Origin of the sequence: Pseudomonas sp. NPDC089406 (genome assembly GCF_044900265.1) — a bacterium.
GTDB classification, from domain to species: Bacteria; Pseudomonadota; Gammaproteobacteria; order Pseudomonadales; family Pseudomonadaceae; genus Aquipseudomonas; species Aquipseudomonas fakonensis.
Genome location: NZ_JBJDNC010000022.1, coordinates 1 through 113211, shown reverse-complemented (window position 1 = coordinate 113211; position 113211 = coordinate 1). Strand labels below are relative to the sequence as shown.

At 60.2% G+C, this 113211-nt stretch carries 112 protein-coding genes and 8 pseudogenes; 68 read left to right on the top strand and 52 right to left on the bottom strand.

Annotated elements, in window-relative coordinates; genetic code table 11:
* Positions 1-307 precede the first annotated feature (307 nt).
* The 46 genes and pseudogenes from ACI2KK_RS17080 to ACI2KK_RS16855 form a co-directional block, all read right to left on the bottom strand.
* Complete coding sequence (locus ACI2KK_RS17080) at positions 308-742, bottom strand: group II truncated hemoglobin (protein WP_404669771.1); 435 nt, start codon at positions 740-742, stop codon at positions 308-310.
* A gap of 238 nt (positions 743-980) precedes the next feature.
* A complete protein-coding gene (locus tag ACI2KK_RS17075; protein WP_217838822.1) occupies positions 981-1313 on the bottom strand; it encodes a hypothetical protein in 333 nt (110 codons plus the stop codon).
* A 307-nt stretch (positions 1314-1620) separates the two neighbouring features.
* A complete protein-coding gene (locus ACI2KK_RS17070) occupies positions 1621-2244 on the bottom strand; it encodes a glutathione S-transferase family protein (protein WP_404669770.1) in 624 nt (207 codons plus the stop codon).
* A 2-nt stretch (positions 2245-2246) separates the two neighbouring features.
* Positions 2247-3386 (bottom strand): class C beta-lactamase, encoded by a 1140-nt coding sequence (gene ampC / locus ACI2KK_RS17065; RefSeq protein WP_404669769.1) that lies wholly within the window; start codon positions 3384-3386, stop codon positions 2247-2249.
* 60 nt (positions 3387-3446) lie between these two features.
* On the bottom strand, positions 3447-4112 hold the full coding sequence (locus tag ACI2KK_RS17060) for a class I SAM-dependent methyltransferase (protein ID WP_404669768.1): 666 nt from the start codon (positions 4110-4112) through the stop codon (positions 3447-3449).
* A gap of 91 nt (positions 4113-4203) precedes the next feature.
* A complete protein-coding gene (locus ACI2KK_RS17055; RefSeq protein ID WP_404669767.1) occupies positions 4204-4668 on the bottom strand; it encodes an SMI1/KNR4 family protein in 465 nt (154 codons plus the stop codon).
* A gap of 68 nt (positions 4669-4736) precedes the next feature.
* The gene (locus ACI2KK_RS17050) at positions 4737-5060 is read right to left on the bottom strand and encodes a hypothetical protein (protein ID WP_404669766.1); all 324 of its coding nucleotides are present in this window, start codon (positions 5058-5060) and stop codon (positions 4737-4739) included.
* An 81-nt stretch (positions 5061-5141) separates the two neighbouring features.
* Positions 5142-5549, bottom strand: a complete 408-nt coding sequence (locus ACI2KK_RS17045) for a hypothetical protein (RefSeq protein WP_404669765.1) — start codon at positions 5547-5549, stop codon at positions 5142-5144.
* A 50-nt stretch (positions 5550-5599) separates the two neighbouring features.
* Positions 5600-5920, bottom strand: coding sequence for a hypothetical protein (locus ACI2KK_RS17040; protein WP_404669764.1), 321 nt, complete (start codon positions 5918-5920; stop codon positions 5600-5602).
* Positions 5921-5983: 63 nt separating this feature from the next.
* Positions 5984-6430 carry an SMI1/KNR4 family protein gene (locus ACI2KK_RS17035; protein WP_404669763.1) on the bottom strand — a complete coding sequence of 149 codons (447 nt, stop codon included), beginning with the start codon at positions 6428-6430 and terminating at the stop codon, positions 5984-5986.
* A gap of 43 nt (positions 6431-6473) precedes the next feature.
* Entirely contained in the window at positions 6474-6788 is a 315-nt protein-coding gene (locus ACI2KK_RS17030; protein ID WP_404669762.1) for a hypothetical protein, read from the bottom strand.
* 57 nt (positions 6789-6845) lie between these two features.
* Complete coding sequence (locus ACI2KK_RS17025) at positions 6846-7349, bottom strand: SMI1/KNR4 family protein (protein ID WP_404669761.1); 504 nt, start codon at positions 7347-7349, stop codon at positions 6846-6848.
* Between the two features lie 37 nt (positions 7350-7386).
* Positions 7387-8052 carry a hypothetical protein gene (locus ACI2KK_RS17020; protein WP_404669760.1) on the bottom strand — a complete coding sequence of 222 codons (666 nt, stop codon included), beginning with the start codon at positions 8050-8052 and terminating at the stop codon, positions 7387-7389.
* A gap of 153 nt (positions 8053-8205) precedes the next feature.
* Complete coding sequence (locus tag ACI2KK_RS17015; protein WP_404669759.1) at positions 8206-8619, bottom strand: HEAT repeat domain-containing protein; 414 nt, start codon at positions 8617-8619, stop codon at positions 8206-8208.
* The gene (locus ACI2KK_RS17010) at positions 8597-9019 is read right to left on the bottom strand and encodes an Imm50 family immunity protein (protein ID WP_404669758.1); all 423 of its coding nucleotides are present in this window, start codon (positions 9017-9019) and stop codon (positions 8597-8599) included. The genes ACI2KK_RS17015 and ACI2KK_RS17010 overlap by 23 nt, the downstream gene beginning before the upstream one ends.
* Positions 9019-9495: an SMI1/KNR4 family protein gene (locus tag ACI2KK_RS17005; RefSeq protein WP_404669757.1), complete on the bottom strand. Its 477-nt coding sequence runs from the start codon at positions 9493-9495 to the stop codon at positions 9019-9021. Before ACI2KK_RS17005 ends, ACI2KK_RS17010 begins: the two co-directional genes overlap by 1 nt.
* Positions 9496-9549: 54 nt before the next feature.
* A complete protein-coding gene (locus ACI2KK_RS17000) occupies positions 9550-9888 on the bottom strand; it encodes a hypothetical protein (protein ID WP_404669756.1) in 339 nt (112 codons plus the stop codon).
* Positions 9889-9934: 46 nt separating this feature from the next.
* On the bottom strand, positions 9935-10363 hold the full coding sequence (locus tag ACI2KK_RS16995) for an SMI1/KNR4 family protein (protein ID WP_404669755.1): 429 nt from the start codon (positions 10361-10363) through the stop codon (positions 9935-9937).
* 38 nt (positions 10364-10401) lie between these two features.
* A complete protein-coding gene (locus ACI2KK_RS16990; protein ID WP_404669754.1) occupies positions 10402-10719 on the bottom strand; it encodes a hypothetical protein in 318 nt (105 codons plus the stop codon).
* A gap of 135 nt (positions 10720-10854) precedes the next feature.
* Positions 10855-11301: an SMI1/KNR4 family protein gene (locus ACI2KK_RS16985; protein WP_404669753.1), complete on the bottom strand. Its 447-nt coding sequence runs from the start codon at positions 11299-11301 to the stop codon at positions 10855-10857.
* Between the two features lie 66 nt (positions 11302-11367).
* Positions 11368-11796 (bottom strand): SMI1/KNR4 family protein, encoded by a 429-nt coding sequence (locus ACI2KK_RS16980; RefSeq protein WP_404669752.1) that lies wholly within the window; start codon positions 11794-11796, stop codon positions 11368-11370.
* Positions 11797-11895: 99 nt separating this feature from the next.
* Entirely contained in the window at positions 11896-12339 is a 444-nt protein-coding gene (locus ACI2KK_RS16975; protein ID WP_404669751.1) for an SMI1/KNR4 family protein, read from the bottom strand.
* Positions 12340-12354: 15 nt separating this feature from the next.
* Positions 12355-12807 carry a HEAT repeat domain-containing protein gene (locus tag ACI2KK_RS16970; RefSeq protein ID WP_404669750.1) on the bottom strand — a complete coding sequence of 151 codons (453 nt, stop codon included), beginning with the start codon at positions 12805-12807 and terminating at the stop codon, positions 12355-12357.
* Positions 12808-12852: 45 nt separating this feature from the next.
* On the bottom strand, positions 12853-13248 hold the full coding sequence (locus ACI2KK_RS16965; RefSeq protein ID WP_404669749.1) for a hypothetical protein: 396 nt from the start codon (positions 13246-13248) through the stop codon (positions 12853-12855).
* A gap of 217 nt (positions 13249-13465) precedes the next feature.
* On the bottom strand, positions 13466-13798 hold the full coding sequence (locus ACI2KK_RS16960; protein WP_404669748.1) for a hypothetical protein: 333 nt from the start codon (positions 13796-13798) through the stop codon (positions 13466-13468).
* Between the two features lie 193 nt (positions 13799-13991).
* Complete coding sequence (locus ACI2KK_RS16955) at positions 13992-14408, bottom strand: hypothetical protein (RefSeq protein WP_404669747.1); 417 nt, start codon at positions 14406-14408, stop codon at positions 13992-13994.
* A gap of 145 nt (positions 14409-14553) precedes the next feature.
* Entirely contained in the window at positions 14554-14979 is a 426-nt protein-coding gene (locus ACI2KK_RS16950) for an SMI1/KNR4 family protein (protein ID WP_404669746.1), read from the bottom strand.
* 96 nt (positions 14980-15075) lie between these two features.
* A complete protein-coding gene (locus ACI2KK_RS16945) occupies positions 15076-15492 on the bottom strand; it encodes a hypothetical protein (protein ID WP_404669745.1) in 417 nt (138 codons plus the stop codon).
* Between the two features lie 249 nt (positions 15493-15741).
* Positions 15742-16191, bottom strand: coding sequence for a hypothetical protein (locus tag ACI2KK_RS16940; RefSeq protein WP_404669744.1), 450 nt, complete (start codon positions 16189-16191; stop codon positions 15742-15744).
* A 66-nt stretch (positions 16192-16257) separates the two neighbouring features.
* Complete coding sequence (locus ACI2KK_RS16935) at positions 16258-16677, bottom strand: SMI1/KNR4 family protein (protein ID WP_404669743.1); 420 nt, start codon at positions 16675-16677, stop codon at positions 16258-16260.
* Between the two features lie 146 nt (positions 16678-16823).
* On the bottom strand, positions 16824-17243 hold the full coding sequence (locus ACI2KK_RS16930) for a hypothetical protein (protein WP_404669742.1): 420 nt from the start codon (positions 17241-17243) through the stop codon (positions 16824-16826).
* Positions 17244-17397: 154 nt separating this feature from the next.
* Positions 17398-17823: an SMI1/KNR4 family protein gene (locus ACI2KK_RS16925; protein WP_404669741.1), complete on the bottom strand. Its 426-nt coding sequence runs from the start codon at positions 17821-17823 to the stop codon at positions 17398-17400.
* A 271-nt stretch (positions 17824-18094) separates the two neighbouring features.
* On the bottom strand, positions 18095-18493 hold the full coding sequence (locus tag ACI2KK_RS16920; RefSeq protein WP_404669740.1) for a hypothetical protein: 399 nt from the start codon (positions 18491-18493) through the stop codon (positions 18095-18097).
* 56 nt (positions 18494-18549) lie between these two features.
* A pseudogene (locus ACI2KK_RS16915) lies at positions 18550-18723 on the bottom strand (Rhs family protein); the annotation flags it as partial.
* A gap of 175 nt (positions 18724-18898) precedes the next feature.
* On the bottom strand, positions 18899-19273 hold the full coding sequence (locus ACI2KK_RS16910; RefSeq protein WP_404669739.1) for a hypothetical protein: 375 nt from the start codon (positions 19271-19273) through the stop codon (positions 18899-18901).
* A gap of 412 nt (positions 19274-19685) precedes the next feature.
* Positions 19686-20000, bottom strand: a pseudogene (locus tag ACI2KK_RS16905) (RHS repeat-associated core domain-containing protein); the annotation flags it as partial.
* A gap of 75 nt (positions 20001-20075) precedes the next feature.
* The gene (locus tag ACI2KK_RS16900; protein WP_404669738.1) at positions 20076-20801 is read right to left on the bottom strand and encodes a hypothetical protein; all 726 of its coding nucleotides are present in this window, start codon (positions 20799-20801) and stop codon (positions 20076-20078) included.
* Positions 20802-21055: 254 nt separating this feature from the next.
* Positions 21056-22261, bottom strand: a pseudogene (locus tag ACI2KK_RS16895) (RHS repeat domain-containing protein); the annotation flags it as partial.
* A gap of 188 nt (positions 22262-22449) precedes the next feature.
* Positions 22450-22800, bottom strand: a complete 351-nt coding sequence (locus tag ACI2KK_RS16890) for a hypothetical protein (protein WP_404669737.1) — start codon at positions 22798-22800, stop codon at positions 22450-22452.
* A 149-nt stretch (positions 22801-22949) separates the two neighbouring features.
* The gene (locus ACI2KK_RS16885; protein ID WP_404669736.1) at positions 22950-23402 is read right to left on the bottom strand and encodes an SMI1/KNR4 family protein; all 453 of its coding nucleotides are present in this window, start codon (positions 23400-23402) and stop codon (positions 22950-22952) included.
* A gap of 458 nt (positions 23403-23860) precedes the next feature.
* A complete protein-coding gene (locus ACI2KK_RS16880) occupies positions 23861-24256 on the bottom strand; it encodes a hypothetical protein (protein WP_404669735.1) in 396 nt (131 codons plus the stop codon).
* Entirely contained in the window at positions 24253-29094 is a 4842-nt protein-coding gene (locus ACI2KK_RS16875) for an RHS repeat-associated core domain-containing protein (protein ID WP_404669734.1), read from the bottom strand. Before ACI2KK_RS16875 ends, ACI2KK_RS16880 begins: the two co-directional genes overlap by 4 nt.
* A complete protein-coding gene (locus ACI2KK_RS16870; RefSeq protein WP_404669733.1) occupies positions 29091-29834 on the bottom strand; it encodes a DUF4123 domain-containing protein in 744 nt (247 codons plus the stop codon). The genes ACI2KK_RS16875 and ACI2KK_RS16870 overlap by 4 nt, the downstream gene beginning before the upstream one ends.
* Positions 29824-31866, bottom strand: a complete 2043-nt coding sequence (locus tag ACI2KK_RS16865) for a type VI secretion system tip protein VgrG (protein WP_404669732.1) — start codon at positions 31864-31866, stop codon at positions 29824-29826. The genes ACI2KK_RS16870 and ACI2KK_RS16865 overlap by 11 nt, the downstream gene beginning before the upstream one ends.
* A 147-nt stretch (positions 31867-32013) precedes the next feature.
* Complete coding sequence (locus ACI2KK_RS16860) at positions 32014-32532, bottom strand: Hcp family type VI secretion system effector (RefSeq protein ID WP_217838813.1); 519 nt, start codon at positions 32530-32532, stop codon at positions 32014-32016.
* Between the two features lie 139 nt (positions 32533-32671).
* On the bottom strand, positions 32672-33010 hold the full coding sequence (locus ACI2KK_RS16855) for a hypothetical protein (protein WP_404669731.1): 339 nt from the start codon (positions 33008-33010) through the stop codon (positions 32672-32674).
* A 290-nt stretch (positions 33011-33300) separates the two neighbouring features.
* On the opposite strand from ACI2KK_RS16855, the gene tssA reads away from it, so the two are divergent.
* The 62 genes and pseudogenes from tssA to ACI2KK_RS16545 all read left to right on the top strand — a co-directional run bounded on the left by tssA (position 33301) and on the right by ACI2KK_RS16545 (position 99338).
* Entirely contained in the window at positions 33301-34863 is a 1563-nt protein-coding gene (gene tssA / locus ACI2KK_RS16850; RefSeq protein ID WP_404669730.1) for a type VI secretion system protein TssA, read from the top strand.
* 33 nt (positions 34864-34896) lie between these two features.
* Positions 34897-35406: a type VI secretion system contractile sheath small subunit gene (gene tssB / locus ACI2KK_RS16845; RefSeq protein WP_217838811.1), complete on the top strand. Its 510-nt coding sequence runs from the start codon at positions 34897-34899 to the stop codon at positions 35404-35406.
* Positions 35407-35433: 27 nt separating this feature from the next.
* Positions 35434-36906 (top strand): type VI secretion system contractile sheath large subunit, encoded by a 1473-nt coding sequence (gene tssC, locus ACI2KK_RS16840; RefSeq protein ID WP_217838810.1) that lies wholly within the window; start codon positions 35434-35436, stop codon positions 36904-36906.
* 12 nt (positions 36907-36918) lie between these two features.
* Positions 36919-37326, top strand: a complete 408-nt coding sequence (gene tssE / locus ACI2KK_RS16835; protein ID WP_217838809.1) for a type VI secretion system baseplate subunit TssE — start codon at positions 36919-36921, stop codon at positions 37324-37326.
* A gap of 11 nt (positions 37327-37337) precedes the next feature.
* Positions 37338-37454: pseudogene (locus tag ACI2KK_RS16830) on the top strand (PAAR domain-containing protein); the annotation flags it as partial.
* A gap of 77 nt (positions 37455-37531) precedes the next feature.
* A complete protein-coding gene (locus tag ACI2KK_RS16825; protein WP_404669729.1) occupies positions 37532-37930 on the top strand; it encodes a hypothetical protein in 399 nt (132 codons plus the stop codon).
* Positions 37930-38343 carry a hypothetical protein gene (locus ACI2KK_RS16820; protein WP_404669728.1) on the top strand — a complete coding sequence of 138 codons (414 nt, stop codon included), beginning with the start codon at positions 37930-37932 and terminating at the stop codon, positions 38341-38343. Before ACI2KK_RS16825 ends, ACI2KK_RS16820 begins: the two co-directional genes overlap by 1 nt.
* Positions 38344-38375: 32 nt before the next feature.
* Entirely contained in the window at positions 38376-38795 is a 420-nt protein-coding gene (locus ACI2KK_RS16815; RefSeq protein WP_404669727.1) for a hypothetical protein, read from the top strand.
* Positions 38792-39181, top strand: a complete 390-nt coding sequence (locus ACI2KK_RS16810) for a hypothetical protein (RefSeq protein WP_404669726.1) — start codon at positions 38792-38794, stop codon at positions 39179-39181. Before ACI2KK_RS16815 ends, ACI2KK_RS16810 begins: the two co-directional genes overlap by 4 nt.
* Positions 39182-39236: 55 nt before the next feature.
* The gene (locus ACI2KK_RS16805) at positions 39237-39368 is read left to right on the top strand and encodes a hypothetical protein (protein WP_404669725.1); all 132 of its coding nucleotides are present in this window, start codon (positions 39237-39239) and stop codon (positions 39366-39368) included.
* Positions 39369-39758: a hypothetical protein gene (locus tag ACI2KK_RS16800; RefSeq protein WP_404669724.1), complete on the top strand. Its 390-nt coding sequence runs from the start codon at positions 39369-39371 to the stop codon at positions 39756-39758.
* Positions 39759-39875: 117 nt separating this feature from the next.
* Positions 39876-41663: a type VI secretion system baseplate subunit TssF gene (gene tssF, locus ACI2KK_RS16795; protein WP_217885308.1), complete on the top strand. Its 1788-nt coding sequence runs from the start codon at positions 39876-39878 to the stop codon at positions 41661-41663.
* Positions 41627-42634 carry a type VI secretion system baseplate subunit TssG gene (tssG, locus tag ACI2KK_RS16790; protein WP_217885307.1) on the top strand — a complete coding sequence of 336 codons (1008 nt, stop codon included), beginning with the start codon at positions 41627-41629 and terminating at the stop codon, positions 42632-42634. Before tssF ends, tssG begins: the two co-directional genes overlap by 37 nt.
* An 11-nt stretch (positions 42635-42645) precedes the next feature.
* A complete protein-coding gene (gene tssH, locus ACI2KK_RS16785; protein WP_404669723.1) occupies positions 42646-45228 on the top strand; it encodes a type VI secretion system ATPase TssH in 2583 nt (860 codons plus the stop codon).
* A 10-nt stretch (positions 45229-45238) separates the two neighbouring features.
* Complete coding sequence (locus ACI2KK_RS16780) at positions 45239-46753, top strand: sigma-54 interaction domain-containing protein (protein ID WP_404669773.1); 1515 nt, start codon at positions 45239-45241, stop codon at positions 46751-46753.
* A 34-nt stretch (positions 46754-46787) separates the two neighbouring features.
* Positions 46788-46925 (top strand): type VI secretion protein, encoded by a 138-nt coding sequence (locus ACI2KK_RS16775; protein WP_217838799.1) that lies wholly within the window; start codon positions 46788-46790, stop codon positions 46923-46925.
* A gap of 21 nt (positions 46926-46946) precedes the next feature.
* Complete coding sequence (tagH, locus tag ACI2KK_RS16770) at positions 46947-48128, top strand: type VI secretion system-associated FHA domain protein TagH (RefSeq protein WP_404669722.1); 1182 nt, start codon at positions 46947-46949, stop codon at positions 48126-48128.
* Positions 48129-48133: 5 nt separating this feature from the next.
* Positions 48134-48625, top strand: coding sequence for a type VI secretion system lipoprotein TssJ (gene tssJ, locus ACI2KK_RS16765; protein WP_369986688.1), 492 nt, complete (start codon positions 48134-48136; stop codon positions 48623-48625).
* Positions 48622-49956, top strand: a complete 1335-nt coding sequence (gene tssK / locus ACI2KK_RS16760; protein ID WP_404669721.1) for a type VI secretion system baseplate subunit TssK — start codon at positions 48622-48624, stop codon at positions 49954-49956. The genes tssJ and tssK overlap by 4 nt, the downstream gene beginning before the upstream one ends.
* Positions 49957-49958: 2 nt before the next feature.
* Positions 49959-50828 (top strand): type IVB secretion system protein IcmH/DotU, encoded by an 870-nt coding sequence (icmH, locus tag ACI2KK_RS16755; protein ID WP_404669720.1) that lies wholly within the window; start codon positions 49959-49961, stop codon positions 50826-50828.
* A gap of 15 nt (positions 50829-50843) precedes the next feature.
* Positions 50844-54356: a type VI secretion system membrane subunit TssM gene (gene tssM, locus ACI2KK_RS16750; protein WP_404669719.1), complete on the top strand. Its 3513-nt coding sequence runs from the start codon at positions 50844-50846 to the stop codon at positions 54354-54356.
* Entirely contained in the window at positions 54353-55084 is a 732-nt protein-coding gene (locus ACI2KK_RS16745) for a PP2C family protein-serine/threonine phosphatase (protein ID WP_404669718.1), read from the top strand. Before tssM ends, ACI2KK_RS16745 begins: the two co-directional genes overlap by 4 nt.
* Positions 55081-56097, top strand: a complete 1017-nt coding sequence (locus tag ACI2KK_RS16740; protein ID WP_404669717.1) for a serine/threonine-protein kinase — start codon at positions 55081-55083, stop codon at positions 56095-56097. Before ACI2KK_RS16745 ends, ACI2KK_RS16740 begins: the two co-directional genes overlap by 4 nt.
* The gene (tssI, locus tag ACI2KK_RS16735; RefSeq protein ID WP_404669716.1) at positions 56078-58321 is read left to right on the top strand and encodes a type VI secretion system tip protein TssI/VgrG; all 2244 of its coding nucleotides are present in this window, start codon (positions 56078-56080) and stop codon (positions 58319-58321) included. Before ACI2KK_RS16740 ends, tssI (ACI2KK_RS16735) begins: the two co-directional genes overlap by 20 nt.
* A gap of 15 nt (positions 58322-58336) precedes the next feature.
* Positions 58337-59593, top strand: coding sequence for a VRR-NUC domain-containing protein (locus tag ACI2KK_RS16730; protein ID WP_404669715.1), 1257 nt, complete (start codon positions 58337-58339; stop codon positions 59591-59593).
* Positions 59594-59604: 11 nt separating this feature from the next.
* Entirely contained in the window at positions 59605-60720 is a 1116-nt protein-coding gene (locus tag ACI2KK_RS16725) for a type VI immunity family protein (protein ID WP_404669714.1), read from the top strand.
* Positions 60721-60899: 179 nt separating this feature from the next.
* Positions 60900-62015: a type VI immunity family protein gene (locus ACI2KK_RS16720; protein ID WP_404669713.1), complete on the top strand. Its 1116-nt coding sequence runs from the start codon at positions 60900-60902 to the stop codon at positions 62013-62015.
* Positions 62016-62194: 179 nt separating this feature from the next.
* Entirely contained in the window at positions 62195-63310 is a 1116-nt protein-coding gene (locus ACI2KK_RS16715) for a type VI immunity family protein (RefSeq protein ID WP_404669712.1), read from the top strand.
* 85 nt (positions 63311-63395) lie between these two features.
* Positions 63396-63802 (top strand): annotated as a pseudogene (gene tssI, locus ACI2KK_RS16710) (type VI secretion system tip protein TssI/VgrG); the annotation flags it as partial.
* Positions 63803-63948: 146 nt separating this feature from the next.
* Positions 63949-64746: a tetratricopeptide repeat protein gene (locus ACI2KK_RS16705; RefSeq protein ID WP_404669711.1), complete on the top strand. Its 798-nt coding sequence runs from the start codon at positions 63949-63951 to the stop codon at positions 64744-64746.
* Positions 64747-65082: 336 nt separating this feature from the next.
* Positions 65083-65622 (top strand): hypothetical protein, encoded by a 540-nt coding sequence (locus ACI2KK_RS16700; RefSeq protein ID WP_404669710.1) that lies wholly within the window; start codon positions 65083-65085, stop codon positions 65620-65622.
* Between the two features lie 94 nt (positions 65623-65716).
* Positions 65717-66172 (top strand): annotated as a pseudogene (gene tssI / locus ACI2KK_RS16695) (type VI secretion system tip protein TssI/VgrG); the annotation flags it as partial.
* Between the two features lie 533 nt (positions 66173-66705).
* Positions 66706-67550, top strand: a pseudogene (gene tssI, locus ACI2KK_RS16690) (type VI secretion system tip protein TssI/VgrG); the annotation flags it as partial.
* Positions 67551-67593: 43 nt separating this feature from the next.
* Positions 67594-68445, top strand: coding sequence for a type IV pilus biogenesis/stability protein PilW (locus ACI2KK_RS16685; RefSeq protein WP_404669709.1), 852 nt, complete (start codon positions 67594-67596; stop codon positions 68443-68445).
* A 24-nt stretch (positions 68446-68469) separates the two neighbouring features.
* Positions 68470-68604 (top strand): annotated as a pseudogene (locus ACI2KK_RS16680) (hypothetical protein); the annotation flags it as partial.
* 30 nt (positions 68605-68634) lie between these two features.
* Positions 68635-69591: a PoNe immunity protein domain-containing protein gene (locus ACI2KK_RS16675; RefSeq protein WP_404669708.1), complete on the top strand. Its 957-nt coding sequence runs from the start codon at positions 68635-68637 to the stop codon at positions 69589-69591.
* A gap of 217 nt (positions 69592-69808) precedes the next feature.
* Complete coding sequence (locus ACI2KK_RS16670) at positions 69809-70573, top strand: PoNe immunity protein domain-containing protein (protein ID WP_404669707.1); 765 nt, start codon at positions 69809-69811, stop codon at positions 70571-70573.
* A 24-nt stretch (positions 70574-70597) separates the two neighbouring features.
* Positions 70598-71431, top strand: a complete 834-nt coding sequence (locus ACI2KK_RS16665; RefSeq protein ID WP_404669706.1) for a PoNe immunity protein domain-containing protein — start codon at positions 70598-70600, stop codon at positions 71429-71431.
* Positions 71432-71492: 61 nt separating this feature from the next.
* Positions 71493-72284 (top strand): PoNe immunity protein domain-containing protein, encoded by a 792-nt coding sequence (locus ACI2KK_RS16660; protein ID WP_404669705.1) that lies wholly within the window; start codon positions 71493-71495, stop codon positions 72282-72284.
* A 149-nt stretch (positions 72285-72433) separates the two neighbouring features.
* A complete protein-coding gene (locus ACI2KK_RS16655; protein ID WP_404669704.1) occupies positions 72434-72889 on the top strand; it encodes a hypothetical protein in 456 nt (151 codons plus the stop codon).
* A gap of 344 nt (positions 72890-73233) precedes the next feature.
* On the top strand, positions 73234-74103 hold the full coding sequence (locus tag ACI2KK_RS16650) for a hypothetical protein (protein ID WP_404669703.1): 870 nt from the start codon (positions 73234-73236) through the stop codon (positions 74101-74103).
* Between the two features lie 188 nt (positions 74104-74291).
* Entirely contained in the window at positions 74292-75080 is a 789-nt protein-coding gene (locus ACI2KK_RS16645; RefSeq protein WP_404669702.1) for a PoNe immunity protein domain-containing protein, read from the top strand.
* 158 nt (positions 75081-75238) lie between these two features.
* Positions 75239-76042: a PoNe immunity protein domain-containing protein gene (locus tag ACI2KK_RS16640; RefSeq protein WP_404669701.1), complete on the top strand. Its 804-nt coding sequence runs from the start codon at positions 75239-75241 to the stop codon at positions 76040-76042.
* Complete coding sequence (locus tag ACI2KK_RS16635) at positions 76039-76842, top strand: PoNe immunity protein domain-containing protein (protein WP_404669700.1); 804 nt, start codon at positions 76039-76041, stop codon at positions 76840-76842. Before ACI2KK_RS16640 ends, ACI2KK_RS16635 begins: the two co-directional genes overlap by 4 nt.
* A complete protein-coding gene (locus ACI2KK_RS16630; protein ID WP_404669699.1) occupies positions 76839-77642 on the top strand; it encodes a PoNe immunity protein domain-containing protein in 804 nt (267 codons plus the stop codon). The genes ACI2KK_RS16635 and ACI2KK_RS16630 overlap by 4 nt, the downstream gene beginning before the upstream one ends.
* Before the next feature lie 98 nt (positions 77643-77740).
* Positions 77741-78694 (top strand): hypothetical protein, encoded by a 954-nt coding sequence (locus tag ACI2KK_RS16625; protein ID WP_404669698.1) that lies wholly within the window; start codon positions 77741-77743, stop codon positions 78692-78694.
* Positions 78691-79536, top strand: a complete 846-nt coding sequence (locus ACI2KK_RS16620) for a PoNe immunity protein domain-containing protein (RefSeq protein ID WP_404669697.1) — start codon at positions 78691-78693, stop codon at positions 79534-79536. The genes ACI2KK_RS16625 and ACI2KK_RS16620 overlap by 4 nt, the downstream gene beginning before the upstream one ends.
* Positions 79537-79892: 356 nt before the next feature.
* Positions 79893-81935, top strand: a complete 2043-nt coding sequence (gene tssI, locus ACI2KK_RS16615; protein WP_404669696.1) for a type VI secretion system tip protein TssI/VgrG — start codon at positions 79893-79895, stop codon at positions 81933-81935.
* A gap of 53 nt (positions 81936-81988) precedes the next feature.
* Complete coding sequence (locus ACI2KK_RS16610) at positions 81989-83002, top strand: sel1 repeat family protein (protein WP_404669695.1); 1014 nt, start codon at positions 81989-81991, stop codon at positions 83000-83002.
* Positions 83003-83023: 21 nt separating this feature from the next.
* Entirely contained in the window at positions 83024-86104 is a 3081-nt protein-coding gene (locus ACI2KK_RS16605; protein WP_404669694.1) for a hypothetical protein, read from the top strand.
* Positions 86101-86871: a hypothetical protein gene (locus ACI2KK_RS16600; protein WP_404669693.1), complete on the top strand. Its 771-nt coding sequence runs from the start codon at positions 86101-86103 to the stop codon at positions 86869-86871. The genes ACI2KK_RS16605 and ACI2KK_RS16600 overlap by 4 nt, the downstream gene beginning before the upstream one ends.
* A 468-nt stretch (positions 86872-87339) precedes the next feature.
* Positions 87340-88194 (top strand): tetratricopeptide repeat protein, encoded by an 855-nt coding sequence (locus tag ACI2KK_RS16595; protein ID WP_404669692.1) that lies wholly within the window; start codon positions 87340-87342, stop codon positions 88192-88194.
* 75 nt (positions 88195-88269) lie between these two features.
* Positions 88270-88998 (top strand): hypothetical protein, encoded by a 729-nt coding sequence (locus tag ACI2KK_RS16590; protein WP_404669691.1) that lies wholly within the window; start codon positions 88270-88272, stop codon positions 88996-88998.
* Positions 88964-89761, top strand: a complete 798-nt coding sequence (locus ACI2KK_RS16585; RefSeq protein WP_404669690.1) for a hypothetical protein — start codon at positions 88964-88966, stop codon at positions 89759-89761. Before ACI2KK_RS16590 ends, ACI2KK_RS16585 begins: the two co-directional genes overlap by 35 nt.
* A gap of 380 nt (positions 89762-90141) precedes the next feature.
* Positions 90142-91134 carry a sel1 repeat family protein gene (locus ACI2KK_RS16580; RefSeq protein WP_404669689.1) on the top strand — a complete coding sequence of 331 codons (993 nt, stop codon included), beginning with the start codon at positions 90142-90144 and terminating at the stop codon, positions 91132-91134.
* Between the two features lie 79 nt (positions 91135-91213).
* Positions 91214-91738: a hypothetical protein gene (locus ACI2KK_RS16575; RefSeq protein ID WP_404669688.1), complete on the top strand. Its 525-nt coding sequence runs from the start codon at positions 91214-91216 to the stop codon at positions 91736-91738.
* Between the two features lie 98 nt (positions 91739-91836).
* The gene (locus ACI2KK_RS16570; RefSeq protein ID WP_404669687.1) at positions 91837-92865 is read left to right on the top strand and encodes a tetratricopeptide repeat protein; all 1029 of its coding nucleotides are present in this window, start codon (positions 91837-91839) and stop codon (positions 92863-92865) included.
* 315 nt (positions 92866-93180) lie between these two features.
* Positions 93181-93636 (top strand): cell division protein, encoded by a 456-nt coding sequence (locus ACI2KK_RS16565; protein WP_404669772.1) that lies wholly within the window; start codon positions 93181-93183, stop codon positions 93634-93636.
* A 12-nt stretch (positions 93637-93648) separates the two neighbouring features.
* The gene (locus ACI2KK_RS16560) at positions 93649-96090 is read left to right on the top strand and encodes an alpha/beta hydrolase (protein ID WP_404669686.1); all 2442 of its coding nucleotides are present in this window, start codon (positions 93649-93651) and stop codon (positions 96088-96090) included.
* 506 nt (positions 96091-96596) lie between these two features.
* Complete coding sequence (locus ACI2KK_RS16555) at positions 96597-97775, top strand: hypothetical protein (RefSeq protein WP_404669685.1); 1179 nt, start codon at positions 96597-96599, stop codon at positions 97773-97775.
* Between the two features lie 72 nt (positions 97776-97847).
* Complete coding sequence (locus tag ACI2KK_RS16550) at positions 97848-98405, top strand: lysozyme inhibitor LprI family protein (protein ID WP_404669684.1); 558 nt, start codon at positions 97848-97850, stop codon at positions 98403-98405.
* Positions 98406-98585: 180 nt separating this feature from the next.
* Positions 98586-99338: a methyltransferase domain-containing protein gene (locus ACI2KK_RS16545; RefSeq protein ID WP_404669683.1), complete on the top strand. Its 753-nt coding sequence runs from the start codon at positions 98586-98588 to the stop codon at positions 99336-99338.
* Between the two features lie 374 nt (positions 99339-99712).
* On the opposite strand, the gene ACI2KK_RS16540 is transcribed toward ACI2KK_RS16545, so the two are convergent.
* Positions 99713-101311, bottom strand: a complete 1599-nt coding sequence (locus ACI2KK_RS16540; protein WP_404669682.1) for a hypothetical protein — start codon at positions 101309-101311, stop codon at positions 99713-99715.
* A 196-nt stretch (positions 101312-101507) separates the two neighbouring features.
* Between ACI2KK_RS16540 and ACI2KK_RS16535 the strand changes: the two genes are divergently transcribed.
* The gene (locus ACI2KK_RS16535) at positions 101508-102722 is read left to right on the top strand and encodes a YeeE/YedE family protein (protein WP_404669681.1); all 1215 of its coding nucleotides are present in this window, start codon (positions 101508-101510) and stop codon (positions 102720-102722) included.
* A gap of 76 nt (positions 102723-102798) precedes the next feature.
* Here ACI2KK_RS16535 and ACI2KK_RS16530 read toward each other — a convergent pair whose 3' ends face one another.
* A complete protein-coding gene (locus ACI2KK_RS16530) occupies positions 102799-103677 on the bottom strand; it encodes a DMT family transporter (protein WP_404669680.1) in 879 nt (292 codons plus the stop codon).
* A gap of 227 nt (positions 103678-103904) precedes the next feature.
* Here ACI2KK_RS16530 and ACI2KK_RS16525 point away from each other — a divergent pair, with 227 nt between their 5' ends.
* Both ACI2KK_RS16525 and ACI2KK_RS16520 read left to right on the top strand, forming a co-directional pair.
* Complete coding sequence (locus ACI2KK_RS16525) at positions 103905-104879, top strand: quinone oxidoreductase family protein (protein WP_404669679.1); 975 nt, start codon at positions 103905-103907, stop codon at positions 104877-104879.
* A gap of 17 nt (positions 104880-104896) precedes the next feature.
* Positions 104897-105823, top strand: coding sequence for a LysR family transcriptional regulator (locus tag ACI2KK_RS16520; RefSeq protein WP_404669678.1), 927 nt, complete (start codon positions 104897-104899; stop codon positions 105821-105823).
* 419 nt (positions 105824-106242) lie between these two features.
* Here the strand turns inward: ACI2KK_RS16520 and ACI2KK_RS16515 are convergent, their stop codons facing one another.
* The 3 genes from ACI2KK_RS16515 to ACI2KK_RS16505 form a co-directional block, all read right to left on the bottom strand.
* On the bottom strand, positions 106243-106572 hold the full coding sequence (locus ACI2KK_RS16515) for a hypothetical protein (RefSeq protein WP_404669677.1): 330 nt from the start codon (positions 106570-106572) through the stop codon (positions 106243-106245).
* 74 nt (positions 106573-106646) lie between these two features.
* Positions 106647-107297, bottom strand: a complete 651-nt coding sequence (locus tag ACI2KK_RS16510) for a DUF998 domain-containing protein (protein WP_404669676.1) — start codon at positions 107295-107297, stop codon at positions 106647-106649.
* Positions 107298-107418: 121 nt separating this feature from the next.
* Positions 107419-108153: a GntR family transcriptional regulator gene (locus tag ACI2KK_RS16505; protein ID WP_217885284.1), complete on the bottom strand. Its 735-nt coding sequence runs from the start codon at positions 108151-108153 to the stop codon at positions 107419-107421.
* Positions 108154-108270: 117 nt separating this feature from the next.
* Between ACI2KK_RS16505 and ACI2KK_RS16500 the strand changes: the two genes are divergently transcribed.
* Complete coding sequence (locus tag ACI2KK_RS16500; protein ID WP_404669675.1) at positions 108271-109626, top strand: adenylosuccinate lyase family protein; 1356 nt, start codon at positions 108271-108273, stop codon at positions 109624-109626.
* A gap of 68 nt (positions 109627-109694) precedes the next feature.
* Positions 109695-110996, top strand: a complete 1302-nt coding sequence (dctA, locus tag ACI2KK_RS16495; protein WP_404669674.1) for a C4-dicarboxylate transporter DctA — start codon at positions 109695-109697, stop codon at positions 110994-110996.
* A gap of 59 nt (positions 110997-111055) precedes the next feature.
* On the opposite strand, the gene ACI2KK_RS16490 is transcribed toward dctA, so the two are convergent.
* Positions 111056-111943, bottom strand: coding sequence for a bile acid:sodium symporter family protein (locus ACI2KK_RS16490; protein ID WP_404669673.1), 888 nt, complete (start codon positions 111941-111943; stop codon positions 111056-111058).
* Between the two features lie 183 nt (positions 111944-112126).
* Between ACI2KK_RS16490 and ACI2KK_RS16485 the strand changes: the two genes are divergently transcribed.
* A complete protein-coding gene (locus tag ACI2KK_RS16485; RefSeq protein ID WP_404669672.1) occupies positions 112127-113005 on the top strand; it encodes a Dyp-type peroxidase in 879 nt (292 codons plus the stop codon).
* Positions 113006-113211: the final 206 nt, after the last annotated feature.

The following is a 113211-nucleotide window of genomic DNA, read 5'->3' as shown; positions in this document are numbered from 1 at the left end:
ACCGTATAGCCTTCAAACCTGCGCCGTACTTGTAGGAGCCGGCTTGCCGGCGATGAGGCCGGTTAAGACAGCACAAGACAGTTGCTCCCACAGGATTGTGCAAAACCCGGCTCCTGCGCCATACCTGTAGGAGCGGGTTTACCCGCGAATCAGACGACACGGTAGATGGCACCGGCTTTGCCGGTGTTCGCGGCTGAAGCCGCTCCTACAGGGATCGCGTAGCATTCAAGCCTGCGCTGTACCTGTAGGAGCCGGCTTGCCGGCGATGAGGCCGGTACAGCCAGCACAAGACAGATGCTCCCACCCATTACAGGCCAGCACCGCCCTGGCCATGGCGGTTGCCGCTGGCCTGCACAATCCGCTGCGCCGGTACCCGCAACTGGCGCAGCAAGTACTCGGCAAAATCCGCCGGCCACGGCTGCAGGGCGATGGCCCGCGCCATGCAATCCAGCCAGATGGCGCTGTGCGCCTCACCAATCGGCCACTGTGCATGGAACGACGGGATGGCGATCGCGCCATAACGCTCGCTGTACAGGCGCGGCCCGCCCAGCCAGCCACTGAGAAAGCACGCAAGCTTGTCCCGCGAGCCTGCCAGGTCCGCCGGGTGCATCTGCCGCACGCTGGCGGCCTCGGGGCGTTCATCCATCAGGCGGTAGAAGTCGTCGACCAGCCGGCGCAGGCCGTCGATACCGCCAGCGGCCTGGTACGAGGCATCGTCGGTGCCGTAGGTGGGGGCGTTCATTCGAGGCTCCGAGGGTAGGGGGGCACATTCTAGGGTTTGTACGAAAAGTCGCCGAGCGGCGATCAGGCAAGGCGAAAACAGGCGAGGAAGCGGAGTTTACGGGTTGTAAATGAGCATTCCGAGCCTGTTTTCAACGCAGCATGATCGTCGCGCAGGCATTTTTCGTACAAAGCCTAGCAGGCATGAAAAAGCCCGGCCTTTTGGGCCGGGCTCAAGCTGTGGTGGTTGATACGCCGTATCAGTTCAGCGTGTCGATCACCTTGACTGCCTGGCGCTCACGGGCGCCGGGCCATTCTTGTTGCAGGGTCTCGAGCACCTGGCCGACGAAGGTGGTGTCGGCCGCGGCCTTTTTGCCGACGTAGCCCTGGCCACGGCGGTAGACCTTGAAGCGGGCGCGCATGCTCGGCATGTGCGATTCGAATTCATCTTCGACCGTGTTCGGCGGCAGGCGGTCCAGGCGGACTTCGCCAGTTTGGCTGACCCACAGCAGGTGGTCGTCCAGGCTGTCCTTGCGCGCGGCGAACAGCTGGGCCAATTGGTCGATGGTTGGATTGTTGTTCAAGTTCATCATAAAGCCCCCATTACTCTCATTTGTTGGTGAAGTTCGTTGTGAATTTCACATTCGGCACTACTCATGTAGCGCGCTAACCAAGGCTGCTACAGCAGCATCGCAACAGGGGCTTTCTCATGCTGCCTTCTGGGCAGTTTCCCTCTCCACGAACGGCCTGCGTTACCGCGCAGGCCGTCTGGAACACCCTTGCCACCGCTCCCGATCAGGGAGACGGCCTCATCATGCACAAGGGCCGAGAGGGGCGTCAACAGTTTTGTAGTGATTATTTTTAGTCACTACATCTTGTCGGACAATCCTTCAGCAGCTATCAGACCAGGCCGTTATCACCGTGCTCCAGGTAGCCCGGGCGCAGGCGCAGGCGCGCATGGTAGGCCTCCAGTGCCGGCAGCTGCGGGCGCTGTTGCAGGGTGCGCCGCCAGCGGTTCAACGACAGCCCGATGACCACATCGGCCAGGCTGAAATCGCTGCCGGCGACATAAGCGCCGGTGGCTTCCAGGCGCCGCTCCAGCAACTCCATGCGCGTGTTCCAGGTTGAGCAGCCGGCCGCCAGCAGCGCCGGGTCCTGGTGCGCTGGCGACTGGCGCACCAGCGACATGAACGGGTAGCGCCAGGCATCGTTGAGGTCGGTGGCCTGCCAGTCCAGCCACTGGTCTACGGCGGCGCGGGCCCGCGGTGCAGTGGGGTAGAGGTGGGCGCCGCCATGCTGGTTGGCCAGGTAGCGGATGATGGTGTTGGACTCCCACAGCACGAAATCGCCGTCGACGATCACCGGCACCATGGCGTTGGGGTTCAGGGCCAAAAACTCGGCCGCATCGGTGGGCTGGAAACCGCTGCCCCAGTCTTCGCGCTCATAGGCCAGGCCCAGTTCGCTGCAGGCCCACAAAACCTTGCGTACGTTGATCGACGCGGCCTTGCCGAGGATTCTCAACATCTTCATTGCTCCATGCTGGTCAGAATACGGTGTGCGGCGCGCACCCGGGCTTCGTTGGGGTAGTTGCGGTTGGCCAGCAGCACGATGCCCATCTGCTGCGACGGCACGAAGGCAATGTAGGCGCCAAAACCGCTGGTGGCGCCGGTCTTGTTGTACCAGGCGGTCGGGGTGGCCGGCAGCGCCGGGCTAAGGGCGTGGGTGGCCTGGGGCTCACGGATCATTTGCGCGCTGTTGCCGGCCAGCAGGGTGTCGAGGCTGGCCGGCCACGGGTAGCGCTCCCAGCCAAGGCCCTGAAGCATGGCGCCGACCTGGAAGTAGCCGCCCTGGGTAATGCCGATGGCCTGGCGCAGGGGGCGGTCCAGCCCGGCCGGTTGCATCTGCAACTGCACGTAGCGCAGCAGGTCGCTGGCGCTGGTCTTGATGCCGTAGGCCTGGTCGGCGTAGGGGCCGGGGCTGACCCGTACCGGCTTGTTGTCGGCATCATAACCTTGGGCGTACAGCCCGCGTTCGCTGGCCGGAACCTCAAGCCAGGTGTGCTGCAGGCCCAGGCGTGGTAGCAGCACGCTGTTCATCACCTCGGCGAAAGGCCTTTGCTGCGCCCGCGCGGCCAGCTCGCCAAACAGCCCCAGGCTGGGGTTGGAGTAGCAGCGCTGGGTGCCATGTTCGCTGCGCCGTTGCCATTGCTGGAAGAACGCCAGGGTTTGCTCGGGGGTTTGCACCGCGTCGGGAAACTGCAGCGGCAGGCAGTCGCCACTGTAGGCGCCCAGCTCCAGCACCGTGGCGCTGCCGATCGGCGTGCCGGCCAGGGCCGGCTGGTACTGGCTGGCCGGGGCGTTGAGGTCGAGCTTGCCTTCGGCGCTGGCCAGGGCGGCCAGGGTGGCGGTGAAGGTCTTGCTCACCGAGCCGATCTCGAACAGCGTGTCGCGGGTCACCGCCTGCTTGTCGCGCTTGCTGGCCCAGCCATAGCTGAAGTAGTGCGCCTGGCCGTTGGCGTACACCGCCACCGCCATGCCGGCGATGCCGTGTTCGCGCATCAAGGGTTCGATGGTGTGGTCAACGGTGGTTTGCAGGTCGGCGGCCAGCAGCGGCGGGGCGATCAGTGCCAGGGCCGCGGTCAGCAGCATGGCAGTGGGGCGGGGCATGGGGGTGGTCCTTGCAGGCGGCGGTAGTCAGCTGCCGACGATAGCGCCTGCCGGTGGTGGCTAACAAGGCCGCGCCAGCAACAGCAGCGATTGCGGCAGCGGGCTTTGCGGGTGTTGCGGCTCGCGCAGCTCAAGCAGGTTGAAACCTGCCAGGGCCAGCGCGTTCAGCCAACTGCTCAAGGTGCGGTAGTACCAGGGCATCGGTTGCCAGTCGCCGGCAAAGCCTGCAAACGACTCTTCGCGCCAGCCGTCCTGGTAGTCGCCGGCCGCTGCGGCCCAGGGGTGCAAGGTCTGGATCACCAGCGCGCCATCGGGCGCGAGCAACCCATGCATGGCCTGCAGCAGCGGGATGATGTCCTGGTGCAGCAGGGCGAAGTTGGCGCATACCGCGTCAAAGCCATGGCCGATATCCACCAGTCCCTCGGCCAGTTGCTCGTAGCTGGCCTGGTGCACCGCTGGCGAACCTGCGGCCTGCGCCGCCGCTACCAATTGCGCATCGCCGTCCACACCCACCGCCGCAACCCCGCGCTCAGCCAGCGCGCGCAACAGCCAGCCTTCGCCGCAGCCGAGGTCGAGCACGCGCTGCGGTTGCAGGCCGAGCACGGCCAGCAGCATGGCCTGGTCGGTGACCTGGTGGCGCGAGGCGATGGCGCCCGAGCGTACCGCGTCGATCCAGGCCTGGGCGTTCAGGTGCCAGCTGTGCAGCAGGGGGTTGCTAGTGGGCATGGGCAGGCTCCGCTGGGGTGGGTGAGGCAAGGATAGGCCGGGCAGGGTGAGCCGAGAACTCGCACGCACCTTGTACATGGCTCGATACGCCTTATGGTGTTGCGCCGCCCTGCGCTGTCAGTTGTTCTTCGGTGACCAGGTTTTCGATCAGCTCGGTGAACGAGCTACAGATACGGATCAGGCCCTGGTTCGGCTCCTCGTAGTGTTCATGGGAGTACAGGTAGATCGCCCCGTACTCCTGCGGGCTGGTCACGAACCCGTAGTAGTCGCCACCGCCGTCAACGGAGAACGGCACGAAATGCTGCGGCAGCAGGGGGTGGTCGCGAAAGGTCTGCAGCGTGTCTTCAAGGTGGTCGGCGCCGTAGCGGATCGGCAGGAAATGGCCGATCGGGTAGTCATCCTCCGGACGCCTGAAGAAGTTGCTCGGCGAGTAGCCGCCGTTGTGCTTCAGGTAGAACGCGCGGATGGCATCAGGGAAGACGAAGTGGTGGCGGGCTTCGATGGCCAGGAGGTCGGCCAGGGTGATGTTTTTTGCGCAGCGTTCGAGGGGTAGCAAGGGGAGGGCTCCATGGCAGGGTTTTCAGGGGCAGGGGGCAATGGGGGCAGGGCAGTGGCGTCGAAGCATCAAATAAAGGCGTCGTTCTCAAAGTAGAAAATGAAAGCCTCGAAAAGCTGCTCGTATGTCGGCGCGGGGTGGGTTTCCCTGAGATTCTCCGAAATCGATTTCAGGTCATCGCACTGCAATACGTATCTGTAGCCGATGGCTGCCATTTCGCAGGGGTTATCCCAAGCGTCGTAGGCTTCGAATGCGTCCGGGTCCTCGACGATTGCCAGGCAGTCCGCCGTCCACAGTGCGATGTTTTGCGGGAGATGCAGGGAGTGATCCCCATCCAGGGTTTCGACGTTGGTCAGCGCTTCGCGAAGGCTGATGCGTGTGAATTCAGGCAATTGGGTGGCCTCTGTGCAAGTGCTGGCGTGCAACGCCAACATCCAATGTATTGATAGCGTCAAAGGGCGCGAACAGGGTTTTCATGCCTTGTTGTAGGCCTCGAGCATTTTCAGGCTGCCATCCCAGCCAGGTGGCGTTTTCATCGGTTTTTGGGGTTTCTTGCCTAGCAGTACGCCCTTCAATTGGCTGCTCGATGCGAAGACGCAGCCTTCCCATGTTTCACTTTCTACAAAGCGCAATTGAACCACGGCAGAGGGTTGCAGTTGCAGCAGCTGTTCCTCCAGGCTGGCATAGCCGGCTATTGCCTTGCCGCCTTCGCGAGCCGACCGATTTTGTAGCCTGATTTCATGGATCAATCTTTCAGCCGGCTTGAGGGCTATATAGGGGTTGGCGAATGCAAAGCTCTCGTTCGAGGCTATCGGCAGTGATGAGATGGCATTCATGACCTCTTCGGTGACTTCGCAATCCGCTGACAGCAGCTTGATCAAGCTCACGGGCGATGGGCCCCGATGATGTTGGCAGGTAGGCGGCTTGGCAGTCATGGCGCTACCCCTATCAGGTGGCCTATGGCGTCATTCAGTGCTGCCTCCAGGCCCGGCCACGACCTTGTACGCGTGCTGAAGACCGGGCAGTCCCATGCGTGGTCGCGTATCAGGCAAACGGTGAATGAGCCGCTTTCGCAGAATTCTGGGTACCACCCGATATCGATCAGTTGCTTGCCGGGGAAGCTGGCTTGCAGCAAGTCCTCTTTAAGGCCGTCGAGGATATCGATGAACGCTGCGCCAGTGGCCAGGTGAGAGAGGTCATCGAACTCGATCGTTGCCCCGTTTTGTATGAGCTTCTCTATGAGTGTGTTCATTGCTGTTTCTGCATGTTCAAACGGTGCTTGGCGCGCGTGTGCACGAGTACGGGCGGGTCGGCTTCACGTTGCATCGTCCAAGACGAGGTTGTCGATCAGTTCTGTGAAGGTGTCGCAAAGCGCAATCATCTCGCCCTCGGGGTGGAAGTAGCTGTCGCTTGAGAACAGCGAAATCTTGCCATGCTCAGCGGGGGCCGTGCTGAAACCATAAAAGTCACCGCCGCCATCTATCGCGAAGGGGACGAAGAACTTAGGTAGGCCTGGTTCAGCCTGGAAGGTGGCATAGCACGCCTCGATGCACATGTCGGTGTATTTCATGGGCAGAAAAGCGTTGAGCGGGTAGTCATCTTCGGGGGACTTGAACAGGTTGGTCGCGCAATACCCGCCATTGGCCCGCAGATAAAAGGCCCTGAGGTCTTTGGGGAAGGCTACCCCGAGGTGCTTTTCGATGGCATCGATGTCGGCCTCTGTGACGGCGGCTTCGCAGCCTTCCATGTGCATGCGTTTCATATTCTGCGTTTTCCATGCTGCAGTTGACAGTGAGGCAGGTATTTCAGAGGAACGCGTCGTTGTCCAGGTAAAACTCGAAAGCTTCGAACAGCTTCTCGAATGCAGGGGCGGGGTGTTTCTCTTTCAGGTTTTTCGAAATGGAAATCAGATCGCTGCACGACAGCGTATAGGCGTAACCCATGTTGGCCATTGTCACTGGGTTGTCGGTTTCGTCGTACTCATCGAATGCGTCAGCGCTTTCAATGATCACTTCCGTGGTGGCGTTCCAGGCGGACGAGTCTTCCGGCAAGTAAAGTGATTCGTTCCACGGGAGTGATTCGGCATTGACCAGCACATCGTAGAGCATGGCTTTTTTCACGGGTGCGACTCCTTGTCTGCTGCCTGCGGCGCCAGAGATTGTACGCTTTGAGAGCTGTCAAAAATCAATTTCAAATTTAACAATGCTCTTCAGCTTTTTCAGATCCGTATCTGATGGATCTTCGTCAGGCGTTAGTGCAAGTAAAAATTCAGAGAAGCCCCCGCACAGGAATGTCAATGGGTTTGCCCCTGCGTCATGCGCCCAGAAAAACACCCCACCGCTCGATTCGCAGATACAGAAGTGATCGCCTTCGCCGGAGTCACCAAAGGTGTAGTAGCCCTTGGGCAGTCGATCGCGCAAGGCTGCGTTTCGGTCATACAAGTTGTACTTGTCGTCGGCTAACCCGTATAGGGTTTCCAACGCATATTCTTCATTGCCTGCCGAGATATAGTTGGCGCCTTGTTCAAACTCGACTGATGAGTTGAAAAGTCGCAAGATTTCAAGCAGGTCGCTGCATAGCGCAGGTTCTGCCAGCTTTGCTGAGGGCGTGTGCACGCCCGAGTTGAGTGGCCTTGGGGTGGCGCCGAGCTTTGATTTTAGCGTTTCGAAAATTATGTTCACTGTGTATGTTCCATCCCTGTGAACCCGGCGGAGCGCGTCAGTTGCACTGGGTTATGATGTAAGTTGCCCGGTCGGCGAGCTTGTTCGGGTAGGCGAAAAAGTAAACCTCATTCATATTGAAGAAGTAGTAATCATCGCTGCTGCGCTTTTGCGTGCCGCCGAATATGCACATCTCTTGCTGGCGAGGGGCTGCGGCCGTTATCGGGAAGGTCTGGTCCTGGAAAACTTGCAGTGCAAATAGCGGCTCTTCGCGTTCGCATGGGCCCGGCGAGTTATCACCGCTGAGCCACAACGGGGCGTTGCCGATATGGCCGAACGCGCGTTGCTCGCGTGTTTGCGAGGTCGTCAGGTATTGCTTTGCGATCTGCTCGGTGCTGCTGTTCAACAGTACACCGTCGCGGGTCTTGAAAAAGTAGGCCTTGAATGCACGCTGGTAGTTGTGCAGGTAGTCTGCAGGCACCACTGGCCTGGCGTTGTGTGAGGGTAGCATCTCAGGGATCAAGGTGCTTTCGGCAAAAGCTTGAGTTTCACAAAACAAGCTCAGGCTGTTGCCTTCAAGGGCGTGGCCTGGGGGGTAGGTGACGGTAAAGAAGAACGTGAATGGAACGCCGTCGGGGTTCGTTGGGTGAGCCACCCCCTTGGGCAGGAACGGCAGGCCGCCGATCCATGAATCACTCTGGCACTGGCTTGAATTAAGGTACATGCAGCCTCCCTGGCAGCGTACGAAGGTGATATCGCAGCCACTTACGCTCAGCTGTGGGCAGGGCCCAGGCATGCGTGGCAATGCTTCAAGGCGCTGCGTGCGCCAACTGTCGAGGTTTGGAACGGCCGGCGAGTTAACCGCTGTGTTGGCCGCCTAACGCTCTGACTTTTTCAGTAAGCTTTCGATCTCGGGGTAATCGGACCGCTCCGGCTCAGGGATGCTGGCGTATAGTCGCCTGATCACACTGCCAAGTTCATGCTCGATGGGCTCCTCTGCCCAGTCCAGTTCGTAGGCTGCCAGTATTTGCGTGTCACGGTCAGCATGCGCCAAAAGCGTTTTAAGCAGCGGTAGCGCTTTAGCATGCCGGGATTTGCCCAGTGACACAACGCAGCGTTGAAGCCAGAAAGCCGGCTTGTGCGCTATTGCCGCTTCCAGTGAATTCCAGTCACGCTGGGTGAACGTTGGAATGATGCCCAGCCCAACCTGCTCGCGAATGTATTCATTCCAATTGCTGGCTTCGGAGTCCCCAAGCCAACGATCAAACTCACTGTACGGATGGTTCGACACTTTTGAATGGCCCGGTACTGTTGAGGTAGACGGCGGGGCCGTTGAGCATGATGTACTCGGCCTCGAGGTTTATTTCGGCGTCTTCGTTGCTGATGCGTACCTTGTAGTGGTCGTGCTCTTGCGTTATTTGCAGGGTGAAGGGCTTCTGGGAATAGTTGTACTGAACGCTAAGCCGGGTGACCTTCAGCAGTGTCAGCCCTATCTGGCACGTGTTGAATCCTTGGCGTGCCCACTTTTCCGGCGGCAGATCAGGTAACTCAGGAATGTCGAATCTGAGGCTCGCGTCTGACATCAAATGGTCAATGTTGAACGTGTGGAGGAATATGCTCCCTATGGGGACTTGGTAGGAAAATATTTTGCGAAAAAGTACGGAGTTGTCTAGTTGATTCCAGTATTTCATTAGTTTCCTTCAGGTGACGGTGTGGGGCAGGTAGCTGGGATGGAAAGGTACCATTGCAGAAACTCAAAAAAACTCGCCCATCGTGCGGGGACCATTCCGGCAACGAACGCGTCATGGGCGCCGAGGTCGAAGTCGAAAACCTGCCCGCTTATCTTGTCCAGCAGATAGCCACCCTCGCCCTGCAGCGTGGTGAAGCAAACATAGTGCTCGGGTAGCTCCCAGGTGTCGTGGATGAACTCAGTGCCGACCAGAATCTGGTTGCTCGGTTCTGCAATGTCGTACAGTGGTTCGAAGGATACGCGGCTTTCGAAATTGGCTGGCTTGTACGTTTTATATATTTGCCCGAATTCGCTGTCTTCGCAGAGCCCCATGGCATGGAGATGGGCTATCACCAGGTGTTCGTTCTTTCGAGCGATATCACCGGTTTGGGCGTTTATGAGGGTGAGGAGTGATGCTGGGATCATTGTCTGGCGCAAGTTATGAGGTCACTTGAGGGGCGACGGTGCGTCGGGTTGAGCGATGTCAGTGCGTTAGATCAGGTCCAGGAAGTCGTCATGTTCACTGTAGTGCCGAATCGCTGAATGGATTTCTTCGTTGCTGGCGTTGTTCTTCTGGTTGAGAGCAGTCATTACAACATCTTCAAGCAGTTCATCACTGTACCAGAATTCCAGTCCAAGGTTGGTGATGTACTCGGGATAGATTTCGTCGTCGTCTTCCGTGATGGTTGACGGTTCGCCGATAATGCAAATGCTGTCGAGATTCGCCGCGCCAGGCGAGCCTTTGCCATAAATGCTGAAGTCAATATTCTTGTGTTGGCTTTTTAGAATGTTTATCAAGTCATTCAGGCTGAGCGCTTGTTGGTAGTTCATCTTGCAGTCTCCAGGTCGATCCACAGTGCAGGGCCTTCAGTTGTTGTCAAGAAAGGTACCAGGCCAGAAACTCATAAAAGCTCAGCCAGGTAGGAGGGGTGTTGCCGCTCATGAACGCCTCGCGCTCGGCCAAATCGAAGTCCCAGACGCCCCCGGTGTTTCTGTCAAGCAGGTAACAGCCCTCACCCTGCATGGATGTAAACGCAATGAAGTTACCTGGGAGTTCCCAGGTTTCGTAGGCAAACCGGGTACCCTCCAGTACTTCATTGTAGGGCTCGGCTATATCGCCAAGAAACTCGTGCGAGGTGTTGCTCTGAAAGTTCGACGGGTAATAGTGGCGGTAGATGAGCCCGAATTCGCTGTTTTCGTCGATGCCGAGTTCTTTAAGCCCGGTCTTTGCTTGCGCGTCATTCGGGCGGATGGCATGGTTTTTTTCTTGCAGGTCCAAGCGTTCTTTCAGGTTATTCGGGATCATTTCTAGGCTTCCGTGCTTCGCGGGGCGGGTCGCCTGCCTTAAAGCAACTCGTTGTAATAGCCTGAAATGTTCGACAGGTAGGCCATGGGTGAAGAAAACTCGATTGTACAGTTATGGGTTTGCATTTTTATGGTCAGGCGGGGGGCTGAGTTGGCGTATATCTGCGTCTTCCCGTAAAAATTCAGCCCGGATACGACGATGTCAGCTGCATCAACGAAGCCCAAGTCAAAACCGAAGCAATTGTGCTGTTGCTCCCAGCGTTCGGGGTAGGCTCTGTCTACCATGGGTGACTCAAACCTGAACGTAATCAGGTTGCCCACCAGGTGGCAGTACAGCATGTTGATTTCTGCAGGCATTTCATAGTCATTGAAAATAGCGTGCCAGGCGCGTGCGCCTTGGCAACGTTCAATCAGATTTATGGAAACCTTCAGTAGAGTCTATTGCTCGCACTTTGCGCATCGGGTTAAAGAGGGCGGGCCGAGTTAATGTTGTCAGCAATCATCGCTGTGCAGTTTAACGTATTCTTCAAGGAATTCCAGGAATGAAGGGTTTAGAATTCTATCGATTTTCCTGAAGATGAGGCTGTAAGAGACGACTTGGGAGGTTTGGCAGTCAATGGCCCAGCAAATTTCGTTGTCTTCCAGATAGATGACTGCAAGCGTTGGCGGCAGATCGAACTCTTCTCGGCAATAGGTTGTCGCGTAAAGCAGTGTCCCACCAACCTTCAGGCTGGCGTCGTCATCACAAATTCCGCAAATTTCAGAGTGCTCCGCACCACCGCCGCCGCAGAGGAGAAGGAATGCTATGAAGTCCGTGGGGAAATTTAAACCCAATGTTTCTTGCAGGCGATTTATTTCTGTGGCAGAGGCTGCGCCAAGCCAGTAGGTGCCCTCGCAGTCAGCTTTCAACCTCTCAATCAAGTTCTCAATCTGGTTCATTTGCCATTACCTTGCCTGAGTCGCTCTGCATGAGCGTTTACCAAGTGCGCTTTATGAGACATAGCGCTAGCGCCACAGCTTCACAAAGTCTTCAAAGTTATCAGCTACAAAAAAGCGTTCTTTGCTTTGCGGTTTGAATAGCTCAACCGTGGGTGGGGTAAAGTTATAGTCAAGGCACATTAGTTGGTCTCCTGCGTCGCGAGCGAAAGGCAGGAACCTGTCAGGCAGCCCCAAGCTGGGGTAAGGGTCCATGTACCAGCATACCGTGTATGGCTGGTTCTTCTGCGAAAACTCAAAAAATTCGCTTATGCATGTAGACTCATCTGCGTAGGAGAAGGTCGAAATTTCCGGCGAGGCTTCGTCAGAGTACTTGATAAGGTCCAGGTAGGTTTCGGGTAGGGTTAAATCTAGCTGCGTCTCAATGGCGCTAATGAGTTCTTGCGTAATGATGGGGTTTTTCTGTATGCCGTAAATACCCCAGTCGATACCTTCCATGATGTACTGTTCCCAAGTTATTTCGTTCAGATACTGGATTATTTGATCGACGCTACTATCAAGTTCGGCTCAATTTTTGGTTGTCCTGGCATGGGCCGATCATGATGCCCTACGGGCTGGAGATATGTACCATTCAGTGAATTCAAAGAAGCCATTCCATTGGTGGGGTATCTCGCCCTTCAAGAACATTTCTCGCTCTGCCAAATCAAAGTCCCAGATTCTTCCACTGATCTTGTCCATGATGTATCCACCTTCCCCCTCAAGAGAGGTGAAGCAGACCAGGTTTTCAGGCAAATTCCACTGCCTGTGAATGAAGTTCGTTGAGCGCAGCACTGCTTCACACGGGCCTGAGAGGTCGACTATTGTCACGTTCGAGACTGTGCTGAAAATTTCAGCCAGTACATAGGGGATAAGCACTTTCGCGAATTCGCTGTCTGTAGAAATGCCGAGATTGTTCAGGGCAATCAGAGCAAGCGCTTCATCTTCGCGAAAGAAGATGTCCTCGTGCGCTTCGAGTTGTTTCCTTAGCCGTTCGGGTATCATTTTTCTCCTCCTTAGCTAGCGTTGAGTTGGATTGGATTTTTTGAGTAAATTTATTATTTCTGGGTATAGGTGGTGGTCTTCGTTTGGTAGGCGAAAAAGTATGTTTTCGATGGTGGAGGAGTATTCTTCTTCTATCGGTGCTTCAGACCAGTCCAGTTCGCTGGCGGCCATTATTTGAGTATCAAAATTACTGGATGAAAGTAGTGCTTTCAGTATCGGTATCCCTTCGGGAGCCCTCGAGTCTCCTAGTGCGGCTACGCAGCGTTGGGCCCAGTAATCTGGTTGGGTTTTTATATACTGTTCCAGCCATTCCCATTCGGCGCTTGAGAATTTTGGAAGAATGCCTTTGGCAACCTGCTCCGAGTAGTATTCATTCCATCCAGAGCATTCGGTATCGCCAATCCAGCGAAGAAATTCTTTGATGATTTTTTCGTCCATTAAGCCTTGCCCCCATTGGTCTGCTTTCATTGGCTTGCCGCCAGACGGAAAAGAGTCACGCTCGCCCAGATGTACTTATTGACCCTGCTCTAGAGATTCCAGCCATGTTTCGAAAAAAGCTTTCTGTTGTTCGAAGCTTTGGGCGATATTGCTATCGTCGTAGTCAAAAATATTGACGATGTCTTTGATTAGTGCGTATTCCCCTAAGGTTAACTCGTAGGCAAGCATTCCTGATGACATTTGCATGCTCATTCTGGAAAAGTACACGTTTAGTTTTGAACCCTTACATAAAAATTTTATATGTGGGTTCTGTTCTCTTAGTGATGCCAAGCAGTGAATAAGGCTTCTGCCTTCGGCTATGGAAATCTTTTCATCGACTTCGAGGACCATTTTGGGCGGGTCCAGTTCGTATTTTAGAGTGACGTTTTTTCTGTTCTCATTTATTTCGATTGCTATGGACTCTTTTTTCATTTGTCATCCCTGTTTACGTGGTGTCCAATTTCTGGTGTCTAATTATCTAGAACCAGCCGCTGCTTCCTGTTGGTTTGAAGCCTTCTTCGAAAATTGTATCAGGATGACGGTCATCCCCGCGATAGTGATATTTGGGATCTTTTTTTCGCCTGCAGCAGGTAGACGGTTCTCATTTTCAGGTATCGGGTCCGCCGTCAGGTACCGCCCGGTGCTGCTTTCAAGGCACCCTGAGATCATTGATGCAGACTGATTTTGACTTGTTATCAAAATCAATCGTGATCACAAGATCACTTTTGCCCGCCTCGATTGTCCATAGAGGTACTTCGATAAGGCACCCAGCTCCGCCCTCAAGGTCGTAGCACTCGGCGTAATCGAAAAAATTATCCGGAGGAGGGGTGAACGTGCCCCCGTACTCGAGCATTACGCGTTTAAGATCTGCGGTTACAGTTCGTCCTTGCCAGTTTTTCTGAGCAATGGTTGAAAAATCCCAGGTGGATAGGGCGGCTATAAGATCTCGTATTTCGTCTATTATTTTATTTGGAATCGTCATTCTTTTCTATTTCCCTATGTCTTTCGGAGAGCTTTATAGGCTATTCCCCTTTTATTTCTATAGTCACAGCGCCTCTAAAGCCACTCGCCAAAAGGACACGCATTTCCGATACGTCGCACTCGGAAATAGCGAAGGCTCGCAGCAGCAGTAACGGATTGCGCCTACACTGCTCGTCTATTTGAAAAGTAATCTTTTACCAACGATCAGAGTCTTCTCGGCTTGCCAGTTCCAACTCTGAGCTCCACTTTTCAGTTGCGATCTTGAAAAGCTGTCCGAAGAGGGTTCTTGCATCTCCGAATTCATCCTCTGTATACGCGAGTGATGCATACTCATCGGGGTCGTATTTGATGTATTGATGAAAGTTGTGGTCTGGGTCATTCAGCGCGTTTTTCAACTCACTCCATAACAGAAATTTCTTTTTGTAGTCGTTGGTTCTGCTCATTCGGTCAATGCAGTACTTCTCAAGCACAAACATTCTGTCGTTCATGTTATGCATGTCGTATTTTTCAAGTTCGACTCCGAGCGTGTGCTCTCTGTCGTATATGTCTAATCCTCCTAGATAGTAGCTAAGTTGAGGGGTGTATAGTTTGCCTGTGCGATAATCGATCATGTTGTTGCACTGTTCTCGGGAAGGCGGTGAATGGTTTCCTGTTCAAGCCATCCTCCAGCGTGGTCCGGCACATCGTCAGCTAACTCCCGGTGCTGGAATTGTTTGAAGTTGACGATCAGCTACTTGCGTTCGTGAGTTTGCGCGTTCATGAGAGATACCACTCAAGGAACTCATAAAAACCATTCCAATGAGCGGGTATTTCACCTTTTAAGAAGTTTTCTCGCTCGGACAGATCGAAGTCCCAGATCTTTCCGCTGGATTTTTCCATTATGTAGCCACCTTCACCTTCTAGAGACGTGAAGCAAATATAGTTATAGGGCAGCTTCCATGTCCTGTGAATAAATTCTGTCGCCCACAGCACACTCTCGGATGGTTCTGATATTTCAGATAGGGTCTCGTCTGATACATTGCTGATCACATCAGCGATAATATACGATAGTAGGATCTGACCAAACTCTGTCTCTGGTGATACATCTAGATTTTCTAGTGCTTTGCTGGCTAGATCTTTGTCCTTCCGCAGATGAATGTTTTCATGGTGTTCAAGGGTTTTTTTCAAGTTGTTTGGGATCATTGTCAATCTCTTTGGCCCGGTCGCATAAACTTCACTCCTGATGCTGGATGTTTCAATGATTTGGTTCTATAGAGGCCGCGCCGAGTGGAAAAAATATTACCATTGGCTTGGGTCTTCTTGGCTTGCTCGTTCCAAGTCGGAGCTCCATTTCTCAGTGGCTATCTTGAATAGTTGTTCAAAAATAACTCTTGCGTCGCCGAATTCATCTTCCGTGTAAGCGAGTGCTGCGAATTCGTCGGGATTGTATTCGATGTATTGATGAAAGTTGTGGCTTGGCTCGCTGAGTGCATTATTAAGCTCTTGCCAGAGTAGGAATTTTTCCTTGTAGTCACTGGTTTCGCTAATTCGGCCGATGCAGTATTTTTCAAGAACATGCATCCGGTCATCGAAATTTCGTATGTCGAATTTATCAAGCTCGACCCCTAGAGTGTGCTCCCTGTCGTAAATGTCTAGCCCCCCTAGATAGTAGCTCAGTCTTGGCGTGAATTCTTTGCCCGTGGTGTTATCAATCATTCTATTTCTCCGTTGCTGATAAGGCGGTGAATGACTTTCCAGTTTTTGTCTAATTTTATCTCGACGTGATCCATAGGTTGGCGTCGGGCAGGCGGCCTGTCGGGGGCCACGGCTAGCGGGTGAGGGCGCCAGTTTCGTCCTGGCGGGTGATCTGCCGGCCGAGAGTCCCTCAACGTGTGCTCTTAGCATATCTGTAGAGCGCGACCGTCGCGGTTGTACAAGCCTATTGCCGCAAGCAATACTATTTGCTTAATCAGGGTTGACGCTTTTAGATCGGTTTCGGATCGAGTCAATCCAGCTTTTATAGAAATTCAATTGCTGCTCGTAACTGTCGGCGATGTCCGCGTCGTCATAGTCGAAAATATCGACTTTGTCTTTATTTAGGGCTGGGTATCCTAGTGTCATCTCATAAGCGATCATGCCAGACATCTGCGCGCTCATTCTTGAAGGGAATACATTTATTTTGGCCCCCTTGCATAGAAATTTCACATCGGGGTGTTCTTTTCTCAGTTTAATGAAGCAGTCGAATATGTTGTCGCCCAGCACTGCTTTTTCTTGGTTTCTAATGGTGGTTGTGATTTTTGGTGGTGACATTTTCAAGCGTAGGCTTATATCGATGCGTTCTCCGTCTATTAAAACCTTTATGGTTACAGGCTTCATTTCAAGTCTCTGTTTGGGTTGGGTGTTGTTTTGAGCCATGCTCCGCGGTCTGGGCGAGCAGCACCGCAATCGGATGGTTGAACCGGCTATGTTTTTGCTGTGTACTCACCCTAGATACCATGTTAGGAAGTCAAAAAAGCCGGGCCACTCGGTCTTGATGTTACCGTTGAGAAATTGCGCCCTCTCGCCTAGATCAAAGTCGAGTACTTTACCAGTGCTTTTATCGTAAAGGTAGCAACCCTCACCCTGACAGGTTGTCAGGCAGATGTATTTTTCTGGAAGCTCCCAGACTTCATGAATGAAATCAGTACCAGTGGAGATTTCATCGTTGTCGATGTCGCAGAGCATTTCGTAGGAAGATTTGCTTCGAAAAACAGTGATTTGATAGGTTAAAAAGAATCTTGATAACTCGCAGTCTGGGTCGATACCTAAACTCTCCAGAACTGCTGCGGCCGCGGCACGATCAGTTCTGAAAATGTCGCCTGGCTGCGACTCTATGAGGTTAGCTAATTTTTCAGGGATCATTGCCAATCTTCTTAGCGCTGCTTTTAGGTGCGGAGGGGTTGCTTATCCTAACAGACTTTCTGAGTGTTTGAGGTTTCCTTAAGTGGGTGCTGCTTGCGTTTCCTTGCCCATTGGTGCGAGCAATGTTGGTTATGGCATGCCTCATGCTATGCAGTTTTTGTATGGGTTCGTCCAATGTGAATTTCTCCGTCAGATTTGATACAGAGAATCCATGACAGATCTACAGGTAAAAGATAAGTGTGCTGGGGTATTTCGGAAAGTATTCGTATCGCAAGTTCAAGGTAACGCTGCTCAATTTCATATGATTCTTCGATCAAGGAGTCTCCGATTATGAGTACTTTGCTTTGGTTTGTTTTTAAATAGGGTAGAAGTGCTTCGCCGTTAATCGTTTCTAGGGTGAGGCTTTGATGCCAGTCTAAAGTCGACCAGTCAACAAATGAGCCTTTGAATTTAAATTTCTCGTTGATATGGTGTTCATACTGTGCTGCTTTGTTGCGGCTCAAGGTTTGATGAGGGATTGATTTGCTGGAGAATTCTTCCGCTAGCAAGGTGTCGAAATAGCTCATGTTCTGCACGTCTCCTTGCGGTCGCTATTGAGGGCCCGTTTTCGTCTAAGCTGTAATTTTTAGCAAGCCACTCAACGGGGTCGACCCGTTTGAGAATAGAGGCAAGACCTTCGCCGATTGTACACTGCCGGGCAGGCGGCTTGTCGAAGAGTCCTTACGAGAGGTACCACTCCAGGAATTCAAAAAAACCATTCCATCGGGGTTTGATTTCTCCGGCCATGAACGCTGCGTGTTGGCCAAGGTCGAAATCCCAGATCATGCCGTTCTCGGTGTTCAGGAGAAATCCACCTTCGCTCTGTAGGGAGCTGAAGCACACATAAATGCCGGGGAGTTCCCACATTTCATGAATGAATTCGGTGCCTTCTAGTATTTCGTTTGTGGGTTCTGCAATGTCACATAGAGTGTCTGCGCACGCTTTGCTGTCGAGGCTGCCGGGCATGTATTGCCTGTAAAAAATTGCAAACTCGCTTTCTGTGTCAATTCCAACTATTTTCAATTGCTCTATTGCGAGTTCTTCGTTGGTTCTTTTCTTTACCCTTGGTTGCAGATCTATTAGATTTTGCAGTGTGTTTGGGATCACCTTTATACCTCGGCTTCCTTGTCTTTCCAATAGTGAGAGACTTTATGTTGAGTCCAGGCGGTCGTTGAAGTCGTACCTATAGGCCAGTGGCCGTCGTCGACGCAGATCATGCGGTCGATGCTATAGCTCAGGTCGCTGCTGTTAGGCGAGTCTGACTGATTTTCACAGGCAGTGCCATTCAGGTTACTGCAAGTGTTGTATGCGCATTTTTAAAGAGGTTGGACTTGCTAGTTGTCAAGTCTATGGTGCGCTCGACAGTTTTCTCAATGTTTTATACAGGTGCGACTTTGTGTTCGTTGTCCATCAATGTTTTTTGCTCCTTGAAATGCTTAACCTCATGGGGTTCTCCATCAACAAGACGCTCAATGAATGCTCTGTCATTCGCCCATTCTTGGATTAGAAACTCACCAGACTCATTTAGGTGCCAAATACGCGATGGGGAAGCATCAGTTAGTTTAAAGAGTTCAAGTGGGTATGCTTTAGGGTACTCGTCATAAACTTCCTGGCAAACGTATAGCCATGTTCTGCCTTCTCGCAGGGTTGTTCCGTAGATTGTATATAATCTGCCTACGGTAAGGTCAACTTCCCCTGTGAGTTTTTTTATGTGTTTTTGCGCATTTTCGTAGGCAGGAGTGCCTGAGAGTGCTTCGATGTTGTTGAAAATGCACACGGCTCTCATTTCTTTGGGTCTCCAAGTGGTAGTTTGGGATCATTACCCCGTGGGAACTGCGCGGTCTGGGCGAGCATGTTGCCGGCGGGGTCGTGCTGGAAGCTCTCGCCGATATCGCCACGCACCGCCCCCAAACGGTCGAGCGGGTCGTAGCGGTACTCGCGCAGGCCCTTGCGGCTGTCGTCGATGCTGGCCAGGTTGCCGTTGGCGTCGTACCCGTAACCACGGGTCAGCAGCCACTTCTTGCCCTAGCACTGGGTAACTATGCTTTGGCGAGCACTCGTCGCCAATCGTTACCCCTGGATAGTACGGCTACTTCGCTAGCTATGTTTTCTCGAAGCGCCGTCCGAACGTGCTATATCACCGATTTCGAATTTCAGATCTGCACTTCGAAGTCAGTGATGCTTAGTCAAAGTCTACTTGAAGGCGATCGGCGTATACGATTATGAACTTGTCGTTTAGTTCGGGGTGGTCGTAGTGAATGTCTTCATCGTCAAGAATTGTTATTGATCTGAGGGAGTTTGAGTCCAGGTGTCCTGCTATTTCAACGCTGAATCCGTTGTTTGTATTTTTCATATAGGGTTGCCTTTCAGGGGCCTCTACTGCCTTGTAATCGTCCTCGAAATACATTGTAAGTTCAACGAGGTGTTCTTCTCCTTCGTTTATGGCGTTGGGGCAGTGACCGATGAAGCATCTGATGGGGAAGCCTCCAATTTCAAGGGTGGCTTCGTTTTCATCATCGGGATTAAGTTTCAAGATTTTGATGAGGGTTTTATTCATTTTGCATAGGCCTGATTGTTTTTTCAGATGCTGGGTTTCCTTGTAGGCTCCAAAGATCTTTACCGCTTTTGGTATGCAAGGTTGCGATTTCGTTTTTTTCATTAATCCCGACAAAGGCAAATTTTGCTTGCCCATTTTTTTTCTTGTTTTTCATGAATTTTAAGTATCCTATTCGTATTTTTCCTTTGTAGGGGTATTCAATTTTGTAGCCTGTATTCACAACGAACCTTGCCGTATCTAAGTACTCTTCTTTATTTTGGGCGTTGAACGCGCGGCCGTGCTTTATGTAATGTTGTTCGAGCTTTTCATCTGTGGCAAAGTCTCTCGGTGCTGGTGGGGGCGGTGAACCATGATCGGTAGATGCCTCAGCAGAACTATCAGCATTCGATTTACCGTCGCAGCCAGGAGGACAGTTTTCGCTGAGTCCTAAAGGGTCTACCCAACCGATAGGGTTAGTTACATATCGATAGCTGTTCAAGCCCCCCGCCAGCTTGATCGGGTCCGCCGTCAGGTACCGCCCGGTGCCGGGATTGTAGTAGCGATGGCGGTTGTAATGCAGCCCCGTTTCCGCATCAAAGTACTGCCCCTGGAACCGCAGCGGGTTGTCGATATCTTCAATATCGAGCTTGGCGACGTTGCCGTAGGATATGTATCGCGCCGATCAGCAGACTCCACCCTGCGTCGAAGTCAGTTCCTGCGGTGCACCCAGATGATCCAGTTGGAAATGCTAGGGGCGGGCATTCTCCGGCTCGTCGCCAGCCATCATCACCAAAACAATTGGTTTGTAACGTTGTCCGGTGGACTACCAAGTGGTTGGGTCTTCTTGTTGTGCTCGAGCTAAGTCAGTTGACCATCTTGCCGAAGCGATTTCAAAGATTTTAGAGAAAAACTCTCTGGGGTCTCCGAATTCATCTTCGTAAAAGGCCAGTGTTGAGTGGTCGTCGGGGCCGTCTTCGAAAATTGGTGCGAAGTCATGTGTTTTGTCATTGAGTGCACTTTTCAAATGTGCCCATAGTAAATATCTGATTTTATAGTTGTAATATTGCTCTAGGTTCTCGACGCAGTACTTTCTGATAACTGCCTCGCAGTCGCGTTCGTTGGTGATATCGTAATTTTCAAGCTCTTCTCCAAGAGTCTCTTCTCTGTCGTAGATGTTAAGTTCACCTAGGAAGTGGCGAAGGCTTGGGGTATATTCGAGGCCGGTGCGTTCATCTATCATTTTATTTTTGCTTCGTTGGGGATGCGGTGAATGGTTTTTGTGTTTTTTGTCGAATTTGATTTCGGCACCATTCATCTCTTCGTTCAATGTTGGATTTTTAAGGTCTTTTTTGTTGGGCCTATATCCCCGTCCGGAGCCAGGCTGATCTACCCGGACAATCGGGTTTCCATCTTTATCTTTGCCGTCAACTTGGTTAAGTCCTCTCGCTTTTCTGGTGAGAGCCTCATTTATAGCGTGTATCTGTAGCTTCCAAGTTCTGAATTGGGAACTTGGATTTGGCCGTGGGCGTCTTGGGGGTTTACCTGTCATGGGGTTGTACCGTCGATAGCTCGTTGCCTCATAGCGGCATCTGGTATCTCAGGACTGTGCTTTCCAATCGTATGCATCCCAAACTCATCCTCCCAACTTTGCACTTGCCGTTTAGCGTTTGCTTCCGACAGTACATCGATTCTAGCCCTCCGCTCTTCGGCGGTCATTTTAGGCTCAGGAATCTCCGGCTCTTTTGTCTCAACCTTAGGCAGGTTGTCTGCAGGGGCTGCGGCTTCCGGTACGCATGTGTCTGGTTTGGGGCAGTTCCCACTCAATCCTAGAGGGTCTATCCACCCCGTAGGGTTAGGCACATACCGATAGCTGTTCAACCCCCCCGCCAGCTTGATCGGGTCCGCCGTCAGGTACCGCCCGGTGGTGGGATTGTAGTAGCGATGCCGGTTGTAATGCAGCCCCGTTTCCGCATCAAAGTACTGCCCCTGGAACCGCAGCGGGTTGTCGATCTCTTCGATATCGAGCCTGGCGACGTTGCCGTAGGCCTTGTACCGCGCCGACCAGCAGATCCCGCCTTGCGCCGAAGTCAGCTCCTGCGGTGTGCCCAAATGGTCGAGCTGGTAGTAGTAGGGGCGGGCATTCTCAGGCCCGTCGCCATCCACCATCACCAATGGCCGGAAGCTCCCCGGCTCATACACGTAGCTGCGGCTGCGCCCCGGCGACCATTCGCCGATCAACCGTTCCCCTTCCCAGAAGAACTCGGTCAGCGCCCCGGCCACATCCTTCTCGATACGCCGCCCGAACGCGTCATACCGGTACTTGGCCGTTTGCCCGTTGGGTAGCAAAACCTCACTCAACCGATGCTGACAGTCATACCGGTACTCGGTCACCAGCTTCTGCCCGGCCCCGCGTCGTTCGCGCACCAGGTTGCCGAACACGTCGTAGTCGAAATGCGCATCGCCCTGCATCAGCAGGCGGTTGCCCTGCACGTTGACCAGCTTTGGATCGAGCTGCGCGGTCTGGGCCAGCAGGTTGCCGGCGGGGTCGTGCTGGAAGCTCTCGCCGATATCGCCACGCACCGCCACCAAGCGGTCGAGCGGGTCGTAGCGGTACTCGCGCAGGCCCTTGCGGCTGTCGTCGATGCTGGCCAGGTTGCCGTTGGCGTCGTACCCGTAACCGCGGGTCAGCAGCCACTTCTTGTCCTGGCGCTGGGTAACGCGGTGCTGCACCAGGCGGCCTTGCTCGTCGTACTGGTACTGGCTGACCAGTTGCCCTTGCTGGCGGGCCAGCTCGCGCCCGGCCTGGAACTGGTGGCGGGTCAGCGGCTGGCCGTTGAGGTCGATGCTGCCCAGGTCGCCGCCGGGCAGGTAGTGGTAGTCCAGGCGGTTGCCGTCGGGCAGGCGCGCGTGGCTGAGCTGGCCGAAAGCGTCGTAGCGGTAGCGCAGGGTGGCACGGCCCTGGTGCTCGGTGACCAGGCGGTCGTTGAGGTCGTACTCGTAGGCCAGCGGCCGTTGCCGACCAGGTGGCCGAGACTTTAGCTCAGCTTGCTGCTGTTAGGTCAGTCTGACTGATTTCCACCGGCAGTACTGTTGAGGGTACTGCAAGTGTAGTGCGCGCTTTGTTAAAGAGATGGACTTTGCGAGAGTTGCCGTGTTGGCGTAACTATTACGCTGAAGTCGCTTCGTGTACGGAGAACCTATCGGTATCTCCCTTTTGCTTCGTCGAGCATGTTGAGTAATGAGAATTTTGATATTTCTAGGTTGCCAGGATTGACAAAATCCACATCGCTCCAATTGGCATCTTCGTCAATTTCAATAATGCAAAGTTCTATGTTTTCTTTTGTGAAAAAATCGAGAATTTTCCTGATTTTCTTATCTTTTTCCACGTGATCATTCATGAATAGCTGACATGTAAAGAATACGCTGGTCTTTCCTGATTCAAGCATCGTTGATGCGCTGGCTAAAGCGCAACCCAGCATTTTATGAAGAAATTTTGTTGCCGCCAAGTTTCTCGTGGGCGAAGCGGCCGATATGCTGATTTTTGGCATTTAGATTCCCTCACTGCGGCTGCGCCCCGACGAGAATTTTGCTGATCAACTGGTCCCCCCAAAAAAAAATAACTCTAGTCAGCGCCCCGGCGACACCCTTCTGTAAATCGCGGAGACGAATATTCCAGTTTTTGGGATTTACGCTTGATTTATTCTTGTTGGTCGTTACGATACAGTTCAACGTACTCTGCAAAAAACTCTGCAAATGAATTGTTTAATACTCTATCTATTTTTTTAAAAATTAGGCTGTAGGAGACGATTTGGTATGTATCGCAGTCGATAGCCCAGCAAATCTCGTCATCTTCCAAGTAAATTACTGCGAGATTTAGGGGGAGGTCGAACTCGTTTCGGCAGTAATTTGTTGCGTAAAGCACCGTTCCTCCGACTTCTAGGTCGGCGTCGTCATCACATATCCCGCAAATTTCAGAAGATTCTGCACCGCCCCCTCCACAGATATGAAGGAATGCTAAAAAGTCTGCGGGTAGGGTGATTTTCAATATTTCTTGCATCCGATTTATTGCTGTATCGGATGCTGCGCCAAACCAATACTTATCTTTGCAGTTGTTTTTTAGTGCTTCTATGAGGTTCTCGATTTCTTTCATTGTGCAATACCTTGTTCGAAATCTTTTGCGCGCTCTTGCCAGTAAGCGCTTTTGAAGGATTATCGAATCTCCTTTGCGGCTACACAGCGTTGGGTCCAGAAATCTGGTTTGGTTTTTGTATGTTGTTTTAACCATTTCATTCGGCGCTGGCGAATTTTAGAAGAATTCCTTTGGCAGCCTGCTCTGAGTAGTATTCATTCCATCCAGAGCATTCGGTCTCGCCAATCCAGCGAAAACTCTTTGATGACCTTTTCGCCCATTAAACCTTGCCCCTATTGATCTGCTTTTATTGGCTTGTCGCCGGACGGGAAAGAAGGCGCGCTCGCCCAAGTAGAAAGATAATCTGACTACTTCGGGCTCGCTGGCCTATAAGCTTGGTTTTTGTGGGGCGGTTGATAAGTAGTAGCTCTGTTGATACTGAGTTAAGTAGGCTCTGTATCGCTGGTGTGCCAAGCTAATTATTGAGCCTGCTCTAGAGATTCCAGCCACTCTTCGAAAAAGGCTTTCTGTTGTTCGAAGCTTTGGGCGATATTGCTATCGTCGTAGTCAAAAATATTGATGATGTCTTTAATTAGTGCGTATTCCCCTAAGGTTAACTCGTAGGCAAGCATTCCTGATGACATTTGCATGCTCATTCTGGAAGGGTACACGTTTAGTTTTGAACCCTTACATAAAAATTTTATATGTGGATTCTGTTCTCTTAGTGATGCCAAGCAGTGAATAAGGCTTCTGCCTTCGCCTGTGGAAATGTTCCCGTCGACTTCGAGGACCATTTTTGGCGGATCAAGTTCGCATTTGAGTGTGACGTTTTTCCTAACCTTATTTACTTCGATTGTTACGGTTTCCTCTTTCATTTTTTATTCCTGTTTGGGTTGAGTTTGGTTTCGTTGGAAGGTGTTCCTTTTTTTTGTATATGTGTTGCGCCTAAAATTTCTGATCTGTCAATTCCTCCTGGTACTGCAATTTCTTTTTCTTCTTTGAATGCTGAGTTTGAGCCGAGTTCCTTGTTTACGTCGCGTCCATTTTTTTGGTATCTAATTATATAGAGCCAACCCGACTGGCGTCCTTTGTCAGTAGCGAACTCCGAGGCTACTGACTCCAGTAATGATGTACTGATGAAGTTGCTAGGAGGCTCTTTATTGTCATAGGCATGAAGCTCTAGGTCGTCGCTGTCTCCTCTTGGTTTGAAGCCTTCTTCGAAAATTGTATCAGGATGACGGTTATCCCCACGATAGAGATACTTGGGGTCGTTTGTTTCGCCAGCAGAAGGTAGACGGGGCTCATTTTCAGACACTGAAGGGGGCTTTTCTGACCCACTCGGCACCGCAGGCGTACATGAGTCAGCCTTCGGACAAGTATCGCTCAACCCCAACGGATCCACCCACCCCGTAGGGTTAGGCACATACCGATAGCTGTTCAACCCCCCCGCCAGCTTGATCGGGTCCGCCGTCAGATACCGCCCGGTGCCGGGATTGTAGTAGCGATGGCGGTTGTAATGCAGCCCCGTTTCCGCATCGAAGTACTGCCCCTGGAACCGCAACGGGTTGTCGATCTCTTCGATATCGAGCCTGGCGACGTTGCCGTAGGCCTTGTACCGCGCCGACCAGCAGATGCCGCCTTGCGCCGAAGTCAGTTCCTGCGGCGTACCCAGGTGGTCAAGCTGGTAGTAGTAGGGGCGGGCATTCTCAGGCCCGTCGCCATCCACCATCACCAACGGCCGGAAGCTCCCCGGCTCATACACGTAGCTGCGGCTGCGCCCCGGCGACCATTCGCCTATCAACCGTTCCCCTTGCCAGAAGAACTCGGTCAGCGCCCCGGCCACATCCTTCTCGATCCGCCGCCCGAACGCGTCGTACCGATACTTGGCCACCTGCCCATTGGGTAGCAAAACCTCGCTCAAGCGGTGCTGGCAGTCATACCGATATTCGGTCACCAACTTCTGCCCGGCCCCGCGTCGCTCGCGCACCAGGTTGCCGAACACGTCGTAGTCGAAATGCGCATCGCCCTGCATCAGCAGGCGGTTGCCCTGTACGTTTACAAGCTTGGGATCGAGCTGCGCGGTCTGGGCGAGCAGGTTGCCGGCGGGGTCGTGCTGGAAGCTTTCGCCGATATCGCCACGCACCGCCACCAAGCGGTCCAGCGGGTCGTAGCGGTACTCGCGCAGGCCCTTGCGGCTGTCGTCGATGCTGGCCAGGTTGCCGTTGGCGTCGTACCCGTAGCCGCGGGTCAGCAGCCACTTCTTGTCCTGGCGCTGGGTAACGCGGTGCTGCACCAGGCGGCCTTGCTCGTCGTACTGGTACTGGCTGACCAGTTGCCCTTGCTGCCGCGCCAGCTCGCGCCCGGCCTGGAACTGGTGACGGGTCAGCGGCTGGCCGTTGAGGTCGATGCTGCCCAGGTCGCCGCCGGGCAGGTAGTGGTAGTCCAGGCGGTTGCCGTCGGGCAGGCGGGCGTGGCTGAGCTGGCCGAGGGCGTCGTAGCGGTAGCGCAGGGTGGCGCGGCCCTGGTGCTCGGTGACCAGGCGGTCGTTGAGGTCGTACTCGTAGGCCAGCGGCCAGTGGCCGTCGTCGACGCTGACCAGGCGGCCGAGGCGGTCGTGGGTGTAGTGCACCGCATTGCCGTCGGGCAGGGTCTTGACCAGCAGGCGGCCGGCGCTGTCGCGCTGGTACTCGGTCTTGAGCGGGGTGTCGTCCTCGCCGAACTCGGTCTTTTCGATCAGCTGGCCGTTGAGGTCGTAGACATACGCGGTGCGCTTGCCGTCGAAGCCGGTTTCCTGGCTGATCAGGCCGTTGGGGTGGTAGTCGAGGCGGTACTGCTCGCCGCGTTCGTTGTCGATCTGGGTCAGCAGCAGGCGGGTGTTGTCGTAGCGGTAGTTGAGCTCGCTGCCGTCGGGGTTGATGCGCCGGCTGACCAGGTGCAGGTGCTCGGCGTACTCGTAGCGGGTGATGCGGCCGAGTTCGTCGCGCTCCTCGGTGACCTTGCCGTAGGCGTTGTAGCGGTAGGCACGGGTGCCGCCGCCGGGCAGGGTGATCTGCGCCAGGCGGCCTGTCGGGGTCCACTGGTAGTGGGTGAGGGCGCCGGTTTCGTCCTGGCGGGTGATCTGCCGGCCGAGGGCGTCGTAGCGGTAGCGGCGCTGGCCGCCGTCGGGCAGTTGTTCGTCGATCAGCTGGCCGAGGCTGTTCCAGCCCAGGCGGTGCAGGCTGGCGTCGGGGTGGTGGATTTCCAGCAGGCGGCCATGCTCGTCGTAGCGGTAGTCGGTGCGTACGCCGCTGGGGTCGGTCTGCGCGGTGATGTCGCCCTGGGCGTTGCGGCGGTATTCCCAGCGTGCCTTGCCGCGCTCCACGGCGCTGACGTGGCCGTGGTAGTCGTACTCGTAAAGCACCGGCTCGTCTTCAGGCGGTATCACCGCACTGAGGCGGCCGTCTTCGTACTGGTACTCGGTGACCGCGCCCAGCGGGTCCTTTTCGGCGATCAGCCGGCCTTGTTCGTCGTAGGCCTTTTCGTGGGTGGCGCCGTCGGGGTCGACCTGCTTGACCAGCCGTGCGTTCTCATCGTGAACGTAGACTTCTTCACTGCCGTCGGCGTTGCGCACGGTCACGCTGCCGTCGTCGCCCCAGCTGTAGGTGGTGTCCATCTGCGCGAAGTTGGCCCAGTGGCGCACACAGCGCGCCGACTTGCCGGCGCCTTCCCATTCCCAGAAGAACTGCGCGCCGCCGGCCAGCTGGCGGCTCTGGATCACGTGTTCGCTGTCGTAGCGGTAATGCTCGCTTTCACCGGCGGCGTTGCTGGCTTCGATCAACCGGTTGTGGCTGTCGTAGCGGTAAGTGGCGACGGTTTGTTCGGTGTGCCAGGTGTTCTGGTTGGGCGCGTCGAGCACGCGGGTCTGGTAGTCGACGGCGACGATCACCGTGCGGTCGTAGCGCAGTTGCAGGGCGCGGCCGGCGCCGTTGTGCAGGCGGGCTATGCGGCCGAGCACGTCGCGTTGCACGTGCAGGCGGTTGTCGTAGCGGTCGCTGATGGCAAACAGCGCGGCCACCCGGCCGTCATGGCGGAAGTGGTAGAAGCGCGGCTGGTTGCCGGCCTGGGTCAGGATCAGCTCGTTGGCGCCTTCGCCCAGGTAGATGGCGGCCTTGGACAGGCTGTTGCTGATGGCCGGGCGCTGCACCGACGGCAGCGGGAACTCGGTGCGGCGGTTTTCGTGGTCCAGCCAGATCACCGCGTCGCCTTCGATGGTCACGCGCTGGGCCAGGGCATGGCTCCAGCCGGGGCCCAGGCCGCACTCGTGCTCCACCGCCGAGGTGCGGTACAGGCGCGTCCATTCGAAGGGCAGCAGGCCGTCGAGCTCGGTGTCGGTCAGGGTCAGCAGCTCTTCGCCGGTGACCATCGATACCGGGCAGCCGTTGACGCAGGTGGCACTGCAGGCGTCGGTGGGTTTGTCGTCGGGGTTTTTCGCCTGCTTGGGGGCGTCCGGTGTTTTTTCGCCCTGGGTAACGGTCACTTTCTTGTCCGGCCCGCGGGTCAGCACGATGGTGTCCGGCTTGTTGAGGTCGATGTGCTGTAAAGGGCTGTCGATCTGCACATCGGCCTTCTTCGAGCTGTTGACCATCACCTGCCCATGGGCCGCCAGCGGCTTGACCTTCTTGGCATGCTCAGCCAGCTGGGTCTCCAGATCGATCAGGTCCTGGAAAGCCTTGGTCACACGCCGGGCGGTCAGCTCGCTGCGCACCGCGCTGACCGTCTTGGTGCCGAGGCGCACGGCGATACCGATGCCGCCGGTCAGCACCATGCCGATGATCACGTCCAGTACAATCCGCATCATGGCCCCGCCCGCCAGTTCGGCGATCACGGGGGGCGGTTGCAGTTGCACCCAGGTGATCACCGCCATGGCATACAGGTACATCAGCGGCTCGTCGCTGAGCAGCATCAGGCCGTCGTGCAGCGCCTTCTTGGCCCTCGTCTTGAGTTCGTCGAAATCGGCCTTGCTGATGTAGTCGACGATCTTGCCGGCGTACTCGCGGGCATTGAGCAGCATGTCGAATACGCTCTTGATGTCGTCCCATAGCGACTTCAGCACTTCCCACGCGCCGCTGGCGAACGCTTCGCCGATCTCGAGCAGGCGGTCGGGGGTATCCTTCTGCACGTAGGCTTTCCACTGCGGCTCGATGCTGCTGGACCACTCCTTGGTCAACCAGCCCTGCAGCTTTTCGAGCACTCCGCCGTAAGAAGCATGCAGCGCGCGAATTTCGTTTTCGCCCACATCGGGGAAGAAGGTGATCTGGTAAGGCTTGTTCGGTTCGCAGCCCGTCACCGTGCCCAAGCCGTTTTCATCCAGCGCACCGCGGATTGCCTCGCCCAGTTTGCCCTTGGCCAGCACTTCGCGAGCTTCGAAAGGGGTGTTGCCGATCGGCACGAAATTGACCGTCTCGAAGCTGTGCAGCAGGGTCATTACGCCGTTCTTCTGGCAGGTGGCGTAGCCCTGGACCTTGGTGTCGTCCTTGTCCTTGACCGTCAGCACCTCGTCGCCGACCTCGAACTTCTGCTGGGTGTCCAGCGCCCAGCCGAGGGTCCAGCTGTCGGCCCATTCCTGGTAGTCGGTCAGGCTGTTTTGCCTGAAGTCGGCGATGATGCGTGGGGCGTCCGGGGTCTCGGCCGAAATGGCCTCGGCCAGGAACTTGCCGATGATGTAGGAGATCAAGGTGCTACTTCCTGTATCAGGTGGTCGACGACGCGTTCACCGAGGCTGTCCATGGGCTCGGCGTGGTAGCGGACGAATTGCGTAAGCTTCAGGCGCAGGTTGGCCTCGGGCTGGGCGAAGTAGAGGTCGGCGTGGTCTTCGCGCAGAATTTGCAGCAGGTTGTCGATCAGGGTGGACGGGTCTTGCTGGGTCAGGTGATCGAGCAGCGCCTGGGGCACCTCCCACCACGGGTAATGCTGCGGCCCCTGGTGGGGCAGGGCATGCCCGTCGCGGGCCTGGCCATTGACCCAGTAGCGGGTGAACACCGGCAGCAGTTCGCCATTGCGCTCGCCCAGCCAGTCGAGAATCGGCAGCAGGTGCTGGCCGTCCCAGAAGCGGAAGAACACCCCGGTGCCATCGGGCATCAGCACCTGGGTCAGGCCGCGCAGGTGCTCGGCCACCTCGGCCGGTTGCGCCCGGGATACCGCCAGCCAGCCCCAGTCGCGGGCATCGCAGGCGGCGGCCCAGTCGAGCATCGGGCTGTCGGCCGGCAGGCGGTCGAGGTAGGGCATCAGCTCGCGCCAGCCGGCGTAGGGCGTGCCGCCCCACAGCGGAATAGGCGCCTCGGGGCTGGCCTTGCGGTAGTAGTTGGCCATGGGCTCGGCGTCACTGGCGCTGCCCATCACCGCGTACAGGTATTCGCCTTCGGCCAGTGGCTGCTGTTGCAGCCAGTCCATGGGGCTCAGGGGCTCAGATGGCACAGGCACCTCCCTTGCACTTCTCGCATTCTTCACAGAACGGTGCGCTGCGCTTGAGGGTGTTGATCTGCGCCGGGGTCAGCACGGCGCCGGCCACGGCGTTCACTGCCTGGCGCAACAGCCCCGGCAGCAGCGCCGCCACTGCGGTGCCCACGCCCGGTGCGCCGCCCTGGTTCAGCTTGATGGCGGCGCCGCTCATGGCCACGCCGCCGCCGTCGATCTGCACCCAGCTGCCGCCGGCCTTGAGCGTCAGCGCGGCGCCGGCCTCCATCACGATCTTCTGCCCGCTGCCCAGGTGAATCTCGGTGCCGGCCTCGATGAACTGGCTGGTGGCGATTTTCAGGTGCTGGCTGACGGCGATGCTGAGGTGGTCGTCGGCGCGGCATTCGGCCTTGCGGTCGAGGTCGACGGTGGTGTGTTCCTCGGCCTTGAATTCGGTGTGGCTGTCGGCCTCGACGGTGTCGTGGCGCTGGCGGCCAACGCGGATCTTCTGGTCATGCAGGATGCGCTGCTCCCAGTCGCGCTGGGCGTTGATGAAAATCTGCTCCTGGCCCTTTTTGTCCTCGATGCGCAGCTCGTTGAAGCCCTTGCCGCCGGGGCTGCTGAGGGTCTTGAACACGCTGCGGGTCTTGTTCGCCGGCAGCGGGTAGGGCACCGCGTTCTCGCGGTGGTACAGGCAGCCGGTGACCAGCGGCTGGTCGGGGTCGCCTTCAAGAAAGCCCACCAGCACTTCCATGCCGATGCGCGGAATGGCCACGCCGCCGTAGCGCGCGCCGGCCCAGGCCGAAGACACCCGCAGCCAGCAACTGGTCTGGTCGTCGCCGGCGCCTTCGCGGTCCCAGAAGAACTGCACCTTGACCCGGCCGTGGCTGTCGCAGTGGATCTCTTCACCGGCGGGGCCGGTGACCAGGGCGCGCTGGCTGCCGCGGATGCGCTGTTTGTCATGGCGCAGGGCAGGGCGGAAGGGCTGGTCCCAGGGGGTGGCGGTGAAGCTGTTGCGGTAGCCCTGGTGGAAGTCGTCCTTGTGCGCGGTGGTGGCGCTGGGCAGGGCTTCTTCCAGCACCTGGGGCTGCTTGCCCTCGTGGCGGATGCTGGTCAGCAGCCACAGGTCGTTCCACTCGTCGCGGCCGTGGCCGGCCAGGGGCAGAAAGTGCCCGCTCACCAGTCGCGCCACGTCGCCGCGGCCTTCGGCCAGACGGTAGTCGGCGCGGTGGCGCTGTACCGCGCGGGTGGCCAGCAGCTTGCCGCGCTCGCGGTCGGTGAAGCGCCCGGGGTAGTCGTAGTCTTCAAGGTCCGGGGCGCGCTCGGTGCTGTGGTCGCTTTCCAGCAGCAGGCGCGGGTTCTTGAAGTCGTAGTCGCGGCGGGTGGCGCGGGTGGTGCGGGTTTCCACGCGCACGGCCAGTTGCTTGATGACCGGGTCGTCGGCCACCTGGCCGCTGTCTTGCTGGTAGGTCACGGCGGCCAGCTTGGGGAATACGGTCTGGTCGTCGCCGAACACCAGGCGGTGGTCGCGGCTGCTGTGCTGGAAGTGGTAGCTCAGGCCCTCTTCCTCGCACAGGCGCTGGATGAAGTGCAGGTCGGACTCGTCGTACTGCACGCAGTAGTTGCGTGGCGGGTACTGGTAACCCAGGTGAAAGTGATGGGCATCGGCGAGGATGCCGTGGTCCTTGAGCACCTGGGTGATGATTTCGGGGACGGTGAGGTCCTGGAAGATGCGTTGGTTCACCCGGTGGGCCAGGCGCGCCAGGCGCGGGCGCAGGGTGATTTCGTAGCGGGTGAAGCGCTTGCCCGAATCGCCCTGGGCGATGCGGTCGATGATGCCGTGGATGCCCTGGCCTTCGGGGGTGAAGGTGAAGAAGGCGGGCTTGTGCAGCAGCTCGGTGAGGTCGAGCGCGGGGTATTCGCTGATCAGTTGCAGGTCGAAGGCGTAGGGCTGGTTGAGTGCCTCGAAGCCGGTGAAGGCCAGTACCCGCAGGTCGCTGTTGGCGCCCTGGATGGCAAGGGTGAACGATGGCTGGTTGGCCGGCGTGAACATCCAGTGTCCTCCTGGTCAAGGTGGCGGTGGCGCGGGGGTGGGCATGCCTCCTGGCAAGGCCCGGGGCTCGGCGGGGCCGAGGTGCAGGTGGGTGTTGCGCGGCAAGCGCCGACGGCCCCGAAGGGCCGCCGGCGGGGTCACGGGCGCTTAGGCCGAGACCGGGGCACGCCAGTCGTCGGAGCCGGAAGTGCCGGAGACTTCGTGGGTCCAGGTGATCTTGCGGTAGGTGAAGTAGACGTCTTCGAGGTGGGTGAAGTGCGCCATGTTCGGGTCCTGGCAGTTAGCCATGTTGGACTGCACGTCGACGATGATCGCGTCTTCGAGCTTGATGGTGTAGTAGTGCTCCTGGGTGCCGGAAGCCGAGGTGCGGAACCACTTCAGGGTGCACTCGGTCAGGCGCTCACCGCTGGTCAGGGCGGTGAAGATCAGCGGCGAGGACTTGTCGAACACCTTGGTGATCTTCAGCGGCTTGTGCACGCGCTGGCCGGTGGGCTGGCCGGACTGCGGGTCACGCGGGATGATCACCTGGTGGTCGAAGGCTTGAACGAGGATCTCGTCCTCGTGGCCTTCCTGGAAGATGTTGCCGACCGAATCTTCGGTGAAGGTGCCGGCGGTGATCAGGCCTTGTTTGGTGCCCTGCAGGGTCAGGTACGCGGGTGTTGGCATTGCAGCTCTCCTTGCGGAATGGGTATCGGTTGGCCGGGAACTTCTGGCCCGGTTGCCCAAGTGCATTTCAATTTGCGTGCCAGAAAGCCTTGCGCCCAGTAAATTCAAGGGTTTGCGGACTTTTTGTTGTGCTCGAAGTTCACCGCCCGGGCAAAAACAGCATGAAGTTGCGCAACTTTTTGCGCAGTAGTGCGCAAAAAGTTGCGCACTTGTACTCCAGCCCTTGTCGGCTCTGCCCTTGAGCCTCATTCACTGCACACTTTTGCGCGGCAGACTGCGCAACTTTTTGCGCAGTGCTGCTTTTTGCGTTTTTCCATTCGGCTGCTGCCGCTAAGGCTTGCTCGTTTACTTTTCGAAAAACTTTCAAAAGGGTGTTTTTTGTATCAGGGAAGTCTCCATTTGATGTAGGGGAAACCCCTACGGTGCGTAGGGCGTACGGAGAGGTGCTCGTGGGAAATTTCCGAAAGTCCAGCACCATTTGTGTGATGCATTTCTCGTTTCAAACCCTCTAAATCGGGCGTTTTGCGGGTTATTTCGCTTTATTTTCGGCGCAACCCGCATCTGCCGAAAATCGCCTTACAAGGGCAAAATGTAAAAAAATCAGTGATATCAGTGTGCTTGCATCTGCCTAAAACGCCATTTAGGATCCAACCGCCTAACCCCCCGGGTGCCAGTACTGCCAAGGAAAAAACGGTGTACGGCATTCATTACCACCGCGTTATGGAAGTTGATCGCAACGCGCCCGGTAATTGCTTACAGAAGCCACGGATGACCTATTCAAGCAAGTTGTGCGCACATTATCTCGAGCTGGTGAAAACGCCTGTGCCCGGCGCTGCATTTGCCGGTGAAGACGTGCGTTTTTCCAGCGAGTTCGAGGCGCTGGAAGAAGAGCTCAACAAGGGCCTGGCAATGCACGATGCCGGGCGCATCGACTGGGCCAAGGTGGTCGAAGGTTGCGAGGCACTGCTGCGCGACCAGACCCGCGACCTGCGCATCTGCGTCTGGCTGATCTGGGCCCTGCACCAGCGTGAATCCTTCGTCGGCCTGCTGGCCGGCCTGGGCATGCTGCGCCACCTGTGCCAGCAACATTGGGCCGAGGTGCACCCGCTCAAGGTGCGTACCCGCAGCGGCGCCTTCGCCTGGCTGATGCCGCGCCTGGAGCAGGTGCTCAGCGACGATGTGCCGGTGAAGGACCAGCTACCGCTGTTCCGGGCCATGGTCGAGCACCTCGAAGCACTGGACGAAACCCTCGGCGCCCAACTGGGCGACGACGCGCCCTTGCTGCTGCCGATGCGCCGGCGCCTGGCGCAGAAGGTGCAGCGCGGCGGCGAAGGCCAGCCCGAGCCCGGCAGCGTCGGTGCGGTGGTGGCCCAGGTCAAGCAGGCCGCCACCCAGTTGCTCACCCCCGGCGCTGCCATCGACAACGAAAAAGACGCCCACAAGGCCCTGCGCGCCCTGCAGGACGGCGGCCGGCCGCTGGCCGCCTGGTGGCTCAAGCAAAAAGCCAGCGACCTGCGCGCCCTGCGCCTGAACCGCACTCTGGCCTGGTTGCCGATCGAAGGTCTGCCCGACCGCAATGCCGAGCAGGTGACCGCGCTGCGCGGCCTGCCCGCCGACAAGCTCAGTGATTACCGCCAGCGTTTCGAGGCCGGCAAGTACGCCGACCTGCTGGTGGACGTCGAAGCCAGCCTGGCCCGTTCGCCGTTCTGGTTCGATGGCCAGCACCTGGCCTGGGAATGCCTGCAGGCTTTGGGCAGCGACGCTGCGCTGCGCGAGGTAGAGATGACCTTTGCGTTGTTCCTGCAGCGCCTGCCGGGCATCACCGGCCTGCGCTTTCACGACGGCCAGCCGTTCGCTGGCCCCGCCACCCTGGCCTGGATCAGCGCCACCGTGCTGCCGCACCTGCAGGCCCCGGCCGCGGTGCGCCCGCCCGAGCCCAGCGAGCAAGAGCGCCTGCCGGCCTGGGAGCAAGCCCTGGAGGCGGCCCAGCCGGTGCTGCGCAAGGACGGCCTGAAGGCCGCCGTGCAGCAACTCAAGCAAGCCATGCAGGCCGCCCAGGGCGGGCGCGAACGGTTTTTCTGGCAATTCACCCTGGCGCGGCTTTGCCACCACGCCAAGAAGTACGAGCTGGCCCGTACCCAGCTCGAATCCCTCGACCGCCAGCTGCACGACTCAGGGCTGGATGCCTGGGAACCGGCGCTGGCCCTGCAGGTGCTGCAGCTGCTGCACAGCAGCTGCGAACTGCTGCCGCAGAACCATGAGGTGCGCGAGCGCAAGGACGAGGTTTACCGCAGGTTGTGCCACCTCGATCTCGAGGTGGTGCTCGATTAGGCCCTCGGGCCGTAACCGCAAAGGAGAAGACCGATGGCCAAAGAAGGCTCGGTAGCACCCAAGGAACGCATCAACGTCACCTTCAAACCGGCCCTGGGCGACGCCCAGGAAGAAATCGAGCTGCCGCTCAAACTGATGGTGCTCGGCGATTTCACCCAGCGTCTCGACGATCGCAAGATCGAAGACCGCAAGCCGATCAGCATCGACAAGAACAACTTCGATGACGTACTGGCCAAGCAGAGCCTGAGCCTCACCCTCAGCGTGCCTAACCGCCTGCAGGACGATGTCGCCGAAGGCGAAGAGCTGGCGGTGAAGATCAAGGTCGGCGCCATGAAGGACTTCAACCCGGCCAACCTGGTCGAGCAGATCCCGGAGCTGAAAAAGCTGATGGAACTGCGTGAGGCACTGGTGGCGCTCAAGGGCCCGCTGGGCAACGCACCGGCCTTCCGCAAGGCCATCGAAGGCGTCCTGGCTGACGACGAAGCGCGCAATCGTGTGCTCGGCGAGCTGGGCATGGATGCCACCCCGCAACAGGACGCTTGAGCCCGGACCCCATAAGGACGCCACCCCATGAGCACCGCAGCACAGCAAGAAACCCAGGACCTCGCCGACTTCGGCATCCTCGACCAGATCATCGCCGAAACCAGCCTCACCCCTGAAGACGAAGCCTATGGCATCGCCAAGCGCGGCGTGTCGGCCTTCATCGAAGAACTGCTCAAGCCGCAAAACCAGGGCGAGCCGGTCAAGAAGGCCATGGTCGACCGGATGATCTCCGAAATCGACGCCAAGCTCAGCCGGCAGATGGACGAAATTCTCCACAACCCCGAGTTCCAGTCGCTGGAAGCCTCGTGGCGCGGCCTGAAGCTGCTGGTGGACCGCACCGACTTCCGCGAGAACATCAAGGTCGAGATCCTCAACGCCTCCAAGCAAGACCTGCTGGACGACTTCGAAGACTCCCCGGAAGTGATGCAGGCCGGCCTGTACAAGCACGTCTACACCGCAGAATACGGCCAGTTCGGTGGCCAGCCGGTAGGCGCCATCATCGCCAACTACTTCATGTCGCCCAACGCCCCTGACGTCAAGCTGATGCAGTACGTCTCCAGCGTTTCGTGCATGTCCCACGCGCCGTTCATCGCCGCTGCCGGCCCGAAATTCTTCGGCCTCGAAGCCTTCACCGGCCTGCCGGACCTGAAGGACCTCAAGGACCACTTCGAAGGCCCGCAGTTCGCCAAGTGGCAGAGCTTCCGCCAGTCCGAAGACTCGCGCTACATGGGCCTGACCGTGCCGCGCTTCCTGCTGCGCAACCCGTACGACCCGGAAGACAACCCGGTGAAGACCTTCGTGTACAAGGAAGTGGTCGCCAACAGCCACGAGCACTACCTGTGGGGTAACACTGCCTACGCCTTCGCCACCCGCCTGACCGACAGCTTCGCCAAGTTCCGCTGGTGCCCGAACATCATCGGCCCGCAGAGCGGTGGCGCGGTCGAGGACCTGCCGCTGCACCACTTCCAGAGCATGGGCGAGATCGAAACCAAGATCCCGACCGAAGTACTGGTATCGGACCGCCGCGAGTACGAACTGGCCGAGGAAGGCTTCATTTCCCTGACCATGCGCAAAGGCAGCGACAACGCCGCGTTCTTCTCGGCCAACTCGGTGCAAAAGCCCAAGTTCTTCGGCATCAGCGAAGAAGGCAAGAACGCCGAGCTGAACTACAAGCTCGGTACCCAGCTGCCGTACATGATGATCATCAACCGCCTGGCCCACTACCTGAAGGTGCTGCAGCGCGAGCAACTGGGTTCGTGGAAAGAGCGCACCGACCTTGAAGCCGAGCTGAACAAGTGGATCCGCCAGTACGTGGCCGACCAGGAAAACCCGAGCGCCGAAGTGCGTGGCCGTCGCCCGCTGCGTGCTGCCGCCATCGCCGTCAGCGATGTCGAAGGCGAGCCGGGCTGGTACCGCGTGAGCCTGAACGTGCGTCCGCACTTCAAGTACATGGGTGCCGACTTCACCCTGTCGCTGGTCGGCAAGCTCGACAAGGCCTGAGTGGAGTAGGGCATGAGCGGATACGGCAGCTTGTTCGAACGCCTCGGTGGTGAAGCCGCCGGGCGCAGCGAATACAACCGCGAAGGCAGCGTGACGGCTTCGGTGGCCAGCCACCTGGGCAAGATGCTCAGCACTCGTGCCGGTAGCGTGCAGACGCTGCCTGACTACGGACTGCCTGATCTGAACGACATGCGCCTGAGCCTGCACGACGCCCTGAGCCAGGCCAAGGAGGCGATTCGCCGCTTCATCGAAGCGTACGAGCCGCGCCTGAGCAACGTTCAGGTGGTTTCGCAGCCGCGCGGCAGCGATCCGCTCAAGCTCACCTTCGCCATCGAAGGCTGGTTGGAAGTGGAGGGGATCCGCCGTGCGGTCTCCTTCACCGCCCACCTCGATGGCAGCGGCAACGTCAAGGTTCGATAAGGAGTATCGAAATGGACAAACCCGCTGCACGGGTCAGCGACCCAACTGCCTGCCCGATCCCCGGGCATGGCACCAATCCCATCGCGGCCGGCTCGCCGGACGTGATCATCGAAGGCCTGGCCGCCGCGTACATGGCCGTTTCAGATAACCGATTGCGGCGCCCCGGCAATGCCGGAGAGCTCGCCAAATACGGGGTCTGGGATTGATGAGCCTGATTGTACGTTTTGCATTGCATGCGCTGGCCTGTCTGGCATTGCCTTTCTTGTTCATGCATGGCTATGACGCGTGGGCGAAGTGGGTTGCAGCCCCTGTCGCGCGTGGTATCAGCCTTGGACTGGCAAAGCAGCTGATTTTTTACGTGTTCGTTGGCGTCAATGTGCTCATGACGGTCTTTGCCAACAAGAAACTTCGCTATGGCCTGGCAGGGCTGATGAGCTTGGCTGTTCTCGTCTATCTGCTACCGCAACACCCCATCCGTGGCCCCGGCATCGCTCTGTTGTGCGGTGGGCTATGTGCGCTGGCGGTTGTATTGACCGACCCGGTTGAAAGGCTGGTGCGCCGGTTTGCCAAGCGGTTGGGCGAACATCCGAAGGGGTCGAATTGATGCGTGGGGTGCTGCGTTGGCTGTTGATCTGCGTTGCAGCGCTGATGCTTTTGCTGGTGCTGGCAGGGTTGGGTATTCGCCAGTACTCGGCCTCTCAGGCCATTGAAGTGGACGCGTTCGCCAGCGGCGCCGGCAACTGCACGCTGAAAAGCTATATCAGAAACTACAAGCCTTTGGGGCTGTTGGGCCGGATAGGCTCGGGTTACAGCAGCCGTTACTTCTACCGTGTTTACGACAGCGCCGGTGAACTGTTGGCGACCTCTGAATGGAACTTCTCCGAGTACGAGATTGATGACTTCTCTGCTCACTGGGTTCGCCGTATGGCCATGTATCCGACTACCGATGGCTGGGCGAGTTTTTCGCTCAAGCAGTGTGATGGTTCGGCTGCGCAGCCAGAGGCTGGCCGTCAATGACCCGGGTTGGAGGTGGTGCTCAGCAGTTAGCCGTGGCGCTGTCCGTTTCAGTGCGTTGGCTGTTTCTAATCGTGGGCTCGCTGGTCTTGCTGCTGTTCCTGGCGTGGTTGGGCATGCGCGCGTATGCAAGCGATCAGGCGCAGGTAACGGACAGCATTGCCAGCGGCTCCGGCAAGTGTCTGTTGAAAACCTACAGGCGCGACTACTCGGCTTTCGGCGTGGCGGGGGGTATGGCATCGGCTTTCGGCAGCCGCTACTTCTACCGCGTTTACAACAATGCCGGGGACCAGCTCGCCACCTCCGAGTGGAACTTCAGTGAGGATGAGGTGAACACCTTTGCCACTGAGTGGCTCGGCCAGATGGCGATGTATCCAACCCGGCACGGTTGGGCGAGTTTTTCGCTCAAGCAGTGTGATGGTTCGGCTGCGCAGCAAGAGGCTGGCCGTCAATGACCCGGGTTGAGCGTGGTGCCCTGCAGTTCGCCGTAGTGCTTTCCATCATCATGGTGTTGCTTGTCACTGGCTGGCTGGCGATACGGCAAATGGCCTCCGAGGCCGGCCGCGAGCTGCGCAGCGTGGCCAGCGAGAACGGCAGCTGTGTGCTCAAGACCTATACCCGGCGCTACAGCGCGGCGGGCGTGGCAGGCGGCATCGCGTCACTGTTTGGCAGCAGCTACTACTACCGCGTCTACAGCCGCGAGGGGGCTTTGCTGGAAACCTCGGAATGGACGTTCTGGGAGCGTGAGTTCGGCGACATGGATGCCCACTGGATCAACCGCACCGCGATGTATCCGGGCCAGGACGGCTGGGCGGGTTGGGGGTTGCCGCAATGCGATTGAACACCTCGAACCGGGCCGTGGGCTGTTGTGTTCGAAGGTCTGCAAGGTGCTGACCATGAATTCATCGAAAGGTGGTCAAGCAGACATGTTGAGGATGCTGATGCGCTGGCTGTTCCTGGCGGTGGGGTCGTTGATTTTTCTGCTGTACCCGCCACGGTTGGGCGAGTTTTTCGCTCAGGGAGTGTGAATGAAAAAGCTGCTTTGCCGGGTAGGCCTGGCGCTGTTGTTGCTGGTCGTGCTGCTGTTCGGCAGCTGGCTGTGGGTGCGCCAGCAGGCCACCCACGCCGGGCGCGAAGTGGCAAGCGAAAGCAGTCCGGGCGCTAGCTGCACGCTCAAGACCTACGTGCGCAACTACGACGCCCTGGGGGTGCCGGGGCGCATCGTGGGGCTGTTGTCTGGCAGCCAGTACTTCTACCGCGTGAATGACCGCCAGGGCGAGCAGCTTGCAACCTCCGAATGGACAATCTGGCAGTACGAAGTGGGTGGTGACGAAGCGGCACACTGGATCGGCAGTGCCGCGCTGTACCCGACCACCGAAGGGTGGGCGGCATGGCGACTGTCCCAGTGCAATCTTTGAAGGACTGAACGATGAAAATGTACGACTACCCACTCTCCAGCTGCCTGGCCGTCCTCATCGACGTCGCCTACCGCGCATGCCTGCGCCCAACTGCCTCTCAACCAAGGTAACTGCCCCGTGTCGTTCAACCACTACTACCAGAGCGAACTCACCGCCCTGCGCCAACTGGGCCGGCGTTTCGCCGAGCGCAGCCCGGCACTGGCACCGTTCCTCGGCCAGAGCGGGCGCGACCCGGATGTAGAGCGCCTGCTCGAAGGCTTCGCCTTCCTCACCGGGCGCCTGCGCCAGAAGCTCGACGACGAACTGCCCGAGCTGACCCACTCGCTGATGCACCTGCTGTGGCCCAACTACATGCGCCCGCTGCCCTCGTTCAGCATGCTGCAGTTCGAGCCGCTGCCCCAGGCTGGCCCGGCGCAGACCGTGGCCCGGGAAACCCCGGTGGAGAGCAAGCCGGTCGATGGCGTGCGCTGCCGCTTCCGCACCTGCTACGCCACCGAAGTGCAGGCCCTGGACCTGGCCGGCATCGACTTTGCGGTCAAGGGTGACGGCGCGGTGCTGACCCTGCGCACCGAGATGAGCTGCGACGGTTTTCTCGCGGAGCTTGAGCTCAAGCGCCTGCGCCTGCACCTGGCCGGCGAGCGCTACATCAGCCAGATGCTCTACCTGTGCCTGCTGCGCAACCTCGAAAGCATCGAGCTGGTGCCGCTGGACGCCCACGGCAAACCGTTCTCGCGCATCAATGCCCCGGACCTCAGCTACACCCTGCGCGGCGACAAGGTTTCGCCGGTGGGCTTTGGCGAAGAGCACGCGTTGATCCCGTACCCGCTGAACACCTTCCGTGGCTACCGTTTCCTGCAGGAGTACTTCTCGTTCCAGGACAAGTTCCTGTTCGTCGACCTCGAAGGCCTCGAAGCCCTGGCCGCGATCCCGGAAGACCTGCAAGAGCAGGTGCGCGGCGTGGCAATCCGCTTCAACATCCGCAAGGGCGGCATCCAGCGCCTGCGCCCGAGCCTTGAAAACATCAAGCTGCACTGCACCCCCATCGTCAACCTGTTCCGCCACGATGCACTGCCGATTCGCCTGGACGGCAAGCAGGACGAGTACCTGCTGCTGCCGGCCGAGTACGACCTGAAAAGCTGCGGCGTGTTCGCCGTGGAAGGGGTGATCGGTTGGTTGCCGGGCGGGGTGGGCTACCGCAACTACGTGCCGTTCGAGTCGTTCGAGCACGACCCAAGCTTCGACGTGAAAGAGAGCAGCCCGCACTACAGCGTGCGCCAGCGCAGCTCGCTGCTGCACGAAGGCATGGACACCTACCTGAGCTTCGGCATCCGCCAGACCCAGTCCCACGAGACGCTGTCGATCGAGCTCACCTGCACCAACCAGAACCTGCCGCTGCGCCTGCGCGAGGGCGACATCTGCCTGATGGCCGAAGGCACCCCGGAGTTTCTGCGTTTTCGCAACATCACCGCCGCCACCCCCAGCTACGCGCCGCCCATCGGCCGCGACTTTTTGTGGCGGCTGATCAGCAACATGTCGCTGAACTACCTGTCGCTGGCCAACGTCGAGGCGCTCAAGGTGATCCTCGAAACCTACGACCTGCCGCGCTACTACGACCAGCACGCGGAAAAGGTCAGCAAGCGCCTGCTCGGCGGCCTGAAAAAAGTGCGCCACGAGCACATCGACCGCCTGCACAAGGGCCTGCCGCTGCGCGGCCTGCGCACCGAACTGACCATCGACCCGGAAGGCTACGTGGGCGAGGGCGACCTGTTCGTCTTCGCCTCGGTGCTCAACGAGTTCTTCGCACTCTACGCCAGCCTCAACTCGTTCCATGAGCTGAGGGTCAAAAGCACGCAAGGGGAGGTGTACCAATGGACACCACGTATGGGCATGCAGCCCCTGCTCTGAGCGGGCTGGCGCGCTACATTCGCGAATACTCGCTGTACCAGGCCGTGCTGCTGGTGGTCGACCGCCTGCGCGAGGACAGCCCCTGGCTCAGCCAGGAAGACCTGTACGAGCGCCTGGAGTTCGAGGCCAACCCGAGCCTGGGCTTCCCGGGCAGCGACATCGACCGCGTGCAGTTTTTCCACGAACACGGCGAGCTGCGCGCGCGCCTGCGCCTGAACCTGGTCGGCCTAGTCGGCGCCAGCTCGCCGCTGCCGGCTTTTTATGGTGAGCAGGCGATTGGCGATGGCGACGACGGCAACCCCACGCGCCAGTTCCTCGACCTGTTCCACCACCGCCTGCAGCGCCTGATGCTGCCGATCTGGCGCAAGTACCGCTACCACGTGCGCTTTGAAACCGGCGCCACCGACCCGTTCTCGGCGCAGCTGTTCGCCCTGATCGGCCTGGGCGGCGAGGCCATTCGCCAGGCCGGCGAGCTGAACTGGCGGCGCCTGCTGCCGTACTTGGGCCTGCTCAGCCTGCGCGCCCACTCGGCGGCGCTGATCGAGTCGGTGCTGCGCTACTACTTCAAGCACGAAGACCTGGTGATCGAGCAGTGCGTCGAGCGCCGCGTGGTGATTCTTGAAGAAGAACGCAACCGCCTGGGCCTGGCCAACAGCCTGCTGGGCGACAACGCGGTACTGGGCGAAAGCGTGCGCGACCGCGGCGGCAAGTTCCGCATTCACGTCAACCAGCTCACCTGGGAGCGCTTTCACGAGTTCCTGCCCATCGGGCCGGGCTACCAGCCTTTGTGCGCACTGGTGCGTTTCACCCTGCGCGACCCCCTGGACTACGACCTGCGCCTGGTGCTCAAGCACGAGGAGGTCCGCGAGCTGCGCATCGGCGAAGACAACGCCTGCCGCCTCGGCTGGACCAGCTGGCTCGGACACGAACGCGCCGACGGGGTCGTCACCCTCGGCAGCCGCATTCATTAAGGACCAATGAAATGATCAACGTCGATTTGCAACAGCTCATCAAGGCGCTGGACGCCGAAACCCGCCGTGACCTCGAAGGCTGCGCGCAGCGCTGCGTCAGCCGTGGTGGCAGCAAGATCCTCGTCGAGGACCTGCTGCTGGCGTTGCTCGAGCGCCCCGAAGGCCTGCTGGCCAAGGCCCTGCAGGACGCCGAGGTGGATGCCCAGGTGCTGGCCGCAGCGCTGCAGCCGCTGCCCGAGCACAGCGCTTCGCGCAACCCGGTGTTTGCCCCGGAGCTGGTGCAATGGCTGCAGGACGGCCTGATGGCCGCAAGCCTGGAGCTGGGCCAGAGCCAGATCGACCAGGCCGCGCTGATTCTGGCGTTGCTGCGCAACCTGGTGCGCTACGCCGGCAGCCGCTACCAGCCGCTGCTGGCCCGCATCGACGCTGCGCGCCTGCGCGAATACGCCCTGGCCCAGCGCCCCGAGGCCGCCCCGGGCAAGCCGGCTGCGGCAGGTGGCGAGTCGCTGCTGGCCAAGTTCACCCACAACCTCACCCAGCAGGCCCGTGACGGCAAGCTCGACCCGGTGCTGTGCCGCGATGGCGCGATCCGCCAGATGGTCGATATCCTCGCCCGCCGGCGCAAGAACAACCCGATCGTGGTCGGCGAGGCCGGGGTCGGCAAGACCGCCATCGTCGAAGGCCTGGCCCTGCGCATCGCCGCCGGCGAAGTGCCCGAGGCGCTCAAGGGCGTCGAGGTGGTGGCCCTGGACATGGGCCTGCTGCAGGCCGGTGCCAGCGTCAAGGGCGAGTTCGAGCGCCGCCTCAAGGGCGTGATCGACGAGGTCAAGTCGGCGCCCAAGCCGATCATCGTGTTCATCGACGAAGCCCACACCCTGATCGGTGCCGGCGGCCAGGCCGGTGGTGGCGATGCTGCCAACCTGCTCAAGCCAGCCCTGGCCCGTGGCGAGCTGCGCACCATCGCCGCCACCACCTGGGCCGAGTACAAGAAGTACTTCGAAAAAGACCCGGCCCTGGCCCGGCGCTTCCAGCCGGTGCAACTGCACGAGCCCACCGTGGGCGAGGCGGTGACCATCCTGCGCGGCCTGGCGCCGGTGTACGAAAAAAGCCACGGCATCTACCTGCGTGACGACGCCGTGGTTGCCGCCGCCGAACTGTCGGCCCGCTACCTGGCCGGCCGCCAACTGCCAGACAAGGCCGTCGACGTGCTCGACACCGCCTGCGCCCGGGTACGTATCAGCCTGGCCGCCGCCCCCGAGAGCATCGAGCGCCTGCGTGGCGAGCGCGCCGAGGGCGAGCGCCAGGTGCAGGCCCTGCGCCGTGACGCCGAGGCGGGCCTGTCGATTGACCACGACGCACTGCAAGCGCTTGAGACCCGCCTGGAGCAGGCTGCCGGCGAGCAGCAGGCCCTCGAGGCGCTGTGGCAGGAACAACGCAGCCTGGCCGAGCGCCTGCTCGAGCTGCGCCAGCGCCTGGCCAAGCCACCGGTGGACGATGAAAGCTTCGATGCCGAGCAGTGCCAGGCCGAACTGCTTGAGGTGCACGGCGCCCTGACCGACGCCCAGCAGCGCGAGCGCCTGGTCAGCTTCGAGGTGTGCCCGCGCCTGGTGGCCGAGGTGATCAGCGCCTGGACCGGCGTGCCCCTGAGCCAGCTGGCCCGCGAGCACAACGCCAAGGTGATCAGCTTCGCCGACGACCTGCGCCTGCGCATCCGTGGCCAGGAGCAGGCAGTGCATGCCCTGGACCGCTCCATGCGCGCCACCGCCGCCGGCCTGAACAAGCCCGATGCGCCGGTAGGTGTGTTCCTGCTGGTCGGCCCCAGCGGCGTGGGCAAGACCGAGACCGCCCTGGCGCTGTCCGACCTGCTGTACGGCGGCGAGCGCTTCCTCACCACCATCAACATGTCCGAATTCCAGGAGAAACACACCGTTTCGCGCCTGATCGGTGCACCGCCTGGTTATGTGGGTTACGGCGAGGGCGGCATGCTCACCGAAGCGGTGCGCCAGAAGCCGTATTCGGTGGTGCTGCTGGACGAGGTGGAAAAAGCCGACCCCGACGTGCTCAACCTGTTCTACCAGATCTTCGACAAGGGCGTGGCCAACGACGGTGAAGGGCGCGAAATCGATTTTCGCAACACCTTGATCCTGATGACTTCCAACCTTGCCAGCGACCGTATCAGCCAACTCTGCGAAGACGGCCAGCGCCCCTCGGCGCAAGACCTCGAAGCGGCCATTCGCCCAGCGCTGAGCAAGCACTTCAAGCCGGCCCTGCTGGCGCGCATGCGCGTGGTGCCGTACTACCCGGTGGGCGGCCCGGTGCTCAACGAGCTGGTAGAAATCAAGCTTGGCCGCCTGGGCGAGCGCCTGCAACGTCGCCAGCTGGGCTTCAGCCACTGCCAGGCGCTGGTCGAGCACCTGGCCGAGCGCTGCACCCAAAGCGACAGCGGCGCGCGCCTGATCGACCACCTGATCGACTCGCACCTGCTGCCGACCATCGCCGACCGCCTGCTCGATGCCATGGCCAGCGGCGAGCAACTGACCCAGGTGCACGCCACCCTGGACGGTGACGGTGGTGTGGTCTGTGAGTTCGGCTGAGATGAGCGCCTTGCTCGACCACACCCCGCAGCCGCAAGGCTACGCCGAGCAGTTGCTGGCCGCGTTCGGCGCGCTGGCGCAGGCGGCGGAGCAGGGCGCGCTGCTGGGCGCCTTCGCCCGTCAGGCCTGCGCCCTGAGCGGTTGCGAGCTGGCCCAGGTGTACCTGCTCGATGCCGGCCACAGCGCCCTGGGGCTGAGCGCCGAGTGCCTGCACGGTGAACTGCGCGCTGCGGACGGCTCGGCGCTGTCGGCCGACTACCACGGCGATGAACTGCTGCAGTTCAGCCTGTGCCAGAACCGCGTGCTGTGCCTGGACTCGCTGGGCGACGGGCTGTATTCGAGCAGCTTCCTGCCGGCCAGCGGCGATACCTGGCGCAGCCTGCTGTGCGTGCCGCTGAACACGGCAAGCGGCGAGGTGGGCGGCCTGCTGATCTGCGCCAGCCCGCGGGCGCTGGAGCTGCAACGCTTTGCCGATGCCCTGGCGCAACTGGGCCGCTTCGTGCTCGGCCAGCTCGGCCTGCTGGTGCGCCTGAGCGGCGGCGCGGCGCTGGCCGCACCGGCCGACAACAGCGTGTGCCCCAGCGACTACGGGCTGATCGGCACCAGCGAGGCCATGCGCAAGACCTACCAGTTGATCGGCAAGGTGCTGCACAGCAACTACACCGTGCTGCTGACCGGCGAAACCGGCACCGGCAAGGAAGTGGTGGCCCGCGCCCTGCACGAATGCGGCCCGCGCCGCAGCAAAAGCTTCATCGTGCAAAACTGCGCGGCCTTCCCCGAAGACCTGCTGGAAAGCGAGCTGTTCGGCTACCGCAAGGGCGCCTTCACCGGCGCCGACCGCGACCGCGTGGGGCTGTTCGAGGCGGCCGACGGCGGCACTTTGCTGCTGGACGAGATCGGCGACATGCCGCTGGCGTTGCAGGCCAAGCTGCTGCGGGTGCTGCAGGAGGGCGAAATCCGCCCGCTGGGCGGCAACGAAACGCGCAAGATCGACGTGCGCATCATCGCCGCCACCCACCGCGACCTGGCGGCCATGGTCGCCCAGGGGCAGTTCCGCGAAGACCTGTACTACCGCCTGGCGCAGTTCCCCATCAGCCTGCCGGCACTGCGCGAGCGCGGCGACGACGTGCACCTGCTGGCCCGGCACTTTGTCGCCAAGGCCTGCAGCTTCATTGGCCGTGGCTCGCTGAGCTGGTCGCAGTGCGCGCTCGGGCACCTGGCCGGTTATGGCTTCCCCGGCAACGTGCGCGAGCTCAAGGGCATGGTCGAGCGTGCCGTGCTGCTGTGCGAGGGCGCCGAGCTGCGCGCCGAGCACTTCGGCGCCCGCGAGCAGGCCCCGGCCGAGCCGGACAACCTGCACCTGCGCGACTACATGGAGCGCGTCGAGCGCGCCTACATGCTCGGCTGCCTGCGCCGCAACAACGGCAACCAGACCGTCGCCGCCCGCCAGCTGGGGCTGCCGCGGCGCACCCTGCTGTACCGCATCGAGCGCCTGAACATCGACCTGAGCGAGTTCCAGGCATGACCCACGAATACCTGACCTGCAGGGAGACTTCCTGATGCCTTCACGTCCATGGCTGATAGCCGCCGGGCTGCTGGTGCTGCTCGGCCTTGCCGGCTGCAACGGCAACTACAAGTTCAACGATGACCAATACCGGCCCCTGGGTGAACCCCAGGTGGTCAATCGCGGCCGATAACCGCAAGGAGTGCACAGACACATGGAACTCGTGCTCGAGATTCAGAACACCCGCCAGCTGATACCCCAGCATGCCCGCACCTGCCTGTTCGGCGCCGACGGCGGCACCATCGGCCGGGCCAGCGATTGTGAATGGACCATCCCCGACGGCAAGAAACACCTGTCGGGGCACCACGCGCGGGTCAGTTGCGAGCGTGGCGTCTTCTACCTCACCGACCTCAGCCGCAACGGCGTGTTCACCGGCTCCGGCGTGCAACTGCCGCGCGGCGAGCCGTTTCGCATCGAGCACGACAGCGTGTTCCGCCTGTGCGACTTCGAGATCCGCGCGCGCCTGGTGCGCGAGCCGGCGCGCTTCGACGGTGAAATCGGCCGGCCGACCGCTGCCGGCAGCATCATCCCGGACGACGCCTTCCTCGACCTCGACCCGCTCAACGCCTTCAAGGCGCCAGCGGGTGCCGACGATGCCTTCGCCACTGCCTGGCGCGAGCCGGCGCAGCGCAGCGACGCGGCGCGCATCGACACCGAGAACCTGATCGTGCCGGAGCTGGTGCCAGAACCTGTGGCGGCACCGGTGTACGAAGCCCCGGCGCCGAGGGGCGAGGGGGTGTCCGAGCAGTTCTGGGCGCGCTTCGGCCAGGCCCTGGGGGTCGACCTGCAAGCCCTCGACGGCCCGGCCCGCGAGGCCCTGGCCGTGAAGGCTGCCGGCCTGCTCAACCAGAGCATCGCCGGCCTGCAGCAGAGCCTGCGCACCCGCAGCGACCTGAAAAACGAACTGCGCCTGGGCCACACCACCGCTCAGCAGAGCAGCCGCAACCCGCTGCGCCAGGCCGGCGACAGCGGCCAGGCGCTGCGCCTGATGCTGCAGCCGGGGCAGGCCGGGCAGGGCAGCGCCGAACAAGCGCTGGCCCGGGGCTTTCGTGACCTGCAGGCGCACCAGGTGGCGCTGCTGGCCGGCAGCCGCGCGGTGGTGCACAGCACGCTGGAGCACTTCACCCCCAGCCAGTTGAGCCTGCGTTTCGAGCGCGAGCGCGGCAAGCCGCTGGTGGCCACATCAGGCAGCCGCTGGCGCGCCTTCCAGCGCTACCACCAGGCCCTGAGCCTGGACGACGACTTCGCCGAGCGCCTGCTGGCCCGCGATTTCGCCCAGGCCTATGAAGAGCAGGTGCGCCTGATCGCCACCCTGCACAGCGAACACGAAGGATGAACCCCATGACCTGCCTCAAGAACCTGGCTACCGCCCTGGGCCTGCTGTTGCTGGCTGGCTGCTCGGCGCTGTCGCCGTACTCCACCCAGACCAAGCTGCAGCTGACCCTGGACAGCAACGAGCACCTCAACCTCGACGTCAACGGCCGCGCCTCGCCGCTGGTGCTGCGCCTGTACGAGCTCAAGCACCCGGTGGCGTTCGAGAACGCCGACTTCTTCAGCCTGTACGAGCGCGGCAAGGACGTGCTGGCCCAGGACCTGGTCAACAGCGAAGAGCTCGAACTGCGCCCCGGCCAGACCATGGACCTCAAGCTCACCGTCGCCGGCACCAGCCGCTACGTCGGGGTGATGGCCGCCTACCGCGACATCACCGACACCCAGTGGCGCTACGTGATCACCGTGCAGCCCGAAGAGATCACCCGCATTCAGCTGGTCCTGGACCAGAACGGCATCCACGATGCCGCCCAGCCCGTCGCCAAGGTGGATGACCGCACATGAACATGGACAAAGTCATCTGGCAGGAAGGCATGCTGCTGCGCCCGCAGCACTTCCAGCAGAACGATCGCTACTACGACAACCAGATGAAGTCGCGCACCCAGCTGCTGGGCCGCTACAACTGGGGCTTCCTCAGCCTGGAAATCGACCTGCAGTTCCTCAACATGGGCAAGCTGGTGGTCAGCCAGGCCTCCGGTGTGTTGCCCGACGGCACCCTGTTCAACCTGGAGAGCAGCGCCGAGCCGCTGGCCGTGGACGTGCCGCCGAACATCACCAAGTTACCGGTGTACCTGGCCCTGCCGCTGGTCACCGGCGGCCACGTCGAGGCCCGCCGCGCCGACCAGCCCGACGTGCTGGCGCGCTACACCGCCTATGGCCTGGAAGTGTCCGACTCCAACGCCGGCGAAGACGCCAGCAGCCAGGTCAGCTGCGCCCGCCCGGACTTCCGCCTGCTGCTGGGCGAGCAGCAGAACGACCAGGCCTACGTGAAGCTCAAGGTGTGCCTGATCAACGACACCTCGCCCGACAGCGTGATCACCCTGGACAACGATTTTGTGCCGAGCTTCGTCGACAGCCATTCCTCGCCCTACCTGCTGTCGTGCCTTAAAGAAGTGATCAGCATCCTCGACAACCGTGGCGACATCCTTGCCGACCGCATCCGCGCCAACGGCAAGGTCGGCGGCGCCGAGGTGGGCGACTTCCTCATGCTGCAGCTGATCAACCGCACCAGCCTGCTGCTGCGCCACTACATGGGCGTGGAGCAGGTGCACCCCGAAGAGCTGTACCGCACCTTGCTGGCCCTGTTCGGCGACCTGTCGGCGTTTTCCAGCGACAGCAAGCGCCCGCGCAACGACAGCCGCTACGAGCACAGCGACCAGGGCGCGAGTTTCCGCAAACTGATGGAATCGATCCGCCAGGTGCTGTCGATGGTGCTCGAGCAACACGCCATCGAGATGGCCCTGCAGGAGCGCCAGTACGGCATTCTGGTCGCGCCGCTGCACGACCACCAGTTGCTCGGCCGCGCCTCGTTCGTGCTGGCGGCCAAGGCCAACTGCGACACCGAAGAACTGCGCCACCGCCTGCCCACCCACCTCAAGGTCGGCCCGGTGGAGCACATTCGCCAGCTGGTCAACCTGCACCTGCCAGGCATCAAGGTGCGCCCCATGCCGGTGGCGCCGCGGCAGATCCCGTTCCACTCGGACAAGACCTACTTCGCCCTGGACTTCAGCGCCGAGGACCTGGCCCAGCTCGAGCGCTCCGGCGGCTTCGCCTTCCACGTCTCGGGCGAGTTCTCCGAGCTTGAACTGAAATTCTGGGCCATCAGGAACGCATGAGCATGATCAGGGATATGGAGTACAGCCAGGACGACCGTACTGTCCTGCTCAACCAGCATGGCGAGCGGCCGAGCCACGAGCCGCTGACCGACTTTGCCCGGCCGCCGCGCTACGAAGATCTCGAAGAGCGCATGGTGTATGCCTCCAGCCGGCGCCCGGAGCAGAGCTTCAACATCAGCCTCAACCCGCTGGTGTCGGCCGCCTCGCCGTTGCTGTCGGCGATCATCGAGATCAAGTCCAGCGCCGAGGCCAACAACCTCAACACCCTCAAGACCGGCCTCATCGAGCACCTGCGCCATTTTGAAACGCGGGCGCTGGAGGAGGGCGTGGACCACGGCGAGGTGATGATGGCGCGCTACGTGCTGTGCACCGTCACCGACGAGGCGGTGGTGACCACCAGTTGGGGCAACGAGAGCGAGTGGTCGAGCATCAGCCTGCTCAGCAGCTTTCACAACGAAACCTTCGGTGGCGAGAAGTTCTTCCAGCTGGTGGAGAACATGGGCCGCAACCCGATGAAGCACCTGGCCATGCTCGAGCTGATGTACATCTGCATGTCGCTGGGTTTCGAGGGCAAGTTCCGCGTGCAGGCGCGCGGCAACATCGAGCTGGATGCCATCCGCGACAGTGTTTACCGGCAAATCCGCCAACTGCGTGGCGACGTGCCGCGCGAGCTGTCGCCGCACTGGGCCGGCCTTACCGACACCCGCCGCGGCGTGGTGCGCATGGTGCCCTGGTGGCTGGTGGCGGCGTTCACCGGCATTTGCCTGGTGGTGATGTTCTCGGGCTTCGCCTACGTGCTGGGTGACAAGCGCGAAGCGGTACTGCAGCGCTACCAGCCGGCCGACCCGGTAGTGGTCCAGGCCAAGTCGTAATTTCAGGGACGTACAATGAAAAACTTTTTCCGCAAGACCTGGGCATTCTTGACCAGGACCTGGGTCTGGACCCTGCTGCTGGTACTGCTGACCGCGCTGCTGGTGTGGTTCGTCGGGCCGCTGCTGGCGATTGCCGACAACAAGTTCTGGGAAGAATCCAGCCCGCGCCTGCTGACCATCGCCGTGCTGTTTTTGCTGTGGGGCCTGTTCATCGTCTTCGCCAGCTGGCGCGGTACCGTGCGCAAGAAGCAGGTCGAGGAGAGCGAAGTCGGCCAGGCCGACCTGGCCCGCCGCGCCGCCATCGAAGAGGCCGAGCGCACCCTGCGCGCACGCTTCAAGGATGCCCTGCGCACCCTCAAGACCTCCAGCCTGTACCGTGGCCGCAGCGAGCGCTGGCGCAACGACCTGCCCTGGTACCTGGTGATCGGCCCTGAGAAGGCCGGCAAGACCAGCCTGCTGGACTTTTCCGGGCTGGAATTCCCGATCAACAAGGTTGAGCGCAAGCTCAGCCGTGACACCAGCAGTACCGCCTACTGCGACTGGTACTTCGCCGACAACGGCGTGCTGCTGGACACCAGCGGCCGCTACACCGACCAGAACGACCCTGAAGTGGACGGCGCCGGCTGGGCGACCCTGCTCGGCCTGCTACGTTCGCGCCGCCGCACCCGCCCGCTCAATGGCGTGCTGATCAGCGTGCCGGTGACCACCTTGCTGGGCGGTGACCGCGAAGGCATGGTGGCGCTGGGGCGCACCCTGCGCAACCGCCTGCAGGAGATCCAGCAGCAGCTGCACGCTGATGTGCCGGTGTACCTGGTGCTGACCAAGGCCGACAAGATCGTCGGCTTCGATGCCTTCTTCGACCAACTGTCCCGTGAAGAAAGCGAGCAGGTGCTCGGCGCCAGCTTCGGCAAGGGCCAGAAGGGCACCGACGTGGCCGTGCTCAACCGCGAGTTCGAAGACCTGCTGTCGCGCCTGAGCGCCCAGGTGATCATGCGCATGCACCAGGAGCGTGATGCCAACCGCCGCGGCCTGATTCTCGACTTCCCGCTGCAACTGGGGCAGGTGGGCGCCAACCTTGGCATGCTGGTGGACGCCGCCTTTACGGGCAACCGCTACCAGCGCGCCAGCACGCTGCGCGGCTTCTACTTCACCAGCGCACCGCACACCGATGCCGCCGGCGCAGTGGACGCCAAGGGCCAGGCGCTGCCGGTGACCCACAGCGGCCGCACCCGCTTCATCTACGACCTGATGACCAAGGTGATCTTCCCCGAAGCCGCCCTGGCTGGCCTGGACAAGCGCGAGACCAACCGCATCAACTGGGGCCAGCGCGCCCTGTACGCCGGCGCCCTGGGCTGCATGGGGCTGTTCGGCCTGGTCTGGGCCGGCAGCTTCTCGGCCAACGACGGCAACCTGGAAAAACTCAAGGACCTGGCCGACCGCCACGGCCGCCAGGGCGCCGCATTGACCGCCCGCGACGACGCCATGGCGATCCTGCCGATCCTCGACAACCGCTACGCCGCCACCCAGGTGTTCCCCGACTCGGGCGATGCGCCTTACGCCGAACGCGGCGGCCTGTACCAGGGCGGTGAAACCAACCCGGTACTGCTGGAAGCCTACAACCGCGAGCTGATCGAGCAACTGCTGCCACGCGTGGCGCAAACCCTCGAGGGGCAGATTCGCAGCAGCATGGGCAACCGCGAACGCCTGCTGGCCAGCCTGCGTGCCTACCTGATGCTGAACATGCCGGACCGCCGCGACAACGCGTTGCTCAAGGAATGGATGGCCACCCAGTGGTCGCAGCGTTACCCCGGCAACACCCAGCTGCAAAACCAGCTGAACACCCACTACGAGCGCCTGCTGGCGCTGAGCTTCAGCCAACCGCTGAACGACCCGCTGGTGGAACAGGCGCGCCAGGTGCTGCGCCGCGAGTCGCTGGCCGCCGTGGTGTACCGCGTGCTGCGCGAGCAGGCCCGCAGCCTGCCCGAGTACCGCCTGAGCCAGCACACCGGCCCCCAGGGCGCGGTGTTCGTCGGCACCGACTACGTGATCCCGGGCTTCTACACCCAGCGCGGCTACCAGCAGTACTTCATGGCCCAGGGCGCAGGCCTTGTGCAGGACATCCTGCGCGACAACTGGGTGCTGGGCGAGGGCGGCAGCCTCAGCGGCATGGACATGCGCAAGCTGCTGGTGGAGCTTGAGCAGCTGTACTTCAACGACTACGCCAACTACTGGAGCGAAGCCATCGGCCAGGTGCGCCTGGAAACCTTCACCAACGCCGAAGAAGGCGCCAACCAGCTGGCCAGCCTGACTGCTGCCAACTCGCCGCTGCTGCAGATGCTGGCCGAAGTGCGCGAAAACACCCGCTTCCCGGCCGTGGCCGATGCCGCCGAAGCCGCTGGCGCCGCTGCCGAAGCTGCGCAACAGGCCGGTGGCAAGCTGGGCAAGGTGGCCGCTGTGGCCGCCGCTGCCGCAGGCCCCGCCGGCCAGGCCCTGGCCAAGCGCCTGCCGGATACCTCGCGCAAGGCCCTGGAGCGGCGCTTCGAGCCGCTGCACCGCCTGCTGGATGACGACAACGGCCCCACCGCTGACCTGGGCCCGGTGCTGCAGGCGCTGAACGACCTGCAACTGCAGCTGTTGGGCCTGGCGCGCTCCAGCCAGCCCGAGCAGGCCGCCTTCGAAGTGGCCAAGGGACGCATGGCCGGCAACCAGCGCGACCCCATCAGCACCCTGCGCAACAGCGCCAACCGCCTGCCACGGCCGGTGGGTGGCTGGTTCTCGACCCTGGCCGAAGACAGCTGGATGCTGGTGCTGGACAACAGCTACGAGTACGTCAACCAGCGCTACGAAACCCAGCTGTACAGCTTCTACAGCAAGACCATCGACGAGCGTTACCCGTTCCACGCCCACAGCAGCAGCGATGTGGCGCTGAACGATTTCCGCGAGTTCTTCAAGGCCCAGGGTATCGCCGACCGCTTCTTCGACACCTACCTCAAGCCGTTCGTGATCGGCGAGCCGGGCAGCTACCGCCTGCGCGCCGTCGATGGCCGCAGCCTGCCGGTGTCGCGCGAGTTCCTCGAGCAGATGAACAACGTGCAGACCATCCAGCGCGGCTTTTTTGCCGACAACCCCAACGAGCCGCAGGTGCAGTTCAAGCTTGAGCCCTACACCCTGGACTCAACGGTCGGCCGTGCCGAGTTCCGCTTTGGCGAGCAGCAGATGGTGTACCGCCACGGCCCGATCGTGCCGATGGCCTTCAAGTGGCCCACCGAGGCCGATGACGGGCGCACCAGCCTGGCCCTGGAAGGCCTGAACGGCAAGTCGATGGTGCTGGAGAAAAACACCGGCCCGTGGTCGTTGTTCCGCCTGTTCGACCTGATGCAGACCGAGTACCAGAGCGGCCGCGACGTGCTGATGATCAAGGCCAATGTGGGTGGCATGCGCGCCAACTACCTGGTGCTGACCCAGCGTTCGCCCAACCCGTTCGACCTGAGCGCGGTGCGTAACCTACGCATGCCGGTGGCGCTGTGACCGTGGTGGCGGGGCGCTGGCGCAGCGCCGGGCGTACCGACCCGGGCAAGGTGCGCGAGCGCAACGAGGACGCCTACCTGGACCGCCCCGAGCGCGGCCTGTGGGTGGTGGCCGACGGCATGGGCGGCCACCAGGCCGGCGACCTGGCCAGCCAGATGGTGGTCGAGGCCCTCGACGGCCTGGCCCTGGACGGCAGCTTTGACGAGCAGGTATTGGCGGTACGCCAGTGCCTGCACTGGGTCAACCGCCGCCTGGGCCAGGCGCTGACCGTGGTCACCGGCCGCGCCGACCCGATCATGGGCAGCACCGTGGTGGCGCTGCTGGTGCACGAAGGCCGCGGCGCGTGCATCTGGGCCGGCGACAGCCGCTGCTACCTGTGGCGCGGCAAGCGCTTGTTCCAGCTGACCCGTGACCACTCGCTGCGCCAGCAACTGATCGACGAGGGCCGCTACAGCGCCGAGGAGGCCGGGCAGCAGCCCGGCGCCCACGCCCTGACCCGCGCCCTGGGCGGTGACGAAACCCTGCGCCTGGAGGTACTGGAATTCATGGTAGTGCCTGGCGATACCTTCTTGCTGTGCAGCGACGGCCTGTACCAGAGCCAGAGCGACGAGACCCTGGGCAAGGCGCTGAGCCAGGGCCAGCCGCCGCGGGCCCTGGAGTACCTGTTCGACAACGTGATGCAGGGCCGCGCCTCGGACAACCTCACCGGCGTGGTGGTGCGCCAATGAACGCCGCCGAGCTGCTGGGCGGCGCCAGCGACCACCTGGGCTACTTCGCCAAGGCCGCCGAGGCCGCCAAGGCGCCACTGGCGATCACCGCCGCGCCGCTGCCCGGCGTGCTGCCGCCGGTGCTGAACGGGCGCTACAAGCTCGAAGGCCTGCTCGGTGCCGGCGGCATGGGCATGGTCTACCGCGCCCGCGACCTGCTGGCCGAGCAGCACGGCGAGCCCGAGCCCATGGTGGCGGTCAAGCTGCTGCGCGACGACGTGGCCGAGTGCCCCGACGGCGCGGCCCTGCTGTACAGCGAGTACGCGCTCACCCGCCACCTGCCGCACCCCGGCGTGGTGCGGGTGCATGGCTTTGAGGTGGACGCCGCCAGCCAGCAGGCGTTTTTCAGCATGCAGTTGCTGCGCGGCATGCCCCTGGACCGCCTGCTGTGCGAGCAACCCCTGGGCCTGGCCTGGGGCGAGCTGCGCGGCATCGCCCTGGGGCTGCTCGAGGTGCTGGCCTTCGCCCACGGGCGCGGCGTGCTGCATGGCGATATCAAGCCCAGCAACCTGATCCTCGGCGAGCACGGCGTGCAGCTGTTCGACTTCGGCCTGGGCCAGGCCATGGACGGCGTGCTTGAAGGCCTGGCCAAGCTCAGCCGCCAGCGCATCAGCGCCTGGACCCCGGCCTACGCCGCCCCCGAATTGCTCGACGGCGCGCCGCTGTCGCCTGCCAGCGACCTGTTCGCCGCTGCTTGTGTGATCTACGAGCTGGCCGGCGGCAAGCAGCCGTTCGGTCGCGACGGCGCCGGGTTGCACAGCGAGCCGCCGGAGCGCCCCGCGACGCTGCCGGCCAAGGCCTGGCCGGCGTTGCAGCAGGCGTTGGCGACAGACCCGGCGGCGCGCCGCATCAGTTTTCACCAACTGCATCACACCCTAGCCACCACGGGCGGCTCATGGCTGCGCCGATGGTTCAGTAAACGCGATGGATTGCACTCGGACAGGGAAAGCCTCCATGTTCAACCCCACAAATGAAACCCACTTCAGCCTCACCCTCGAAGACAGCACCGTCGACTTTCAGGTGCTGTCGTTCACCGGCCACGAGGCCATCAGCCAGCCATACCGCTTCGAGGTAGAGCTGGTCAGCGAGCGCCCCGACATCGACCTGGAAAGCCTGCTGCACAAGCAGGCGTTCCTGGCCTACGACCCTGACGGTAACGGCATCCACGCCCAGGTGTACCAGGTGGCCCAGGGCGATTCGGGCAAGCGCCTGCACCGCTACCGCGTAGTGCTGGTGCCGCACCTGGCGTATCTCGCGCACCGCACCAACCAGCGCATCTTCCAGCAGCTGACCGCGCCGCAGATCATCGCCAAGATTTTCGAAGAGCACGGCCTGCAGAGTGACGCCTACCGCTTCAGCCTCGGCACACCGTGCCCGGTGCGTGAGTACTGCGTGCAGTACGACGAGAGCGACCTGCACTTCGTGCAGCGCCTGTGCGAAGAGGAGGGCATGCACTACCACTTCGAGCACAGCCGCGATGGCCACCTGCTGGTGTTCGGCGACGACCAGGCGTTCTTCCCCAAGCTCGGCCAGCCGGCCAGCTACGTGCAAGACACAGGCATGGTCGCCGACGACCCGGTGATCAAGCGCTTCAACGTGCGCCTGGAAACCCGCACCAGCCGCGTCAGCCGGCGTGACTACGACTTCGAGAAACCGCGCCTGCTGATGGAGGCCGCCTACAAGCCCGACCAGCCAAGCATCGACGAACCGGACCTGGAAGACTACGACTACCCGGCCGGCTTCACCGACCGCGCCCGCGGCAAGCAACTGAGCCAGCGCGCCCTGGAGCGCCACCGTGCCGACTACCAGCAGGCCGAAGGCCATGGCGACGTGCCGCGGCTGGTGAGCGGCCACTTCATGCAACTGGCCGAGCACCCGCGCAGCGAGTGGAACGACCTGTGGCTGCTGACCGAGGTGCACCACGAAGGCAAGCAGCCACAGGTGCTCGAGGAATCGGTGACCAGCGACACCACCGACGACAAGGACGACTTCCACCAGGGCTACCGCAACCGCTTCTTGGCCACCCCATGGGATGTGCTCTACCGCCCGCCACTGAAACATCCCAAACCCCAGGTGCTGGGCAGCCAGAGCGCCGTGGTCACCGGCCCCAAGGGCGAGGAGATCTACTGCGACGAGTACGGCCGGGTGAAGGTGCAGTTCTTCTGGGACCGTGAAGGCAAGGGCATCGAGACCACCAGCTGCTGGCTGCGGGTGTCGTCCAGCTGGGCCGGCGAGCGTTACGGCGGCGTAGCCATCCCGCGGGTGGGCATGGAGGTGCTGGTGACCTTCCTCGAAGGCGACCCCGACCAGCCGCTGGTAAGCGGCTGCCTGTACCACGCCGTCAACCCGGTGCCCTATGCGCTGCCGGCACACAAGACCCGCACCACCTTCAAGACCCTGAGCAGCCCCGGCGGCGGTGGCTTTAACGAGCTGCGCATCGAGGACAAGAAGGGCCAGGAACAGATCTTCGTGCACGCCCAGCGCGACTGGGACCAGAACATTCAGAACGACCAGAAGATCCACGTCGGCAACGAGCGCCACGACCTGGTGGTAGCCAACAGCTACAGCAAGTTCCAGTCCGAAGAACACCGCACCACGGTGGGCGACCGCAAGACCGAGATCAAGGTGGACGACCACCTGACCGTGGGCAACAACCAGCACGTGAAGATCGGCACCGCGCAACTGGTGGAAGCCGGCCGGGAAATTCATATCAAGGCCGGCGACAAGGTGGTGATCGACGCTGGCATGCAGATCAGCCTGAGCGGTGGGGGCAGCTTTATCACCCTCGATGCCGGTGGGGTGAAGGTGGTGGGGGCGCAGGTGCTGCTCAATGCTGGCGGCTCGCCGGGCAGTGGCAGCGGGATTGGCATTCTGCCGCCGTTGTTGCCGGGGGCAGCGGCTACGGCACTGGCTGGCAAGGTGCCTGAGGCCCTCCAGAAGCACCGTGCGCGTTATCAGTTGCTTGACGAGAAAACCGGTGAGCCTCTGGTGGGGGCGGCCTACGTGCTCGTACAACCCGACGGGACGCGGTTGGCGGGGTACAGCGATGACAAGGGGTACACCTTCCAGGTCGTGACAGAGGGGCCGGCGGATCTGAATATGCTGACGCAGCAACTCAAGCCTCAGCCGGTAGAGCAATTGTTCCGGGCGGGTGAGGCCGCGCCGCAGGAATTGAACATGGACCACAAAGATATCTAGTCAGAGGGATGACGCATGGTTTCGCCACGATTGCCAGAACTGCCGCAGGGTTGTACCACAACGAGCATCGAGGGGACGGTCAAGGAAGCCCCATTACCTTCACCCGGAAATAAAGGGTATTTGATGGAAAAGGCGGAGTTTGCCATCAAGTTTCCGAAGATTAAAATGCGAGGTAATAAAAGTGGGGGTGAATATTCCATTGAGCTAAAGCAAGTTGTTATGAGCGGCTTGATCAGGGCGGACGAGTACCGTTTTGGCTTCAACTGGGACTACAAGGCTGAGGTGAGCTTTGATATGAGGTTTGTGCCGCCAAGGCCATTTTTAAGCTCTTCTGAAGGCGCGCAGGATCCAGCGAGGCGGCATTCATTAACGCCGTTCCCGAAAGGGTTTCTCGGCGGAAAACTCAGGCGGCCCGATATCACAATCGTGAAGGACAAGAGTATCAGGTGGCCAGGACAAGCGGGTCCGGATCATCAGGGCTTCGTGCACCCGAATAATCTGGAACGTATAGTAGAGGTTAAATTCCCGGGAGATGACCTAGGTCCTGAACAGCGATCGGACTATATCGTGATCGCAGGCAGTCCGGATCAATTTTCCGTTCTGGAAGTGACCGACTGCCGAGATAATGGAGAGCGAGAAAAGGACCGTGAATATAATGCTCAAACCAATCCGACGCTAGCGTCGGACCCCCGGAAGTGGCCATTCCCCGTCGAACGGCCGAAGGAGGCACCGACACCAGTACCCGTTTATGGTCCTGCGCCGACAGCGAAACCCGCTTATCTTGAAGCTTGGACGCTTGCACAAGAAGTGGTGGAGGGTTTGCGTGAGGACGGGAAAAACGCAATCGAGGCCTTGTCTCAAGAGGTAAGGCAGTATTTCGAGGACGTCAGTGCCTGGCTGACGCAGAAAGGTGAGTGGGTCCGCCAGGAGGCCGGGAAAGCCTGGGAGTGGGTGAGTGAGAGCACGGGAGAAGTGATGCGATGGACAGATGAGCAGGTGCGAGAGATGTGGAAGGAGGTGCAGAAATACACGGATCTATCCCTTGAGATGTTGAAGGAGATCACTTGGGTGCAGTGGCTGGGGATAATCGCCGGGGGCGTTGCCTTGGTGGTTATCGTCTGGAATGCATCGACGGTGGTTGCTTTTGTTGCTGCTATTCCAGCATCTCTTATATTCGCTCTTGCGTCTTTGGTTCGGATGGTTCATCTGTTCTGGTCGAAACTTGTGCCTATTCTTAGTGCACCTGCGGCACTTGCTGGTGCGAATGCTTGATGGACATGAAAATGAACAATATTGAGAAAATCAAACAAGAACTCGATAATCTCGAGTTCGACTCTTCTGAAGGTGTTCCGGTAGTCAGGTTGGGCGTGGTCGTCACGCTGTACTTTCGAAATGGCTATACTCCTGAGGTCATAGAGCGCATAGCGGGTTGCTTTAAGAGATTTTCTGAAGAGTTTGAGGGTTCTCTTCGGGGTATGTATTATAAGCGATATAAGAAATATACCCGTAAGTCACTGGAGAGCGCTTTGAGCGCGATTACAGAGAAGCCGAGCCGATTTGCATTGCATTTGAGTAGCGCTTCCTCTGCCTATGATGTTGGCGTGTATAGTTTGGCGGTGCTCAATACCCACGAGGAGCACGGCGACACTTTCAGGTCTTACATTAAAATGACTGTGCCTTGGGAGGCATTGGGTACTCCTGACGGCGTCGAGCGCTTCCAGGCATGGGTGCTGTACCTCAGTGAACAAGTGAGTGCAGAACACGGTTATGGTGGTCTCTCTACTTTGTTGCCGTTTGACTTCGACAGGTACATGCCAATCGAATATGAGCTTTCGCAGAAGTATCCGGGGCTGGAGGTCGATACCATGGCGTTGGCCCATTCGCTGAGGCTGGTCGGGTCTATCAAAGGCGTCAACTGGTTCACCATCGTGAGCAGAATACTACTGGAGCGTCTGGGTGGCCTGGACTCGGTACGCCGCAAGCTGTCATCTCAAGGAGGCATCCATTGTCTCGAGTACGGCGGTGGGTTGATCGTCAGGGCCGGTGCCCTGCCTGAGCTTGGCTCAGTAACGGAAGTGCCCAAGCTGTACGTTGCAGCCAACCGCATCTTGAAGCCGTTGCGTTCGCCAGACCCGTTTTCGCTGCAGTCGTACTCCGAGTATGGCAATGGCTATGACAAGGAACGCTCGCTGCGTTGGTACGCACGCTTCGATGAGGAAGAGCCGGCCGCGCAGAGCCCGAAAAAAATTGCAGCAGGTGATACCTGTACTGACACCGGCTTTTGGTTCAGCCCAGCGCAGGAGAACTCCCGGCGTTTCTTCAACGCAGGCGAGGTCATGCCGGAGTTCAAGGGGTCCCCTTGGGGTGCGACCTTCTGGTACTGGTCCGGCGAGGAGTAATGAGGCAGGTGGCTGCGTCGCGGTGAAGATTCTCCTCTGCCTCCAGCCCCGGAACTTCATTGAATAGTCAAGCAAGGCATTCAGTAGGGTATCGCCCACGACCCTGCAGGCTGTCGCGTACGGTATGGAAGCAAGGTGACCTTCCTCGAAGGCTACCCTGATCAGCCCAGGGAGTGAAAATGAGCGGTATTGAAAGAATTAAACAAGAACTCGGTAATCTAGAGTTCGACTCTTCTGACGGCGTTCCGGTAGTCAGGTTGGGTGTGGTCGTCACGCTGTACTTTCGTAATGGTTATGCTTCTGAAGTTATAGAAAATATAACGAATTGCTTTAAGAGGTTTTCTGAGGAATTCGGGGGCTCTCTTCGTGGCATGATATATAAGCGGTACAAGAAATATGGTGTTAAGGCCTTGGGCGATGCATTAAGCGACGTTTCGGCTCGTGCAGGTATGTTTGAGTTGCAAGTGAATAGTGCGGCATCTGTATATGAAGTGGCTGCATACAGGTTGTCGGTGCTCACTAGCCGTGAGGAGCACGCTGATAGACTTAGATCACACATGAAAATGACAGTCCCATGGTCGATGCTGGATACACCTGGCGGCGTCGAGCGTTTCCAAACATGGGTGCAGTACCTCAGCGAGCAAGTGGATGCCGAGCACGGCTATGGCGGTCTTTCCACTTTGTTACCGTATGACTTCGATAAGTATATGCCTGTCGAATATGAGCTTTCGCAGAAGTATCCGGGGCTGGAGGTCGACACTATGGCGTTGGCTCATTCGCTGAAGCTGATCGGGTCTATCAAGGGCGTCAACTGGTTCACCATAGTGGGCCGAACACTGCTGGAGCGTCTGGGCGGCCTTGATTGGGTACGACGTAAGCTGTCATCTCAAGGCGGCATCCATTGTCTCGAGTACAGCGGCGGGCTGATCGTCAGGGCTGGTGCCCTGCCTGAGCTTGGTTCCGCAACGGAAATGCCCAAGCTTTATATTGCAGTCAATCGCATCTTGAAGCCGTTGCGTGCGTCAGACCCGTTTTCGCTGCAGTCGTACTCCGAGTATGGCAATGGCTATGACAAGGAACGCTCGCTGCGTTGGTACGCACGCTTCGATGAGGACGAGTCGGCCGCGCAGAGCCCGAAAAAAATTGCGGCAGGGGGTACTTGTACCGACACCGGCTTTTGGTTCAGCCCAGCGCAGGAGAACTCCCGGCGTTTCTTCAACGCAGGCGAGGTCATGCCGGAGTTCAAGGGCTCTGCATGGGGTGCGACCTTCTGGTACTGGTCCGGCGAGGAGTAATGAGGCAGGTGGCTGCGTCGCGGTGAAGATCCTCCTCTGCCTCCAGCCCCAGCATTTCATTGAATAGTCAAGCAAGGCATTTAGCAGAGTTATCGTCCGTGATCCTGCAGGCTGCTGGTACGGCATGGAAGCAAGGTGACCTTCCTCGAAGGCTACCCTGATCAGCCCAGGGAGTGAAAATGAGCGGTATTGAAATAATTAAACAAGAACTCGGTAATCTGGAGTTCGACTCTTCTGACGGCATTCCGGTAGTCAGGTTGGGTGTGGTCGTCACGCTGTACTTTCGTAATGGCTATACTCCTGAGGTCATAGAGCGCATAACGGGTTGCTTTAAGAGATTTTCTGAAGAGTTTGGGAGCTCTCTTCGAGGTATGGTTTATAAGCGATACAAGAAATACTCTAGTAAGGCGCTGGAAAACGCCCTGAAGGCGATTGCAGAAAAGCCGGGTCTGTTTGAATTGTTTTTGAGCAGTGGTTCTTCTATTTATGAAGTAGGTGGGTACAGCTTGGCAGTGCTCAATACCCGTGAAGAGCGCGGTGATCGACATAGATCCTACATAAAAATGACAGTCCCATGGTCGATGCTGGATACACCTGACGGCGTCGAGCGTTTCCAGGCATGGGTGCAGTACCTCAGCGAGCAAGTGGATGCCGAGCACGGCTATGGCGGTCTTTCCACTTTGTTGCCGTATGACTTCGATAAGTACATGCCTGTCGAATATGAGCTTTCGCAGAAGTATCCGGGGTTGGAGGTCGATACTATGGCCATGGCCCATTCGCTGAGGCTGATCGGACATATCAAGGGCGTCAACTGGTTCACCATTGTGGGCCGAACAGTGCTGGGGCGTCTGGGCGGCCTAGATTGGGTACGCCGCAAACTGTCATCTCAAGGCGGTATCCATTGTCTCGAGTACAGCGGCGGGTTGATCGTCAGGGCTGGTGCCCTGCCTGAGCTTGGCTCAGCAACGGAAATGCCCAAGCTTTATGTTGCAGTCAACCGCATCTTGAAACCGTTGCGTGCGTCAGACCCGGATACGCTGCAATCGTACTCCGAGTATGGCAACGGCTATGACGAGGAACGCTCGCTGCGTTGGTACGCACGCTTCGATGAGGAAGAGCCGGCTGCGCAGAGCCCGAAAAAAATTGCAGCAGGTGATACCTGTACCGACACCGGCTTTTGGTTCAGCCCAGCGCAGGAGAACTCCCGGCGTTTCTTCAACGCAGGCGAGGTCATGCCGGAGTTCAAGGGCTCTGCATGGGGTGCGACCTTCTGGTACTGGTCCGGCGAGGAGTAGTGGTGCGCAAGACCGCGTCACAGAGAAGGTCCTTTTCGACCTTCAGTGTTACGCACTTCATCTAGGTAGCCGGCACGGTCGCGCCGGCTACCGCAACCGCTTCTTGGCCACCCCCTGGGACGTGTTCTACCGCCCGCCGCTCAAGCATCCGAAACCCCAGGTACTGGGCAGCCAGAGCACCGTGGTCACCGGCCCCAAGGGCGAGGAGATCTACTGCGACGAGTACGGCCGGGTGAAGGTGCAGTTCTTCTGGGACCGTGAAGGCAAGGGCATTGAAACCACCAACTGCTGGCTGCGGGTGTCGTCCAGCTGGGCCGGCGAGCGTTACGGCGGCGTAGCCATCCCGCGGGTGGGCATGGAGGTGCTGGTGACCTTCCTTGAAGGCGACCCCGATCAGCCGCTGGTCAGCGGCTGCCTGTACCACGCCGCAACCCGGTGCCTTACGCGCTGCCGGCAAACAAGACCCGCAGCACCTTCAAGACCCTGAGCAGCCTATGAACGGGAGGTTCTGGAATACTACTCGGCGCATCGGCCTGGCATGACACATTCGACGGATCGATACAATAAACTGAAGAGGGCACTAGGTGCATAGATTACTTGTGGGGTTACTGATCGTTGCTCCGACAATGACTGTATGCTTGGCAGCAGAGCATACATCCACCATCCAAGGCGCGAAAGGCAGCATCAAGTTTTCGGCGTGGGAGCCGCGTCACAGTGGCTGGTTTGAAGCCGATTATACCGAAGGCCCAACACACTTCAATTTGTACGATTTGCCAGGCAGAAATAATTCAGCGGAAGGCGGGTGGGTTTTTTACGCGACCGCAGATGATGTTTCACCGGGAGGGCAGTACCTGATGCTGCAACGCGTGGAATTCGCCACTGTCATTAATGATGAGGGGCAAAAGGAAAACGCGGAGCAAGCCTACTGTGACGCTGTAGACCTAGATACCGGGTGCGTTGTGTATTCGGACTCGATACAGCAATGTGAGGGGAGTTGGCAGCAGGGTAGATGGCACTCTGAGGTATCGGGTGAGATTGATTTTTCCCATTGGTTGCGAGCGCCCGGCGCTTTGGCTGATTATGCCAAGAGCCTTGCCCCAGGAGCGCGTACCAATGCCGTATCACGTTCGTTGCTGATGGGGGTCGACTCTTATACTGCATGCTACCCGGTTTCAAAAGCCAATGTGGCAAGCTACAACGATCTGGGGTTTTATATGGCGCAAGGTGGTGAGCACGCGGCGGCGATGGCTGTGTATGAGAAGCTAATGCCGTTTGCGCCCGAAAGGGCCCCTTTGAAACTTAACGCCGCCGACTCGCTGTGGGCGCTGGGTAAGAAAATTGAGGCACTGAAATATTACAGAGATTACCGCGAGACCATGGCGATCAAGGGGCAGTTAAATCGAGTGCCAGCACGGGTAAATGAGAGGCTGCAGTAGATCTGATAAGTCGGAAGCCAAGGTTTCGAAAAATAAAAGTAGAGGGGCGGTGATTGCGTGGCTTGATCATTGGGATGCTGCTCGTTAGGAAATGATATGTGATTTTGAGAAGCGCTCTTTCAGGACGGATTTTACCGATGTACAGTTCTACGAAATGCGCGGTGGAAAAATGGAGCTGAGTTCGTGCTTGGACTTACACCGTTAAAACCCATACCTGAAAACGAGTGAAGTGCTTGCTTCCAGTAGCTAATGGGGAGGTTGGCGAGCTGCGCTGTGATGTTTTTGTCTGACAATTAGACGGGGCTGAATGCTTTAAAGTATTGGTGGGGTATTTCAATGTCAAAGTCACTTAAAGCGATTTTTTGCTGCTATTTTATTGCGCGTGGCACCATGGCTTTTGCGGGGTGTGGTGTTTTACCCGATGAGCGCGAAACAATTCAGGGGCCATTTAGCACTAATGTAATCAAGGGCGCGGAGATATCCGTCATTCCAGGTGATGAAGAGGGTGATATTGCATTGGTTTTGGACAAGCCCAGTAAGTCAGGCGGTGAGAAGGACAGGTATGTTGTTGATGTCTATGAAGATGATGGTGGGATTCCGGAGGTCGAAACGGTTCTCTTTCAGCCAGTTAAAGGGGTGGGGAATATTGTTGTATTGATATCTAGAAAAATTTGCTTAATGGCATTGGGTACGCATGGTAGGTACTACGAAATCCGCAGTTATGAGCCGGCGCCGGATGGTACGTTAGTAGAAAATGAGGCGGTTAAATACGATAGAGAGTCGCATGGAATGGACGGCTACTCGGAAAATGAGCCCGTCGTTTTCGTTTATAAAAATGCAGCACTGATTCGTCGCTACCTTGAGAAGTTTAAGTGATGATTTTGAAATGTGCTTTTTTTGGCATGATAGAATTGCTGTTTCTGATTTGGCTGAAGATGTTAGGGGTTTCCGATCAGTTCAGTAGAGGCCGTCCAAACACCCGCGCAGCGAGTGGAACGACCTGTGGCTGCTGACCGAGGTGTACCACGAAGGCAAGCAGCCGCAGGTGCTGGAAGAGTCGGTGACCAGCGACACCACCGACGACAGGGACAACTTCCACCAGGGCTACCGCAACCGCTTCTTGACCACCCCATGGGACGTGTTCTACCGCCCTCAGCTCAAACACCCGAAACCCCAGGTGCTGGGCAGCCAGAGCGCCGTGGTCACCGGCCCCAAGGGCGAGGAGATTTACTGCGACGAATACGGCCGGGTGAAGGTGCAGTTCTTCTGGGACCGTGAAGGCAAGGGCATCGAGACCACCAGCTGCTGGCTGCGGGTGTCGTCCAGCTGGGCCGGCGAGCGTTACGGCGGTGTTGCCATCCCGCGGGTGGGCATGGAGGTGCTGGTGACCTTCCTCGAAGGCGACCCCGACCAGCCGCTGGTCAATGATAGACGCAATAAGCGTGCAGAGTACATGAGGTGACTAATGGGGTTTAGGGATTATTTTATTGCTACATGGGTTATGGTTTCAACGGTGCCTTGTATTGCGTCGGAGCGGCCTGAGCCTGTTGGTTATGATAATATTTTCAAGGTTGAATCCTCTCGCGTCGGTGGCTATATGTTGCGATATATCAAAACTTATAGAGGGTCTTGTTTTTATGTGGAGGTTCTGGAACCCGATAGGTCGTGGCGAATCAAAGACTTCAAAAAAATATGCGGCATTGATGGTAAGCTGTTTTCAACGGATTTCGCAGATGCAGGGTTTCAGAATATAAAGTTTGGTGTTGGAGGTGTCGACCTTGAGTTGTATGTGACGCCGTTGAGGGCTCCAGGCGAGACTTTGAGGCAGTGCAAGATTGCTTTACACAATGGAGTGCTAGGTGATCTAAAGTGTGCGAATGAAAGGAGATCTTGAGGTGCCTTGCAGCTGGAGGGTAGTGGGCAGCGACGGCAAATAACGAAAAGCCACGGACGGTGATGGACCGCTTCTTCGCCACCCCGTGGGACGTGTTCTACCGCCCGCAGCTCAAACACCCGAAACCCCAGGTGCTGGGCAGCCAGAGCGCCGTGGTCACCGGCCCCAAGGGCGAGGAGATCTACTGCGACGAATACGGCCGGGTGAAGGTGCAGTTCTTCTGGGACCGTGAAGGCAAGGGCATCGAGACCACCAGTTGCTGGCTGCGGGTGTCGTCCAGCTGGGCCGGCGAGCGCTATGGCGGCGTGGCCATCCCGCGGGTGGGCATGGAGGTGCTGGTGACCTTCCTTGAAGGCGACCCCGACCAGCCGCTGGTCAGCGGCTGCCTGTATCACGCCGTCAACCCGGTGCCCTACGCGCTGCCGGCACACAAGACCCGCACCACCTTCAAGACCTTGAGCAGCCCCGGCGGCGGCGGCTTCAACGAGCTGCGCATCGAGGACAAGAAAGGCCAGGAGCAGATTTTCGTGCACGCCCAGCGCGACTGGGACCAGAACATCGGCAACGACCAGAAGATCCACGTTGGCAACGAACGCCACGACACCGTGGTGGCCAACAGCTACAGCCAGTTCCAGGCCGAAGAGCACCGCACCACGGTGGGTGACCGCAAGACCGAGATCAAGGTGGACGACCACCTGACCGTGGGCAACAACCAGCACGTGAAGATCGGCACCGCGCAACTAGTGGAAGCCGGCCGGGCAGTGGCAGCGGCATTGCGATCAAGCCGCCGGTGTTGCCGGGGGCGGTGGATACTGACAAGGCGGGGGCGGTGATGGAGACGGCGTTGGTCAACCCACCGGTGGAAAAGCTTAAGAATAAACCCAAGCGCAAGATCAATTTTTCGGGTTGATGGACAAGGATCTCAGGGTTCCAGAAGCTAAAGGAGGCGTTGGGTGAATAAGACAGTTCTCGGTGTGTTGTTCGCAGTTTTTGGGGTTGGTGCGATCCAGGCCGCTGAACCTGACTTGAGTATCGGAGGCGTAGTGGGAAGTCTCAGGTTTTCGAAGTGGCAAGATAATAGAGGAGGATGGTCGGTTGCTGAATATGTAGGGCGGAATAAAAGTTTTTATATATATCCATGGTATGTTGGTGCGACGTCGAATGACGTAGGATGGACATTTTATACGATCCCTGAAAGGCTGTCGCCAGGGGGGAGGTATATCATGCTCCAGCGTGTGGATTATTCAACAGTAGTAAACGAAGAAGGCAAAGAAGAACATACCGAGCAGGCGTTCTGTGAAGCGGTGGATCTAGAGAGCGGATGCGTGACCTACTCTGGTTCAGTGCAGGCGTGCGACGGCGAGTGGGTTGGAGAGAAGTGGTCAACCTCTTGGGAGAATGTCAATTTTTCAACGTGGGGCACACCACCGGGGGTGCTGGCGGATCAAGTAGGCGGACTGAAAACTCCAGAGTCGCGATCAATGGCTGTGTATGATGACTTGTTCATGGGGGGCGACTCCTATATGGCTTGCTATCCGCTGGATGACAATAATGTTGCTGATTATAATAATTTGGCGTTTTACTTGGCTGGTGGAGGCTGGCATGTGACCGCCGTGCAGTTGTATATGAAGTTGCTGGCCTTTGCGCCTGAGCGAACTCCTTTGAAGTTGAATATTGCTGATTCGTTGTGGGTGCTGGGGAAGAAGGGTGAGGCGCTAGGTTATTATCGGGACTATCGACAGGCAATGGTGCGCAAAGGAAAATCAGCTCGGATCCCTGTGCGAGTAAATCAGCGATTACATTAAAGGCGAAATATTGGGCTCAACCCCCCCTGGGATGTGTTCTACCGCCCGCCACTAAAACGTCCCAAACCCCAGGTGCTGGGCAGCCAGAGCGCCGTGGTCACCGGCCCCAAGGGCGAGGAGATCTACTGCGACGAATACGGCCGGGTGAAGGTGCAGTTCTTCTAGGACCGTTTAGAAAGGGAGAAAAAATTGGAGCGTAGGCAGCAGTTTTTAACGGAAGAATATTACAACTCCATGATTGAGTTTTATGGTTCTGCGGAGTCGTTTTGGCTCGAACAAGAGCTTGATGAGGACGAGCCAGGACAGGCCGCCTGTCTGCGCGCCAGAAATATAATAGTAGATCGATTGTCATTTATCATGCTTCAGTACACCGCGGGCAAGCCAGTGGTTACGTTGGTGCCGGCTCTGGAACAGTTGATTGTCGATTATGAGCGGCACCAGGTTGCGCTGGCTGTTTATCATGGTGAGCCAAGTGTGTCGCCGTTAAGTCTTGATGATAGTTTGTGCGACTACGAAGAGTGCTTGTGGGTCGTGAGCTTGTGTGTGTTGTTGCACCAACATACGTTGCTAAAGCGGTTTGTTGGCATGATCGATGCCGGTGGTTACTCGAACTCGGATGTTTTGTATGAGGATCTGGTTCGGAAAATACTTCCAGGTCGATTTGAGGTGGATGAATTTTATTTTTTTGCTTATGCGTCGTTGATTGAATCGGTCTACGCACACTCTGCGGAGGAGGCCTCTGGTGCCTTGAAAAGGTATTGTGCTGGCTGGTATGCGGGGTTTGATGATGCTCAAGCTCATTGGTATGATGCCCACTTGACTATGGATGATACCGATGGCGCATATATTGGCTATTGGGCGTTGGAGGCGGCGGCTATAGCGTATCTCTATAATATAGATGATAGTGATGTTGTTCACATGGTCTACCCCCGTGATTTGGTTGAGTATGCACGAAATCACAAGCCGGAGCCTTTGGCTACGGAGGGAGGCAAGGTGTATGCAGGGCAGCCTTGTTTTCGTACGGGTTATTGGTTTAGCCCGGCCCAATCTAATTCACGTCGTTTCTTCACCGCAGGTGAGATCATGCCAGAGTTCAAAGGCTCCTCGTGGGGGGCAACTATTTGGTATTGGTCTGGTGAGGAGTAGTGGTGCAGATGGCCGCGTCACAGCGGATGTTGCCAAGGCAGCGCAAAAAATCTTGGAGTTTCCAGATCAACAGCAGTGATCCAGACATAGCTATTGTTTGACCAGGCAAGCAGCGAGTGCTGGCACGCGTGCTGGTCTTGATCTGGTTTGGCCCAGCGGTGCAGGGTGCACGACGCTAGCAGGATGAGGTGGCGGTTTGAATAAGCGGCAGCCGTTCATGACGGACGAGTATTACAGGGCCATGCTGGAATTATGTGACGGCTCGCAAGCCTTTTGGTCCGCCCAGGCACTTGATGAGGACCATCCTGGCCAGGCGCAGGCGTTGAGGTCTTATCAGTGCAAACAGGATGCCTTTGAGGGTGTGCTGTTGAGGTATACCGCTGGCGCGCCGGTTGAAGTACTCATGCGCCCGCTGGAGCACCTGATCGGGTGTTATGAAACCTATCAGGCGGATCTTGCGCGATCGGAAGGTATTGCCGATGTGGCACCGCTGAATATCGACAGCTGCCCGTCTGATTTTGAAGAATGCATGCAGGTTTTCTCACTGTGCATTCTGCTCCAACGCACGGACTTGCTGGCTCGTCTGGTCGGGTTGTTCGACCCGGCAGGCTTTTATGCGCAAGACACCTTGTATGAGTCGTTGTTGGCACCGGTCATGCCTGGGCGTGCAGACATCGATGAGTGGTACCATGAAAGCTATACCGACTTGATCCGCGCTATTTATGCCGCCGACAAGGGTGACGCTTCGCGGTTGCTCAAACGCTATTGCGATAACTGGTACAACGGGTTCTGCGCAGTGGGCGCCAAGTGGCACGACAGTCATCTGGACATTGAAGATGATGACGGAAGCTATTACGGCTATTGGGCCATCGAGGCCGCTGCGGTAGCGTATTTGTATGGCATCGATGACAGTGCGATTGACCACATGGTTTATCCGCGTGAGCTTGTGGCGTACGCCAGGCATCATGGGCCCGCACAGTAGCGACTGATCATGGAAGGCTCGCCAATGAACTGGCAACAACAAGGAAAGTGTATTTTGCAGAGACGTCAGCCGTTCATCACGGATAGCTATTACCGCCATCTTGCCGCGTTTCATGATTCGATCAAGGCACGCCTCGCCGTACAGCCTTTGCCGTGCGAGACCGCTGCGCAGGGTGCATCGTTGACGGCATCCAGAATCAAGATGTCGGCTTTCAAGAACCTGATGCTTCGCTACACGGCGGGAGAAGACATCTCGGTACTGGGGGGCTACCTGCAGGCACTGGTCGAGGCTTACGAGGCGTATCAGTGTGCGTTGGCCGAATATCATGGGGAGCCGGATATATCACCCCTGAATATCCGTGATGCGCTTTACGAATATCAGGAGTTCGTACAGGTCGTCAGTTTTTGCGTGCTGTTGCACCGTGATGACCTGCTGACGCGCTTTGTCCGGCTGACAGACCGCGCCGGGTTTTATTGCCAGGATGTGCTGTACGAGGACTTGCTGAAGAAACGCTTGCCCGGCAGGCATGAAGTGGATGAGTTCTACCACGAGTGCTATCGCTGGTTGATCGAGGCGGTGTACGCAGAAACCGCTGACTGCGCTGCCGAGCGGCTGAACGAGTATTGCCGGGGCTGGTACAGCGGTTTTGCCGACGTTGCAAATTATTGGCACGATACGCATTTGACCATGACTGAAACAGACGGTGCGTACTTCGGCTATTGGGCGCTGGAAGCGGCTGCCATCGCGTACCTTTATGATATTGACGATAGTGCTGTGGACCACATGGTTTACCCCAGAGACCTGATTGAGTATGCGCGCGGCAAGAAACGCGGCGCTGCCTTGCCGGCGAAGGATTGAAACGCAATTGCGCTTTCCTGAAGGAAGGCGCTGTTTGCCATGGAGTGAGTGAGGCGCAAGCGTGGAGTTACTGCATCGTCGTCAGCCGTTCTTGACTGCCGAGTACTATGAAAACATGGTGCGCTTTTTCGATGAAGAGGAAGCGTTCTGGAATGCGCAAACCCTGGATGAGGACTATGCGGGGCAGGGGGAGTCGATCAAGGCCGATGAGATACGGCTAGCCACCTTCAGCGGCCTGTTGTTGCGATACACGGCAGGCGAGCCGGTAGACCGGTTGGAGCCCCATTTGCAGCGGTTGATCGAACAGTGCGAAACCTACCAACGCTGCCTGGAATATTCCGAAGGCGTACGTCATGTTTCCCCGCTGAGTATCAAGGCATTGTTGGCGCACTATGAAGAATGCGTGCAGATCATGAGCCTGTGTATTCTGCTGCATCGCACGGATTTGTTGGCTCGCTTTGTGACGCTTACCGATCAGGCTGGGTTTTCCGGCGACGATGCGCTGTATGAAGGGCTGCTGGCCAAGCTGCTACCCGATCGCGTCAGGGTGACGCGTTGCTACCACCCGATGTATGAGCGGTTGCTGCAGGCACTGGATGCGCGATCAGCCGATGAGGCGGCGCAGCATCTGCAGGCGTATTGCAGTGGCTGGTACGAAGCATTCGAAGGTGCTTCAACCGACTGGCACGATACCCACACGGAAATTGACGGCGATGAAGGCAGCTACGTGGGTTACTGGGCGTTTGAGGCCGGGGCCATTGCTTACCTGCACAATCTGGATGACAGCGCAATCGACCACATGGTCTACCCCAAGGACCTTGTCGAGTACGCAAGGGCCCAACGTGCTACGTAATGCGGGCGGGCAACTTCCGCAATTGTTCGCCTTGGCACAACAACGCCGGCTTGGCATTCGGATCGCAGCTAAATGTTGAAGGTGCTTAGTGTTGTTCTGTTGTTTGCTAACCTTTTTGTGTTGAGGCGGCATCTGCGAATTGTGGTGTGGTGCCTGATGAGCGTGAAGTTATACAGGGGCCGTTTAAAACTGATGCAGTAAAAAATGGCCGGGTCTCAGTGGTTCCGGGAGAAGGAGGTGATATTTGGTTGGTGCTTGATAAGCCAAAGAGTAGTGGCGAAAATGAGCGATCGGTTATTGCAGTTTACAAAGAGGATGGTGGGATTCCTGAAGTTGAGACTGTGTTTTTCTATCCGGTTAGGGGAGTGAAAAATGTTGTGGTTTTGATTTCGAGAAAGGTGTGTCTTATGGCGCTAGGCACGCATGGTAGATACTATGAGATTCATAGCTACGCCCCGACAGGGAATGGACTTCTGGTGGAAAATCAATTGGTAAAAACAGATGGCGAGTCGGAGGGAATGGACGGGTTTTCGGAAGGCGATCCATCAGTTTTTGCTTATAAAAATGCCGCGCTCATAAAGTTTTATCTGAAGAAATTCAATTGAGGCGGCAGTTTGGAGGGGCTGAGAATCTCTGGCCGAAGTGCTCGGCGAGGGCGACTTCCACCAGGGTTGCCGCAACCGCTGCCTCGCTACCCCCTAGGTGGCTCAACTCAGTACTGTGCTGTCGGCAAAAGTGAGGGGTTACTCGTTTGCCGGCGGTCAGCTTTTTAAGTAGGTTGGGTAGGGCTGCAGTTCTGTATGAGTATGTCAACAGGCCGGTTTATATGCCGTTGGATGTGAGGCGAGCGTTTGAAAAATTTTTTCAGAGGATCCAAAGGCGAGTAAAGACTTGCCCGCGTGAGGTGTAGGTATTCGGAGTGCAAGTATCAGATACTGGAGCTCTAAGTGTGAAATATGCAGCGCTGTTTTTGATTGTCTATTTCTTGGCGGGGTGCGGGGAGGCGGGCATGGCAGGGAACGTAAAATTTAAGGTGGGCGCGGGCGTTGGCACGCTGATGGCTGATAATCCTGGGTTGTTTTCCAGCGAGTGCTCCGATGAGATAGGTGTTTGCCTTCATAAGTTTAAATTTCCTTTCGCAAGTTCCAATCTCCCTTCCGTGACTGTTCTAGTTCCGGGTGGCGGTCCGGACCTGCAGATTTCCAACGTAGTATCTGCAAAGGTTTTTGACCTTCGGGAGGCTGAGGGTAAACTTAATTCGGTAGACCTTACGCTGCAAGGGGTGCCAAGTCACAGTCAGCATAAAGTGGCTAAGGATTATGCTTATGGCATCATCCGAAAAATCCAAGGTGCAGGGTGGCGGCGATATCTTTCACCAAAGGATCCTCGGATTGCGGGTGCGCAATCGGTCAAGATACCCGTTTACAATGAGGTTTCTGGTGTAAGGGTAAAAAGTCATCCGTGGTTTGATTCGGCGTATGAAATGTCCGATGAGCAATGGCTGAGTGTCAGTGGTCTTTATAATTGGTACTTTTACAATAATGGAAGTTACATTGTTTTCCGGGTGCAGCGCTCACAGTCGGAGCAGGATGCGGCGGGGCAGGCTAGTTATCTTTTTACATTGGTTGTTGAGTCTGAAGAGTCTGTGTGGAGGCAAGCCTTCGCGCCTGGGGATAAGGCTGAGTGGAAAGCATTGCTCCCCCAACTGATAGAAAGCTATCGCACTCGCCGCGAGGCCTTGGAAGATAAAGCCGAGCAGGAAGGTATTGTGATCGATAGATCAATTGAGGATGCGCCTATCTCGGTTTTGCACAAATGACATCACTGCATCCAGGCAGCCACCACATCAACTTTTTTGACCGCGCGGGCTGCGCCTTTGGCACGGTCGGAACGCGATCTACGGAGCAACCGAGGCCCCGGGGACGATTCGGGCAGCGCCAGCACAACTGCCTGCTGGTGCTGGCCAAAAATTACGGTCAGCAGGATACACTGAAATGAGAGAGCATAATGAAGCGTAGACAGCAGTTCATTACCGAAGGCTATTATAAAAATATGCTTTCGATAATTGATGAGATTTTGGCAAAAAGGGCGATTTCACCGCTTTTTGGCGACACGCCCGAGGAAAGCGCATTTCGGACGTCATCTGAAAGAAAACATACGCTCTTCATGAGGCTGATGCTAAAGTATACGGCCGGTGAAGAAATATCCTCGCTGGGAAAGGATCTTGAACGGTTGATTGAAGCGTATGAGGACCTTCAAAAAGATTTCGCTGCCTATGAGGGAGTGCCAAATATCGCGCCGCTAAATATTGAGGATGCAGTATTTCAATATCAGGAGTTCGTTCAGGTTGTGGGTTTTTGTATTCTGTTGCACGAAAATAAGCTATTGGCTCGTTTTGTGGCGCTAATGGATGCTGCGGGGTTTGCAGGCGATGATATGTTGTATGAGGATTTGTTGAAAAAAGTCTTGCCTGCACGTCACGAGTTGAATGAGTATTATCATATAGTGTATGAGTCTCTGATTGAATCCATCTATGCGGACGGTGCTTCCGAACGCTCAAGGTTGTTAGGTGAGTATTGCACTGGATGGTATGCCGCTTTTGCGGAGCTTCCTAATTATTGGCATGATACTCATCTTTGGATGGATGACGAAGATGGTTCGTATTTTGGTTACTGGGTGATTGAAGCTGCCGCTATTGCTTATCTGTATGGCATAGATGATAGTAAGATCGATCACATGGTTTACCCAAAGGATTTGGTTGCGTACGCCCGTTCCTTTCCTGTGAGAAAAAATTGATAAGAGCACTCCCCTGGTTTATCCAGCGCAGCCGGGGGTGTGTTGGCGTTCATGGGGGCTCTTGGCAGCGATCTTCCCAACTGCTGCATGCGTATTGATAAACCCAATCAAGTGTACACACTCATGGAAAAGCCGAATTTTAGGCTGGAGAATGTCAAGTGAATAGGCGTCAACCTTTTATAACGCATGAGTACGTCGGCAATATACTGAGTTTTACGGACTCGGCAGAAGCGTATTGGGATGAACATCCTCTCGAAGGCGACTCCCCAAATCATGGCGCTGCGTTGACTGAGTTTCAGAAGGTGAAGGGTGCCTTTATGGGATTGGTGATAAGGTATACCGCAGGGGTGCCTATAAAATCTTTAGAGGGGTGCCTTGAGCGTTTGGTGGTTTGCCATGAGCGATATCAGGTTTGTTTGGGTGGGTATCATGAAGAGGAGCATATAGCTCCGCTGAATATCGAGGATTGGCTCTGTCAGTATGAAGAGTTTGTACAGGTTGTGAGTCTTTGTATATTGCTGCATAGGGTTGATCTTTTAAAGAGGTTTGTCGCCCTGTTTGACAGGGCTGGCTTTGCTGGGCAGGATGTCTTGTATGAAGATTTATTGAAAAAGATTTTGCCGGGCCGGGCGGAGGTTTCGGGCTTTTATCATGAGGGCTACAGGGATCTGATCGAGGTGGTTTACGCCGAGTCAAGGGAGGCGTCTAGCGGGTGGCTGAAGAAGTATGTAACTGAATGGTACTCCGGGTTCGAGACTTGTGCATGGCACGACAGTCATCTCACCATGACCGAAGGGGATGGCAGTTACTATGGGTATTGGGCATTCGAAGCCGCGGCGATAGCTTACTTATATGGGGTGAATGACGCTCATGTTGAAAATATGGTCTACCCCAGAGACCTGATTGAGTATGCGCGTGCTCTCGATATTTCACAGGCGAGCGTGGCAGGGGAAGTCAATTGAATCGAAACCGGCAGTTTCTGACCCAAGCCTATTACCAGCACATGGTTGTACAACTGGACGCGTCGCGCGCGTATTGGGAGGACAAGGTTCTCGCTGAAGACTACCCCGGCCAAGGGGAGACCTTGCGGGCACAGACTGTGAAGGACGAACTGTTTTTCGCTTTGCTCTTGAAATATACCGCGGGTGAGCCGCTCGAGCGCCTGGTGGAGAGCCTGGTGCGCTATGTGGACGCGCTTGAGGAGTATCAGAAAAGGCTCGCCAACAGCGAGCAGGAACCGTCGATATCGCCGTTGAGCATCGAGCACGAACTTAGCCAATATGAAGAGTTCATTCAGGTTGTCAGCCTGTGCATTCTGCTTTTCAGGAGGGATTTGCTGCTGAGGGTCCTGGCCTTGACCGATAACGCCGGTTATGAAGGCGACGACCTTGTATATGAATCGATTGTTGCAAGGGTGGTCGAGCGTGGGCGCTGTGATGACGGCTGGTATCACCCACACTACTCGATGCTGATTCAGGCAATGGACTGTGTAACGGATGGCGACCAGGTTGCGGCGACTCGTTGTTTGAGCGAGTACTGCGAGGCGTGGTACGAAGGGTTTGAGCACACCAATGTACCTTGGTTCGACACCCACTCATGGATGACGGATCACGATGGCGCCTATTTCGGATACTGGGCGTTCGAGGCAGGTGCTTACGCCTATCTGTTCGGGATAGAAGATAGCGAGGTTTCCAGCATGGTCTACCCGCGGGACCTGGTTGCATATGCGCGTAGCCAGAAACCCACTGGCACCGGGCAATGATCATGGGAGGCCTTGTGAAGCGGCGTCAGCAGTTTGTAACCAGTGGCTACTACGAAAACATGCGTGCCTTTTATGATGGCGCTGACCGCTTCTGGGCGGACGCAACACTCGATGAAGACTACCCGGGGCAAGGCGCTGCGTTGAAGGCAAGCGAGCTCAAGGGGGCTTGTTTCAAGGCGCTTGTGCTGCGTTATACCGCAGGTGAGCCTGTGTCGGAGATGGAGCCGGTGCTGGAGCAGTTGATAGCCCGGTATGAGAGCCTGCAGCGGCTGCTGGCCGTTGCCGAAGGGCTCGAGCATATTTCGCCGTTGAGCATTGATTACCACCTGGGGCACTACGAAGAATTCGTGCAGGTGGTGAGCCTGTGCATCTTGCTGCACAGGGCCGACTTGCTGGCCAGGTTGGTGGCGATGACAGACCGCGCCGGCTTTATCGGTGAGGATGCCCTGTATGAAGAACTACTGGCGAAGGTACTACCGGGGCGCTTCGATGTGGAGCGCTGGTACCATCCGATGTATGCACCATTGATTGACGCGATCGATGCCGAAACGCCCGCGCAAGCCGTCAGCTTCCTCGACCGTTACTGTCAGTGCTGGTATGCCAACTTCGAAGGGGCCAGTACCTACTGGCATGATACGCACCTGAATATTCAGGGCGACGAAGGCAGCTACATGGGTTACTGGGCCTTTGAAGCAGGGGCCGTTGCCTACCTGCACAACCTGGACGACAGCGCAATCGACCACATGGTCTACCCCAAGGATCTGGTCGCGTACGCCAGGGCCAAGCGCCGTGCCGGATGAGGGCACTTCCACCCGGCGCAGGTCCAGTAGCCACTCGGCACCAGGCAAAACCCGCAACTTGATCGATCACAAGGACAAACCCGCAATTGGACGCTGAAATGAACCGCTATTACCGGGCGATGGCAGAGCACATCTCTACCGGCATCGCCCGGGGCAAGTTGCCGTGCCTCAAGCAGGCAATCGATGCCGACGACACCGTGCAGGCCTGCATCGCCCTGCACAATGCCGAGGGCGCACAGGCACAGCAGGAGGCAGGCATCGACCTGGCATTCGCGCTGGTTGGCTGGATACCCGGCCCCGGGGAGGCCAGCAAGCAGATGCTGCGTGCGGTCAACGGCCAACCCGGGCGCTTTGCTCCCCACCTGTTCGATGTGCTGCGCCACACGCTTGGCCGCTGCCGGCTGAAGACCAGCCCCGAGGCGCTGCTTGAAGGGTTGTTCGATGCCCAGGCGCTGGCGGCGGAGCTGGCGCTGATTGACAAGGCGGTGCAGGCTTCGGCGGCCTTTGGGGTGCTGCCGGCCAGCTTGCAGGCCGCGGTGCGTAACGTACTACGTAATGCGGGCGGGCAACTGCCGCAGTTGTTCGCCCTGGCGCAGGAGCGGGTAGGGCAGTGGGTGCGCCAGCAGCGCAACAGCGCCGGCTTGGCATCCGGCTCGCAGCGCCCCGCGCAGACTGAAAAGCCCACCCCGCAGAACATCCATGTGAAACAGGTCGCCAAGCGCCCCGCAGACGGCAGCGCGCCAACCTGGCTCGAGCTGAACTTCCATTACGCCAACCTGGATCCGGTGGCCCATGCGCCGTACCGCATCGTTTTCGCCGATGGCTCGGTCATGGACGGCACGCTGGACGCGCAAGGGTTTGCCCGGCTGGAGAACGTGCCGGAAGGCGAGGCGATGATCTATTACGGCGAAGACCCGCGCCCCTTCGTACGCCCCCCCATCGTTACCCTCGACAGGGTTGCTGAGGGCCTTGGCGCCGAGCTGCAGGAAATTGAACTGGACCCCGACGACTTGCCGGTTGTCGCGCAGTACGTGACAGGGAGAGTGACATGACAGCGCCCCATTCTTTTGGCTGCGATGGTTCGACAGCGTCAGTCGATGGTATGAAAAGGCGCCAGGTATTCATGACAGAGTCTTACTACAGCAGCTTGGGTACTTTCTTCCGGGGCGCAAAAGCGTACTGGCAGGCAGAGCCGCTGGAGGGCAATACACCTGAGGAGGGAGCTTGTCGAACGTCGCAGGAAATCAAGATGTGTGCCTTCATGGGGATGATGCTGGAGTACACGGCGGGGGCGCCGATATCTGCACTGCCGGCCTATCTGGAGCGCTTGGTCGAAGCCTATGAGCAGTATCAGCATGACCTTGCGCGTCAGGAGCGATCAGCAGCCATCTCGCCATTGCATCTTGTGTCGGACGCAAGCGAGTACCAAGAGTTCGTGCAGGTGGTCAGCCTTTGTGTTTTGCTCCAGCGGCCTGACCTTCTGCAACGGTTTGTCTGCTTGACGGACAGGGCGGGTTTCCATGGGCAGGATGTCTTGTATGAGGACCTGTTGAAAAAACTCCTTCCAGGCAGGGTCGAGGTTGAGGCGTTTTATCATGAGCACTACCGCTCGCTGATCGAGAGCGTCTATGCGCAGTCAGCGAAAGACGCCTCGCGGTTGCTCGATGATTATTGTAACGGTTGGTACCTTGCTTTCGCCTCGATCCCGAACTACTGGCACGACACCCACCTGACCATGAGCGAGACAGACGGCGCCTATTTCGGCTACTGGGCGCTGGAGGCTGGCGCAATCGCCTACCTGTATGGCATCGACGACAGCGCCATCACGCACATGGTCTACCCCAGGGACCTGGTCGAACACGCCCGCACCCTGGCCCGCATTTCACCCGTCTAAGGTTCTCCCCGATAGCATCGGGGTAGCTCATTGCTATCATGCAGGGTCGGTCTAGCTGCCCGCGGGCAGCCCCACAGTGGACAGAACGTCGAAAATCGCATCAGGGCCCGGTCGACAGGCCCTGAGCAAACAGCCAAGGAGGGCTGGGTGAACCGCTCAATCCGCACTGCCAGCAGCACCATCAACCGTTGCCACCGCGCCCAGGGCCCGGTGCGATCCCTGTCGGGCCATAGCCTCGGCATTTCATCGAATGATTGAACTCGGCAACCGGCAAGGCCACCACCACGGCCCCGCCGGCGGCCCCATGCGTATTGGCCAGGCCAATCAAACGGACCCTTTCTGGACAGGAAGCCCTCATGTTCAACCCCAGCAATGAAACCCACTTCAGCCTCACCCTGGAAGACTGCGACGTCGACTTCCAGGTGCTGTCGTTCACCGGCCGCGAGGCCGTCAGCCAGCCGTACCGTTTCGAGTTGGAGCTGGTCAGCGAGCGCCCCGATATCGACCTCGAAAGCCTGCTGCACAAGCAGGCGTTCCTGGCCTACGACCCGGACGGCAACGGCATCCACGCCCAGGTGTACCAGGTCGCCCAGGGTGACTCGGGCAAGCGCCTGCACCGCTACCGCGTGGTATTGGTGCCGCACCTGGCCTACCTCGCGCACCGCACCAACCAGCGCATCTTCCAGCAGCTGACCGCGCCGCAGATCATCGGCAAGATTTTCGAAGAGCACGGCCTGCAAAGCGATGCCTACCGCTTCAGCCTCGGCACCCCGTGCCCGGTGCGCGAATACTGCGTGCAGTACGACGAGAGCGACCTGCACTTCGTCCAGCGCCTGTGCGAAGAGGAGGGCATGCACTACCACTTCGAGCACAGCCGCGAAGGCCACCTGCTGGTGTTCGGCGACGACCAGACGTTCTTCCCCAAGCTCGGCCAGCCGGCTGCCTACGTGCAGGACACCGGCATGGTTGCCGACGAGCCGGTGATCAAGCGCTTCAACGTGCGCTTTGAAACCCGTACCAGCCGCGTCAGCCGGCGTGACTACGACTTCGAGAAGCCGCGCCTGCTGATGGAGGCCGCCTACAAGCCCGACCAGCCGACCATCGACGAACCGGACCTGGAAGACTACGACTACCCGGCCGGCTTCACCGACCGCGCCCGTGGCAAGCAACTGAGCCAGCGCGCCCTGGAGCGCCACCGCGCCGACTATCGCCTGGCCGAAGGCCGCGGCGACGTGACCCGGCTGGTGAGTGGGCACTTCATGGAACTGTCCGAGCACCCGCGCGTGGAGTGGAACGACCTGTGGCTGCTGACCGAGGTGCACCACGAAGGCAAGCAGCCACAGGTGCTGGAAGAGTCGGTGACCAGCGACACCACCGACGACAAGGACGACTTCCACCAGGGCTACCGCAACCGCTTCTTCGCAACGCCATGGGACGTGTTCTACCGCCCCCAGCTCAAACACCCGAAACCCCAGGTACTGGGCAGCCAGAGCGCCGTGGTCACCGGCCCCAAGGGCGAGGAGATCTACTGCGACGAATACGGCCGGGTGAAGGTGCAGTTCTTCTGGGACCGTGAGGGCAAGGGTGACGAGACCACCAGCTGCTGGCTGCGGGTGTCGTCCAGCTGGGCCGGCGAGCGTTACGGCGGCGTGGCCATCCCGCGGGTGGGCATGGAGGTGCTGGTGACCTTCCTCGAAGGCGACCCCGACCAGCCGCTGGTCAGCGGCTGCCTGTACCACGCGGTCAACCCAGTGCCTTACGAGCTGCCGATGCACAAGACCCGCAGCACCTTCAAGACCCTGAGCAGCCCCGGCGGCGGCGGCTTCAACGAGCTGCGCATCGAGGACAAGAAAGGCCAGGAGCAAATCTTCGTGCATGCCCAGCGCGACTGGGACCAGAACATCCAGAACGACCAGAAGATCCACGTCGGCAACGAGCGCCACGACCTCGTGGTAGCCAACAGCTACAGCAAGTTCCAGTCCGAAGAACACCGCACCACGGTGGGTGACCGCAAGACCGAGATCAAGGTGGACGACCACCTCACCGTGGGTAACAACCAGCACGTGAAAATCGGCACCTCGCAACTGGTGGACGTGGGCAGCGAGATCCACATCAAGGCCGGTGACAAGGTGGTGGTCGAGGCCGGGCTTGAGCTGACGGTGAATGCCGGCGGCAGCTTCATCAAGCTCGATGCCGGCGGGGTGACGGTGGTGGGGGCGCAGATTCTGCTCAATGCCGGCGGCTCACCGGGCAGTGGCAGCGGCATTGCGATCAAGCCGCCGGTGTTGCCGGGCGCGGCGGATACCGACAAGGCGGGGGCGGTGATGGAGACGGCACTGGTGAATGAGCCGCCGAAGCTGAACAACAAACCGAAGAAGTTTTTTGTGTTCTCGCAGTGAGGCGGCGGCGGCCTGGTGGCCGCCCTGATCACAACGGGTTTTGGGATTCAGCCATGGGCAACAAGATGAACAGAAGCAACAAGGGCGCGGCGGCGGTGATCGGCTTGCTGCTGACCGCTTGTGGCGCGCCGGCATTCGCCGGGCAGCCGGCGTGCCCGTCTGCCGATTTCAAGGTGTTCTGGCAGGCGTTTGCCAGCGACACGGGTGTACAGCGGGCATTTGTGGGTAGCACCTTGCAAAGTGTGACCCTCAAGCCCGCAGGGGAGGGGATGGAGCCCGTGAGCACGACGCTGCGCTCGGGAAGCCTGGGCGACCCCCTGGTCCGCCCGGGGCAGCCTGCACTGGAGCTGGTTGATATGAGCATTCAGGCAGACACAGCGACTGTTGTGGACAAGCGTCAAGGGTTGAGCGACATGAAGGTTTACCAGTTCCGCCGTCATGGCTGCTGGACCCTGGAAGGCGTCGAGGACTGGTCAGTTGACCCGCGAACGCTGAAGGTCCCTGCTGCCACCGCCAGTCGAAACCACGAGCAGCAGGTCTGCTACCTGAAAGGTGGCATTTTTCACGGGCTCGGGGCTGCAGAGCGTTACCCGCTGACCAGTCAGCTGCATGAAGCGGCGCTGCAGAACTACCTGTGCGCGGCGGCATCTGGCGACCCGGATGCGAGTTGGGATGCCGCTGCCCTGAGCCTTTCCCAGATGGCACCTTACCTTGGCTATGAAAAAACCGAAGCGTTGCTGCTGGCGGCTTTCAGAGGCCACCCCGAAGCGGGGCTGCCCCTTGCAGCCTTCTATTGCGATGGTGATGTCGACACAGTGCCCGGGCAGCCGTGCCAGGCGCCAGGCAAGGCAAAAGACACGCTGGTCCAGTCGGCAAAGCGCGGCAGCAGCGAAGCTTTGACCGCGCTGGGGGCGGCATGGGAGACCGGGCGCTTCGAGGCGCCAGATCAACAGCGCGCCCTGGGTTGCTATCGCCAGGCAGCAGCCCAGGGGGACAGCGACGCCAAGCAGGCTTTGAGCCGGCTGGCCGCCAGCCAGCGCGCAGCGTCGAACGTGAATTGCTACTGAAATGCAGGGAGCATTTATAAAGTGCCGGAATTGCTAGGTTTTCGAGAGAAGTACAAAACAGGCTACGCCTATGACTTCGTGGGTAATGGCGGGCAGGATGCGCGGGGCAACACACTGGTGGACTGTTCGCAACTGATGTCCTTGATGCTCAAGGACGAAGGTTATGAGATGGGCCGTCTGACAACTGCCAGCCTGGAGACCTCCGAAAAGTTTGATGAGATTGCCCAGGACAAGGTAATCCCAGGCGATCTGGTGCTGTGGCGGGGAGAAATGTCTTATGGTGTTAATCCTCGCGCGCTGTACCACGTCGGCGTGGTCGAGTCGTACGACCACGCTACCAAAAAAGGCAACTTCTTCGGTTCGCAAAGCTCAACGGGCCCCGCATCGGCAAAGTTTGGTGCCTCGAACTGGAGCTATTACTGGCCGAACCAGACAAAATTTCTCAGGCCCAAGCCACAGTACAAGACGGGTGGGGCGCAGCAGCCTGCAGAGAGCCCGGCGCCCGAAGCCAAGCCTGCGATCGATGCCCCGATGGCATTCGCGTTCCCCATCTTCCAGGAGAACAACCAGCCCTACGCTACGGCCGACGAAATCTACAAGCTCCTGCAGGCGGAAAGTTCCGGCCATTATCTGGTCAGCAATCACAACTTCTGGCACGGGGGCTTGCACTTCAGCAACCTGGGCGCACCGCAATGCATCCGAAGCAGCCCGTTGCGCTGCATGGCCGATGGCGAGGTTGTGGCCTACCGGCTGAACAAGGATTACCTGAAGTCCGAATTCGCTGGCGAGACCTACCAGTCTTCTACCTCCTTCTGCCTGGTCAGGCACAAGTACACCTCGCCCAAGACCGATGACGGCAAGACCAATACGCTGGAGTTCTATTCGCTGTACATGCACCTGTTGCCGTATGACGAATATGCAAAGCCTGATGCAGAGGCCAAACCACGGATTCGCATGGTCGTGGGTACGTTCATCGGGCGTGAAGGCAGTGACAGGAACTCGAGGCGATACGGCGCTATCCCCAAAGGCACGGAGTTCGAGGTGCTCGAGGAGACGCAAGTCGGCACCGACACCTATGCCAAAGGCCAGATAACCAAGGGCAAGGTGGGCACCCGAAAAGTTGGGGATCAGGTTTGGTTCGCCTACAAGCAGGGTGGCAACCCTTACTGGAGTGACTCGGAGAACAAGGCGATCTGGGAGCCTGTTCCCTTGCCGCTGCGCAAGATGCCTGACTACTGGCAGGGCGAAGTCATGGCCACTGTGGTCAACGCCCAGGGCCTTCCCCTGTATGAAGCGCCCGCGGGCGATGCCGTCGGCCCACAGCGGGTGGCGGTGCTCAACTATCGGGGGCGTTTGAAGTTTCATAGCGGCAAGACCCGGCTGTTGGAACGCGACGGCAAGAAAGTTCGCATGGCTGAATGCACCTGGATCTCCGGTGAGCCTCGTCGGGATGGCGTCATACCACCAACGTTCTGGGCCGAAGTCGAGAATCGCTCACCCGCCATGCTGAGTTGGGACTCGCTGACCCCGGTCGACTTCGATGAGGTAGTGGTAACCCAGGCCGCGATCAAGGCTGCAGACCCTGTCGGCTTTTTTGGCTTGAACGAGTTCCCCAGTGGCCCTGATGGCGGTAAGGAGCAGATGTTCCAGGCCCATGTGGAAATCTTCACCGCCGACGCGAACCTTGAGAAATTTCTCAAGAACGAGGCCGGGTTGAAAAAGGGCAAGCAGTACCTCGATGTAGCGGCTGGATCGCTTGGGATGAAGCCCCCTTCGACCGAGCAGGTGATGCTGAATGAAGGCCAGATCGTCGATCTGGACAAGGCTGTCGTCTATAAGGACGCGGCCGGGGCTGAATGGTACGAGTTCCCGGTCAAGCTGACGGCGGGCGAAAAGAAGGTGGTGCAGAAAAAAGACCAGGCCACGCTTGTTTGCCAGCACGACTGGGAGAAGCTCGGGTTCCAGATCATCAAGGAAACCAACCCCGATGCGGATGGGTTTGTCGATCCCGACAACATGCCTGCATTCTTCAAGGAACTGTACGACAAGATCAATACCGACGGCGACGACGAACTGTCTCCTGCCGAACTCAAGCGGGCTCTTAGCGACACTCAGTTTCGAGATCGCTGGGCCAGATTGATTGCCCAGCATCCCACCGAATGGAAGGATAAGTCGGATAAGCCGAAGTGGGAAAAGCTCAAGACCTTGCTCGAGGAATCGCCCGAGCTGTTGGCGCACCAGCAGGGTCAGATTGACAAACTGGTGTTCTGGGATGATCTCGCGGCAGCCAAACCTGCGGGTGACGGTGTGACCTGGCATTTCCACCCTGTGGCATTCATTGCGAATGCCAAGGCGGTGGCTTCGAATACCAACCATTGCAAGGCGTGCGCTGCCGACATCACGCTGACGGTGGACCTGATGAGGAAGTTCGTCAAGAAATCGGTAACTGACGAGCGCCTCCAAAGCCTGGTGCCGATGTTGAACAAGTTCTTCGTGCAGGACGGCGTGACGACATGCTCCCAGGTGGCTTACATTCTCGGCCAGGCATGGGCTGAAACCCTTGGGTTCTCGGCATTCCGTGAAAGCCTGAACTACACGACCGCGAGCTACACCAAAACCTCGTTGTTCAACATGGCGCCGACGGCCATCAAGGCAGGTTTCGCGCGCAAAGGCATGAACCTGACCCAGGAGCAGATGATCGATTACGTCGGTGAGCACCTGCTTGCCAATGACGCCAACTACGGCAAGCACTGCTTCGGTAGCTCCGAGTACCCAGACAATGACTACCGCGGCCGAGGGCTGTTGCATTTGACTTTCTTCGAAGCCTACAAGAAGTGCGCCGATGCCATAGGTTTCAGAATCGATGAAACGCCAAGCTTGCTGGAAACCAACTACGAGGCAATCGTTGCGTCCGGTACCTGGTTCTGGAAAACCAACAAGATTGGTGATCTGGCCGATGCGGTGTCGAACGATGTCGACGCCAAGGTCAAGAAAGTCACCCGGGTCATCAATAGCGGCTTGAAGGCGCTGGATGTTCGTCAGGCACAAACCAAAGTCATGATTGACTTGATCAAAACCGAATTTAAAGGGTGTGCAGGATGAGAACGATCTTTGGGCGCTGGGGCGCCCTGCTGGGCCTGGCCTGTCTGCCCTGGATGGCGCTGGCGTGCGAAGCGCCGGCAGGTGGGCCGTATCCGCCATTGCCGCGGGCAGGTGGAGTGGTGTTCTTCGGTGAGAAACCGGTTGAGGGGGGGCAGGAGGGCGCAGACCCTGAAATGGGTCTGACGGTGAACTATCTGGATTGTGGTACCGGTGTCTCCCGTCATGTGGACGATCTGCCGTACCTGGCTGAAACAGGCAGGATCGAGGATGCGTTTTATGCCAAAGACCCTGTGGGCGAGGAACTGGTGGTGATCCACCGAGTGCCGGTCAACAGTTATCCCGGTCTGATTTACAGCACCGACTACTACTCGGTGCTGGTTTACCGCTTGGCCCAGGACGGCCTGGTGAAAGATGCCCGGAGCACCGGGTTCTTCGATCATGGCGCCGATGTGATCGATGACAAGGATACGGTGTTGTTCAGCTACCCCTACAAGCACCGCAACGGAGTCCTGCAAGCATTGCAATCGAAATTTTACAGTGACTGGCTAGATGCCAGCCTCACGGATTTCGAAGTGGCCGAAAAGCGTGCACGGCTCTACACAGGTGCCTCGATAGCATTGGACAGCGGTATGTATGTGATTGCCGGTGACCGGGTCAAGGTCACGGGTGTAAGCGGTGGCTGGGTATCGATGCAGTATGTGACGGCGAAGAAGAAGGTCATTGACGCATGGATGGTGTGTAAGGACTTGAGGGGGTGTGGCCAGTAACCGGGTTCTGGCCAGCATGTACGGGCTGGACATGCAGTCAAGGTTGCGCAATTAGGGTTTGTACGAAAAGTCGCCGAGCGGCGATCAGGCAAGGCGAAAACAGGCGAGGAACGGTCGGAGTCGCGCTCGACTTTGCTGGTTGCAAATGAGCATTCCGAGCCTGTTTTCAACGCAGCATGATCGTCGCGCAGGCACTTTTCGTACAAAGCCTAGTGGCGCAGCAAGCCATGTCAGCCCGTTACCGCAGTCCCAGTGGGCCAGAAAGAAACGCTCGATTCGCACTGCCAGCACCGCTTCAGTTGTTGCCAGCGTGTCAGCGGCACAAAAGCAATGATTGGTTGATAGGGATGAACGCTTTTAAAGATTGGCGGAGCCTTTGGATGTCAACGTCAGTTAAGGCGATTTGCAGAGTGGGATCAGACATGACGGACTCTTCAAATCGATACAACAAGCCCAAGGGAGCGCTGGGTGTATAATCGTTTTTGTTGTCTGATCTTTTTGATTGGCGCTTCTGGTGCTTGCCTCGGTGATGAAAAGGATTTGGTGTTGGAGGGCGTTGGCGGCAGTGTAAAGTTTTCCGGCTGGAATGAGAGGGTAAGAGGCTGGTCTCATGTTGAGTACAGCGGTGAGCACGATTCCTTTGGCGTATATTCATGGCCTGATAGAAAAAATACTGCAGATGAAGGCCGTGTTTTATTCTCGGGCCCAGCGCTGCTGTCGCCAGATGGGAAAATCCTGGTGATTCAGCGGACCGATTACTCGGTGGTCGCCAATGAGCAAGGCGAAGAGGAGTACACGGAGCTGTCCCATTGCGAGGCCTTGAGGCTTTCTGATGGCTGTGTAACTTACTCGGGTGGCATACAAGAGTGTGGTGGTAGCTGGGTGGGGAAGAGCTGGGAAAATGCTCAGGATGGCGAATCTGATTTTTCTCTTCGTGGCCTGACACCAGCCAAATTAGTAAAGGGGTTGAGCGCGATAGCTTCTCCGAAGCAACGCAATGCTGATGTGTATGATTATGCTTTTATGGGTATGGATTCGTACGCGAGTTGCTACCCGCTCAGCGATGCGAATGTAGTGGATTACAATAATCTTGCATTTTACATGGCGGGCGGTGGGTGGCATGAAACTGCAATGCTGCTCTACAAAAAGCTGCTGTCGTTTGCCCCCGAGCGAGTGCCTTTGAAGTTGAATGTTGCTGATTCCCTGTGGGCGCTGGGGAGGAAGGGCGAGGCGCAGGGGTACTATCGGGGTTATCGTCAGGTCATGGTGCGCGATGGAAAGTCTGCTCAAATCCCCAGGCGAGTGGATGAGCGATTGCAATGATTAAAAGGAATGGGGGTATGAAGTGCAGCGGCTGGATATGAGAATACTCACCTCGTCGGCACCGGAGCCAAAAGAGTGGCTAAATTTTTGAGTGCGATAGCTGCCTTGTTGACGGTTTTTGTATTTGAGGCTGTTGCCTCGGAGTCGGAGATTCAAGGGTTCAGTACCAAGGGCGATGCTCTTCACTTTAAGCGCGACGGTGTCATGCTTACCGTCAACGGCGTGATTGGTGGGGAAGGGCAGAATATAAAAATTCTCAATGAGTTTAACGGTGGGCCTGCTTTAGAGTACGAAAATGTCACCGGTGGATATCAATTTATGGGTGACTTCACACTACTTTACTCTAGCGGTAAAGTGGTGGTCGACTGTCTTTATGTGAATGTTCGAAGTGGTACCAATGGCATGCTGATAAGAAAGGCGGTCTGCGGGCTGAACAAGGTTTTGGATAAAGGGTACTTGGATACACTTTATCGTTTTACTGATGCCTGGCTGGAGCAGGTTGCCAGCATCGATACTCAGATGAACGATGGTGTGGGGCGTGTTGTCGTGCCGGAAGGACAGATTCAGGATGTCATGGTGTCTCGTGAGTACACTAAGCTGGATCAGTTGATCAGTGATTTGCCTGCTATGTTCGCCTCCAGGCGTGAAAAGGTTTATGCGATTGAGGGTGGGCATGGGTACACTGTATACGATGTTGCGGACTTGTCGAGGCCCCGCTATATAGATGTTGCGCAAAAAAATGAAAGTATTAAGTTTGAACGATTGGACTATGAGCGTCTTGCCCATCTGCTGGCTGATCAGTAGTAGCCGATTTAGCGTGCTGCAGATATTCAGCGGCCTGATGATGGCGTCCTTGGTCATGGCAGGTGCGCATGCCGGCGCAACGGAGCGCAGCAGCCTGGAGCTTTCTCAAGAAGGCGTACTGTCTTATTGCCTCGACAGTCACTGCCAAGCGGTAACGGTGCCTGCGCAGTTCAACATGGACCTGGACTCAGGCTACGAGAACGCCATACCAAAAAATATCCTGGGCCGGGACTACGTGGCGCTGACCACTGGCAGCAGCGTCAACGCGTGTGGCAAGTTTTACCTGTTCGATGCACAGGCCCTGAAAGCCACTGCGGCCTGGGAGCAGCCGCTGTGCAACGTAAAGGTGCAGTCCGGGCGCCTTGTAAGCGCCTATCGCGATGCCGGGAAATGGCATGAGAAAGTCTTTGATGTAGAGGGTGATCGGCTCACGCTGCTTTATGAGGACGAGTGCGTCGGTTGCGGCTATGTGAAGAGAACGCGCTGGCAGGGTAATCAGTCTGACACCCTGCTGGTTACCGATGTGCGTGGTTACGATGCACGTCAGCCGTTGAAAGCAAAAGTCGTGGCCGACAAGGCCAGCCTTTACTCGGCTACCTCGGAAGGCGCGAAGACGAAGATGTACCTGGTCAAAGGTGATGAAGTCACATTACTGGACGACGCAGTAACAGACGGGACGTTCTGGTTCTTCAGCGAGTATGTGACTGCCTCGGGCAAGGTCATTCGCAAATGGGTCAAGGACGGCGATGTCAGTTACAAGTAACTGCCTTGCGGCGGTGGTGCTTGGGTTGTGGCAAGTCAGCACGAGTTCCCACGCGAGTGGTTGAGCGTTTGCAATGAGTAACGTTCGCCAATGGGCAAAGGCCCAATGCCTGTCAGTTAGCGTTTCAGCGTTACCCATGGGGCTGCTTTGCAGCCCTTCGCGGGCAAGCCCGCTCCCACAGGAACGCGCAAACCCTCAAGCCGGCGCTTTACCTGTGGGAGCGGGCCCGCGAAGGGCCGTACAGCGCCCCCCGATCTTTTAACGGGCGGCGCAGCGTTGCCGGCCTTGGCGCCAGCGCAAAACCCTTGTGCAACACCTGTTCGAAGCTGAGAGAATCCCCCACCGAAGGCCAACTGCCTTCAACTGGCATGGAGTGCTGATTGATCAAGTTCCACCGCTACGCCGCAGCCTTGCTCGGCGCCTTGCTTTGCCCCCAGGTATTGGCTGAGCAGCCCGCCTGCCCGGCAACCGACTTCGCTACCTTCTGGCAGGCCTATAGCCAAGACCCTGAACTGCAACGGGCGTTTACCCGGGACAGGGTGTCGCGCTTGCAGTTGAAACCTTCCGGCGAGGACTTCGCCCCGGTTGCCGATACCGTCGCCAGTACCGAGCTGGCGTTTCCACTCGTGCAGCCGGCCCAGGCCGCGTCGGGCGCCGTTCGGGTCAACGTCGAAGGGCATACCGCCGAGGTGGTGGACCTGCGTGCAGGCCTGAACAACATGCGCATCTACGGCTTTCGCCAGCAGCAGTGCTGGAGGCTCGAGCGCCTGGAGGACTGGTCGATCGATGAGCGCGACCTGAAGGTCACCGACAAGCCCGGCATGAACCGCGAGCAGCGGGTTTGTGAACTGCGCGGTGACGGCTTCTTGTCCCTGGCCGGCCTCGAAGCCTATCCATTGACCCTGGAGCTGTTCGATGCCGGGCTGCAGAACTACCTGTGCGCCGCACAATCGGGTGATCCGCAGATCAACCTGCAGTCTGCGAGCCTGAGCATGTCGCAGATGGCCACCTACCTGGGCTACGGGCCAACCGAGCAGTTGCTGCTGGTGGCCGCAAAGCAACTGCCAGCGGCGGGCATGTTCTTGGCCAGCTTCTACTGCGCCGGCGGCGACAGTTCGTCGAGGGGGGAGCCTTGCGAGGCACCGATGAAAGCCCGGGCTGCGCTGGCCAAGGCGGCCAGCATGGGCGATGCCGATGCACTGCAGATGCAGGCTGAGGCCCTGGAGCAAGGCCGCTTCGGGGCGCCTGAGCCGGCGCGCGCCATTGCCTGCTACCAGGCCGCAGCCGCGGCCGGTGATGCGGCCAGCAAGCAGGCGCTGGTACGTCTTGGCGCAGCGGCGCAAGCCACTGACGCGGGTGTGTCATGCAACTGATGCAGCGACCGATATCAGCATTCAAAGGGAAGGTGGTTGAAGCCTGGATGCTGTGCAAGGACTTGAAGGGATGCGGCCTGTGAGCTGTGACCAGCGTGCCAGCGGCACAACAATCTTCATGCTCTTCGCTCTGTGCCTTGGCTTTGCACCGTTCGTGCGGGCCGACGCGCCAGCCCCGGTGTTTGCCGACTACCCGGCGGCGCTGCCGGCCAGCGTAAAGCACCACGCCTACGTAGCCGAAGACCCGGGCATGCCGTCCTGGGAGAGCAAGCGTAAAGCCATGGCGATGTTCAAGCCGAATCTGGCTGGCCATTATGTTGCCTACACGTTGGACTGCGGCACCGGGGCGGTGTGTGGCGAGATCATGGATTCGCAAACCGGCAAAGTGGTCACCAGCTTCCCCGATGCCTATTCCACGGGTGAAGCCGTGGGAGCCGAAGAGGATTTTGACTTCAGCACCCGGCCGGACAGCCGCCTGCTGATCATCCAGGGGCGTGGCCAGGGCGATGAGGTCGATCAACAGGGCAAGGTACTTCGAAAAGGGTTTTATGAGCGCTATTACGCGTTTGATGGGCAGTCGTTGAAACTGGTCTTCGTGCAATGATCGGGCACTGGCTACAGATGCTCTGTCTAGGTAGTTTTGCAAGGATATTGAACCTGCGTGCCAGCCGAGTACCTGCAGGTTTTCGCTGCAGCCTTGCCTTGCTGGCATCGTTGGACCCGGTGGCCGTGGCAGCAGACCTTGCCCAGCGCATGGCCCTGGAGGTTGCCGAGGGTATTTCTGCCCAGGTGATGGTTTTACCGGCGGCTGACGGTGCCCGCTCGCTGCGGGTCGAGGTAGAAGGCTCGCACAACCGGCTTGCCACGGTCGACGCCCGCTACGCCTTGCCGGCCATTGCGAATGCCTACAGCCCGGCCAGCCATGACGGTTTTACGGTACATGCCTCCCGCAGCGCAGGCCGTGGGGTGACACTGCTGGATGTTCAAGGCCAGGCCCATATCATCGAGCGCCCGGCGGGTTACCGCGGGGATGCACTGCTGCTGGCAAGCCATCAGGAAGGTAACGGCGCCTACACCTACAACCTGCTTTTCGCCTACAACCACGCGGCTCGCGGGCTGCTGCTCGAGGCGGTCGTCGTCAACCTGAACCTGAGCAGGTGCGAGCGCGCCTTTGCCTCCAGCTATCGCCTGGATGGGCTACTGGCGCAAGGCTCCCCGCTTGCTGACTTCGACGGTGCCCAAGCCTTGCGCACCCTTGACGCCGCCTATGCTCAGCTTCAAGGCAGCGGCAAGCGGCACAAGCTGATGCCGCTTGAACTCGAGCAGGCCGTGGCGCGGGCACTTGCGGCATACAAACGTGCAGACAGGCCGGCGCTCGAGCAGCACATTGCCGGGTTGGGTATTGATGACGAGGGCTGCTCGACGGCCAGCGATGTCACTGAAATGCTGTTCTTCCCGGGCCGGCTTGGTTGGTCGAACGATGTGGGCTTGCTGCTCGAGCAGACGGGCCGTTACGCCCAGGCGGTGGCGTTGCTGTCTGCTGTCGTGCAGGCGGACCCTGATCGTGTGGTTGCCCGGCTCAACCTGGCTGACAGCTACTGGGGCAAGGGCGACCCTGTGCAGGCGGCCAGGCAGTATGCGAGCTACCAGGCATTGATGGCGCGCAAGGGTTGGTCGGCGCGGGCCCCGGCGCGCGTGGCAGAGCGCCTTGCCCTGGGAGCGGTGCAGTGATATTGATGCGCGCCAAGGTGGATGGCACCGGCTGCGCCGGTGTTCGCGGGTAAACCCGCTCCCACAGGGGCTCATGACCTTCAAGCTTGCGCAGTACCTGTAGGAGATTACCCAGCCCTTCGGGCTGCGCTGTCGCGCTGAGAACTGGTCTCGCAGATGCGCCACGGCCCCTGTGGGAAGCGGCCTTGTGTCGCGATGGGCTGCGCAGCAGCCCCGGCAATCGATGAGGCCGGCTCAGGCGGCCCCGCCAGTTGCTCACATGAATCAACGGGCCTCAGCCGATAAGGCTTGAACTGCCCTGAAAGCCAAGGAACGCTGCCAATGCCCACCAACGCCACTCGCCACCGCCTGGTCCTCTGGCTGCAAGCCATCACCCTGGCTCACCTGCTCGGCGGCCTGCTGCTCAGCTGGGCCGGCAGCACCGCGCTGTTCGACGGCTACCTGCTGTCGGTGGAGCAGGCCTTCTGGGGCCAGGCCGCGCCAGCCGCCGGGCACAGCCAGCAGGTGTGGTGGATGGCGCTGTTCGGCGCCACCTTGCAAGGCAACGCGCTGTACATGCTGGCGCTGATCCGCCTGGCCGACCGCTACCGCAGCAGCGCCGCCTGGGGCTGGCTGATGGCCGGGCTGCTGCTGTGGGCGCCGCAGGACATCGCCATTTCGCTGCAGGCAGGCATGTGGTCGCACCTGGCTGTCGACAGCCTGGCACTGCTGGTATTGTTGCCGCCGCTGTTCTGGCTGTACCGCCATGACCGGCGTGCCTCCACCGTTTAAAAGGATTTTGTCTTGGCTGAACAGCCCCTGTTGTACCTGCTCGCCGGCAATGGCAGTGCTGCCGACTGGTGGGACGATGCCTTGGCGCACTTCCAGCATTACCGCGTGCAGCCGCTGGAGCTGCCGGGCTTCGGTGACAATCCGCAGCCGCCCTGCGACGACCTGGCAGGCTACGCCGAGGCGTTGCTGGCGCTGACCGAGTGCGGGCACGCGATCATGGCGGTGGGGGTTGGCGGGCTGATTGTGCTGCACGCCTTGCAGCGCCGCCCGGGGCACTTCAGCCGCAGCGTACTGCTGGCGCCAGTTGGCGCCTTTTTGTGGCAGCGCCGGTTGCCGGCGCTGATGGCGCCCTGGCCGATGCGCAAGGGTATCCATTGGCTGCTGAGCCACCGCCCGGGCTGGTTCGCCCACAAGTTTTCTGCGCAACGCTGGACGCCCGCGCAGTACCGGCGCATGGGCGCCGGCTACGCCCGCTGCCGGGCGTTCGTGCCGTCGTGGCAACAGCTGCGCGCCGACACCGCGCTGCCACTGCTGGAGTGGGTGAGCGACCCGGTGGAGCTGGTGTGGGGCGACCAGGACCAGATGCTCGGCATCACCCAGGCCGCCGCCTGGTCGGCGATTCTCGCCCGTGCCGACCTGCGCATCAGCCTGCGCCCGGGCTGGGGGCACTACCCGTGGATCGACGCACCGGCCGACTTTGCTGCCTGGCTGGAATCGGGCGAGCCGGGCTTTGTCGCCCACACCAAGGGCGGGCGCCTGCGCCTGGCGCAGTTGGCCGGGCAAGCGGTGCCGCAGGCACTGACGCTGGAGGCTGCCAGTGACCCGCGCCTGGCGCAGTTGCTGCTGGCAGCCCCTGACGCGCTGTGGGCGGTGCGTTCGTCCAGCTACGGCGAAGACCAGGCCGATGCGGCCAATGCCGGCCTGAGCACCACCTACCTGCGGGTGCCGGCCGGGCAGGTGGCTGGGCGTGTCGCCGAGCTGCGCGCAGCGGGCGTGGAGGAAGTGGTGGTGCAGCGCTTCATCACCCCGCAGGTGTCGGGTATCGCCTTCGTGCGCCACCTGGCGGTGGAGCTTGAGTGGGTCGAAGGCCACCTGGAGGCCCTGGCCGATGGCACGGCCACGCCGCAACGGGCGACCCTTTCGCGTTTGGGCGAGGCCTGGCAGAGCGGCCATTTCGAGCCGCTGCATGGCCTGAGGGCAACCCTGCTGTGGAGCTTTCTGCAGGGCGTGCTCAAGGTGTTCCACTACGTGCCCGGCGATATCGAATGGGCCTGGGACGGCCAGCAGCTGTGGCTGCTGCAGTACCGGCCAATCAGCGAGCACGGCTGGCGCCGCCACCTGACTGCGGCGAACATCGCGGAGATTCTGCCGCCGCAGCCCAGCCGCTTCGTCGAGTATGCCCAGCGCCGCGCCGCGGCCAGCATCCCGGCGGTGATGGCGCGTTGGGACAGCCGCGTGCTGCAGGACAACGAACCCTTCACCGCGGTGTTTGGCGGCGCCTCGTACATCAACAACGACCTGTTCCTGGCGCGCCTGGCCGACTGGGGCGTGGCCTCGGCCAGCTATGCCGGCGAAGTCGGCGGGGCCACCCCGCACCTGCCGTGGCGGCCATTGCGCCTGCTGCGTTCGCTGCCGCTGCTACTGCGCATGCAGTACCAGGCACGGGCGCATTTGCAGGCCCTGGCGCCCGGTCTGCAACGCTTCGATGCAGAGCTGGCGCAGCTGCGCGCCGAGGGTGCCGATGGCCAGCAGCTGGCGGACTGGTTCAGCCGCTTCTATGTGTTCGTGGTGCAGGGCAACCTGTGCATCGCCAGTGCCCTGGCCAGCAGCGGCGGCAGCCTGCTGGGCCGCCCGCCGACCGCCTACGAGCAGGTGCAGCACCAGCCGCACCGCCTGCCCTGGGAAACCGACCCCGGCACACCCCGCCCGCAGGCGGGCGAGTTGCCGTTGCAGCCGATGCCGGCCTGGCCGGGCAGGGCACGGCTGGCCCACAGGCTCGGCCTGCCGGGCATGCGCGGCTACTACCTGCAGGTGCGCGAGTGGTACCGCGACAACCTCATGCGCATCTTCCTGCGCCTGCACCACGCCATGCCGCTGGCCGAGCACGAGCACTGGTTCGCCCCGCACCCGCAGGTGCGCAACCGCGACGGCAGCTTCTGGCAGGACGGGGGCGAGGGCGCCGAGCAGGCCAGCGGCTTCATGATCTACCCCGGCCAGGTGCAGGGCATTCTTGGCCAGGACATTCTGTTGGAAGACGCCCTCGACCCCGGCCGCCACGCCCAGTACCAGGCCGCCCGCGCAGTGATCGCGCGCATGGGCGGGCGGCTGTCCCACGGCTCGACGCTGCTGCGCGAGCTGCGCAAACCGTCGGCGGTATTGCCGCAGGTGAGCAACGAATGGCTGGGCCGCGAGGTGCTGTACCGCGATGGCGAGCTGCGGCTGGTGGAGCCGTAAAGCCTGAGTTTCACGCAGCCCCTGCAGGAGCCGGCTTGCCGGCGATAGGGCCGGCGCAGGCGAATGCTGGCACCGGCTGTGCCGGTGATCGCCGGCAAGCCGGCTCCTACAGGTACGGCACTGGCCTGAAGCTCATGCAACTCCTATGGGAGCAACTGTCTTGCCCAATTTTTAAAAGTTGGCGCGATTCCTGTGGGAGCGGGCTTGCCCGCGAACACCGGCAAAGCCGGTGCCATCCACCGTGTTGTCTGCTTCGCGGGCAAGCCCGCTCCCACAGAATCTTCGTTAAATCAACGAGTTTTGATTTGTTTCATAGGAGCCAGCTTGCCGGCGATAGGGCCGTAAGGGTCTGCCCGATAGCCGCAAAAAGGCACAGTGCTATCATGGCCCGCCGTACGACAGAAAGGATTCGAGTCGAGCACATGCTGATCAACCGCAACGCCGCTGCAGCCATCACCCAGGGTGTCACGATCAAACGCAGGTTACGCGCAATCTTGCGCTGTGCTGTGCCCGTTTTATTGGCCCTCGCGGCCACCACACAGGTTAGCGCCAATGAGCTGCAAAACTGGCAGGGCACCTACCGCGAAGACCCCGTCAGTGGCGCGCTGAGCTTCGTGGCGAAAGAAGGCGGGCAGCGCATCGAAGTGCCCGGCATCTTCATGCCGGAAGGGCAGAACACCCGCGCGTTGCTGCGTTTCAACGGCCAGCCTGCGCTGGAATACGAGAACAATACCGTCAGTGTGCCCTACCGGGCAGTGGTGACGCTTTATCTCGAAGCGTCGGTGATGAAGGTCGACTGTGTGTACCTCACCACCCGCAGCGGGCGCAACGGCGCCTTTTTGCAAAGGGCGGTGTGCGGGCTGGGGCGGGTACTCGATGAGCACTTCCCCGACTTGGCCAGCGAATACACCGTGCGCTGGTATGCCGAGGTGGACCCTGTCGACCTGCGGCCTGCCGCAAAGCTGCAGCTGTCGTGGGTGACCGAAGCCCGATGGGAGGGCGCCGAGGTGCGGCGCGAATACCTGGGCAGGCCTGAGCTTGAAACCGAACTGCCCCGGCTGACCATCAACTCGGCCAAGGCCCGTTACGGCTTGGTCGGTCGCAATGTGTATATGGTGTATGCAGCCGACAACCTGCAACAGCCGGCCCGGCTGGAAATCGCCGACAAAAATGAGCAGCTGGAATTTCAGCCATACGAACCCGGCTACCTGAGCCGGTTGCTGGACAATGAAAACTTCGAGGTCGCCATGGGGCCCTTCGCCATGGGCGTGCTCGAGGCCAGCCGGCTCTCGGTGTTGCAGACCGGCGATGAGCGCTACCCGGTGGCGCTGATGGTGGACCATAGCGAAGGCACCGGCGGGCAGATGCGCTCGCTGGTGGCCAGTTACAGCAACGAAGGCGGGCCTCCCACGGTCCAGACCCTGTTCTACCACCGCATCAAGGGCGAGCCGCACGTGGTGGTGCTGGTGTCGTGGCAGGTCAACCACGCAGGCATCGGCACTTCAGGTACGTACTATGAAATCCATGCCTACCAGCACGATGGCAACGGCGCCTTGGAAGAAAACCAGGCGGTGCGCCTGGCCCCGGGCTCCAGTGGCCTGGATGGCCGGGGTGACTATGAACCCCGCAGCTTCCCCTACCAGAACGCGGCCCTGATCAAGGGCTACCTGGATACATTCAAGTGAGGCCGGCGCCCCGTTGCTGGGCGCCGTGACCTGGCAGACACATTCGAAAAGGACTTTGCCCAGATGTATTGCATGAAACGCCCCCTTGCCATCGCCCTGGCTGGCGCCGCACTGCTGGCAGCCGGCAGCGCTCTGGCCTGCAACCCCGACGACTTCAGCACCGCCGGCATCAGCGCCTGCATGAACGCCCAATACAAGCAGGCCGACCGCGTGCTGGGCGAGCAGTTCTGGGCGGCCCAGCGTGACCTGCCCGACCAGCGCAGCGACATCAAGGCGGTGCAGCGGGCCTGGCAGTCGTTCCGCGACCAGTATTGCGCGGCGCGGGTGGACAGCGAGGAGGGTGGCCGCGAGGCGCCGCTGGTGCGACTGAGCTGCCTGACCCAGCTGACCTCGGCGCGTATCGGCGAGCTGGTGTACTACCGCACCGGGCTGACCCAGGACGGCTACTACCGTGCAGCGTCGGTCGACCCGCAGGTCAAGGAGCTGTTCGACGAGCGCTTCACCGGCGAGCACCTGAACGGCGAGCGGGTGGAGTACATCGCGCAGAACTGCAAGCTGGCCCAGCGCCTGCACGATGAGGCGCCGGACGATTGCCAGAAGCGCATGGCGTTCCAGGTGACGCTGGACTGAGGTGGCACTGCAGCCTTGCTGCAATCTGTGGGAGCGGGCTTGCCCCGCGATTCGATGGCACCGGCTGCGCCGGTATCGCGGGGCAAGCCCGCTTCCACGCAACCGATAGCCGCCAACACCACCCTTGTGCCCACCCCCACACCCTCGGCACACTGGCGCTCCCTGGCGAAGGAGCACGGCATGCCACTGTCGAAAACGGACTTCACCACGCGCCTGCTGCAGGACGCGCAGATCGGCCCCGGCATGCGCGTGCTCGATGTCGGCTGCGGCAGCGGCGAGGTCAGCGGGTTGCTGGCCCGGCTGGTGGAGCAGGACGGTGCAGTGGTGGGTATCGATCAGGCCGAAGCCGCACTGGCCCTGGCCCGCGAGCGGCCGGTGCCCAAGGGCGCCGCGCACCCCGAGTTCATCGCCTGTGACCTGCATGCGCTGCCTGCCAGCCTGGGCTTGTTCGACGCCATCGTCGGGCGCCGGGTGCTGATGTACCAGCCGGATGCTGTGAAGGCGGTGCGCGCCCTGAGCAAGCTGTTGCTACCGGGCGCGGTGATGGTGTTCCAGGAGCACGACAGCACCCTCACGCCGGCCAGCCTGGTGCCGTTCCCGCTGCACCGCAAGGCCCAGCTGTGGTTGCAGCGCATGCTCGCCCACGAAGGCGCCGACCTGCATATCGGTTTCAACCTGCAGCGCATTTTCAGCGAGGCCGGGCTCGCGGTCGAAGACCTGCGCGCCGAGGCGTTGCTGCAGACCCCCGACATGCCCTATGCACTGGGTGAGATCATCCGCGCTTGCCTGCCGCGGATCATCGCCCACGGTGTGGCGACGGCGCGGCAGGTGGGTATCGATACCTTGCAGGCGCGCCTGGATGCCGAGCGGCGTGAATCGCCGGGTATTTACATCGGCGATATGGCTTTTGGGGTGGTGGCGCGCAAGCGTTGAGCGCCGCGCAAATGGCGCAGGAGGCCTGGATCCCTGTGGGAGCGGGTTCACCCGCGAATGATACGACGCGGTGCATGGCACCGGCTGCGCCGGTGTTCGCGGGTAAACCCGCTCCCACAGAGGTCTCATGACCTTCAGGCTTGCGCCGTACCTGCATGAACCGGCTTGCCGGCGATGGCGTCTGAACAGGCAGCCCATGGCACCGGCTGCGCCGGTGTTCGCGGGCAAGCCCGCTCCCACAGGGACGGCACCAGCTTTTAGAAATTGAGCAAGACAGTTGCTCCCACAGGGATCGCGCGAGCGGTACCTGTAGGAGCCGGCTTGCCGGCGATGAGGCCGGCACAGGCAGCACAAGACCGTGATCTGCGCCGTTATCAGAGGGCAGGCTGGCCCAGCCAGTGCTCGGCAATCCCGCTCCCCAGCGGGTACAACCGCCCCTGCAACGGCGCCGCCCAGTCCACCGCGCGGCTGGCCCAGGGCAGGGTCCAGCCGGGCAGCTCGCGACCCTCAAACCCCGCCACCTGCGCTTTGCCCGCCAGCAGCGGCAAGCTGCCCAGCAGCAGCGCATAGGCCACCAGCAGCTTCAGATACAGGCTCAGCGGCTGCGGTTGCAGCAGGCGCAGCAGGTAGGCCAGGGCGCGGAACAGGTGCACCGCCACGCCGCACAGCACCAGCAACAGGCTCACTGCCGGGGTGACCAGGTCGCGGTAGCTGTCGGCGCCAAGGGTCGACAGGTCGTCGGCGTTGGCCACGCGGCGCTTGATCATCTCCCGCGCATCATGCTGCAGCGCCGGCTGGTAGGCGCTGCTGTCGAAGGCCTGCTCGGTCTGGTAGGCATACAGGGTGATGCCGGCGGGCAGGTCCAGGTCCTGGCGCCACTGCGCCTGGATGGCGTCCACGCCAAGGAACATCGGGCGGTCCATGCCGGGCTCGATCCAGCCGGCGCCGATACGCTGCTGGATCATCTCGGCGTACTGGTTGCGCGCATCGCGGCGCACCTGGCCGGCCACCGCACGGTTGAAGCCCGGGCGGTCGTCGGGGCGCCACATGTCGTTGACCGGCACGTTCATCTGTTCACGCAGTACGTGGCGCACCGATTGCCACTCGCTGGCCGGCAACGTCCAGGGGTTGATGTTGCGCCCGCGCTGGCCGAGCAGGCGCAGGTAGTCGTCCCAGGCCTGGCCCTGACGCTGGATTATCGCCAGGCGGCTGGTGGCACCGAAGTAGAACTGGCTGGCGCGGCGGTACTGGCGGTAGTTGTCTTCCTGGCGGGCGGTGGCCTGGCGGTAGCGCTCGTAATTGCGTGCAAGGCCGCCGCGCTGCTGGTCGGCCAGTTGCTGGTAGAACCCCTGTGGGGTCAGGCCGTCGATGGCCGGCAGCGGTGACAGGTAGGGCAGTTGCAGGGCCAGGCCGGCCAGGCGCAGCTTGCCTTCCGGGGTGGCCAGTTGCGCAGGCGTGGCCCGTTGGCCGTTCATCTGCAGGTCGTGCTCGAGCAGGCGGTTGAGTAGTGCGATGCCATAGGCGGCCTGGGCCTGCTGGGCGGGGCTTGCGCTGTGCACCAGGTTGTCCAGCAGCAGGCGCTGGCTGTGGTAGCCCAGGTACAGGCCGGTGCTGCAGCTGATCAGCCCCCACAGCAAGGTACGCCCGACGCCCCAGCGCAGGCGCATGCCCTTGCGCAGCAGGCAACTGAGCACCAGCAGGGTTACCGCGGTGCCGCCCAGCCACTGGCCGTGTTCGGCCACCTGTTGCAGGCGCGCATGGGGGGCGAGGGTGCCGGGCAGGTCGGCCAGCTGTGCCAGGTAGGCCAGGGCGAACACCAGCCAGGCCAGGGTTGGCAGCAGCATCAGCCGCGCCAGCCACACCCCCTGGGCGCGGGTCAGCGGCAGGCTGCCGCCCCACAGGGCACGGGCCAACCATTGCCAGGGCGAGCTTTGGGCAGAGTGCGCGGCGCCGCGCAGCAGGGCGGCGATCATCGGGCGTTACCCGGCTGGCGGAGGGAACGGGCAGGGCGGGGCGAAGGGGTGTACACGCGCGGCTTTCCTTGTCGAGGCGGTGGAGCGTCCTGTTTGCGGCGGGCATGGTAGCACGTTGATAGTATCGATGCGGACCACAGAGTGGCTGCAGGGGGGTATACTCGCGCCCCCGTTTGACTGTTATCCGAGTATCCCGATGGGTCTTTGCGCTACCGCCACACCCCAGCCGCGCCGCCTTGGCGCGCCGCTGATCGCCCTGGCCCTGCTGTTGGCAGGGGCCTGGTTCCTCAACCTCAACGCAGGTTTCAAGCAGGTGCTGCTGCTTGTGGTCGGCGCCGCCCTGGGCCTGACCCTCTACCACGCCGCGTTTGGCTTTACCTCGGCCTGGCGGGTGTTCATCAACGAGCGCCGCGGCGCCGGGCTGCGCGCGCAGATGGTCATGCTGGCGCTGGCCGTGCTGCTGTTCTTCCCGGCCCTGGCGGCCGGCAACCTGTTCGGCAACCCGGTCAGCGGCCTGGTGGCGCCGGCGGGCGTGTCGGTGGTGTTCGGCGCGTTCATCTTCGGCATCGGCATGCAGCTTGGCGGCGGTTGCGCCTCGGGCACGCTGTTCACCGTGGGCGGCGGCAATGCACGCATGCTGGTGACCTTGCTGTTCTTCATCATCGGTTCGGTCACCGCTACCCAGCATGCCGACTGGTGGTTTGCCCTGCCGTCGTTCCCGGCCACTTCCATCGTGCAGGCCTGGGGCCTGGCCCCGGCGTTGCTGGTGAGCCTGGCGGTGTTCGGGCTGATCGCCGGGGCCACGGTGGTGCTGGAAAAACGCCGCCATGGCGGCCTTGAAGCGCCAGTGAGCAGCGCGCACCAGGGGCTGCGCCGCTTCCTGCGCGGGCCATGGCCGCTGCTGTGGGGCGCCATTGCCCTGGCGCTACTGAACTACGCCACCCTGGCTTTGGCCGGGCGGCCGTGGGGCATTACCTCGGCGTTTGCCCTGTGGGGCGCCAAGACCTTGAACGGCCTGGGCGTGGATGTGGGCAGTTGGGTGTTCTGGCAGGCCCCGGCCAACGCCAAGGCACTGGCTGCGCCGTTGTGGCAGGACATCACCACGGTGATGGACATCGGTATCGTGCTGGGCGCGCTGCTGGCCGCCGGGCTGGCCGGGCGCTTTGCGCCGAGCCTGAAAATCCCGCTGGCGTCGCTGGTCGCGGCGGTGATCGGCGGCCTGCTGCTGGGCTACGGTTCGCGCCTGGCCTATGGCTGCAACATTGGCGCGTACTTCAGCGGCATCGCCTCGGGCAGCGTGCATGGCTGGTTGTGGTTGGTGGCGGCGTATGCCGGCAACCTGATCGGTGTGCGCCTGCGCCCGCTGTTCTTTGCCGGTGAGCGCAAGGCGCCGGCCTTGAGCGGCTGCTGAGGGCCCTATCGCCGGCAAGCCGGCTCCTACATGGGATAGCACCAGCCTGTAGGAGCCGGCTTGCCGGCGATGGCCGTTACGCCTTCTTGCCCTTGGGCAACAACGCCAACGCCACCCCACCCAACACCACCAGCGAGCTCAGGCTCAACCGCCAACTCAAAGGCTCCCCCAGCAGCAACACCCCGCCCAGCGCCGCCAGCACCGGCACGCTCAGTTGCAGTGTCGCGGCCTGCTGCGCGCTCATGTGCCTGACCACCCCGTACCACAGGCTGTAACCGGCACCCGAGGCCAGCACCCCTGAGCCCAAGGCATACAGCACCCCGTCAGCGTGCAGTGGCGGGTGTGTATCGCTGATCATCAGCAATGCCCCCAGCAAAACCGCCCACGGCAGGCAGCGCAAAAAGTTGCCGGCCGTATCGGCCAGTGCATCAGCCGACCCTTTGCCGAGCAACGAATACGCCCCCCAGGCCACCCCCGACAACACCATCAGCAGCGCACTGCCCAGTGCCGGCGCGCCCGCGCCCGGCAGCAGCAGGGCAACCAACCCGGTAAAAGCCAGCAGCATGCCTGCCAACGCGCGCCGGTTCAGCGCCTCGCCGCGCAGCAGGCCCCAGGCGAACATACTCACCTGCACGGCGCCGAACAGGATCAGCGCGCCCATGCCGGCGCCCAGTTGCAGGTAGGCCACCGAGAACAGCCAGGCATAGGCCAGCAGTGCCAGGCTGGCCGCCCAACTGCCCCGTGGCTTACGGCGCCGTGGGCCGATGCTGAGCAGCACCAGCAGAAACAACGCGCCGCTGCCCAGGCGAATGGCGGTGAAGGCATCGGCGTCGATGGCCCCGTCACGCAGGGCCAGGCGGCAGAACAGCGAGTTGGCGGCGAAGGCCAGCAGGCTCAGGGCGGTGGGCAGCAGCAGGGATGGGGCAGGGGCGCTACAGGTTTGGTTGTTGTGCATGGGTTTACCTGTTGGGCCAGAAGGCTTGCCGGGCAAGCCTGTCGTCTGGTGGTCGTGGCTCGAGTGTCGGTATCGCGCGCGGGGCAGGCAACAAAGATTTTCTTGGGCGACGGGATGGTTTTAGTTGATGTGCCGGGTGCACGAATGATCTGCAGCAGGGCTGATTGTTTGATCCTGTGCAGCAACCTAGGCTGGGCATACCTTTGCAACTATTCGAGGAAACGCGCATGGCCAAGCGAATCGTGCTGCAACACAGCGGTGGCACCGAGGTGCTGCAACTGCAGGATGCCCCCGTTCAGCAACCCGGCCCTGGGGAGGTCTGGCTGGAGCAGACGGCTATCGGCGTCAACCCGCTGGACGTGCTGCAGCGCAAGGGCGGTGCCCCGCTGTCGTTGCCCGGCGGGCTGGGGTTGGAGGGCGCCGGGCGGGTGACGGCGGTGGGTGTCGGGGTCAGCAACGTGCAGGTCGGCGACCGGGTGGGCTATGCCACAGGTCCCGTGGGCGGGTATGCCAGCGGCCGGCTGTACCCGGCGCAGCGCCTGGTCAAGCTGCCGGCAGGCGTGAGCGACGAGCAGGCGGCCGCGTTACTGTTCAAGGGCATCACCGCCCAGTATCTGCTGACCAGCACCTACCCGGTCGGCCCCGGCACCCGGGTGCTGATTTACGGCGCAGGCGGCGCGCTGGGGCAGCTCATGGTGCCCTGGGCCAAGCACCTGGGGGCCACCGTCATCGGCGTGGTGTCGCGCAGCCAGAGCGTGGCGCGGGCGCAAGCGGCCGGTTGCGACCATGTGCTGGTGTTCGACGCTGCCACCCTGGCTGGCGAGGTGCGAGAGCTGACCGGCGGGCAGGGCGTCGATGTGGTTTACGACAGCGTCGGCCGGGTATCGCTTGAGGCATCGCTGGACAGCCTGCGGCCCCGTGGGCTGCTGGTGTCGTTCGGCGCCACTTCGGGTGCGCCCGCACCCATCGAAGTAGGCACCCTCAACACCAAGGGCTCGCTGTATGTGACCCGCCCCTCGCTGGCCGCCCATACGCGCACCGACGAGGAGTACCAGGCCCGGGCTGCGGATGTGCTGGCCGCGTTGCAGGCGGGTATCATCCAGGCGCGGATCTGGCGCCGCTACCCGTTGGCCGACGTGGCCCAGGCCCATGAGGACCTGGAGCAAGGCCGCTCGGAGGGCGCGCTGATCCTCACCCCTTGAACCACACGAGCCGCACCATGGACCCCTTCGACAGCCGCCGAGCCGACGAACTCGCCACCTTGCTGGCCCTGCACGAGCAGGGCTCGTTCGCCGCTGCCGGGCGCCAGCTGCAACGCCACCCTTCGGTGCTGTCGCGCCGGCTGGGTGCCCTGGAGCAACGCCTGGGCATCCGCCTGGTGGAGCGCACCACCCGCCAGTTGCGCTTCACCGACGAGGGTGAGCGGCTGGTGGAGCGCCTGCGTCAGGCCAGCCGGCTGATCGACGAGGCCGAGCAGGAGGCCGCCCAAGGCGCTGCGCAGGTGCGTGGCCGCCTGCGCCTGGCGCTGCCGGCGGCCATGGGGCGACGCTGGCTGAGCGGGCTGCTGGCCGACTTCGTGCTGGCCCACCCGCAGGTGACGGTGGAGGCCGAGTACGCCGATCGTTTCGTCGACCTGGTGGGCGAAGGCTTCGATGCCGCCATCCGCATCGGCGAGCTGGCCGACAACCGCCTGGTGGCCAGCAAGCTGTGCGAGCACCTGCGCATCCTTTGCGCTGCGCCCGAATACCTGGCCCGTCACGGCACCCCTGAGCTTCCGGCTGAGCTTGCCAGCCACAACTGCCTGGGCTTCAGCGGGCTGCGCTCGTACCCCGAATGGCGGCTGACCGCGCAGGGCCGTGAGGCCCGCGTCAAGGTCAGCGGCAGCCTGCGCGGCAATGACAACGAGGCGCTGCTGGAGGCGGCGCGGCGAGGGGTGGGGATTTTGGCCGGTGGTGATTGGTTGATGGTCGAGGACATGAAGGCGGGTCGGCTGGTGCGGGTGTTGCCGGACTGGCAACTGGATGTGGCGGCGGGGGTCTACCTGGTGCGGCCATCGGCACGTTTGAACACCGCGGCGATGCGCGCGTTCAAGGGGTGGCTGGAGGGCTGTTTCAGCGGTGGGGCGCCATGGCGGGATCAGGCATAAATCCTTTCAAGGTGATCGCGTAAGGGCTTCCAGGTGCTTGCCGCAACCCTTGCAGCGCCTATGAGATCGAGCGCCGCCCGCGCGGCGCTTCGCGGGTAAACCCGCTCCCACAGTTTGTTTCGGGCCAGTCTCTTCTGTGCCATCACCTGGTCCGCCTTGTTGGTACGACGCGGTTTCAGCGTGGGCGTTGCCGCCGCCTCACATGACTCAAGGCATGTACCAAGGCGGGCACAGGTACCTTCACAGAAGTAATTGGCCCGAAACAAACTGTGGGAGCGGGTTTACCCGCGAAGCGCCGCGCGGGCGGCGCTCGATCTTGTAGGCGCTAAGGAATCTTCGGCGAACACCTGGAAGCCCTGACGCGATCTACTTGAAAAAAGGCTTTAAGTATTAAATATAAACAATTGAAATATAACGCTTTATTTCTTAGCGACGGCATGCTGAGCACACTGCTCATAGTAGGTCTGCTTGATCGCCGTCGGCTTCAGCCGCGAGCGGCTGTTGTAGGTCTGCTCGGTAATGCCGAAGGCGGTCATGCGCATCCAGGGCTTGGCGAACTTGCGGGCCTGCAGCTTCTTGCGCGTGGCGTACAGAGTGACCCCGGAAAGCTTGGCCTGCTGGGCCTCGGCGGCGATCTGCGAGCCCCAGCCGCACACTTGTCGTTCGTTCTGGCTCAGGGCCCGGGCTTGGGCCTGGAGGCTGGCAACGGCCAGCAGGCAGCCGGCTACGCTTGCTAGAAATACCCGCATGTTGCTGTCCTAAGCGTCTGAAGGAGAACGGAGTTTGCCCTCACTTCAAACGCCTGGGGGCCACCACTTTGCCGTCAGACGACGGCCAGGTGCAGCGGACTGCGGCTGGCCGGGCGCCGCGACACCCAGGCCAACGCCGCCAGCCACAACACCGCTACCCCGTAGTTCAGGCGCTGGTACAGGCCGAACAGCTCGCCGCTTTGCGCCGCCCGGGCCATCAGCACCACGGTCACTACCGCCAGTACGCTGCACAGCAGCGACCCCCAGGCCAGGCCTGGCGAGTGTGCCAGGCGTTTGCCCAGGCGTACCCACAGCACGCAGGCCAAGGTCAGCGACAGGAACATCAACAGCCCGCTCAGGTTGTGCAACTGCTGCGACAGCGACGGCGCCGCCGGCGCGCAGCCCTGGTCGCAGGCGAACAGGCCGGTGCCCAGGCTGCCCACACCGTGCAGCAGTACCAGCAGCGCGCTGAGCCTGGCCAGTTTCGATTCGCGCCAGCGCCGCGCCAGGCCCCAGGCGAACAGGGCGAACAACAGGGCCAAGGGGAAGTTGTTCACCCAGGGGGAGAAGCCTTGAGTAGGGGCGCCGGTTGCGCCGAGCTGGCTCATGGCTTGCTGCAGGTGGTCGTAACCGGGGTAGGCCTGGGCGGTCAGCCATACGCCGGCCAGCAGCCAGAGGGGGATCAGCAGGCCGCTGGCGAGCAGCAGGCGGTCGAGTGCTTTCATGCGGAGTACCTTCCTTGGTTGAGCCTGCAGGGGCCGGCTTGCCGGCGATTGGGCGAAAAATCAGGTTTTCAGGCCTGGCCCCATCGCCGGCAAGCCGGCTCCTACAGGGGGTGAGTGTGGTTCAGACAGCCTTGTCCCGGCGCATCTGGGTCACCAGGGTGAAGCGGTCATCCGGGTGCACGGTTTCCGATACTGCCATCAGCTGGCCGTCGTCGTCACGGTAATGGCGCAGGATCTTCAGCCCTGGCGACCCCGGTTCAGCCTTGAGCTCGCGGGCTAGTTCCACCGGCAGCAGCACCGCGCGCACCTGCTGGTCCACCACCGCGATGGCGCGGCCGAAATGCTGTTCGATCAGGCTGGCGATCAGCTGGTCGGGGTGCTCACGGGCCATTTCGATCACTTCGGCGTAGTCGCGCTGGGCGTACACGTCGGTCCAGCACAAGGGGGCGGTGTGGTGCTGACGGTCGACGCGGATGCTCGACACGCAGAAGTAATGCTCCCCCGGCACCAACCCTAGGCGCGCGGCTTCGCCCAGGTCGGCGACGAAATGGCGTACCTGCTGGATTTCCCGCTGCTGGGTCTCGGCCAGGTGTGCGAGGTCAGCCACTGTGGCCAGCGACTGCGAATAGCCACCCCGGGGGCTGGCGGCCTCGACCCGCGTACCGACCCGCTTGCGCCGCGACACCATGCCCTGGTTGAGCAACTGGTTGATCGCCGCGCGCACCGTGTGGCGGCTTACCTCGTACAGGTCGCACAGCTCGAATTCGGTGGGCAGCAGGCTGCCTACCGGGTAGCGGCCGCTGGCGATGGCCTCCATCAGGTCCCTGGCCACCACGGCGTATCGCGCTTCGTTCATACCTTCGGTCAGCCCCGTCAATTTCACCGGTTGACAGTGTATCAGCGGCAGGGCAAGAATTATGTACGGACATAATAAATATGTACGCTCAATAACAACATTTCAGGATCCCAGCCCATGTCCACCACCGTTTTCGATTCCACCCTGTTCCGTGACATGTTCGGCACCGCCGAAATGCGCGCGGTGTTCTCCGACCAGGCGCTGATCGAGCGCTATATCGAGGTCGAGGTGGCGCTGGCCAAGGCCGAGGCGCGCTGCGGGGTGATCCCGGCCGAGGCTGCCGAGCAGATCGCCGCGCTGTCGCGTTATGAGGCGCTGGACCTTGCCCTGATGCAGCACGAGACCGAGATCGTCGGCTACCCGATCCTGCCGCTGGTGGAGCAGTTGTCGAAGCTGTGTGGCGAAGCGGGCCGCTACGTGCACTGGGGCGCCACCACCCAGGACATCATGGACACCGCCGTGGTGCTGCAGGTACGCGCCGCCCTGGCCATCGTCGAGCGTGATGTGCAGACCGTGCGCGGCCTGCTGGCCGAGCTTGCCAAGCGCTACCGCGACACGCCAATGGCCGGCCGTACTCACCTGCAGCACGCGCTGCCGATCACCTTCGGCTACAAGTGCGCGGTTTGGCTGAGCATGTTCGACCGCCACGCCGAGCGCCTGGTCGAGCTGCGCCCGCGAGTGGAAGTGGGGCAGTTCGCCGGTGCCGCCGGCACCCTGGCCTCCCTGGGCGACAAGGGCCTGGAAGTACAGGCCGCGCTGATGGACGAACTGGGCCTGGGCGTACCCCAGGCCACCTGGCACGTGGCCCGCGACGGCCTGGCCGAAACCCTGAACTTCCTCGGCCTGGTCACCGCCTCGCTGGGCAAGGTGGCGTTGGACATCATGATGATGATGACCAGCGAGCTGGGTGAGGCCTACGAGCCTTTCGTCAAAGGCCGTGGCGCCAGCAGTACCATGCCGCAGAAGCGCAACCCGATTTCCTGCGAGCTGATGTACGCCGCTGCCAAGGGCGTACGCCAGCAGGCCGGGCTGATGCTCGATGCGATGATCCAGGACTTCGAGCGCTCCACCGGCCCCTGGCAGGCCGAGTGGATCGCCATCCCCGAAGCCTTTGCCCTGACCGCCGCTTCGCTGGGCCAGGCCTGCTTCATGCTGGCGGGCCTGGACGTGCGCACCGAGCGCATGCGCAAGAACCTCGACATGACCCAGGGCCTGATCGTCGCCGAAGCCGTGATGATGGGCCTGGCCCCGGCACTCGGCCGCCAGGTGGCCCACGACGTGGTCTACGCCGCCTGCCGCATGGCCAACGACCAGGGCATCAGCCTGCTCGAAGCGCTCAAGGCCCAGGGTGAGGCCACCGCCGAGCTTGAGCTGGCAACCCTCGAGCGCCTGTGCGACCCGGCCAACTACCTGGGCCTGGCGCCGCAGATGGTCGACCTGGCCCTGGCCCGCGCAGGCTCGGTCGCCCGCTGATCCACCCGGGGCCTGGCCCTGCCGGGCCCCGGCTTATGCTTTGTCACAAGAACAATGAGAATACAGCCATGTCTTCCACTGCTAAAAAGCCGCTGTACAAGGACCTGACCTTCCAGGTTGTCGCGGCGATGCTGCTCGGTATCGCCTTCGGTTTCCTCGCCCCTGAGCTTGCTGCCAAGTTCAAAGTGCTCGGGGATATCTTTCTCAAGTTGATCAAGACCGCCGTAGCGCCGCTGGTGTTCTTCACCGTGGTGCATGGCATCGCTTCGGCAGGCGACATCAAGCGGGTCGGCAAGGTCGGCTGGCGGGCGCTGGTGTATTTCGAGCTGCTGTCCACCCTGGCCCTGGCGCTGGGCCTGTTGTGGGGCAACTTGATCAGCATCGGTTCGGGCATGCACGGCGCCCACGCCAGCAGCGCTGCCTCTGCAGCAGCCAGTGCTGCGGTCGCCAAGGGCCATGCGCCCACTTCGACCATGGACTTCATCTACAACATCTTCCCCGACAACTTTGTCGGCGCCTTCGCCGGTGGCCAGCTGCTGCAGGTGCTGGTGATCGCGGTGCTGTTCGGCTTTGCCTTGCTGGCACTCAAGCACGAGCGCCGGGCGGTGGTGGAGGATGGCCTCAACCGCGTTTCGGAGTGCTTCTTCGAGTTCATCAACCTGATCATGAAGTTCGCCCCGCTGGGCGCCTTCGGTTCGGTGGCCTACGCGGTGGGCAGCAATGGCTCGGCAGTGCTGATGTCGCTGGCCAACCTGGTGCTGATGTTCTACGTGGCCATCGCGTTCTTCCTGTTCGTGGTGCTGGGGGCGGTGTGCCGGTTGTCGGGCTTCAGCCTGTGGCGCTTTCTCAAGTACATCAAGGACGAGATTTTCATCGTGCTCGGTACCGCCTCGTCGGAGAGCGCGCTGCCGCGCCTGTTGCAGAAGCTGGAGAAACTGGGCTGCTCGAAGCAGAGCGTCGGCCTGGTGCTGCCCACCGGCTACGCCTTCAACCTGGACGGCACCTCCATCTATATGTCGATGTGCGTGCTGTTCATCGCCAATGCCTACGGTGTGCCGCTGGGTTGGGAGCAGCAACTGGGCATTCTGGCGATCATGCTGGTGACCTCCAAGGGCGCCGCTGCGGTGTCTGGCGGAAGCTTCGTGGTGTTCGCCGCCACGGTCACGGCAATCGGTGTGCTGCCGGTGGAGGGCTTGGCCTTGCTGTTCGGGGTGTACCGCTTCATGTCCATGGCCATGGCAGCTTGCAACACCATCGGCAACAGCGTGGCGACGGTGGTGGTGGCCAAGTGGGCCGGGGAGTTTACCGAGCAGACCGCGCGCGAGGAGTATGAGCGGGCGCTGGGGCGCGCACCCGGGGCTGCCTTGTAGGTTTCGCCTTGCAGCCGCCGGCAACGCGGGCCCGTTGCCGGCACTGGGTGATACCGCGATCACTCCGCGACCACAGTACCCTCTGCCTGCTGTCCCCGGCTCACCCACCAGCCAAACCCGGCGGCGGTAAAGAACATGATCAGGCTGTACAGCGCCGCTGGCACTGCCATGGTGGCGTTGTTGAGCAGGGTCGGGCTCAGGGCCAGGGCGATGGCCAGGGTGCCGTTGTGGATGCCGATCTCCATGCCGATGGCGATCGCCTGGCGCCTTGGGATGTTCAGCAGCCGCGGCACCCAGTAGCCCACCCCCAGGCTCAGCAGGTTGAACAGCAGCGCCGCGCCGCCGACGATCGGTGCGTACTCCACCACCGTCTGCCAGTCCTTGGCCAGGGCCAGCACGATAGTGAAGGCCAGGAACAGCGCCGCCACGATCTTCATGGGTTTTTCCATGCGCCCGGCAAAGCCCGGTGCCCAGTGGCGAATCAGCATGCCCAGTGCCACCGGCAGCAGCACGATGGCGAACACCTGCAGCACCTTGGCAAATTGCAGCGGGATGGCCTGGCCGGACTCCATGAACCAGCCCAGTGACAGGTTTACCAGCAGCGGCATGGTGAGGATGGCGATCAGCGAGTTGACCGCCGTCAGGGTGATGTTCAGCGCCACATCGCCATGGGCCAGGTGGCTGAACAGGTTGGCGGTAGTGCCGCCAGGGGAGGCGGCAAGCAGCATCAGGCCCACCGCCAGCGCCGACTCCAGGCCAAAGCCGTTGGCGATAAGGAAGCACACTAGCGGCAGCAGCACGATCTGGCAGGCCAGGCCGATCACTACAGGTTTGGGGTACTTCACCACCCGGGCGAAGTCGGCCAGGGTCAGCGACAGCCCCAGGCCGAGCATGATGATGCCCAGGGCCAGGGGCAGAAAGGCGGTGAGCAGGGGTGAGGCGGTCATGGCGGGTTACTCGGGCAAAGGACCTCGGCCAGTTTAGGTGGCGGTGAAACGATAGCTAATCGCAATGGGCCGGCTTTAGTAACCGTTTGTTACCGCAGCCCGCGCTACAGCGGCCCTGTGACGCGTTGCGGTGGCGCGCCTGGCGCAGTAGCATTCGCGCTTTTGCCGAAGGATTAGCCCGTCATGCCGTTCCAGCAAGGTCTGCTTGCCACCCCGGTGCCGGCCCACGCCCGCCACCTGTTCTTTGCCATCGACTCGCAGGAAAACTTGCCGGGCGTGCTTGACCAGCTGACTGCGCACGTGGACGGCAGCAGCTTGCTGCTGGCCATCGGTTCGCCGCTGGCCACGGCCCTGGGGCGTGAAGTGCCGGGCTTGCGCGCTTTCCCGCAATTGGACGCGGCGGTGGAAAACCCGGCGACCCAGCACGCGCTGTGGCTGTGGTTGCGCGGCGCGGAGCGCGGCGAGCTGTTCCTGCGCGCCCAGGCCTTGCAAGCGCTGCTGGCCCCGGCGCTGCGCCTGGTGGACAGCGTCGATGGCTTTTTGCACCGCGGCGGGCATGACCTGACCGGCTATGAGGACGGCACCGAGAACCCGGTGGACGAGGATGCGGTCGAGGCGGCCATCGTGCCAGGTGACGTGGCTGGCCTGGCGGGGTCCAGTTTTGCTGCGTTCCAGCTGTGGAAGCATGACCTGAACTACTTCAAGTCGCTGCCACAGGTTGAGCAGGACAACATCATCGGGCGGCGCCTGAGCGACAACGAGGAGCTCGAGGATGCGCCGGAGTCGGCGCACGTCAAGCGTACCGCGCAGGAGAGTTTCGAGCCCGAGGCGTTCATGGTACGCCGGTCGGTGGCCTGGGCTGATGAGCGCGGGGCTGGCTTGGCCTTTGTAGCCCTTGGCCATTCGTTCGATGCCTTCGAGGTGCAGTTGCGGCGTATGAGCGGGCTTGAGGATGGGGTGGTTGATGGGCTGTATCGGTTTAGCCGGCCTTTGAGCGGGGGGTTCTACTGGTGTCCGCCTATGGGTGAGGGTGGGGTTGATCTGCGTTTGTTGCTGGGGTGAGGTAGTTGTTAGCTGGCTTTTTAAGTGGTGCGTGCATTCATTAGTTGTATTCACCTCTATGCCCTTGCGGGCATCCCTTTCAAGGTGTTCCGCGTCAGGGCTGGCAGGTGTTCGCCACAACCCTTGCAGCGCCTATCAGATCGAGCGCCGCCCGCGCGGCGCTTCGCGGTGGTTCGGCACCCCGATGAACCCGCTCCCACAGTTTG

Bases quoted from the DNA above. Each gene is read 5' to 3' on its own strand.
- ACI2KK_RS16970 (WP_404669750.1), bottom strand. From the start codon at position 12,807: ATGAAAGCAGACCAATGGGGGCAAGGCTTAATGGACGAAAAAATCATC.
- ACI2KK_RS16585 (WP_404669690.1), top strand. From the start codon at position 88,964: ATGAGCGTCTTGCCCATCTGCTGGCTGATCAGTAGTAGCCGATTTAGC.
- ACI2KK_RS16625 (WP_404669698.1), top strand. From the start codon at position 77,741: ATGAACCGCTATTACCGGGCGATGGCAGAGCACATCTCTACCGGCATC.
- ACI2KK_RS16810 (WP_404669726.1), top strand. From the start codon at position 38,792: ATGACCCGGGTTGAGCGTGGTGCCCTGCAGTTCGCCGTAGTGCTTTCC.
- tssG (WP_217885307.1), top strand. From the start codon at position 41,627: ATGGACACCACGTATGGGCATGCAGCCCCTGCTCTGAGCGGGCTGGCG.
- ACI2KK_RS16820 (WP_404669728.1), top strand. From the start codon at position 37,930: ATGCGTGGGGTGCTGCGTTGGCTGTTGATCTGCGTTGCAGCGCTGATG.
- ACI2KK_RS16485 (WP_404669672.1), top strand. From the start codon at position 112,127: ATGCCGTTCCAGCAAGGTCTGCTTGCCACCCCGGTGCCGGCCCACGCC.
- ACI2KK_RS16550 (WP_404669684.1), top strand. From the start codon at position 97,848: ATGAAACGCCCCCTTGCCATCGCCCTGGCTGGCGCCGCACTGCTGGCA.
- ACI2KK_RS16965 (WP_404669749.1), bottom strand. From the start codon at position 13,248: ATGAAAAAAGAGTCCATAGCAATCGAAATAAATGAGAACAGAAAAAAC.
- ACI2KK_RS16540 (WP_404669682.1), bottom strand. From the start codon at position 101,311: ATGATCGCCGCCCTGCTGCGCGGCGCCGCGCACTCTGCCCAAAGCTCG.
- ACI2KK_RS16520 (WP_404669678.1), top strand. From the start codon at position 104,897: ATGGACCCCTTCGACAGCCGCCGAGCCGACGAACTCGCCACCTTGCTG.
- ACI2KK_RS16610 (WP_404669695.1), top strand. From the start codon at position 81,989: ATGGGCAACAAGATGAACAGAAGCAACAAGGGCGCGGCGGCGGTGATC.
- ACI2KK_RS16825 (WP_404669729.1), top strand. From the start codon at position 37,532: ATGAGCCTGATTGTACGTTTTGCATTGCATGCGCTGGCCTGTCTGGCA.
- ACI2KK_RS16715 (WP_404669712.1), top strand. From the start codon at position 62,195: ATGAGCGGTATTGAAATAATTAAACAAGAACTCGGTAATCTGGAGTTC.
- ACI2KK_RS16995 (WP_404669755.1), bottom strand. From the start codon at position 10,363: ATGATCCCGAATAACCTGAAAGAACGCTTGGACCTGCAAGAAAAAAAC.
- ACI2KK_RS16890 (WP_404669737.1), bottom strand. From the start codon at position 22,800: ATGCCAAAAATCAGCATATCGGCCGCTTCGCCCACGAGAAACTTGGCG.
- ACI2KK_RS16600 (WP_404669693.1), top strand. From the start codon at position 86,101: ATGAGAACGATCTTTGGGCGCTGGGGCGCCCTGCTGGGCCTGGCCTGT.
- ACI2KK_RS17010 (WP_404669758.1), bottom strand. From the start codon at position 9,019: ATGAAATACTGGAATCAACTAGACAACTCCGTACTTTTTCGCAAAATA.
- ACI2KK_RS16500 (WP_404669675.1), top strand. From the start codon at position 108,271: ATGTCCACCACCGTTTTCGATTCCACCCTGTTCCGTGACATGTTCGGC.
- ACI2KK_RS16960 (WP_404669748.1), bottom strand. From the start codon at position 13,798: ATGACGATTCCAAATAAAATAATAGACGAAATACGAGATCTTATAGCC.
- ACI2KK_RS16620 (WP_404669697.1), top strand. From the start codon at position 78,691: ATGACAGCGCCCCATTCTTTTGGCTGCGATGGTTCGACAGCGTCAGTC.
- ACI2KK_RS16535 (WP_404669681.1), top strand. From the start codon at position 101,508: ATGGGTCTTTGCGCTACCGCCACACCCCAGCCGCGCCGCCTTGGCGCG.
- ACI2KK_RS16855 (WP_404669731.1), bottom strand. From the start codon at position 33,010: ATGGTGCTGGACTTTCGGAAATTTCCCACGAGCACCTCTCCGTACGCC.
- ACI2KK_RS16975 (WP_404669751.1), bottom strand. From the start codon at position 12,339: ATGATACCCGAACGGCTAAGGAAACAACTCGAAGCGCACGAGGACATC.
- ACI2KK_RS16510 (WP_404669676.1), bottom strand. From the start codon at position 107,297: ATGAAAGCACTCGACCGCCTGCTGCTCGCCAGCGGCCTGCTGATCCCC.
- ACI2KK_RS16800 (WP_404669724.1), top strand. From the start codon at position 39,369: ATGAAAAAGCTGCTTTGCCGGGTAGGCCTGGCGCTGTTGTTGCTGGTC.
- ACI2KK_RS16490 (WP_404669673.1), bottom strand. From the start codon at position 111,943: ATGACCGCCTCACCCCTGCTCACCGCCTTTCTGCCCCTGGCCCTGGGC.
- ACI2KK_RS16530 (WP_404669680.1), bottom strand. From the start codon at position 103,677: ATGCACAACAACCAAACCTGTAGCGCCCCTGCCCCATCCCTGCTGCTG.
- ACI2KK_RS16935 (WP_404669743.1), bottom strand. From the start codon at position 16,677: ATGATCCCTGAAAAATTAGCTAACCTCATAGAGTCGCAGCCAGGCGAC.
- ACI2KK_RS17060 (WP_404669768.1), bottom strand. From the start codon at position 4,112: ATGCCCACTAGCAACCCCCTGCTGCACAGCTGGCACCTGAACGCCCAG.
- ACI2KK_RS16805 (WP_404669725.1), top strand. From the start codon at position 39,237: ATGAATTCATCGAAAGGTGGTCAAGCAGACATGTTGAGGATGCTGATG.
- ACI2KK_RS16930 (WP_404669742.1), bottom strand. From the start codon at position 17,243: ATGAGCTATTTCGACACCTTGCTAGCGGAAGAATTCTCCAGCAAATCA.
- ACI2KK_RS16950 (WP_404669746.1), bottom strand. From the start codon at position 14,979: ATGATCCCAAACAACTTGAAAAAAACCCTTGAACACCATGAAAACATT.
- ACI2KK_RS17070 (WP_404669770.1), bottom strand. From the start codon at position 2,244: ATGTTGAGAATCCTCGGCAAGGCCGCGTCGATCAACGTACGCAAGGTT.
- ACI2KK_RS16645 (WP_404669702.1), top strand. From the start codon at position 74,292: ATGAAGCGTAGACAGCAGTTCATTACCGAAGGCTATTATAAAAATATG.
- tssK (WP_404669721.1), top strand. From the start codon at position 48,622: ATGAACATGGACAAAGTCATCTGGCAGGAAGGCATGCTGCTGCGCCCG.
- ACI2KK_RS16885 (WP_404669736.1), bottom strand. From the start codon at position 23,402: ATGAAAGAAATCGAGAACCTCATAGAAGCACTAAAAAACAACTGCAAA.
- ACI2KK_RS16505 (WP_217885284.1), bottom strand. From the start codon at position 108,153: ATGAACGAAGCGCGATACGCCGTGGTGGCCAGGGACCTGATGGAGGCC.
- ACI2KK_RS16630 (WP_404669699.1), top strand. From the start codon at position 76,839: ATGATCATGGGAGGCCTTGTGAAGCGGCGTCAGCAGTTTGTAACCAGT.
- ACI2KK_RS16940 (WP_404669744.1), bottom strand. From the start codon at position 16,191: ATGGCTCAAAACAACACCCAACCCAAACAGAGACTTGAAATGAAGCCT.
- ACI2KK_RS17000 (WP_404669756.1), bottom strand. From the start codon at position 9,888: ATGAACTACCAACAAGCGCTCAGCCTGAATGACTTGATAAACATTCTA.
- ACI2KK_RS16990 (WP_404669754.1), bottom strand. From the start codon at position 10,719: ATGCCTGCAGAAATCAACATGCTGTACTGCCACCTGGTGGGCAACCTG.
- ACI2KK_RS16955 (WP_404669747.1), bottom strand. From the start codon at position 14,408: ATGATCGATTATCGCACAGGCAAACTATACACCCCTCAACTTAGCTAC.
- ACI2KK_RS17075 (WP_217838822.1), bottom strand. From the start codon at position 1,313: ATGATGAACTTGAACAACAATCCAACCATCGACCAATTGGCCCAGCTG.
- tssA (WP_404669730.1), top strand. From the start codon at position 33,301: ATGACCTATTCAAGCAAGTTGTGCGCACATTATCTCGAGCTGGTGAAA.
- tssE (WP_217838809.1), top strand. From the start codon at position 36,919: ATGAGCGGATACGGCAGCTTGTTCGAACGCCTCGGTGGTGAAGCCGCC.
- tssI (WP_404669716.1), top strand. From the start codon at position 56,078: ATGTTCAACCCCACAAATGAAACCCACTTCAGCCTCACCCTCGAAGAC.
- ACI2KK_RS16910 (WP_404669739.1), bottom strand. From the start codon at position 19,273: ATGAATAAAACCCTCATCAAAATCTTGAAACTTAATCCCGATGATGAA.
- tssI (WP_404669696.1), top strand. From the start codon at position 79,893: ATGTTCAACCCCAGCAATGAAACCCACTTCAGCCTCACCCTGGAAGAC.
- ACI2KK_RS16985 (WP_404669753.1), bottom strand. From the start codon at position 11,301: ATGAACCAGATTGAGAACTTGATTGAGAGGTTGAAAGCTGACTGCGAG.
- ACI2KK_RS16545 (WP_404669683.1), top strand. From the start codon at position 98,586: ATGCCACTGTCGAAAACGGACTTCACCACGCGCCTGCTGCAGGACGCG.
- ACI2KK_RS16525 (WP_404669679.1), top strand. From the start codon at position 103,905: ATGGCCAAGCGAATCGTGCTGCAACACAGCGGTGGCACCGAGGTGCTG.
- ACI2KK_RS16865 (WP_404669732.1), bottom strand. From the start codon at position 31,866: ATGTTCACGCCGGCCAACCAGCCATCGTTCACCCTTGCCATCCAGGGC.
- ampC (WP_404669769.1), bottom strand. From the start codon at position 3,386: ATGCCCCGCCCCACTGCCATGCTGCTGACCGCGGCCCTGGCACTGATC.
- ACI2KK_RS16880 (WP_404669735.1), bottom strand. From the start codon at position 24,256: ATGAAAGAGGAAACCGTAACAATCGAAGTAAATAAGGTTAGGAAAAAC.
- tssH (WP_404669723.1), top strand. From the start codon at position 42,646: ATGATCAACGTCGATTTGCAACAGCTCATCAAGGCGCTGGACGCCGAA.
- ACI2KK_RS16730 (WP_404669715.1), top strand. From the start codon at position 58,337: ATGGTTTCGCCACGATTGCCAGAACTGCCGCAGGGTTGTACCACAACG.
- tagH (WP_404669722.1), top strand. From the start codon at position 46,947: ATGGAACTCGTGCTCGAGATTCAGAACACCCGCCAGCTGATACCCCAG.
- tssB (WP_217838811.1), top strand. From the start codon at position 34,897: ATGGCCAAAGAAGGCTCGGTAGCACCCAAGGAACGCATCAACGTCACC.
- ACI2KK_RS16700 (WP_404669710.1), top strand. From the start codon at position 65,083: ATGTCAAAGTCACTTAAAGCGATTTTTTGCTGCTATTTTATTGCGCGT.
- ACI2KK_RS16900 (WP_404669738.1), bottom strand. From the start codon at position 20,801: ATGACAGGTAAACCCCCAAGACGCCCACGGCCAAATCCAAGTTCCCAA.
- tssM (WP_404669719.1), top strand. From the start codon at position 50,844: ATGAAAAACTTTTTCCGCAAGACCTGGGCATTCTTGACCAGGACCTGG.
- ACI2KK_RS16980 (WP_404669752.1), bottom strand. From the start codon at position 11,796: ATGGAAGGTATCGACTGGGGTATTTACGGCATACAGAAAAACCCCATC.
- ACI2KK_RS16740 (WP_404669717.1), top strand. From the start codon at position 55,081: ATGAACGCCGCCGAGCTGCTGGGCGGCGCCAGCGACCACCTGGGCTAC.
- ACI2KK_RS17020 (WP_404669760.1), bottom strand. From the start codon at position 8,052: ATGTACCTTAATTCAAGCCAGTGCCAGAGTGATTCATGGATCGGCGGC.
- ACI2KK_RS17080 (WP_404669771.1), bottom strand. From the start codon at position 742: ATGAACGCCCCCACCTACGGCACCGACGATGCCTCGTACCAGGCCGCT.
- ACI2KK_RS16515 (WP_404669677.1), bottom strand. From the start codon at position 106,572: ATGCGGGTATTTCTAGCAAGCGTAGCCGGCTGCCTGCTGGCCGTTGCC.
- ACI2KK_RS16860 (WP_217838813.1), bottom strand. From the start codon at position 32,532: ATGCCAACACCCGCGTACCTGACCCTGCAGGGCACCAAACAAGGCCTG.
- icmH (WP_404669720.1), top strand. From the start codon at position 49,959: ATGATCAGGGATATGGAGTACAGCCAGGACGACCGTACTGTCCTGCTC.
- tssJ (WP_369986688.1), top strand. From the start codon at position 48,134: ATGACCTGCCTCAAGAACCTGGCTACCGCCCTGGGCCTGCTGTTGCTG.
- ACI2KK_RS16665 (WP_404669706.1), top strand. From the start codon at position 70,598: ATGAACTGGCAACAACAAGGAAAGTGTATTTTGCAGAGACGTCAGCCG.
- ACI2KK_RS16775 (WP_217838799.1), top strand. From the start codon at position 46,788: ATGCCTTCACGTCCATGGCTGATAGCCGCCGGGCTGCTGGTGCTGCTC.
- dctA (WP_404669674.1), top strand. From the start codon at position 109,695: ATGTCTTCCACTGCTAAAAAGCCGCTGTACAAGGACCTGACCTTCCAG.
- ACI2KK_RS16720 (WP_404669713.1), top strand. From the start codon at position 60,900: ATGAGCGGTATTGAAAGAATTAAACAAGAACTCGGTAATCTAGAGTTC.
- ACI2KK_RS16725 (WP_404669714.1), top strand. From the start codon at position 59,605: ATGAACAATATTGAGAAAATCAAACAAGAACTCGATAATCTCGAGTTC.
- ACI2KK_RS17040 (WP_404669764.1), bottom strand. From the start codon at position 5,920: ATGAACACACTCATAGAGAAGCTCATACAAAACGGGGCAACGATCGAG.
- ACI2KK_RS17035 (WP_404669763.1), bottom strand. From the start codon at position 6,430: ATGAAACGCATGCACATGGAAGGCTGCGAAGCCGCCGTCACAGAGGCC.
- ACI2KK_RS16945 (WP_404669745.1), bottom strand. From the start codon at position 15,492: ATGATTGATAACACCACGGGCAAAGAATTCACGCCAAGACTGAGCTAC.
- tssC (WP_217838810.1), top strand. From the start codon at position 35,434: ATGAGCACCGCAGCACAGCAAGAAACCCAGGACCTCGCCGACTTCGGC.
- ACI2KK_RS16670 (WP_404669707.1), top strand. From the start codon at position 69,809: ATGACGGACGAGTATTACAGGGCCATGCTGGAATTATGTGACGGCTCG.